This window comes from Rhizobium sp. 268, from assembly GCF_036571585.1.
Lineage (GTDB): Bacteria > Pseudomonadota > Alphaproteobacteria > Rhizobiales > Rhizobiaceae > Rhizobium > Rhizobium redzepovicii.
The window spans coordinates 166,484-276,490 of the sequence record NZ_JAPPSO010000003.1 but is presented as its reverse complement, the minus strand read 5'-3'; the positions used below and the strand labels follow the sequence as shown (position 1 = coordinate 276,490).

Genomic DNA, 110,007 nt, shown 5'->3' with positions numbered 1-110,007 from the left:
GTGAAAAGTGATTTTGGTGAATCGATGTTTTGGCTGGCGGGGATAGGCGGCGGCGGTGACGGATCGCCGCAGCGTTGCACCGCAAGTTGCGAGGGGGGTGACACCAACGGCTCAAATTTTCGCGAGTCCGGCAAAAACCAAACTCTCACCTGTTTTTCGCCTGTATTTTTCGTATTGTCGAACCCACCAATAATGAGGGGAAAGCGTGAATGGCGGCTTTGTGGTCGAAGATCGGTTTGTTTGTATCGCTGACGGGCGTCTTGGCGCCCATGACGGCAACGGGTCAGGACCAGCCGTTTCGGATCGGCAGTTCCGTCATCAGTGAGATGAAGTACAAGCCGGGCTTTGCGCATTTCGACTACGTCAATCCCAATGCCCCAAAAGGCGGAGACCTGCGCCTTTCTGCCAGCGGCGCCTTCGACACCTTCAATCCTATCCTTGCTAAAGGCCAGATAGCGGCAGGGCTCTCGCTCGTCTACGACACGTTGATGAAGCCGACCGATGACGAGCTCCTTGTTTCCTATGGTCTGCTTGCTGAGGGCCTGTCCTATCCGGATGACGTCTCAAGCGCGACCTTTCGCCTCCGCAAGGAAGCGAAATGGGCGGATGGCCAGCCGATAACGCCCGACGACGTGATCTTCAGTCTGGATAAGACGAAGGAGTTAAACGCTGCCACCGCGAACTATTATCGCCACGTGGTGAAGGCCGAAAAGACGGGCGACCGCGACGTCACTTTCACCTTCGACGAAAAGAACAATCGCGAGCTCCCGAATATTCTCGGCCAGTTGGTGATCGTGCCGAAACATTGGTGGGAGGGGCAGGGGCCGGACGGCAAGCCGCGCGACATCTCAAAGACGACGCTCGAGCCTGTGATGGGATCGGGGCCTTATAAGATCGCATCCTTTTCGTCCGGCGCGACGATCCGTTATGAACTGCGCGACGATTATTGGGGCAAGGATCTCAATGTGAATGTCGGCCAGAACAATTTCCGCAACGTCATTTACACCTATTTCGGCGACCGGGATGTCGAGTTCGAAGCCTTTCGCGCCGGCAATAGTGACTATTGGCAGGAGACAACGGCGTCCCGCTGGGCGACGGGTTATGATTTTCCGGCGGTGAAGGACGGACGCGTCAAGAAAGAAGAGGTTGCAAATCCGCTGCGCTCCACCGGCATCCTGCAAGCGCTCGTGCCCAATATGCGGCGTGACCTCTTCAAGGATGAACGGGTCCGTGAGGCGCTGAATTACGGCCTCGATTTCGAGGAGCTGAACCGGACCGTTGCCTTCAACAGCTACAAGCGCATCGACAGCTACTTCTGGAACACCGAACTCGCCTCCTCCGGCCTGCCGCAGGGGCGTGAACTGGAAATACTGCAGGCCATGAAGGACAAAGTTCCGCCTGAGGTCTTCACGACGCCCTACACCAATCCGGTTGGGGGCGATCCGCAGAAAAGCCGCGACAACCTCCGCAAGGCGATTGCATTGCTGAAAGAAGCCGGATGGGAGATCAAGAACAATCGCATGGTCAATAGCAAGACCGGCCAGCCGATGAGTTTCGAGATCCTGTTGTCGAGCCCCGTATTGGAGCGCTGGGCGGTGCCCTATGCCAACAATCTCAAGAAAATCGGCATCGATGCGCGGGTGCGCACGGTCGACGCCTCGCAAGCCGTCAACCGCGAGCGCAGCTTCGATTACGACATGATCTGGAATGTCTGGGCGGAGACGATGAACCCGGGCAACGAGCAAGCAGATTATTGGGGGTCGGGTTCGGTCGACCAGCAGGGCTCCCACAATTATGCAGGCATCGCCAATCCGGCGGTCGACGAGCTCATCCGCATGATCATCTTCGCACCCAATCGTGCGGAACAGGTCGCAGCGATCAAGGCAATGGATCGCGTATTGCTGGCAAACCACTACGTCATCCCGCTGTTCTATCGCGATACCTATAACCTCGCCTATTGGAACACGATTACGCACCCCACCGACTTCCCGACCTATGGACTGGGTTTCCCGGAAGCCTGGTGGTCCGCCTCGGCAAAATGAGCGGGCTTGCAATGCAGGGGCCGTGGGCTCCAAATGGCACGAACGAATCACGACACGCCGGCAGCGCCGGCAAGGGAAGGCTGGCGGATTGAGCGGCATTGGACTGGACGGCGGGCAGACAAGAATGAAATTTCCGGAGGCTGAAAGCTGATGGGCGCTTATGTCATTCGCCGCCTGCTTTTGATGATCCCGACCATTGTCGGCATCATGGCGATTTCCTTCATTGTCATTCAGTTCGCCCCCGGCGGGCCGGTCGAGCAGGTGATCGCCCAATTGACCGGTCAGGCCGATAGTGCCGATCAACGCCTGTCCGGCGGCGGCGATCTTCTCGGGGGCGGCGGCAGCGACGAAGGCTCCAAATATCGCGGCGCCCAGGGGCTCGATCCGGAGCTGATCGCCAAGCTCGAAAAGCAGTTTGGCTTCGACAAGCCGCCGCTGACGCGTTTCGGCGAGATGATGTGGAATTACATCCGCTTCGACTTCGGCGAGAGCTTCTTCCGCAATACCTCCGTGCTCAATCTCATCAAGGAGAAGCTGCCGGTGTCGATCTCGCTCGGCATCTGGATCCTGATCTTCTCCTATGCCATCTCCATCCCGCTTGGCATCCGCAAGGCGATCAAGGATGGATCGACCTTCGATGTCTGGACGTCGGGCGTCATCGTCGTCGGTTACGCCGTGCCGAGCTTCCTCTTCGGTATTCTCCTGATCGTGCTTTTCGCCGGCGGCTCGTTCTACGACTGGTTCCCGCTGCGTGGCCTGGTCTCCGACAATTTCGACCAGCTCGCCTGGTGGCAGAAGCCGCTCGATTATTTCTGGCACCTCACTTTGCCGCTGATCTCGCTGTCGCTCGCCGCCTTCGCCACGACGACGCTCTTGACGAAGAACTCGTTCATCGAGGAGATCAAGAAACAATATGTGGTCACCGCCCGCGCCAAGGGTCTGAATGAGCGGCAGGTGCTTTATGGCCATGTGTTCCGCAATGCCATGCTGATCATCATCGCCGGTTTCCCCGGCGCCTTCATTTCCGCATTCTTCACCGGCTCGCTGCTCATCGAAAATATCTTCTCGCTGGATGGCCTCGGCCGCCTCGGCTATCTCTCGGTGGTCAACCGGGACTATCCGATCGTCTTCGCCACGCTCTACATCTTCTCGCTGCTCGGCCTTGTCGTCAGCCTGATTTCCGACCTGATCTACACCTGGATCGATCCGCGCATCGATTTCGAGCGGAGGGATGTCTGATGGACGCCGCCGCAAATCCTGCTGTCGCAACACCCGTCAAGCCGCCGCGCAAGGGCCTGCTGTCACCGACCAACATTCGCCGCTGGCAGAATTTCCGGGCGAACGGCCGCGGTTATTGGGCACTGTGGCTGTTCCTGCTGCTGTTCATCCTAAGCCTGTTTGCCGAATTCCTCGCCAACGACCGGCCGATCGTCGCCTCCTACAAGGGCGAGATCCTGTTCCCGGTTCTGATCGACTATCCAGAGGAGAAGTTCGGTGGCTTTCTTGCCGAGACCGACTACCGATCTTCGGTGATCGCAGACGAGATCAATGCCAATGGCTGGATGGTCTGGCCGCCGATCCGCTATTCCTACCGCTCGGTCAACTCGAACATTCCGCATTCGGCGCCGACCGCCCCCTTCTGGCTGATGAGCAAGGAGGAGCGGTGCTCCGGTTATCCTGAAGGGGCGAACGATCCTGCCTGCACGCTCGGCAATCTCAACTGGCTCGGCACCGACGACCAGGCGCGCGACGTGCTCGCGCGCGTCATCTACGGTTTCCGCATATCCGTGCTCTTCGGCCTGGCGCTGACCATCTGCTCAGCGATCATCGGCGTGACGGCAGGCGCCGTGCAGGGCTATTTCGGCGGCTGGACGGATCTCCTGCTGCAGCGCTTCATCGAGATCTGGTCGTCGATGCCGGTGCTTTACATCCTGCTAATCATCGCCGCCATTCTGCCGCCCGGCTTCTTCGTGCTGCTCGGCATCATGCTGCTCTTTTCCTGGGTCGGCTTCGTCGGCATCGTGCGCGCCGAATTCCTGCGCGCCCGCAATTTCGAATATGTCCGCGCCGCCCGCGCGCTCGGTGTCAACAACCGCACCATCATGTGGCGCCACATGCTGCCGAACGCCATGGTGGCGACGCTGACCTTCCTGCCCTTTATCCTCTCCGGATCGATCACGACGCTGACCTCGCTGGATTTCCTCGGCTTCGGCATGCCGCCTGGCTCCCCTTCGCTCGGCGAGATGATCGCCCAGGGCAAGAGCAACCTGCAGGCGCCGTGGCTCGGGCTGACGGCCTTCTTCGCCATGTCGATCATGCTGTCCCTGCTGATCTTCATCGGCGAAGCCGTGCGCGATGCCTTCGATCCGAGGAAGACGTTTCAATGAGTGACATGACAGAACCGCTCCTTTCCGTCCGCGATCTCTCGGTTGCCTTTCATCAGGGCGGCCAGACCTCGCTTGCCGTCGATCACATCTCCTTCGATATCGCCAAGGGTGAAGTCGTGGCGCTAGTCGGCGAATCCGGCTCCGGCAAGTCGGTCTCGGCCAACTCGATCCTGCGGCTTTTGCCTTATCCTTCGGCCAGCCATCCCTCCGGCGAGATCCTGTTCAAGGGCAAGGATCTCTTGAAGGCGTCGGAGAGGGCCTTGCGCGAGGTGCGCGGCAACGACATCACCATGATCTTCCAGGAGCCGATGACCTCGCTCAATCCGCTTCATACGATCGAGAAGCAGATTGCCGAAATCCTGGCACTGCACCAGGGTCTGTCCGGCCAGCCGGCGCGTCAGCGCATCCTGGAATTGTTGAACCAGGTCGGCATTCGCGAGCCGGAAAAGCGGTTGAAGGCCTATCCGCACGAATTGTCAGGCGGCCAGCGCCAGCGCGTCATGATCGCCATGGCGCTCGCCAACCGGCCGGAATTGCTGATCGCCGACGAGCCGACCACGGCGCTTGACGTCACCGTGCAGGCGCAGATCCTCGAATTGCTCCGGCAGTTGAAGGCCACGCACGGCATGTCGATGCTGTTCATCACCCATGATCTCGGCATCGTGCGCAAATTCGCCGATCGCGTCTGCGTCATGACCAAGGGAAGGATCGTCGAAACCGGAACGGTCGAGGAGGTCTTCGCCAATCCGAAGCACGACTATACCCGCCATCTGCTTGCCTCCGAACCGCGCGGCGAGCCGCCGCTTGCCGACCCCGCAAAGCCGATGGTGATGGAAGGGTCCGACATTCGCGTCTGGTTCCCGATCAAGGCAGGGCTGATGCGCCGCGTCGTCGATCACGTGAAGGCGGTCGACGGCATCGATCTTTCGCTGCGTGCCGGGCAGACGCTCGGTGTCGTCGGCGAGTCCGGTTCCGGCAAGACCACGCTCGGCCTGGCGCTCACCCGGCTGATTTCCTCGCAAGGGCGGATCGCCTTTGTCGGCAAGGATATAGCCGGCTATTCGTTCAGCGAGATGCGGCCGCTGCGCAACCAGCTGCAGGTAGTCTTCCAGGATCCCTACGGGTCGCTCAGCCCACGCATGTCGGTCGGCGATATCGTCGCCGAAGGGCTGAAGGTGCATGAGCGCTCGTTGACAGCGGAAGAGCGCGACCAGCGCGTTTGCTGGGCGCTGGAGGAAGTCGGTCTCGATCCCCTGACCCGCTGGCGTTATCCGCACGAATTCTCCGGCGGCCAGCGCCAGCGCGTCGCCATTGCCCGCGCCATGGTGCTGAAACCGCGCTTCGTCATGCTCGACGAACCGACCTCCGCGCTCGACATGAGCGTTCAGGCCCAGGTGGTCGATCTCCTGCGCGATCTGCAGAAGAAGCATGACCTCGCCTATCTGTTCATCAGCCACGACCTGAAGGTGGTGAAGGCGCTGGCCAACGACGTCATCGTCATGCGTTTCGGCAAGGTGGTGGAGCAGGGCCCCTCATCGCAAATCTTCCGCGCTCCGAAGGACGAATACACCAAGGCGCTGATGGCGGCCGCCTTCAACATCGAGGCGGTGCCGACACCAGCCGTTCAGCAGTAAAGATCATCATGCCGACACCTCCTCCCGTTCTCGTCGATATCAAGTTCAATCCCGAAGGCGTTGCCCGCGCGCTGGAGACGGCCTTTTCCGATCGCGGCAGCATCAATCTCGCCGATCCGGCCGATCGGGGGCGTGATCTCAGCGAAGCAGAATATGCGCTGCTCTGGAAACCGGATGCTAACCTTTTCGCACGGGCGCCGAACCTCAAGGTGATCTTCTCGGGCGGCGCAGGCGTCGACCATATCATCGGCATGGACGGCCTGCCCGAAATCCCGATCGTGCGTTTTGTCGATCGCAGCCTGACGACCCGCATGAGCGAATGGGTGGTCATGCAGTGCCTGATGCATCTGCGCGGGCAATATGCGCATGACAGCCATCAGCGGCGCCGTGAATGGGCCAAGCTGATCGCGCCGGAGGCGGCCGAGGTGACGGTCGGCGTCATGGGCCTCGGCGTGCTCGGCCAGGATGCGGTCGCTAAGCTGAAGGTGATGGGTTTTGACGTCATCGGCTGGTCGCGCACCCGCAAGGAGATCGACGGCGTCGAAACCTTCGATGCCGGCGCGCTGGACGCGTTCCTCGGGCGGACCGATATCCTTGTCGGCCTGCTGCCGCTGACGCCTGAGACGACAGGTTTTTATGATAGCGGGCTATTTAAAAAGCTCCGCCGCAACGGCGCGCTCGGGAGGCCGGTCTTCATCAATGCCGGCCGCGGCAAGAGCCAGGTCGAAGCCGATATCGTTTCCGCCATCCGCGACGGCACCCTTGGCGGCGCTTCCCTCGATGTCTTCGAGGCGGAGCCACTTGGCCCAGACAACCCGTTATGGGAACTGGAAAATGTCTTCATCACGCCGCACGACGCGGCGGTTTCGGAAGAAAACGCGCTGTTCCGTCACGTCGAGACTCAGATCGCCCGTTTCGAGCACGGCGAGCCGCTGCAATTCCTGGTCGACCGCGGCGTCGGCTATTAGAGCATGTCGCGCAAACGTGTGCAGCGGTTTTCCCAGGCAAAGCGTGAAGCGCTTTTGCCGCAACGGTATGCGTACAAAACAATGGTCTAAAGCGCTAGAGCGAACCTGAACGATCGCGACGAGCTTTGGGCATCGGGAACCTTCGACACAGCCGACCGTTTTCTCTGCGGAAGTTCTGTGGGCCGGATCGGCCTGTCAAGACAGCGGAAGGAGACGATGATGGCGCATCAGACGGAAACACGCTGGGAAAAGTCCGACGGCAAGCTTCATAGGGAAGAGCAGATCCCGCCGGTGAAGGCAAGGCAGGGGCGCGCCGGCTATCGCATCCTGCTGGTGCTGCTCGCCGCACTGGTGCTCGCTTTCGTCGTCTGGATCCCCGTCGAGATTTGGGGCAAGCGCGAAGCAAACGAGGTGGCGCCGCAGCAGCCCGGCCAGCAGTTGCAGTCGCAGCAGCCTGCCACGGCACCTGCACCAACCCTGCAAAACGGCACTGCGGTTCCGACCGAGACGCAGAACACGGCACCGGCCGCCCCCGGTGTTGCGCCTGCAGCACCGGCCCAACCTGCGGCGCCGGCACAATAAATATTCGGTGGACGACGCTTTGCGTCCCGCCGCCATGCGCGGCGGGATGCTTGTTGTTTTGTCTGGACTTTGTCTGTCGATTTTTCGATAACAAGGCGCACGAGCCGGTTCGTGCGCCGGCCCGGAACTTGGCAACACCCGGGAGTTTGGCAGCACCTGACCGGAGTGGACAGGGGCAGGAATTTTATGGCCAGGACCGATATTGCAAGACGCGTCTACAATCACGCCTGGAAACTCGATCCGATCATCCGCAGCCTGATCGACACCGACTTCTATAAGCTCCTGATGCTGCAGATGATCTGGAAGCTTTACCCGGACGTGAACGCATCCTTCACGCTCATCAACCGCACCAAGCGTGTGCGGCTCGCCGATGAGATCGACGAAGGCGAATTGCGCGAACAGCTCGATCACGCCCGGACGCTGAAACTCTCCAAGAAGGAGATGATCTGGCTGGCGGGTAACAGTTTCTACGGCCGCGCGCAGATCTTCGAGCCGGAATTCCTTGCCTGGCTTTCCAACTTCCAGCTCCCCGAATATGAGCTGTCGAAGAAAGACGGGCAATATGTCCTGGATTTCCACGGGTCCTGGAAAGAAACCACCATGTGGGAGATCCCCGCACTCGCCATCGTCAACGAGCTGCGGTCGCGCTCGGCGATGAGGGCGCTCGGTCCCTTCACCCTCGATGTGCTCTATGCCCGCGCCAAGGCGAAGATGTGGTCGAAGGTCGAGCGGCTGAAGGAATTGCCGGGCCTGCGCATCTCCGATTTCGGCACCCGCCGCCGTCACAGTTTCCTCTGGCAGCGCTGGTGTGTCGAGGCGCTGAAGGAAGGCATCGGCCCGGCCTTTACCGGCACCAGCAATGTCTTGCTGGCGATGGATTCCGATCTCGAGGCCGTCGGCACCAATGCGCACGAACTGCCGATGGTGGCTGCTGCCCTCGCGCAAACCGACGAGCAGTTGCGCAATGCGCCCTACAAGATCCTGCGCGACTGGAACAAGCTCTATGGCGGCAACCTTCTGATCGTCCTGCCGGATGCTTTCGGCACTGCCGCTTTCCTGCGCGACGCGCCGGAATGGGTCGCCGACTGGACGGGCTTCCGCCCCGACAGCGCCCCGCCGATCGAGGGCGGTGAAAAGATCATCGACTGGTGGAAGAAGATGGGCCGCGATCCGCGTCAGAAGCTGCTGATTTTCTCCGACGGTCTCGATGTCGACGCCATCATCGACACCTACCGGCATTTCGAAGGCCGCGTGCGCATGAGCTTCGGCTGGGGCACCAACCTGACGAACGATTTTTCCGGCTGCGCGCCGACCGAGATCTCAGGCCTCAATCCGATCTCGGTCGTCTGCAAGGTCAGCGACGCCGACGGCCATCCGGCGGTAAAACTCTCCGACAATCCGCAGAAGGCGACAGGCGACCCGGCAGAGGTCGAGCGCTACCTGAAATTCTTCGGCGCCGAGGACCGGATCGATCAGACCGTTCTGGTGTAGGCAAGCGACACGGCGCCGCCATCCCGCGGCGCATTGCTATGCCCGGCCATCGCATCCTCGATCGACCAGCCGAAGCGCCAGGCGTCGAACATCGAGTACCATTCCTGGAAATCGGTGATCGGCAGGATATCCGGCTTCGACATCGGATTGTCGGCCAGGCTGCGGCCACGCGCACGGTCCCGTACGCCACGCTCCTGCATCTCAAGCAGAGTCTCGAACATCGTCACCCCCTTGGTCCTATCCGATAGATTTATGCAATCATTCTAATAAAGCATTGTCGAGTCCGGATACGATAATTGGAGTTTTTCACAGGATTAGCCCCAAATCGCTAGTTCAGGGGTAACGGCGACCGCAACGGCCCGGGCATACGATCACGATCAGCAAAAATTGCCTGACGGGGAGGCCCGGCTTCCTGGCTGGGGTCCGCCACCGAGCCTCCCGGCTAGCCGAGCTTGAAGAAGCCGGCAGCGCCGACACGTTGCCGCCTTCCGGCCGAAGCGATCCAACCAAGATGGTTAGCACGGTTAAAGGGCTGTTAATATCCACCGGACGTGTCCCGATCCTGCGTAATCCCGGACGTGGGCCGGCGGCATTCCTCTGCTTGTCAGGCAGCCAATCGCCGAAACCGGGTTCTGATCCGGTCGAGGTAATAATGGCCGGGAGACGGCGCCACCGCCATGGCGTGGGCTTCGGAGGACGGAACGCCTTCGAACAGCCGCTCCTCGCCATTCTTGAAGCAAATCCTCAGCCGCCCGTCTTTCTGGCTGAAATAGACGGATTTGATGATCTTCGATTTGACCGAAAGTTCTTCCACCTGTTTTATCTCCGTTTTTTAATTTGGCCGAAGATAAACCCAAACGTGCAAAGACGCGGTGAAGCCGCATGGTAAAAAATCAGGAATCTTGGCTACGTTGTCAGGACGTTAATCGGATACCGTCGCCACACCTCGATACTACCGATTGCTGGCTTCCGCGGCGTCGCGATACAGGCACTTGCTGAACAGAAAGATCGACGTTTGACAGCGCCATGTTTAATGACGATATCTTCCATCCGAAGGCGAAGAATGGCAGGGATGCAATGCTAGGTGAAGCGATTTCCTTTATAAGACGTAATCTATCTTTTGTGTGTGTTGTTGTTGCAGTCAATTGCGCACTGGTCGCTTTTGATGATTACAGCGGCGGAAACAAAAGTAATTCAGCGCAATATTTCGTTTCCTTGTCTTTTGCATTCTTCATTCAGAAAGCAATATTGAATGGAGACGGGAAAGTTTCAAACCTGACCGGCGGCATGCGTGGCTTTGGTGGCTACATCTGGAAGAACTTGCTTATCGTGCTCGTCGTGTTTGGAATCAGGATTGGTGGCCCTGTCGCATGCGGGGCCGCGTCTCTATCAAGGAATGTATTTCTACTCTTATGTCTTGCGGTGATCGCAATTATCCTGCCGCTGCTGCTTGCCCTTGTCGGAACCTGGCCTATCGCCGGAATTGCGGGCTCCAAAAGCGGTCTTTCAGCTGCTTTCAACCGGGGGAAACGCGGTTTGCTTCCCACGTTTTTACGGCTGTTTGCCGGACTTTTTCTGCCCTTCATCTGTGCTATGATATTGATGACGGCAGCAACATCGATGTCATACGAAGCCGATAGCATCTTTTCGGACGGAAAACTGAACCTCATCGCTTTGGCAATACTGGTGATTTGCCAATGGGCGTCGATATTCGGCCTATGCTACGTTTCGATCGTCCTGGCTCGCAAACTGCTGAGTTCCGCGGCTCCGCGGCATCCTATGGGAGGACGTCAGGGGAATGCGGTCGCAGCCACGAGCGTCTCGGAAATTTTCGAATAGGACCTACAGCGCCGCGGGCGATAACCAACGTCTTCTGGTATATCCATGAACATAACCGCCGTTCTTTCGACAGTATCCGCGCACATGGATGCTTCCGCCATAGCTCGGCCTCGCTCATGCTGCCAAGCCGAGAGGCCGCGCTCCGGACGCCGTAGCGGCGTCCGGCAGCACGAGGCTTCCGGCATCGGGCACCACCATCGGAACGACGTCTTCGAAAGCCGAACCCCGCGTTTGCGAGCCAGTTCATGCCCGGTGCGACCTTGCCAATCCGGCGGAGAAGGCCGTCAGCAAGGCCTTCCCCTGACCCCAGTTCTCAAGGCCGCTCTGCCCGTTGATATGGCCGAAAGGGCCGATCTCAACAAGACCGCTACCCCAGAGGTTGGCTCGCGTCCGGACATAGTCGAGCGAGCCGAAAGGATCGTCGGCGCTTGCGATAATCAGAGTGGGGAAGCGCATCTTTTTCGATGGTGGATTGCCGAATCCGGCCGCTTCGGCCGGGAATGAAGCGGACTTCGGATCCGGGACCGCCACAAGAAAAGCCCCGGCAACGTCAAGCGATGAGAGTTGCTGCCAATGAGCAACCAGCAGACAGGCAAGGCTGTGGGCAACGAGCAGCGGCGGGGTTGCCGATGCGCCCACAGCGCGATCGAGGGCCGAAATCCAGTCCGCCAAGTCGGGCTTGTCCCAGTCGGCTGGTTGAAAACGTCGCATTGCCGGGTTCGAGATTTCCCAGCGGGTTTGCCAATGAGCATCGCCTGAATCACCGATCCCCGGCAATATGATGATATCCTTCATATGTTTTCCTCTGATCATTCCTGCGGATGAAAATGATCCATTTTCATTTGCGCCGGAATGAATGATCATCGGAAAACGGCGTCCTTCTCCGATGATTTCAAGGTGTTCCCATGGCTTTTCAGGAAAACAATCGGGTGCTGCTTGATCCAACCGATGTCTCGATCATCGAGGCGTTGCAGGAAAATGGCCGCATTGCGATTTCCGAACTCGGTCGACGGGTCGGGCTTTCTCAGCCGGCGGCATCCGAGCGGGTCAAGCGGCTGGAAGACCGTGGTATCATTGTCGGTTACTCCGCCCGGATCGACCCCACCGCTTTGGGAATTGGAATGACGGCCGTGCTTCGCCTGCGCACGACGCACGAACATATCAAAGCCTGTCTGAAGCAGTTTGCCGAAATGCCGCAAGTCATGGAAGTCCTGCGCCTGACCGGAGAGGATTGCTTTCTCCTGAAGGTGCTGGTCCCGTCGCCGGGAGAACTCGAAACGATCGTCGATACGATCGCCCGTTTTGGATCGGTGACGACATCTCTGGTGTTGCGCAGCGAGACTCCGAAGCCGATCGGACGTGCCCTGCTGCAGCGCCTTTGAGATGCGGGGGGCGATCGGGACGTTGCTGATCGCGGTAGACCGACGAAAGACGCTTCCGCGTCCCGCTCTCGGCACGGTTTGAAATCGATATCGAAAACGAGGAGTATGGCGGACAGGGTGGGATTCGAACCCACGGTACGCTTTCACGTACACACGCGTTCCAGGCGTGCGCCTTAAACCACTCGGCCACCTGTCCTTCTTGGGCGTTCGCGCCTGGATAGGAGCAAATCGTCGGAACGGCGCGATATATACCGATGAATTTTTGTCGATCAACCGAAATCTAACAGTTTTTTGACTTCTTCCGATAAAACTCGCCTCCGCCCGTCCATTGTGCTTCACCCCATCGACGACTATGTAATTCTCAAGGTGGAGAATGGCGCGGCCGGCCGGGATTGTCCGGCATAACGAGCGTCGGAGGAATTGATGCGTTTCCTGTTGCGTCTGGCCAGCCTTGTCGCGCTTGCGGCGGCCGTTATTGCCGGGACCATCGATTCGATCCAGTCGGTTGCGGCGTCCTCGGTGGTGGTGACGCCGATCTCCGATGCCTGGCAGGATGTCAGCCCGGCAACCCTCACATCGCTGCAATCCTCCCTTTCCTATTATATCCATCCGCGTTTCTATACTTTCATCTTCCAGTGGCTGATGCTGCAGCCTGCCTTTGCCGTTTTCCTGGTGATTGCGCTGCTTCTCTGGATGATCGGCTATAAGAAGCCGCCGGTGGCTGGTCGCTTCACTGCATAGGCAAGCCGTTTTCCTCCGCGGATCGGCGGGCACTCCGATCCGGCGCCGATGTTTCCGTAGCCCCGGCGTGGCCGTTGGATTGGCTGGAAATTTGGCATCCAGGCGGCGGAGATGTCTAAAAATCAGCCCCCGGGAACGGATTTTCGGCAATCCCTGCAAATCTTTACCAGCCGAAAAATTTCTGGTGAATTTTTCCGTGAGCCATGCAAGGATGCGCGCAGCCAGGCCTCCGGGGGGAGGTCGGTGGTTCCGCAGACATGTCCGGAAAGGACTTGCGGGAGGACCCCTAACGAATAGCAACAACAGGGCTGCACAATGAAAAAATCCCTTCTCACTCTCCTTGCCGTGGCTGCCATGTCGACGACGGCGCTTGCCGCCGATGTCAAGCCGGCGCTGGTTTACGGCACCGGCGGGAAGTTCGATAAGTCCTTCAATGAGGCGGCCTACAACGGTGCCGAGAAGTTCAAGGCCGAGACCGGCATTGCCTATCGCGACTTCGAGCCGACCGGCGACACCCAGGGCGAGCAGGCCATCCGCAACTTCGCAAGCCGCGGATTCAATCCGGTGGTTGCCGTTTCCTTCGCCTGGACTTCGGCCATCGAGAAGGTCGCAGCCGAATTCCCCGACACCAAGTTCATCATCGTCGACTCCGTCGTCGACAAGCCGAACGTCCGCTCGGTGGTCTACAAGGAAGAAGAAGGCTCCTATCTCGTCGGCGTTCTCGCCGGCATGGCGTCGAAGACCGGCAAGGTCGGCTTCGTCGGCGGCATGGACATTCCGCTGATCCGCAAGTTCGAATGCGGCTATGAGCAGGGCGCACGTGCCGCCAAGGCCGATGTCGAAGTTTTCCAGAACATGACCGGCACCACGGGCGCAGCCTGGAATGACCCGGTTCGCGGCGGCGAACTCACCAAGAACCAGATCGATCAGGGCGCCGATGTTATCTACGCGGCAGCCGGTGCCACCGGTCTCGGCGTTCTGCAGACGGCTGCCGACAACAAGAAGCTGTCGATCGGCGTCGATTCCAACCAGAACCATCTGCATCCGGGCTCCGTCCTGACCTCGATGGTCAAGCGCGTCGACCTCGCCGTCTACAATGCCTATACCGACACCAAGAACGACAAGTTCACCGGCGGTGTCCAGGCGCTCGGCGTCAAGGAAGATGGTGTTGGCGCCGCGATCGACGACAACAACAAGTCGCTGATCACGCCGGAAATGCAGGCGGCTGTCGACAAGGCCAAGGCCGATATCATCGCAGGCACGATCAAGGTTCACGACTATACCTCGGACAACGCTTGCCCGAAATGATCCGCGCCCGGATGTAATCGACGATTGAGATCGGGCGTATGGCGGAGGGGATTTTCGCCATACGCCCTTTTCTTATTTGGAGCCTGCAGTGACAGATAAGCCCGCTATCGAGCTTGTCGGCATCGACAAGAAATTCGGTGCCGTCCATGCCAACAAGGACATCAACCTCACCGTTGCCAAGGGGACGATCCACGGCATCATCGGTGAAAACGGCGCCGGCAAATCGACGCTGATGTCGATCATCTACGGTTTTTACCATGCCGACAGCGGCGAGATCCGCGTCAACGGCAATCCCGTCAGCATCCGCGACAGCCAGGCGGCGATCGCCACCGGCATCGGCATGGTGCACCAGCATTTCATGCTGGTCGATAATTTCACGGTGCTGGAGAATATCATGCTCGGCGCCGAAGGCGGCATGCTGCTGGCGAGAGGCGTCGCATCGGCCCGCGCCGAACTCAAGCGGCTGGAAACGGAATACGGCCTCGAGGTCGATCCGGACGCGCTGATCGAAGAGCTGCCGGTCGGCCTGCAGCAGCGCGTCGAAATCCTGAAGGCGATGTATCGCGGCGCCGAGATCCTGATCCTCGACGAGCCGACGGGCGTGTTGACGCCGGCCGAAGCCGATCACCTCTTCCGCATCCTGAAGGTGCTGCGCGATCAGGGCAAGACGATCATCCTCATCACCCACAAGCTGCGCGAGATCATGGCGATCACCGATACCGTCTCCGTCATGCGCCGCGGCGAAATGGTCGCGACCCGCAAGACGGCGGAAACGACGGTGGAGGAGCTTGCCGAGCTGATGGTTGGCCGCCGCGTGCTGCTGCGCGTGCAGAAGGGCGAGGCGAACCCTGGAGCGGCTGTGCTCTCCGTCCGCAACCTCACGGTCAAGGACAATCGCGGCGTTACCATGGTGGACAATGTCTCCTTCGATGTGCGTGCCGGCGAGATCGTCGGCATTGCCGGGGTTGCCGGCAACGGTCAGTCCGAATTGCTGGAGGCGATTGCCGGCATCCGCAAGCCGGCCTCCGGCGAAATCCTTCTCGACGGCCGGACGATCGACAAGGCCGATCCCGCTCGCCTGCGCGAACTCGGCCTCGCCCATATTCCCGAGGACCGCCACCACATGGGCCTGGTTTTGAAATTCGAGGAATACGAAAATTCCGTGCTCGGCTATCACCGGCGACCGGGCTACAGCAAAGGTCCGCTGCTCGATCTCGAGGCGATCCGCAGGGATGCGATGGAGAAGATCGAAAAATACGACATCCGCCCGCCGAACCCGCGGCTGAAGACGGCGAATTTCTCCGGCGGCAACCAGCAGAAGATCGTCGTTGCCCGCGAAATCGAGCGCGACCCGAAGATGCTGATCATCGGCCAGCCGACCCGCGGCGTCGATATCGGCGCCATCGAATTCATTCACCGCCGGATCATCGAAATGCGCGATGCGGGCAAGGCGATCTTGCTCGTCTCCGTCGAACTCGATGAAATCCGCTCCCTTTCAGACCGTATCCTTGTCATGTTTGCCGGCCATGTGGTCGGCGAGAAGACGCCCGATGCCGGTGAACAGACCCTCGGCCTGATGATGGCCGGCATTGCCGCGTGAGGCCTTTATGAGCACTGCTTCCGTTCCGCTGCCAAACTGGATCAATTACGGCCTGATCCCGCTTCTGAACCTCATCGTCGCCTTCCTGATCTCCGGCTTCGTCGTCTGGCTGATCGGCGAGAGCCCGCTCGGTGCATTGTCGCTGCTGATCGAAGGCGCGTTCGGTAGCGGCGAAGGCATCGGCTTCACGCTCTACTATGCGACGAGCTTCATCTTCACCGGTCTGTCCGTGGCTGTCGCCATCCATGCCGGTCTCTTCAACATCGGCTCGGAAGGCCAGGCCTATGTCGGTGGACTGGGCTGCGCGCTGGTGGCGCTGGCGCTCGATCGTTACGTGCCGTGGTATGTGACGATGCCGATCGCCGTCATCGGCGCCGGGCTCTTTGGTGCTGCCTGGGCCTTCATCCCAGCGTTCCTGCAGGCCAAGCGCGGCAGCCATATCGTCATCACGACGATCATGTTCAATTATATCGCCGCCGCCCTGATGGTGTACCTGCTGGTGCATGTGCTGATCGTGCCCGGCAAGATGGCGCCCGAAACCCGCACGTTCCTCGAAGGCGGGCAGCTTCCCAAGCTTGGCTGGGTCATGAGCATCTTCGGCAGCAAATTAGGTGCTGCGCCGTTCAACGTCTCCTTCGTCATCGCCCTTCTTGCCGCCTGGTTTGTCTGGATTCTGATCTGGCGTACCAAGCTCGGCTTCGAGATGCGCACGCTGGGTGTGAGCTCGACGGCTGCCGAGTATGCCGGCATTCCCTACGCACGTATCGTCATTATCGCCATGCTCATCTCCGGCGCACTCGCCGGCATGATGGCGCTCAATCCGGTCATGGGCTCTTCCGCCCGCCTGCAGGTGGAGTTCGTCGGCGGCGCCGGCTTTGTCGGTATCGCGGTATCGCTAATGGGCCGCAATCATCCGCTCGGCATCATCTTCGCCGCGATCCTCTTCGGCATCCTTTATCAGGGCGGCGACTGGATCTCTTTCGAAATGCCGAACATCACCCGCGAGATGATCTTGGTCATCCAGGGTCTGGTGATCCTGTTCGCCGGCGCGCTGGAATATATGTTCCGGCCGGCGATGGTGCACCTCTATCGACAGTTCAAGCGAGCCTGAGGAGCGGACGATGGACTATTATGACATCTTCATCAGCGTTCTGAGCTCGACCATTCGCCTGTCGATCCCGCTTATTTTCACCGCTCTCGCCGGCCTGTTTTCGGAACGCGCCGGCATCTTCGATATCGGCCTTGAGGGTAAAATGCTGGGCTCGGCCTTTGCTGCCGCCTGTATTGCCTATCTCACCGGTTCGGCCTGGCTCGGGCTTGGTGCGGGCATCCTCTGCTCGGTGGCGCTCAGCCTGGTGCATGGTTTTGCTTCGATCACCAACCGTGGCAACCAGATCGTCTCGGGTGTGGCGATCAACTTCTTCATCGCCGGCATCACCATCGTGCTCGGCCAGGCCTGGTTCGGCCAGGGCGGGCGCACGCCGCAGCTGTCGCCGGAAGCGCGCTTCGCGCCGATCATCCTGCCGGGCGCAGATGCCATCCATAGTGTGCCGATCCTCGGCCCGCTCTATGCCAATGTCATCTCGGGCAACAATATCCTGACTTACCTTGCCTTTCTTGCCGTGCCGTTTTCCTGGTGGGTGCTTTACCGCACGCGCTTCGGCCTGCGCATGCGCGCCGTCGGCGAAAACCCGGGTGCGGTCGATACGGCGGGCATCTCGGTCGCCTGGCTGCGCTACCGCGCCGTCATGTGCGCCGGCATCCTCTGCGGCTTTGCCGGCACTTATCTGGCGATCGCCCAGTCCGCCGCCTTCATCAAGGACATGTCGGCCGGCAAGGGCTATATCGCGCTCGCCGCTCTCGTCTTCGCCAAGTGGAAGCCGGTGCCTGTGATGTTTGCCTGCCTGCTCTTCGGCTTCCTCGATGCGCTGGCCAATTTTATGCAGGGCAAGCAGGTGCCGTTGATCGGCGAGGTGCCGGTGCAGGTCTTCCAGGCGCTGCCCTACATCCTCACCTGCATCCTGCTTGCCGGCTTCATCGGCGTTGCGACCCCGCCGAAGGCCGGCGGTGTGCCCTATACGAAGGAGCGTTGATATGTCTCACGACCTGTTCGAAGCCGCTCGCGGCGCCATGGCTTTTGCCCATGCGCCCTATTCGAAATTTCCGGTCGGTGCAGCGATTCGCGCCGAGGACGGCAAGGTCTATACCGGCGCCAACATTGAAAACCTGTCCTTTCCGCAAGGGTGGTGCGCCGAGCCGACGGCGATCAGTGCCATGATCATGGGCGGCGCCAAAAAGATCGTCGAAATGGCGGTCATTGCCGAAAAGCTGCCGCTCTGCCCGCCCTGCGGCGGTTGCCGCCAGAAGATCTCCGAATTCGCCTCCAAGGACACGAAGATCTATCTCTGCGATGAGATGGGCGTGCAGAAAACCATGACGATGGACGAGCTTCTTCCCTTCAGCTTCGAGACCGAACTCGGATGAGGGCGACGGTCGATCTGCTCGCCGCATTGCTCGGCACCATTAACCCGCGCCACGGCATCGTGCTCGGCTCCGGCCTCGGCTCTCTCGTTGGTCAGCTGGACGGCGCCGTGCGCATTCCCTATCGCGATCTGCCGGGCTTTCCCGTCAGCGCCGTCTCCGGCCATGCCGGCGAAGTCGTCGCCGGCCGGCTCGGCGGCGAGCCTGTCGTCATGCTCTCCGGCCGCGTCCACTATTACGAGAAGGGCGATGCCAACGCCATGCGCCTGCCGATCGAGGTGCTGAAGGCGCTCGGCGTCGAGGCGCTGATCCTGACCAATTCGGCCGGATCGCTGCGCGAGGACATGCCGCCCGGTTCGGTGATGCAGATCACCGATCATATCAACTATTCCGGCATGAACCCGCTGATCGGCGAGGAAAGCGATCACCGTTTCGTCGGCATGACCAATGCCTATGATGCCGGTCTTGCCGCCGCGATGCAGAGGGCTGCGGCAAAGCTCAAGATCGAGCTGGCGCAGGGCGTCTATATGTGGTTCTCCGGTCCAAGCTTCGAAACGCCGGCCGAAATCCGCATGGCGCGCATTCTTGGCGCCGACGCGGTCGGCATGTCGACGGTACCCGAGGTGATCATCGCAAGAATGCTGGGCCTTAGGGTTGCGGCCGCCTCCGTTATCACCAACTATGGAGCAGGAATGACCGGCAATGAACTCAGCCACGAAGAAACCAAGGACATGGCGCCCATCGGCGGCGCCCGTCTCGCCGCCATATTGAAAGAGATGATTGCGGCCAGAACAGGATGATTTTAGGCCGGGTCGGCCTAAAATCTGAATCCTGTTCCACATTAAATAGTGAGAGCACGATGTCGTCCGAAAACCGCTCACACTTTTCGGCCTCATGCTCCAGAGGAAGTGAAAATGAATAGCCATTCCATCCGGGAAACGGCGGCTGTCGCCCTTTCCCTTCTCGATCTCACCAATCTGAAGGACGATTGCACCGAGGCGCAGATCGACGCGCTCTGCGCCCGCGCGCAGACGCCCTATGGCAACAGCGCCGCGATCTGCATCTGGCCGCGCTTCGTCGCCCAGGCCCGCAATATTCTCGGCACCGGCCATGCCGTGCGCATCGCGACCGTGGTCAATTTCCCGGCGGGCGAGATGGAAGTGGCCGATGTCGCCGCCGAAACGCGCGAGGCGATTGCCGACGGCGCCGATGAGATCGATCTGGTCATCCCCTATCGCAAGTTCATAGCTGGCGATGAGAAGGCGGTGACCGACATGGTCAAGGCCATCCGCGCAGAATGCACTGGGCCGGTTCTGCTGAAGGTCATCATCGAGACCGGCGAATTGAAGGAGGCGGCAATGATCCGCCGCGCCTCCGAACTCGCCATCGAAGCCGGCGCCGATTTCATCAAGACCTCGACAGGCAAGGTCGCTGTCAACGCGACGCTCGAAGCCGCCGACATCATGATCCGGGCCATTCGTGAAAGCGGACGCAAGGTCGGTTTCAAACCGGCCGGCGGCATCGGCTCGGTGGCCGATGCGGCGCTCTATCTCAGCCTTGCCGAAACCATCATGGCGCCGGATTGGGCGATGCCCTCGACCTTCCGTTTCGGCGCTTCCGGCCTGCTCGACGATATACTGGCGGTTCTCAGCGGAGCGCAGCCGGCATCGGCGGCGGCGTCGGGCTATTGAGATGATCCCGCAGGAGATCATCCGGCGCAAGCGCGACGGCGGCGAACTCGACGCTGCCGATATCCGGTCTTTCATCGATGCGCTTGCCGCCGGTCGATTGTCCGAGGGCCAGATCGGCGCCTTTGCCATGGCCGTCTGGTTCAAGGGCATGTCACGTGAGGAAATCGTGGCCTTGACGCTGGCGATGGCCGATTCCGGCGATCGGCTGCAATGGGCGGATATCGACCGCCCGATCGCCGACAAACATTCGACCGGAGGCGTCGGCGACAATGTCTCGCTGATGCTGGCGCCGCTCGCCGCCGCCTGCGGCCTCGCAGTCCCGATGATATCAGGCCGCGGCCTCGGCCATACCGGCGGTACGCTCGATAAGCTCGAATCCATTCCCGGCTATAGGATCACCCCGGATGCGGACCAGTTTCACAAGGTCGTGAAGCAGGTGGGATGCGCCATTATCGGTCAGACCGGCGCCCTGGCGCCGGCCGACGGCAGGCTCTATGCCGTTCGCGACGTGACCGCCACCGTCGATTCCATTCCGCTTATCACCGCTTCCATCCTGTCGAAGAAACTTGCGGCCGGGCTTCAAACGCTGGTGCTCGACGTCAAGGTCGGCAACGGCGCCTTCATGGCCGACCCTGCCCAGGCGGAGACCCTGGCGCGGTCGCTGGTCGAGGTTGCCAATGGCGCAGGCGTCAGGACCTCGGCGCTGATCACCGACATGAGCCAGCCGCTCGCCGATGCCGCCGGCAATGCCGTTGAAATGCGCAATTGTCTGGCTTTCCTGGCGGGTGGGAAGGCGGACACGCGGCTTGAGGCCGTCGTTCTCGCCTTCGCCGCCGAGATGCTGGTGAAATCAGGGATTGCCGCGTCCTCCGACGAAGGCGAGGGGATGGCGCGTCGGGTGCTGTCATCGGGAAAGGCTGCGGAGGTTTTCGCGCGCATGGTATCCATGCTTGGTGGTCCGGCCGATCTCATGGAAAACCCCGACAAGTACCTCGTCAGGGCGCCTGTGGAAAAGCCTGTCCTAGCCGCCCGATCCGGCTGGCTTGCCGCATGCGACGCGCGCGGCATCGGCGTCAGCGTCATCGATCTCGGCGGCGGCAGACGCCATCCGGCCGACCGGATCGATCATCGCGTCGGCTTCTCAGAATTGCTGCCGCTTGGCACCCGCGTCAGCGCGGGCGAGCCGATCGCGCTGGTTCATGCCGCCGACGACGCAGCGGCGGCAAGGGCCGCGGCCGCCCTTGCCGCGCACTACCGCATCACCGAAGACAGTCCGGAGCTGACGCCGGTGATTTCGACCCGGATCTGACGCGGTTATTGCTTGAGGCTGAGCGAACCGTCGGCGACGGAATAGGAGGCGAGCTTCTGCAGGAAGCTCATGCCGACCAGCGTCGTTGTCAGTGCATCGTCCTTGAGGACGAAGGCTTCGACGTCCCGCACGCGAATACCGCCGATTTCGACCCGGTCGAGCATCACATGCGCCGCCTTCGTCTGGCCGTTGGCCGTGTTGACGCCGTAGCGGAAATCGAGCTGGTTGGCCGTGTAGCCGAGCCGGCGGGCAAGCGTCTCGTTGAGCGCGACATAGGTCGCGCCGGTATCGATCAGGCCCTGCACCGGCTTGCCGTTGATCTTGAAGCTGCCGGTATAATGGCCCTGGGCATCCGCTTGCAGGCGGATCGCATTGCCGGCGGAAACCGGCGCGGGTGCTGCGGGTTTGTCGCCTTCGGTTGAGATGTAATTGGCGGAAAGAGCGTCGGCAGGCTGCTGGCTGGTGCTTCCGAAGAAGGAAGGCGCCTGTGTGGCCAGCACCGCGGCGATACTGGCGAATATGACGGTACGCACGAGCATGAAACAGAAATCCTTCCTGTATAAACCCCGCTTCATGCGGGGCCTCATTCTTCAAGCTTGCTACGCTCCAAGTGCTGACAAGTTGCTAATACCGACAATAAAAACGGCCCGGATTAAGCCGCCGGGCCGCAAACTCTTTCGATTTGGTAAAAGAAGGCTGAAGTTTACTTGGTGCCGTACATGCGGTCGCCGGCATCGCCGAGGCCGGGCATGATATAGCCCTTCTCGTTGAGATGGCTGTCGATCGACGCGGTGAAAACGGGAACGTCGGGATGGGCGGCGCGGAAGTTCTGGATGCCTTCCGGGGCGGCGAGCAGGCAGAGGAAGCGGATATTGTGGGCGCCGCGTTCCTTGAGCTTGTCGATTGCGGCGATCGAGGAATTGCCGGTTGCCAGCATCGGGTCGACGACGATGATCAGGCGCTCGGCCACATCTTCCGGCGCCTTGAAGTAATATTCGACCGGCTGCAGTGTCTCGTGGTCGCGGTAGACGCCGATATGCGAGACGCGGGCGGAGGGCACGAGATCCAGCATACCCTCGAGCAGCCCGTTGCCGGCGCGCAGGATCGAGGCGAAGACCAGCTTCTTGCCCTCGAGGATCGGCGATTCCATCGTCTGCAGCGGCGTCTCGATCGTTTCCATCGTCAGTTCGAGATCGCGGGTCACCTCGTAACAGAGCAGTGTGGAGATTTCGCGCAGCAATCGCCGGAAACTTCCCGTCGATGTCTCCTTGCGCCGCATGATGGTGAGCTTGTGCTGCACAAGCGGATGATCGATGACCGTGACGCCGTCCATGGGGAAGCCTTTCATTCTTTCTATCGAATGTTTCTTTCACGGAAATCGGCCCGACCGCAAGAGTGGCGGCCAATTTGCACCGATCTTCCCCAGCCTCGCTCCACATTTGGCCTCAAAGCCGGGCGAGCAGCGCCTCGCGTGTCACTTCGTCGACGAAGGCCGCTTCGATCGCCGTTCGCGTCATGGCATCGATCTCGGCGTCGCTGAAGCCGAAAGCCTCGGCGGCAAGTTCGTATTCCCGCGCAAGCGATGTATGAAAGAAAGGCGGATCGTCCGAGCTGATCGTCACCCGCACGCCGGCTTCCTTCAGCCGGCGCAGCGGATGGGAGCCGAAATCGGGAAAGACCCCGAGCGCGATATTGGAGCCCGGGCAGATCTCGAGCACGGTGCCGAGATCGGCTAGCCGCTTCACCAGATCGACATCTTCGATGGCGCGCACGCCATGGCCGATGCGCGAGGGGCGCACGGCATCGAGCGCGTCGGCGACGCTGAAGGCGCCGCAGACCTCGCCGGCATGGATGGTCAGCCCCAGTCCGGCATCGCGGGCGATATCGAAGGCCCTGATATAGTCGGCGACGCGGCCCATGCGCTCCTCACCGGCAAGGTTGAAGCCGGTTATCAAAGGATTGCCGGCCTTTGCTGCGTATTCGGCCGCACCGATCACGCTCTCCGGACCGAAATGCCGCTCGCCGGTGACAATCAGCCGGGCCTCGATGCCGCTCTTTTCCCTGGCCCGCCGGATGCCCTCGCAGATCCCTGATATATAGGCATCGGCGCCGAGGCCGATGCGTTTGCCATGATCGGGCGAAACGATGAGTTCGCTATAGATCGTATTGATGCCCGCCAGTTCGTCGAGATAGGTCTCGGTCAGAAGCGCATAGTCCTCTTCGGTCCTGTAGACCTCGGAAACCTTGTCGTAACATTCGAGGAAACTTGCGAAGTCATGCCAGACATAGGCTCCGCCGCGAAGCTCGCCGCTGATGTCGACGCCGTATTTGCGCGCCTGCGCCGCAGTCAGTTCTGGAGGAGCCGCACCCTCCAGATGGCAGTGCAATTCGACCTTCTTCAAATGCGACGTCACAGAAAACTCCTTCCATGCGGTCCGGCCGGAATGCCGAGATGGCGCGCAATGCTCTCGCCAATATCGGCATAGCTGCGGCGCACGCCGATTGAACGCGACCGAATGCCGGGACCATAGGCGATGACAGGCACGCGCTCGCGCGTATGGTCCGTTCCGCGCCAGGTCGGGTCGCAGCCGTGATCGGCAGTGAGCACGACGAGATCGCCCGGCTTCAATCTCTTGTGGACTTCGGCCAGGCGTGCATCGAAGGCTTCGAGTGCGGCGGCATAACCCGGCACATCGCGCCGATGGCCGTAAACCATGTCGAAGTCGACGAAATTGGTGAAAACCAGATCGCCGTCCCCGGCCTCGTCGATGGTGGAGAGCGTCGCATCCATCAGCGCCTCGTTGCCGTTCGCCTTGATGAGGCGCGAAATCCCTTGATGCGCGAAGATGTCGCCGATCTTTCCCACAGCGTGCACGTGCCGGCCGTGTTCGATCAGCCGGTCAAGCAGCGTCGGCTCCGGCGGCAGCACCGAGAAGTCGCGCCGGTTTCCGGTGCGCTGGAAGGTAGAGCCGGAATGGCCGACGAAGGGCCGGGCGATGACACGGCCGATATTGTAGCGATCGAGCAGTCCCCGGGCGACCTGGCAGAAGGCGAGCAGACGATCGAGGCCGAAATGCACTTCATGCGCCGCCACCTGGAAGACCGAATCCGAGGAGGTGTAGCAGATCGGCTTGCCGGTGCGGATATGCTCCTCGCCAAGCCGGGCAATGATCTCCGTTCCCGAAGCATGGCAATTGCCGAGAATGCCGGACACGCCGGCCTCCTTGCAGAGCGCCTCGATGAGTTCCTCGGGAAAGGCATCGCCCTCCGTCGGGAAATAACCCCAATCGAAACTGACGGGTGTTCCTGCGATCTCCCAATGGCCTGACGGCGTATCCTTGCCGCGGGAGATTTCGGTGGCGGCGCCGTAAATGCCGTAGACCTTCTCCGGAATCGGCATGCCGGCCGGGAACCGGCCGGAGGCGGAGCGGGCGATCTGCATCAGCCCGAGTTCCGACAGGTTGGGCAGGCAAAGCGGCCCGCTACGCAATCCGGCGCGATCTCCGGCTCCCGCCGCGCAAAACTCGGCGATATGGCCGAGCGTATCGGCCCCCTCATCGCCATAGGCCGCCGCATCCGGCGCTCCGCCGACGCCGAAGGAATCCAGAACGAAAAGAAAGGCACGCGCCATTTTACACCCGAAGAGCCGATCACCGCCCCGGAAACGTCGGAGGCAGCATAGCCTCAGCCATATAATGCTGCGGCCGGCTTGGCAAATTCGAGAAGGGGCGTCAGCAGTCGCCGCAAGGGATCGAGTCGCCTTGCCGCTGGCGGTAGAAATAGCTGCGGCTGATGGTGATCGTCCGCATGCCGTCCGGCATGAAGTTCGGTGCAAACAGGAACATCGTATAGGGGATGCTGAGTTCGGTGCGAACAAGGAAGCTGTTCGCCGTCTTCATATCGGACGGCACATTGCTCACGGCCGTGTTTTTGGCATAGGGCACCGTCCCATCCTGCGCCCAAGACCAAAGCACCTTCGCGTTGGCGCTGGCGTCGATGGTGATCCCGGTGATTTTCAGCGTCAGCGACGTCGTATTGTAGGGCACGAAGATCGAGTTTGCGACCGACGGCATCTGCGCAAGCGCGCTCTTGGTGACGGATTGCTGCTGGGTGACGACGTCGGCCACCGTGCTTGCGGCGCGTGTCGCCCGCTTGCTGACGCTGAGGCCGACCGTGATCTCGAAAGCGCCGATATAGAGCATAATGAGCACGGGAAAGAGGATCGCGAATTCGATCGCTCCGGCGCCCTTGCGGTCTTGTGCCAGCCGCCGCACCGTCAATACCAGCCTGATGAACGGGTTGAGAGGCACCATTATGGATACTGCTCGCTCTGGAAGGCCGCGGTGGCGACGATCAGATAATAATTCGGCATCGAACCGTCGGAGGGCCGTATCGTCGTGATATAAGGCCGGACCAGATCCGTGATGATTTCCCAGCGGTAGTAGGCGCGGACCATGTTGATGGTGCCGGCGCCGCCCGGTGTATATTTGAAGGCAGCCGTGTTGATGTCGGCATATTTGTCGGTGGAAAGCTTGGGAACCGTTGTCGGAATGGCCGAGAAAGTACTGAACGTCTGCACATCCACGTAGAGCTTGCTCGGCGTCGCCACTTCGGTCGTTGAGCAGCGGATCAGGATCGAGATCTCATTGCAAAAGGCCTGGCGGAACTGCGCCTGGTTCATATCGGTCGTGCGGCCGAGATTATAGGTGATCTGCCCGGTTCGCATCTTCCGGCTCATCGTATCGACGGCGTTGGAGACGAGCTCCTCGGCGGCAAAGGCGACGAAGGTTTCGAGGATGGCGAAAATCACCAGGAAATAGGGAATGGCGAGCAAGGCAAATTCGATCGCCGCAGCCCCCTCGCGCGAGCGGGCGAGAGCGCGAAACCGCAGGAATCGGAATGGCGCTGGGGAGTGCGCCTTATCCGTCTTCTGATCAATTACCGTCATTGCCTGGACCCGAGCGACATTCTCTGTCCGCCACACTAGGGTCCGTTCGTTGATTTTCCGTTTCAGTCTGACGCGACGATTTTAACGAATGGCTAAAGTAAGGGCGGGAAGCCGATCAGGGCGAGGTGGTGCCGGTCGCCGCCTGTTGCGCGTGCTGTTCGCAGTTCGGCGTGCAGGACAGCACGGAGCGTTCGGTCTGCCGGTAGACGCGCACCGTATTGCCCTCATCGATCGACACCAGAATGCGCTCGTCGAGGATGGCATTGCCGTCGGCATCAAGCAGCACCAGATTGGTGGTGCCAAAGCTGCGTCCTGTCAGCACGATGGTCTTGGCGTCGGCGACGGTCGCATCGGCGACCTTGGCATTGCCGACGATGACCTTGCTGACGGGGCGATCGAGCTTCAATACGCGCGCGTGATCCATATAGACACGCAGCATGTCATCGTCTGCGGCCGCGGAAACTCCCGAAACACCGAAAACGGCGATCATGCCGGCAAAGAAAATAGATTTGCCGCTCGATGACATTTGGTCCTCTTTCACGATCACAGCGCAATATCGACATAGAATGGAAAAAAATGGTGAACGAAGCCTTAAGCCAGCAGCCTTGTTCCGGAATGAGGCGCGATGATCCGATATGGCACGGCCTCTGAGGCGCACGCGGCGGTTGGACATCGTGCTATGTGCTATTTCCGGATGAATGGAGGTGGTATAACGGGAATATTGTTAAATATTGAGGTAAGCCCGTAAGAAAATACTTACTCTACAAAGGCATGTTGTCTCGTTCAAATCTCGTTAACTCTTTTCCTTAAGTCGATAGAAACGCCCATTCGCTAGGTTGCAGTCATCCGATCAACGGCAACAGTTGGCGGACGTGCTGAACATCAACTGGAGTTAGGAGTTACCATGACCAAGCTTTTTAGCCGTTTTCTGAAGGACGAATCCGGCGCGACCGCAATCGAATACGGCCTGATCGCCGCCCTCATTTCCGTAGCGCTCATCACCGGCGCAACCGCGCTCGGCACAAAGATCGGCAACACGTTCAACGGCTTGAGCACCAAGATGGACAGCGCCACTTCGGCGGCCAACTAAGACGAGCGTTGCCGACGCGGCCTCTGCCTAATACCGGCCGGATTTGCTTCGGCCGAACTATCGAGCGGGCTCACAGGCTGAACAGCCGTGAGCCTTTTCGCATCAAGTCAGGATCGGGTATACGCATGATCGCAGCTGCAGTCTTCGTGATACTGCCACTCTGCCTGGCCATGGCGGCCTTCTCGGATCTGTTCACCATGACGATCCCGAATCGCGTTTCCTTGATCCTCATCGCCTCCTTCTTCGTTCTCGCGCCCCTTTCCGGCCTTGGCTTGCAAGCGATCGGCATGCATCTCGCCGCAGCCGCCATCGTCTTTTCCGCCTGTTTCGCTCTTTTTGCCTTCAATGTGATGGGCGGCGGCGACGCCAAGCTGTTGAGCGCCACCGCGCTCTGGTTCGGTCTGAACGAATCCCTTCTTTTCCTGATGACCGATGTTGCCATAATCGGCGGCTTCATCACCTTGTTGATCCTGATGGTGAGAGCGCAGTCGAACACGATCCTCGCTATCGGCCTGCCGGTGCCGAATTCGGTCCTATTCGCCAAGAAGATCCCCTACGGCATTGCAATCGCGATCGGCGGCTTCATGGCCTTCCCGTCCTCGCCGCTCTTCCTCACCACGCTGGAAAGCCTGAAATAACGGCATTTTAAATGCCCGTTAACTTAAAATGTAAGCGTTCCATTAACCATAATTATACCAATTGCTGAGCATTCTGCAGGGCGAACATATCGTGCCCTGAGGAATGATCGATGAAACCGGCCCGCCTTATAATCCTAGCTGTCGCCGTGGTGGCAGCCGGCCTTGCCGGCTTCCTGGCGATGCAAATGGCAGGCAGTGGCGGTGTCGTCACCCAGGTTCAGTCGGTCATCGAGAGGGAGCCGACCGTCAACATCCTCGTCTCGAGCGCCAATCTGGCGGTCGGCGAAAGGCTTGACGATAAGTCGGTTCATTGGATGCCCTGGCCGCAGGGCGGTGTCGTCCCCGGCCTGATCACCGAAGCCGACAAGCCGGACGCGATCAAGGGTCTGCAGGGTGCCGTCGTGCGTCTGCCGATTTTCGAAGGCGAACCGATCCGGCCGGAAAAGGTCGCCGATTCCAACAGCCGCATCCTTTCCTCGCTCTTGCCGGCCGGCAAGCGCGCCGTCGCGACCGAGATATCGGTGGCAACCGGTGCCGGCGGTTTCATCCTGCCGAACGACCGCGTCGACGTCATCATGGTCCGCAAGGGTACCGAGGCCAATAAGCTCATCACCGAAACCGTGCTGAGCAATGTCCGCGTCCTCGCCATCGACCAGCAGATCCAGGAAAAGGACGACGGCTCGAAGGCCGTGGTCGGCACGACCGCCACACTCGAGCTTACGCCGGATCAGACCAAGGTTCTCGCTGTCGCCCAGCAGATGGCGGACCGGCTGTCGCTGGCGCTGCGCTCGGTCGCCGATGCGCAGGAGCAAGATACCAGCGCTGCGGACTATCTGCTGAGCGGCGACAACGGCAGTGCGAGCATTCAGGTCATCAAATCGGGCGCCATCGTCACCGATGCCAGCGCCGCGCCGAAGGCGGAGTAAAAGAACGTGCAAATGGGCAATTCAACGCGGCGCGCCGGGCTTCTCCTGACAGGTTTCTTCTCGCTGGCGGTCGGCGTCTCCGGTATTGCGCCGGCCTCTTTCGCGCCGTTTCTGGGCTCAAGCGAGGCGCGTGCCGATTCCGAAAACCTGGTCCGCATCTCGCAGACCGGCCGCGATGCCCATCGTCGGCTGAAGCTTGGGCTGAACAAGGCTGTTGTCGTCGATCTGCCGGAGGATGCGCATGATATTCTCGTCTCCGATCCGACCATGGCCGATGCCGTCACCCGCACCTCGCGGCGCATCTACCTGTTCGGCAAGAAGGTCGGCCAGACGAATATTTTTGTTTTCGGCGCCGGCGGGCAGGAGATCGTCAATCTCGACATCGAGATCGAGCGCGATGTTTCCGGCCTCGAAGTCAATCTCCACCGCTTCATTCCAGACTCCAACATCAATGTCGAAATCGTCTCCGACAACATCGTGCTGACCGGCACCGTGCGCACGCCGCAGGATGCCACGCAGGCGGCCGATCTGGCGCAGGTCTTCCTGAAGGGCGGCGAAGCGACGACCAGAACCGAGACGGCATCGGGTACCGGCGGCGACAGCTCGGTGGCGCTCTTTGCCGAAGGCCGCCAGACCTCGCAGGTCGTCAACCTGCTGCAGATCGAAGGCGAAGACCAGGTCACCCTGAAGGTGACGATCGCCGAGGTCCGCCGCGAGGTGCTGAAGCAACTCGGCTTCGACAATTTGGTTTCCAATTCCTCCGGCATGACGGTCGCCCAGCTTGGCAGCCCCAGCGCCGACAGCGCCACATCCGTCGTTGGCGGCGGCCTGGCGGCGCTGTTCAAGAGTTCGATCGGAAAATATGACATTTCCACCTACCTCAACGCGCTGGAGCAGGCCAAAGTCGTCAAGACGCTCGCCGAGCCGACGCTGACGGCAATATCGGGCCAGGCCGCGACCTTCAATTCCGGCGGCCAACAGCTTTATTCGACAACCGACAGCAACGGCAACGTCACCGTCGTGCCGTTCAACTACGGTATCAACCTCGCCTTCAAGCCGGTCGTGCTCTCATCGGGACGCATCAGCCTGCAGATCAAGACCAATGTCTCCGAACCGGTCGCCGGCAGCAGCGGCGCGACCTATCAGCGGCGCTCGGCGGAAACCTCGGTGGAACTGCCCTCGGGCGGATCCATCGCGCTGGCCGGCCTGATCCGTGACAACGTCTCGCAGACGATGGGCGGCACGCCCGGTGTTTCGAAAATCCCGCTGCTCGGTACGCTCTTCCGCCAGAAGGGTTTCGAGCGTCAGGAAACCGAGCTTGTCATCATCGCGACGCCCTATCTGGTGCGTCCGGTGGCGCGCAATCAACTCAATCGGCCGGACGATAATTTCAGCCCCGAGAACGACGGTGCGACCTTCTTCCTCAACCGCGTCAACAAGGTCTATGGCCGCCGCGAGGCGCCCGTCGCCGATGCACAGTTCCACGGATCGATCGGGTTCATCTACAAATGAGCGGGGCAGGATCGGCAGCAATGGAAGAGAACAGAGATCAGGCGATGGCCCATATCAATTCGACGACACCCCGCCTCGGAATCGAGAAGGGGCTTTTTGCCGCGGTCGCCATGGCGCTGGCCGTGCTTTCCGGATGCGCCGGCCCGCACGACCAGCTGACGACCGGCGGCATTCCCGACGACTATCGCGCCCGCCATCCGATCATCGTGACCGAAGCGGAACAGACGGTCGATATACCCGTCGCCTCCACCGATCGCCGGCTGACAAACGCCCAGCGCGACCTCATTCGCGGTTTTGCCGCAAACTATATCGCCCGCGCCTCGGGTCCGGTTTATGTGCTGTCGCCGCAAGGCTCGCCGAATTCGGCGGCAGCCTATCAGCTGCGCAATCAGGTCCGTGCCGAGCTGGCCTCAAGGGGAATCGCAAGCTCGAAAATCGTCAATACCTCCTATGCCGCGGTCGGGCCCGGCGATGCGGCGCCGATCCGGCTGAGCTTTACCGGCACCACTGCCATCACCACTCAATGCGGCCAGTGGCCGAAAGACATCTCGAACGATTTCACCAACCAGAATTACTATAATTTCGGCTGTGCCTCGCAGAACAACCTCGCCGCCCAGATCGCCAATCCGGAGGATCTGGTGGCGCCCCGCGGCATGACGCCGATCGACGCACAGCGGCGCAACAATGCTATCCAGGAATACCGGACGACCACGTCGACGATCGAAGAGGTCACCGGCAGCGACAGCAGCTTCTGAGACGGAACGGGATGATGAGCGCGATCGAATACGAAATCAAAAATCCGAGCGAGCTTCGCCACGCCGAGGAGGCCGTGCGCATGGCGGATTTGGAAAACATGCGGCCGCTGCCACGCATCTCCGTGCATGCCTTCTGCGAGAGTGAGGCTTTGCAGCAGGTCATGGAACGCTGCGCCAATGATCGACGTGTGGCCAAGGTCAGCCTGCGCATCACCAGCGGCGGCATCGCCGCTGCCGCCAATATGTTTTCCGGCGCCCCGACGCCGAACCTCATCATCCTCGAGACCAAGGCGAACGCGGGCAGCCTCCTCGCCGAGCTTGCGCCGCTCGCCGCTGTCTGCGACCCGACGACCAAGGTCGTCATCGTCGGCTACTACAACGATATCGCGCTTTATCGCGAACTCATCCGTAACGGCATCTCCGAATATATGGTCCAACCGGTCGCCATGCCTGATATTCTGACGGCGATGGCCTCGATCTTCGTCGATCCAGAAGCCGAGCCGCTCGGCCGCAGCATCGCCTTCATCGGCTCGAAAGGCGGCACCGGCGCTTCGACCATCGCGCATAATTGCGCCTTCGGCATTTCCAATCTCTTCTCCACTGAAACGATCCTGGCCGATCTCGACCTGCCATATGGCACGGCGAACATCGACTTCGATCAGGATCCGGCGCTCGGCATCGCCGAAGCGGTCTTTGCGCCCGATCGTCTCGACGAGGTCTTCCTCGACCGCCTGCTGACGAAATGCTCCGAGCATCTTTCCCTGCTTGCAGCACCCTCGCTGCTCGACCGCGCCTATGATTTCGACGGCCATGCTTTCCAGCCGGTGCTCGATGTTCTGCAGCGCAGCGCGCCCGTCACCGTGCTCGACGTTCCGCATGCATGGTCGGAATGGACACGCTCGGTGCTGTCGAGCGCTGACGAGGTGGTCATCACCGCCGTTCCCGATCTCGCCAACCTGCGCAATGCCAAGAACATGCTGGATGCGCTGCGCAAGATGCGGCCGAACGACAAGCCGCCGCATCTCGTCCTCAATCAGGTCGGCATGCCGAAGCGCCCGGAGATTTCACCGTCGGATTTCTGTGAGCCGCTGGAGATCGATCCGATCGCGATCATCCCCTTCGACATCAATCTTTTCGGCAACGCCGCCAATAGCGGCCGGATGATCTCGGAAGTCGACCCAAAATCGCCGACGGCGGAGACCTTTTCGCAGATCGCGCACATCGTCACCGGCCGTGTTGCAATCAGGAAGGCGAAGAAGGGCGGCTTGCTGGGCCTCCTGAAGCGTAAGTAGACGATGAGCAATTCCAGCAAAACTGTGCAGCGGTTTCGCCAGGCAAATCGCGAAGCGCTTTTGCCGGGAATTGCGTCAAAACAAAAAGATAGAGCATTTCCGTGACTCGGAGAAAACGGAAACGCACTAGAACAAGCAGATTGGATTAAGCGGCATGTTTGGAAAACGCGGAAATGAAGGGTCCGGAAAGGTCGGAGGGGCGATTGCTCCCCCGCCGTCGGCTCCGGCTGCCGCCCCTGCGGCCTCTTCCCCCTCCATTCTGGTCGAACCCTCTCGCGAACCCGCACGCCAGCAGGTGACGCCGCCGCCGATGCAGACGCCGCAGCGCAAGCGCCCTGTCCGCACTGATGAATATTACGACACCAAGGCGCAGGTCTTTTCTGCGCTGATCGATACGATCGATCTCTCGCAGCTTTCCAAGCTCGACGGCGAAAGCGCGCGCGAGGAAATCCGCGACATCGTCAACGACATCATCACCATCAAGAACTTTGCGATGTCGATCTCCGAGCAGGAAGAACTGCTCGAGGATATCTGCAACGACGTCCTCGGCTACGGTCCGCTAGAGCCGTTGCTGGCGCGTGACGACATCGCCGACATCATGGTCAACGGCGCCGGCCAGACTTTCATCGAAGTCGGCGGCAAGACGATCGAATCGGAGATCCGCTTCCGCGACAATGCGCAACTTCTCTCGATCTGCCAGCGCATCGTCAGCCAGGTCGGACGCCGCGTCGACGAATCGAGCCCGATCTGCGACGCCCGCCTGCCTGATGGCTCGCGTGTCAACGTTATCGCGCCGCCGCTGTCGATTGACGGGCCTGCGCTCACCATCCGCAAATTCAAGAAAGACAAGCTGACGCTCGATCAGCTCGTCCGTTTCGGTGCGATCACGGCTGAGGGTGCGACTGTGCTGCAGATCATTGGCCGGGTGCGCTGCAACGTCGTCATTTCGGGTGGTACCGGCTCCGGCAAGACGACGCTGCTGAACTGCCTTACCAACTATATCGACAGGGACGAACGCGTCATCACCTGCGAGGATACCGCAGAACTGCAGCTGCAGCAGCCGCATGTCGTGCGTTTGGAAACGCGCCCGCCGAATATCGAAGGCGAGGGCGAGATCACCATGCGCGATCTCGTCAAGAACTGCCTGCGTATGCGTCCCGAGCGCATCATCGTCGGCGAAGTGCGCGGACCTGAAGTTTTCGACCTGCTGCAGGCGATGAACACCGGTCACGACGGCTCGATGGGCACCATCCACGCCAACACGCCGCGCGAATGCCTGAGCCGTATCGAATCGATGATCGCTATGGGTGGCTTCACTCTGCCGGCAAAGACGGTGCGTGAGATCATTTCCAGCTCGGTGGATGTGATCGTCCAGGCGGCGCGCCTTCGCGACGGTTCGCGCCGCATCACCCAGATCACCGAGGTGATCGGAATGGAAGGCGACGTCATCATCACCCAGGACCTGATGCGTTACGAGATCGAAGGCGAAGATGCCGGCGGCCGCCTGATCGGCCGGCACATGTCGACCGGCGTCGGCAAACCGCATTTCTGGGATCGCGCCCGCTATTTCAACGAGGAAAAGCGTCTTGCCGCCGCCCTCGACGCGATGGAAGCGAAATCGAAGGACTAGGCGAAATGTTCGGGTTCGATCCGATAGTGCTGGCAATCGTCGTCCTCGCCGCCGTATCCGCGGCGGCAGTCGCCTATGCCCTGATGTATTCCCGGATCGAGGCCGACAAGAAATCGGCAAGCCGCATCGACCGCGTCAAATCGGCCGAAAGCGACCGGGTCAAGGTCAAGGCTGCCCGCGACCGGGTGCAGGAAATGTCGAAGCGCCGAAAATCGGTGCAGGACAATCTCAAAGATCTGGAAAAGCGCCAGCACGAAAAGACCAAGAAGACCCTGACGATGAAATCCCGGCTGGTCCAGGCCGGCCTGACGATCACGGTCGGGAAATTCTATCTCATCAGCGCCATCTTCGCCTGCGTGCTGCTGCTCATGGCGTTCATCATCGGTGTATCGTTGATGGTGATAATCGGGATCGCCGTCGTCGCCGGTCTCGGCCTGCCGCGCTGGATCGTCGGCTTCCTGATCAAGCGCCGCCAGAACAAGTTCCTCAATGAACTCCCCAATGCGCTTGACGTGATCACCCGCTCGATCAAATCAGGCCTGCCGCTGAACGATGCGATCCGTCTTATCGCCACCGAAGGCACCGAGCCTGTGAAGAGCGAATTCCGGCGCGTAATCGAGGCGCAGCAGGTGGGTCTCAGCATCCCCGACGCCTGCGCCCGCATGACGGCCCACATGCCGCTCCAGGAAGTCAGCTTCTTCGCCATCGTCATCGCCATCCAGTCGCAGGCCGGCGGCAATCTGTCGGAAGCGATCGGCAACCTTTCCAAGGTGATACGCGAGCGCAGGAAGATGAAGGCCAAGGTCTCGGCGCTGTCGATGGAAGCCAAGGCGTCGGCCGTCATTATCGGTGCGTTGCCCTTCATCGTCGCGACCCTCGTCTATCTCACCTCGCCGAGCTACATGATGATCCTTTTTACCGATCCACGCGGCCATTTCATCATGGGCGTCTCGGCGATCTGGATGTCGATCGGCATCTTCGTCATGCGCAACATGGTCAATTTTGACATTTAGCCGGAAGGACGCCCCATGTCGCAGGACCTTGCCGCAACCCTGACCAATCCGAGCATGCTGATCGCGCTCCTCGTCGCGATTGCGGTCTTCGCCACGTTTTATACGATCGCTGTCCCCTTCTTCGAGCGCGGCGATCTCAACAAGCGTATGAAGGCCGTTTCGACCGAGCGCGAGCAGATCCGCGCACGCGAGCGCGCCCGTATGAACACCGAAACCGGCGCCGGCAAAGCCTCGCTCAGGAGCCAGAACAATCGCTCGGTCCGCCAGATCGTCGAGCGTTTCAACCTGCGCAAGGCGCTCGTCGACGAGAATACCGTCAACAAGCTGCGTGCTGCCGGTTTTCGCTCGGAGAATGCGCTGAATACTTTCCTCGTGGCGCGTTTTCTGCTGCCGTTCCTTTTCCTGGCGCTTGCCGCCTTCTGGGTCTTCGGCCTCGGCAATCTGCCCGAAAGGGGCATGCCCATCCGCCTCTTTGCCGTCATCGGCATCGGCTATGTCGGCTTTTACGCGCCGAACATCTATATCTCGAACCGCATGGGCAAGCGTCAGCACTCGATCAAGCGGGCCTGGCCGGATGCGCTCGACCTGATGCTGATCTGCGTCGAATCCGGCATCTCGATCGAGGCGGCGATGCGTCGCGTGTCGGAAGAACTCGGCGAGCAGTCGCCACCGCTCGCCGAGGAGATGGTGCTGACCACGGCCGAGCTCTCCTTCTTGCCGGATCGCCGCGTGGCGCTCGAAAATCTTGCCACGCGCACCCAGATCGAGCTTGTACGCTCGGTCACGCAAGCGCTGATCCAGGCCGACCGCTACGGCACGCCGGTGGCGCAGGCGCTGCGCGTTCTCGCCCAGGAAGGGCGCGACGAGCGCATGAACGAAGCGGAAAAGAAGGCGGCCGCCCTACCGCCGAAACTGACGGTGCCGATGATCCTGTTCTTCCTGCCGGTGCTGATCGCCGTCATCCTCGGCCCGGCCGGCATCCAGGTGTCAGACAAGTTCTGATCTTGCCGCCGGTTAAATCGATTCCGATTTAAGGAATAATGCGATACCTTCGATCTCGAACGAGGGTTCTTGAATGTCTTCCGCAGGCGTTTTCATCAGCATCATGGCAGCCTTGGTGGTCGGAGCGATGAGTCCCGGCCCGAGCTTCGTGGTCGTCTCCAGGATTGCCATTTCGCGGTCGCGGCTGGATGGTCTCGCGGCCGCAATCGGCATGGGCGCCGGCGGCGTGGTTTTTGCCGTATTGGCGCTCGCCGGTCTGACGGCGCTGCTGTCGCAATTCGAATGGCTCTATATCTTGCTCAAAGTCGCAGGCGGCGCCTATCTCATCTATATCGCCGTCAATATCTGGAGAGGTGCTGGAGAGCCGCTGGAGGTGTGCGAAGCCGGCGATAGCCACCGCGCACCGAGGCGGAGCTTCATGACCGCGCTACTGACCCAGCTCAGCAACCCGAAGACCATTATTGTCTATGCCAGCCTCTTTGCCGCGCTCCTTCCGAGGACGGTGCCGCTCGATCTCATGATTGCGCTGCCGCTCGGCGTCTTTGCGGTGGAAGCGGGGTGGTATTCGATCGTGGCGCTGGCCTTTTCGGCCCGCCATCCGCGGCGGCTCTATCTCGCCGCGAAGAGCTGGATCGACCGGACCGCCGGCGCCGTCATGGGCGGCCTCGGATTGCGTCTTATTCTGTCGGGCCTGAGCGCCCGCTAGAGCATGATGCCGAAAAGTGTGAGCGGTTTTCGGACGACATCATGCTCTAATTTTTGTCTAAGACCATTGTCAGTTGGTGTTGCTGCCGTCCGCGGCACCCGGCGACTTGTCCTTGGCGGCAAGCTTCTGCCAGGAATTCTGCTGCGAGAGCATGCCGCGGAGATAGGCGACATTGGCATCGGCCTGTTGCGGCGAAAGTTCGCGCCGCGCGATCTGCTCGGCTTCCGGGAAACGTCCCTGTAGGCCGACGACGAGCGCAAGGTTCTGCCTGACGCGGCTGTCGGCTGTCGGTTGGCCGGCGGCGGAGCGCAGGTAGGTTTCGGCGGTGCGCAGATCGCCGGTCAGCACATAGGACATGCCGAGGTTGGAAAGGATGGAGGGCTCGTTCGGCTGAATGTCGAGCGCGTCGCGGTAGCGCTGCCGGGCATCGCTTGCCCGGCCCATCTGGTCGAGGATCGCGCCTTCGGCCGAGATCAGTTTCCAGTCCGGACGATCCGGTGTCTGGGCGCGACCGATCGTGTCGAGCGCCTGCTGGAACTGGCCGGCCGCCGCCTGCGCCTTGCCATAGGCGGCCAGCACGTTGCGGTCGGCGGGATTGCTGATCGCCACCTGCTGCATGACGGCGAGCGCCTGCGCATCACGGCCGTTCATGCGCAGCAGATTGGCGTAGTTGACGCCGGTGACCGGATCGCGCGGGTTCTTTTCATAGGCCTGGCCGAGGCGGTCGGTTGCCGAGCGCAGCTCGGTCGCGTCCATCTCTTCAACCGGCTTGGTGAGCTTCGGCACCGAGCCTGTCGTCATCCGATCCTTGGTCGTCGAGCAGCCGGCGAGTGCCAGGACGAGCAGCGATGCGGCAACGCCCTGCAGGAGACGATGGGTGAATGTGGTGGTGAGCGAGGCCGGCATGACGCGTTCCCTGGATTCCGAAATCGGCGCCTGACCTCGAACGCGGAACAGGGAAAGGTTTGACGCAATCTTCGCTCCAGCAATAGTCTGTTAACCCTAACAGACCGTTAAGGAGTGATTCCTTACGACCGCCGAAGGACAATCATGGCCCCCTATCAGTTCATCGAGAGACCGACCCCTTTCAACACGAAGGGCGGTTCGACGCTGCCGATCTTTGCCGTCACCCCTGCCCATATTGAGACTGGCACGATTGATCCGATCGCGCTCGATTGGGCGCAGAGGGCGGGTTACAAGGCCGAAAGCGGGTCGCTGCTGCTGATTCCGACGGCCGAAGGCCATCTCGGCGGCGCGCTTTTTGGTCTCGGCACCAATCCGTCCGAGCAGCCTTACATCACCGGCAGGCTCGCCCGGGCGCTGCCCGCCGGCGACTGGCACATCGAAACCGCACCGCTGACGGCAAATCGCCTGGCGCTCGGCTTTGGTCTCGGCAGCTACCGCTTCGACCGTTACAAGTCTGAAAAATCGCCGGCGGCGACGCTGATGATCCCCCGCGATGCCGACAGTGCCGACATCAAGCGCCAGCTTGCCGGCGTCTTTCTCGCCCGCGACCTCATCAATACGCCGACCAATGACATGGGGCCGAACCAACTCGAAACCGTGTTCCGTGGTTTGGCTGCACATTACAAGGCAGAGGTTTCGGTTATCACGGGCGACGAGCTGCTCGAGCAGAATTTCCCGCTGGTTCATACCGTCGGCCGCGCCAGTGCCGATGCGCCGCGTCTTCTAGAGCTGCGCTGGGGCAAAAAGGGCCATCGCAAGGTGACGCTTGTCGGCAAGGGCGTCTGCTTCGATACCGGCGGCCTCGACATCAAGCCCGCCGCCTCCATGCTGCTGATGAAGAAGGACATGGGCGGCGCGGCGAATGTCATGGGGCTCGCGCTGATGATCATGGACGCTAAGCTGAAGGTCGATCTGCGTGTCATCGTCCCGGTCGTCGAAAACGCCATCTCGTCCAATGCCTTCCGCCCCGGCGACATTTATAAGAGCCGCAAGGGACTGACCGTCCAGATCGACAATACCGACGCCGAAGGCCGTCTTATCCTTGCCGATGCGCTCGCCTATGCCGACGAGGAAGAGCCCGATCTCCTGATCGACATGGCGACGCTGACCGGTGCGGCCCGTGTCGCGCTGGGTCCGGATCTCCCGCCCTTCTTCACCGACGACGCCAATCTGGCGCATGACCTGACCGAAGCGAGCCTGGAAACCGACGATCCGATCTGGCGGCTGCCGCTCTATTCCGGTTATGACAAGGATATCCGCGCCAAATTCGCCGATCTCACCAACGCGCCGGCCGGCGGCATGGCGGGAGCGATCACCGCGGCGCTCTTTCTCAAGCGTTTCGTCGGCAAGGCGAAGAGCTGGGCGCATTTCGACATTTACGGCTGGGCCCAGTCCGAGCGGCCGCATTCGCCGGGCGGCGGTGAAGCACAGGCCATCCGCGCGCTCTTCCATCATATCCGCGAGAGCCTGCGCTGACGGCTGCAAACGAGGGCTGAGGGGCGGTGGCATGACTTTTCATGCGCTGCCCCCGCTGTCGATCGTTAAAATTTTATTCACCCTGCCGGGCGGCAATTGCTGCCGCCTCTTGCATGTCCATGGCAACTGCCGGAAAATGAAACGTTAGCGTAACGATTTTCCGGAGGGGCCGTGCCGATCGAACTGACCGCCTCGCAGGCGCTGGGGCTCTGGCATGGCGTGGCGCTCGATCAGGTCCGCCACGATGACCGCGATTTGACGTTGCGCCAGATGGCGATCCTGCTGCATATTTATCTGGTGCCGCCGCCGCATACGGTGCGCGGGCTTGCCGCGACACTTGAGGTCACCAAGCCGGTCATTACCCGCGCCTTGGACACGATGGGCGAGATGGGCCTGGTCGATCGTGTGCGCGACGATGCCGACCGGCGCAGCGTGATCATCAAGCGTACCGTCGGCGGCGCGCTATACCTGGAAAAGCTCGGCGACCTCGTCCGTGATCAGGCCCGCCGGCTGCCGCTCTGAGAGGCCAATTGAAAAGGAAACTCAATGACGATGCTCGACCGCCGCCTGCATGCCTATCGGCCGGATCTCGCTGAAGCGGGACTTGAAGGCAAGGTGGAGGCGTTGCGCTTCGTCGAAGGCGCCCCGGCCCGCATTGCCGTTCCGGTCGCGGCCTTGCGCCCCGAACCAGACCTTGCGCGCGGCATCGATACCGAGGTGCTGCTTGGCGAGGATGTGACGGTGTTCGATCGCGCCGACGGCTGGTGCTGGGTGAAAGCCGCTTCGGACGGCTATGTCGGTTATCTCTCCGCAGAAGCGCTTTCGGAAGGCAGGCCGGCGCCGACCCATTTCGTCACCGTCCAGCGCACCTTCCTTTATCCGGAACCGGAGCTGCGCAAACCCCACCAGGCGATCCTGTCCATGGGAAGTCGCGTCCATGTGGCCGGCGAGGCGGAAGCGCGCGGTAACCGCTATGTCGTGCTGGAGGATGGAACCGCGATCTTCGCCAAACACGTCCAGCCGATCGGCACGCTCGACGGTGCCGATTACGTCGAGATCGCAGCCCGTTTCCTGGAAACGCCCTATCTCTGGGGCGGACGTTCCGGCCTCGGCATCGATTGTTCCGGCCTCGTCCAGCTGGCGATGCTGATGACGGGCAGAGCTGCGCCACGCGATACCGATATGCAGGCGGCAGGCCTCGGCCAGCCGATCGACCGATCCGAAATCCGCCGTGGCGACCTGGTATTCTGGAAGGGTCATGTCGCCGTCTTCGAAGATCCGGAAACCATTCTGCACGCCAACGGCCATAGCATGACGGTGGCGCGCGAGAATTTCGAGGCCGCGGTCGAGCGCATCGGCTGGCTCTACGAGCAACCGACCGGGTATCGCCGCCCGGTCAGCTGATCGGAGGCCGCGGCCAGGATCTTACCCCACCCGTCCAGTCCTCGAAGGCTTTCGACAGTCTGAGCACCCGCATGTCGTCGAAGCGCGGCCCGACGATCTGCAACCCGATCGGCATGCCTGAGCGGGAGAAACCGCAATTGATCGAGGCGGCCGGCTGCTCCGACATGTTCCACGGCACCGTGAAAGCGATATGTTCGAACGGCAGGGCCGGATCATTGGTCGGAGATGCCCATTCGGCCGGATAGGAGATGATCGGATTGGTCGGCGAAAGCAGGGCGTCGACCTCGGTGAAGAACCGTCCGCAGCTCTTGCGCATCTCGATCGTCTGGTTGAAGCCTCTGACCGCATCGACGCCGCGGATGTCGGCGCCACCCTTCGCCCAATCCCTGATATAGGGCAAGATGCTGTCGCGCCGCTCCTCGTCGAGATCAGCAATATCGCCCCAGAGCCGGGATCGCCAGAAATTGTCGAGCCCATCCAGCATTGCACGTGTCAGCACTGGCTGGACCGATAGAATGGTCGCGCCGGCCGCCTCGAATTGTTTCGCCGCCGTTTCGACCGCGGCCCTGATCTCGTCGTCCACCGCAAGCCCGCAGCCGGCATCGAGCATCAACCCGATCGTCATGCCCGACAGGTCGATGTCGAGATCCATCCAGTTGAAATCGTTCGGCGGGAGGCTGGTGCCGTCGCGCCAGTCCGGCCGTGACAGCGTCGCCATCGAAAAGGCCGCATCCTCGACTGTGCGTGCCATCGGCCCGACGCAGCGCCCGACATAATAGGGATCGGCCGGAATGCGGCCATGGCTTGGCTTGAAGCCGAAGATGCCGGTCCAGCCGGCGGGAAGGCGCACCGAGCCGCCGATATCGGTCCCGATATGCAGCGGTCCGTAACCGGCCGCTGCCGCTGCGGAAGCCCCGGCGCTCGATCCGCCGGGATTCTGCGTGGTGTTCCAGGGATTGCGGCTGAGAGGATGAAAGCTCGAAAGCCCGGAGGAAAGCATGCCGTAATCGGGGCAGGTGGTCTTGGCGAAGATCACCGCGCCGTCTTCCCGCAGCCGGGCCGCGGCCGGCGCGTCGGCCTCTGCCGGTTTGAGTTCCACTGCCCTTGTGCCTGATGGCACCGGTTGGCCCTTCGTGGCGATCAGTTCCTTCAGCGTCACCGGGATGCCGTCGAGGGGACCTAGCGTTTCTGCCTTCGCCCAGCGCTCCGTCGAAGCTTTCGCTTGGGCGCGCGCCGATTCCGGATCGTAGAGGTAGAGCGCCGAAATCGACGGCTCCCAGGCGGCGATATGGTCTTCGAGGGCGAGCCAGTATTCGAGAGGGGAAAGGCTTTTATCGGTGAAACGCTGCCTGAGTTGGCGGATGGTGAGGTCGGTTTCGGTCATGGCATGGTCTTTCGGGCTTTTCGTCTTGGGAGGACATCAGCGGCTCGCCTCGCGCGGGTCGAGCAGATCGCGCAAACCGTCGCCGAGCATGTTGAAGCCGAAGACGGTCACAGCGATGGCAAGGCCGGGCAGGATCGCCAGCCAGGGGGCGAGCGCCAGATAGGTTTGCGCATCGGCAAGCATCCGGCCCCAGGTCGGCGCCGGCGGCGCCATGCCGAGCCCGAGGAAGCTGAGACCCGCTTCGGTCAGGATCGCCAGCCCCAGCTGGATCGCACCATGCACGATGATCTGGCTGATGATATTCGGCAGTACATGGCGCAGCGAAATGGTCAGGCGTGTATTGCCGATCGCGCGCGCCGCCGTCACATAGTCGCGGCTCCAGGCCTGCAGCGAGGTCGCGAGTGTGACACGGGCAAAAACCGGGATCATGAAGACGGCGATCGCGGTGATCGCGGTGAACCGCCCTGGCCCGAGAAAGGCGCCGAGCACCATGGCCGACAGGATCGGCGGAAGCGCGAAGATGACGTCGCAGATCCGCATCAGCAACGCCTCGAAGGGACCGCGGATTGCCGCCGCCGAGATGCCTGATATCGAGCCGAGCGTCCCGCCGATCGCAACCGCAGTGATGGCGATCGACAGTGAATTCCAGCATCCCGCCATCAGCATCGAAAGCACATCGCGGCCGAATTGGTCCGTGCCGAGCAGGCCGAAGGCAAGCGGCGGCTGCAGCTTGTGGATGATCTGCATTTTCGCCGGCGGCAGCGGTGTCCAGACGAGCGACAGCAGCGCAACGGCGACCAGCAGGCCGATGATGACAGACCCTGCAATCAGGTTCATTCGCCGGCTAAATCTAAAGACCCGGCGGCGGCTGATGATTGCGATGGATACGATCGGTGCCATGCGTCAGGCCGCCTTTCTCATCCTGGGATCAATCGCCAGATAGGAGAGATCGACGATGAAATTCATCACGATGACCAGGCCTGCGAAGAACAGCACGACATCCTGCATGACGATGATGTCACGCTGGGAGAGCGCCTGCAGCGCGAGCCGCCCGAGGCCGGGCAGGTTGAAGACGTTTTCCACCAGCACCGCGCCGGCGACGAGAAAGGTGAATTGCAGCCCGATCATAGTCAGGATCGGGATCAGCGCGTTCGGCACGATATGCCGCCAAAGCACTGCACTGCGTGACAGTCCCTTCGCCACGGCGGTGCGGGCAAAATCCTCATGCATCGTATCGAGCACCGCCGAGCGCGCCACCCGCGTCAACACGCCCGCTTGCGGCATCGCCAGCGCGACGGCGGGCATAACCAGCGCCTGCAATGCCGGCAGCAGACCGGAGCTCCAGCCCGGGAAGCCGCCGGCCGGCATCAGCCCGAGCATCGTCGAAAATAGAATGATCAACAGCAGTGCCACCCAGAAGGCGGGCACGGCGATGCTGATCTGCGAAAACAGCGTTGCGATGATGTCGAAGACACCGCCGCGGCGCGAGGCGGCCAGCACCCCGAGCGGCAGGGCAATCGCCACAGAAAGCATAATCGCCATCAGCGCCAGCGGCAGCGTCACCGCCAGCCGCTCGACGATCAATCCCGCGACTGGCACGCCATAGGTTAAGGAATTGCCGAGATTGCCGGAGAGCACGCCGGTCAACCATTGCCCGTAGCGCAGCAGCAGCGGCTGATCGAGCCCGAGATCGTGGCGCAGTGCGGTAAGCGTTTCCGGTGTTGCCGAGGTGCCGAGCATGATCGAGGCGGGATCGCCGGGCAGAAGGTCCATGACGGCGAAGATCAGCAGCGAAACGACGGCCAGCGTGACGAGAAGACCGGCGAAGCGGCGGGCGAGGAGGGTGATCATGCGTGCCACGCTTTCGATGCGGCACGGCGGCTTCCCCGCCCTCCCTCATTCCTGTGCTCGTCACAGGAATCCAGCCACGGCGCATCTGCGCCGTGAATAACTCTCGTCCAGGCACGGAAGTCTCCCGCGCCCAAGGACTTGGGCGCGCTGGATTCCTGTGTCGAGCCCAGCAATGAGGGACGGAGAGGGTTGCGACCAGCATTGAGCGTTTCGCTATGCAGCTTCCCTGCGCTCATCCCATGCCTCTCAATCCGCACGAACTCGCCGCCTACTCGTCCCAGGAAACGCCGGAGAGTACGTTGGAAGGGATCGGCTCGTTCTCCCACAGCCCCTTCAGCTTCTTGTCCCAGACGCCGAGTTTCGGCATGACGAAGAGGTAGAGCGCCGGCACGTCCTCGGCGAGGATCTTCTGCGCTTCGCCATAGATCGCATTCTGCGCGGCGGGATCGGTCGTCTCCTGGACCTTCTTCATCAGCGCGTTGAAAGCGGCGTTCTTGTAATTGAAATAATAGGGATCGCGGGCATAGATGTCGATGTCGAGCGGTTCGGCATGGGCAACGATCGTCATGTCGAAGTTGCGGTCCTTCATGATGTCCTGGACCCATTTCGCCGGAAATTCGGTCGGCTCGATATTCATCGTTACGCCGATCTCGGCAAACATCGCCTGCATCACCTGGGCACTGCGCGGCGCATAGGCCATCTGCGGCGATTTGATCGTGAAGGTGAAGCCGTTGGGATAGCCGGCTTCGGTCAGCAGCGCCTTCGCCTTTTCGACGTTGTAGGGCAGCACGCCGGTCATGTCCTGATAGCCTGGATCGTTCGGCGTGTAGTGGCTGCCGATCGGCGTGCCGAGGCCGGACCATGCGCCGTCGATTACCGTCTTGCGGTCGATAGCCATCATCAGCGCCTGGCGGACGCGTTTGTCGTCGAACGGCTTCTTGGCATTGTTCATGCCGGCAACGACCTTGAGCTCTGTATTGCCGATCCTGGTGACCAGCCTCGCATCGCCATCGAAGGAACTCATCAGTTCGGGTGCTGCAAATTCCGGAAAGGCATCGAGATCGCCGGACTTCAGCGCTGCCGCCTGCGCCTGCGGATCCGCGATGAAGCGGAAGGTCACCGTGTCGAGCTTGGCGGCCGTATCCTTGTTCCAATAATCGGCATTCCTGGCGAGTTCGACCTTGTCGCCCTTCGCCCAGCTGGCGAATTTGAAGGGGCCGGTGCCCACTGGCGTCGTCTTGTCGTCGGCAGCCGTCTTCGGCGCGACCATCACCGAGGCTGGCCAGCCGAGCCAGTAGATCAGGCTGCCGGTCGGCGCCGAAAGATGCAACACCAGCGTTTCGGCATCGGGCGTATCGATCGAGGCGATCGAGGCGAAAAAGCGCTTCTGCGGATTGATCGAATCCGCGCCGCGGGCGCGGTCGAGCGAAAACCTGGCGGCAGCGGCATCAAAAACCTCGCCGTCATGAAATTTGACGCCGGTCTGCAGCTTGAACGTATAGGTCAGGCCATCGGGAGAGATCTCCCAGCTTTTCGCCAACTGCGGCTGAATCTTACCAGCCTGGTCGATCGTCACCAAGCCCTCGAACACGTTCTGCCAGGTCACCTGGCCGATCGCGACCGGTGCTGCGATCGTCGGATCGAGACCGGTCGGCTCGACGCTCATGCCGAGATTAAGCGTGGTCTTCGCCGCCTCGGCCGGCGTCATTGCCGTCATCACCAGGCCGGCCGAAAGCGCAGCACCGAGCGAAAGCCGCCGGGCGAAACGCGCTGAAGGCGCAAACGAAAGCTTGATCATCATGTTCCCTTATCTGGCCGCGCGTCGATGACGAAGACCTTTTGCGAGGAGAGTGACACTATGCCGGTGCACACACAATGACGATTTTGTGTGCTCAGTGTAGCCGAAAAAGCTACACCGTAAATCTGGGGGCAATGCAAGCTCGAAGCGTCAGTCCTTCGTCTCGGCCCGGCGGTTCGTGCGCTCGCGCATGAACCTTTCGATGAAGTCGAGCAGTTTCGTCGCGGCGAAGGACAGCTGCCGGTCCGGTGCAACGCAGAGATCGACATGGGTGCGGATGCCGGTCTTACCGGCGAGCGGAATAGCAAGGAGCTGACCCGCCTCGATCTCGCGGCGGACAGTCAGCGCTGGCAGCAGCGTGGCCGCAGCCCCGCTGAGCACAAGTTCCTTCAGCATTTCGAGCGAGCTGGTGACGAAGACGGGATCGAGGCTCAACCCCTCCTTCTCGAACAGCGCATCGAAAGCCTGGCGGAAGCCGAAGGATTGATCCGGCAGCGCCAATGCGTAGTCGGCAAGTTGCCCGATAGGGATCTCGGTATGCGCGGCGGCCGGATGCTGCGGCGTGACGATGAGATCATAGGCAATCTCGGAGCGCAGCCGGACCTTGGTGCCGGACATCGGTGGCGCAAACAGCGTCACCGCAATATCCGCCTCGGCGCTGTTGACCGCATCGACCGCCTGCCGCGCGCTGGTGATTGTCACGGTGAAGCGCAGCTTCGGATATTTCAGGCTGAATTCGGCAAGCGCCGGCGCCAGCAGATTGGCGACGGTCGCCCCATTGGCATAGATGCTGACACGGCCGCGCTGCAGGCCCTTCAGGTCTTCGATCAGCTGCTGCACGTGATCGAGTTCGCGCAACGTCCGGCCGGCGCGGGCGGCAAGCAGTTCGCCGGCGGCCGTCAGCTTGACGCCGCGGGCACTGCGTTCGACGAGCGGCGCGCCGAAATGATATTCGAGGTTCTCGATCTGCCGGCTGATCGCCGTCGGCGCGACATTGAGGTTTTCGGCCGCCTGGCGCATCGAATTGGTCCTGACCAGCTCGTCGAAATACATCAGCGCCCGGATCTGCATTCACGTCTCTCCGCCATTCGGCATATTGGATCTGTAGAGAGTCTGACCCTATTCAATCAGCCGCCGCTCGGATAGCGGTCGCGCCAGGCCTTTTGTGCGCCCTCGACCGGAAGGGCGGTCGCGGCGTAGACGCCACGGGCGATCGCCCGGGCCATGACGATGGTCGCGAGGTGGCACAGCTCCATCAGGCTCGCCATGTCGTCTCTTCGATGCTTCGCCGTCGAAGCGGCAAAGACGGTGTCGCCGTCGAGCGGCAGGTGCGCCGGCAGCAGGGCTCGGGCAAGGCCGTCATGGCCGGCGAGCGAAAGCCGGTGCGCCTCGGCCTTCGTCAGCTGCGCATCGGTCACCACTGCGCCGATCGTGGTTGCCGGCGTGTTCATGCCCTTGAGCCGCATCCGGTGGTCGGCCACCGCAGGCATGCCGAGCCCGCCGAATTCCGCATCTTTTTCAAAAGGCGCCGCCCAGAAATGCGGCCCGTCGCCGATCGTTGCCGAACCGAGCGCATTCACGGCGACGATCGCCGCGACGCGATACCCGGCGCTGCTGACGGCGCTGGCCGAGCCGAGCCCGCCCTTGACGGTGGCCGTCGTCGCTCCCGTCCCGGCACCTGTCGTGCCGAGCGCGAATGTGCCCTTGGCCGCAGCCTGGAGTGCCGTGTAACCCATGTCGCGATAGGGCGAGTGAAGGCCCCAATCCTTGTCGCCGCCGTTCAGCAGGTCCATCAGGATCGCCTGCGGCACGATCGGAATGCGCACCGACCCGACGGCAAAACCGCGGCCGAGCTCGCGCAGGCCCGCCTGCACGCCGCCGGCGGCATCCAGCCCGAAAGCCGAGCCGCCGGAAAGCACGAAGGCATCGACGGCATTGACGGTCATCGACGGATCGAGCAGGCCGGTGTCGCGCCCGCCGGGCGCACCGCCGAGCACCGTGCCGGAGGCGACGGCCGGTTCGTCGAAGACGATGACCGTGACGCCGGAACCGAGCGCAAGGTCGGTCGCATGGCCGACGGAAACGCCTTCGATGTCGGTGATGAGGTTCAGAAGATCGGGCAAGGGCGGATCCTTATGCGGATAGGCCGCCGATAGGACTGCAATTGCTCTTAAAAAACAAGACCGGCCCCAAATGGCGGGACCGGTCGGACATCGAAAAAAGCCGTGAATGCTATTGCCGGCCTCATGCCCTCAGGCATGAAGCGGCTTCGGATGACGGCGGGTCATCAGATCGTGGATGGCCAGCCGCACCTCATCGGGCGAGCCGAAACGCTGCTCGTCGAGGTCGTGGACATGAAACTTCACGGCGATGAACTTCAGCCGGTCTTCATCGGGAATGACGATCCCGACGGGAACGCCTGCATATTCGATAACTTGCTTCTTCATAGATAGAACTCCTGCCGCGCGACATGCGCAGCCATGGCGAATTGACTTGTCTGGTACCGTTGAAAGGAGGACGAACGTCACATTCGACAGTTCGGGCGGGAGAGGGCGCCCGGACGGTCATTGCCAAGCACAGATCGCCCAAGGTCGGCGAGAATATCGATGTCTATCATGCTCGTTCCTTGCGTTGGCGTTGCACTTGAGAGGTCCCGGAAGAGCCCGGGACCGGCGATGGCTGCCACTGATAAATCTACTAACTTGGTAGAGATTACCCTGCAGCCTGTCAGAAACATATTCCGAAACGTGTCAAAATATCGACGATCTGAAAAAATCCATTCCATCCCAGCCGAACTTTACGGAAAGAAACATATCAGCTCTTCGTAAAATTCGCATGACAGAATCGAAACTCTTTCGACCGCCGCAGCAGAGATAGGAAGCCCGGCTGATTCAGGCAATGGGCCGTTTCATTAAAAATCGAAGTGCCCTGAAATGAACGATTTGGTTAAGGCCGCAAGCCCTTGTCACCAGCCTTCATCGAGCACCTTTTCCAGCATGTCCGCGAAGAAATCCGCGCTGTCGATGCCGAGGCAGAGCGGCGGTTTGATCTTCAGCACATTCTGGTGATCGCCGGTCGGCTGCATGATGACGCCGAGGCTCAGCAGCCGGTCGCAGACTGCTGCCGTCTCTTCGGTCGCCGGCTCCAGCGTCGTCCTGTCGCGGACGAATTCGAGCCCGAGATAGAGGCCCATGCCGTGCACGGCGCCGGCGATCGGATGGCGGTCGATCAGTGCGGCAAGCCGCGCCTTCAGATGATCGCCGACCTCTCGCGCATTTTCCTGCAGCTTTTCCTCGGCCATGATGTCGAGCACCGTCATGCCGGCGACGCAACTGACCGGGCCGCCGCCGGTGGAGGAAAAGAACGTGCCCTCCTTCTCCAGCGACCTGGCGATCTCCCGCGTGGTGATGACGGCGCCGAGCGGATGGCCGTTACCCATGCCCTTGGCGATGGTGATGATGTCGGGCACGACCCCTTGCTGTTCGAAGCCCCAGAAATAATGGCCGAGCCTGCCATAACCGACCTGCACTTCGTCGGCGATGCAGAGGCCGCCGCGGGCGCGCACCTGTGCATAGACCTGGGCGAGATACCCGTCCGGCAGCGGAATGCCGCCTGCATTGCCGTAGACCGATTCGCAGATGAAGCCGGCAAGGCCTTCGCCGCCAGCGTCGATCCCCTCCAGCACCGGCGTTATCGCGCCGAGATAGCCGGCCGCCGTATCGGGACCTCGGAATGCGCCGCGATAGGTATTCGGCGACGCGACGGCATGCACCCAGTCCGGCCGGGTGGTCAAAGCCTCAGGATTGTCGGCGATCGAGGTGGAGACGGCGTCACTTGCCGACGACCAGCCATGATAGGCTTCGAGCAGGCAGAGCATGTTGCGCGCGCCGCTATGAGCCTGCGCCAGCCGGATCGCCAGATCGTTCGCCTCCGAGCCGCTATTGACCAGGAAGACCGTATCGAGCCCGTCGGGCGAAAGTGCTGCGAGCCGCTCGGAAAATTCCGTGATCGCGGCATAGTGGAAGCGTGAGTTGGTGTTGAGCCGCAGCCATTGGGCGCTGATCGCCGCCGCAAGCTTGGGATGGCCATGGCCGAGAATGGAGACGTTGTTGACCATGTCGAGATAGGCGCGGCCCTCGACATCGAACAGATGCTCCTTCCAGCCGCGCTCGATCTGCGGCGGCGCTGCGTAATAATTCTTCTGTGCCCCGGCCAGATGTGCCTGCCGCCTAGCGAGCAGCTCGGCGGTTTCCGGTTTCGGCGCATCGGCCCCAGGGCCGAGAAGCAGCGAGGGAGAAGGGCAGAGCACCGACCAGGCCGCCGCCTCGCGCGGTGTAGCAAAGAGCGGCGGCTCGAGCCCCGCGATGCTGCAAAGCTGGACGCGCAGCCCACCGAGCGATGAAGCCTCGCCGACGACCGCGCCGAGCGGCTCGCCGCCGGCAACCTCGGCGCCGTCCTCGACCGAGAGGTCGAGCCCGTCGAGATGCAGGGTCATGCCGTCGCCGGTCAGCGTCAGATGCTGGTCCTTCCAGCCGATGCGGCCGGTAAAGGGCGCGGCAACCGCGCTGCCGGCGGCAAGGCATATATCGATATGCAGGGCGCAGGTCGCCTGTCTCCCGGCGGTTCCCGCCCGGGACAGCCGATATTCGCCGTAGCGCGTTGCTGCCGTGCCGTTTTCGGTTGCAGCCCGGGCAAGCAGCCGCCAGTCCATGTCGGCATTCAGCCAGTTGCCGGCGGAAAAATGCGGGCTGCACACCCCAAGGTCGACATAGGCGATCCCGGTGGGATCGATGTCAGGCAGCAGCGGCAACCATCCTGATGTTTCCGGGGCAGCGACATTCCCGCCGGCTGCCTGGAGGATTGCTGCTTCCATCAATTCGAAGGGAACCGACATCGCCGTATCGAAGATCGCCCGCTCGCGATCGAGATTGCCGCGGACATAATCATTGTCGGGATCGACCGAAATCTGCTGCTCGCTGCTGGCGACGAGGATGACCGCGCGGGCGACGATCAATGGCCAGAGCGCCTTCAATTCCTCCTCGGTCAGCGGATAGATCGCCTGATAGGCAGTGACGGCAGGCAGGATATGAAAAGGGTCGCCCTCGGCGTGATGCAGCAGCGAGGCGCAGGTGACGGCGAGGTCGCCGACCAGCCAGCCGCGGATGATGTCGCCGAAATCGATCACTCCGTCGGGAATGATTTGGCCATGGGCACTGCGATGACCGACGACATTATCGCCGGTGACGTCGTGATGCACCGCCTGCAGCCGAAGCGACGGCGCCAAGGGCTGGATGCGGCGAACGGCCATCACCATGGTCTTGGCGATCCGGTCGCGCGCGGCACTGTCGGTGATGGCGGAAAGCAGTTGCACCGCGACCGGGCCGGCCCGCCTCAGATCCCATTGCAAGCTGCGGTCGAGGCCGGGATGGTTGAAATCGGCAAGCGCCTGCGCCAGCTTGGCGCAGAGCGCGCCGAGCGCAGCAACGGAAGCCGGCGCCAGGTAGGTCAGTTCCGTCAGCCCTTGGCCTTCCAGATATTCCAGCAGCCGGACTTGGTAGCCCTGCCCGCGCACCGTCAGCACGACGATCTCCCGCCCCTCATTGCTGGCAATCACATTGGGAACGCGTGGCGCATCCTGCTTGCACTTGAGGTGATGGATCGCTGCATTCTGCGCTTCGAGTTCGCGGGTCTCGTAAGCGGCATGGCAGATCTTCAGGACGTAGCGGCCGCGATCGCTATCGACGCGGTAGTTCCGATCCTGCTGACTGCCGAGTTCGGCGATGGTGCCTGACAGGCTGTAATGGGCAAGAAGGATCTCTTCCGCGTCGGCAACGGTCACGTTGGGACGCGGCAGTGACATGCGATCAACAAGCGCCTCGTCGGTCATGACACCCCTCCCGCAGCATGATTCGATTACCTATTGAAGGCGATAATCAAATACTTGCTGCTGGCAGGCAACGGGAGATTGTCGTCTGTCAGCAAAAGAGATGTGGGTCTCGACCGCGTTCAACCCATGCGTTCGGAAGCGTAGCTGCCGGGGCTTGCCGGGAAGACCACGGTTCTATTGCCGTTGATAAAGGTGCGATGGTGGATATGGGCGTGGATGGCGCGGGCCAGCACCTGGCTTTCGACGTCGCGGCCGATCGAGACGTAGTCGTCGGGCGACTGCGCATGGGTAATGCGCGCCGTATCCTGCTCGATGATCGGGCCTTCGTCGAGGTCGGCGGTGACGTAATGGGCGGTGGCGCCGATCAGTTTGACGCCGCGGCCATAGGCCTGCTTGTAAGGGTTGGCGCCCTTGAAGCTCGGCAGGAAGGAATGGTGGATGTTGATGATCTTGCCCGACATCTTCTGGCACATCTCGTCCGACAGGATCTGCATGTAGCGGGCAAGCACGATCAGTTCGGTCCCGGTCTGCTCGGCCACCTCCATGATATGGGCTTCGGCCTGCACCTTGTTGGCCTTGGTGACCGGAATATGGTGGAAGGGGATGTCGTGGTTGACCACGACCTTCTGGTAGTCGAAATGGTTGGAGACGACGCCGACGATGTCGATCGGCAGCGCGCCGATCTTCCAGCGGTAGAGCAGGTCATTGAGACAATGGCCGAAGCGCGACACCATCAACAGCACCTTCATGCGGCTTTCGCTGTCGTGGAATTCGTATTCCATCGAAAAGGGCGCGGCGACGGCGGCAAAATCGGCGCCGATCTCTGAGCCGGAAAGACCTTCTTCGGAGATGAAGGAGACGCGCATGAAGAACTTGCCGGTATCGAGATCGTCGAACTGCGAGCTGTCGATGATGTTGCAGCCCTTCTCCGCCAGATAGCTCGAAATCGCCGCAACGATGCCGCGCGTCGACTTGCAGGATACCGTCAATACATAGCTTTTCATGTCTCTCCCTCTTCCCTCTTCAAGGCCGCGGCCGTGCTTAGATCAAAGCCTGGGCCGCGAACAGGCCGGTGCACTTTCATTCATGCGACAAATTGCAAGATGACCCATCATGTTTGTGCAAGTACTCTCGCTTCCGGGTCTTTATGTCTCGCATGTCGTTATCGCAAAACCGCTGCACAGTTTTGCGCGACAGGCCTTAGCTTAGGAGAAGTTACGCAAAAAACTGTGCCGCCAGCGCCGTGGGCATGCGTATTCTCGCCTTCGATGGGCGAAGTTAGGCCGGCGGGCGGCTCGCCAGCGCCACTTTCCGCCGCGGTGTGGTGATTTCGTGGATGATGGCGCCACCGATCGACGAGAGCACCAGCGACAGGATCACGAAGAGCACCGGCTGCTGCAGGATGCCGATCGGCAGCCGGTCGGCAGCGACCCTCAGAAACGCCAGCGTGAAGGCGTGGGTGATATAGATGCTGTAGGAGCAGTCGCCGAGATAGTTCAGCCAGCCGATAAAAGGCAGCCTGGAAAAGTCGATCGAGACCGCCCCGTAGACGATGAAGATCGCCGGGATTCCCCAGGCGTAGAACCGGCTTTCTGGCCGCATCAGCGCCTCGTTAATAAAGAGGAACGCAAAGCCGATGGCCAGCGCCGCCCATGCCCAGCGGTTCGGCAGAAGCACCTTCTGCCGGTAGAGCCAGCCGAGCACGGTGCCGGCGAGAAACTCCAGGATGATCGGCTCGCCGTAGAAGCGGGTGGCCGTCGTTTCCGGCAGCAGCCGGCAGGCGATCAGGATGACGGCGAAGACGGCAAACATTGCCGGGATGCGGCGGATTTCCGAGAGCGGCAGCAGCAGCGCGAAGATGAGATAGAAGAACATCTCGTAATTCAGCGTCCAGCCCGGCACGACGACGGGGGTGATCGTGCTCGGATCGGCGGCATTGGCCCATGGCAGAAAAAACAGCGAGGCGATCAGATGCGGCAGGTCGAACACTGTCGATTTCAGCAATGATGGGGCCACCAGCGCCACGACAGCCGAAAACAGCGTTGCCAGCCAATAGAGCGGGACGATGCGTTTGATTCGCCGACGGGCGAAATCGATGGGGCTCATCGCCCGTCCGCTTGTCGTCAGACACATCACAAAACCGCTGAGCACGAAGAAGATGTCGACGCCGGTCTCACCATAGAGGAAGGCAGTGGCGTCGAGCGCAGGATTGACCTTGGCAAGCTGCAAGATCGCGTGGAAATAGACGACCATCAGCGCCGCTACGGCGCGAAGATATTGAAGCTGGACAAGCATCGAGCATCTTGCTCCCCAGAGCATGATGCCGAAAAGTGTGGGCGGTTTTCGGACGACATCATGCTCTATTTCTTTGATTTAGAACAGGATTCAGATATTAGGCCGATCCGGCCTTAAATCATCCTGTTCTAGGGCTCGCGCGGGCGCCGTGCCGCTGCGGTCAACTCTCTACATCCGCCGCACCATCCTGACGGATGCGCGGGCTGTCGTGGAAACGCATATATCCGACGACGAACCACAGGAGCCCGGCGATCTTCATCGAGAAAACGGCGGTTCCCCCGATCATCATATTCAGAAAAATGAAAAGAGAAAGTGAATGGGCGCAACGCCGCTGCGCCGCCGTGCGCCCGGCGGGAAAGAGGCAGACGAACAGCCATAGGGCGATAACGCCGAAGATCGTCGCCGCGTAGATCAGGTAGACATAGCCGCTGTCGGCGAATTCGGCGACCCGGTCGACCGAAAGCCCGAGGATGGCGAGCGGATCGAGCTCCATGATCTTCTTCATCGTCAGGTTGATACGGCCGGTGAAATTGTCGCCGGTCGCATTGGGTTTTAAGGTGTAGACGAGGAAACCGGCGGCGACGATCAGCGGCATCAGCGCCAGATTGAAATTCCTCGGGATCTTCGGAAAGACGAAATAGCCGACGATGCAGGCAAAACAGAAGATCAGCATCGTGCGGGTGTCGTTCGTCACCAGGATCAGCACCGCGGTGCTGACGAACAGCAGCCGGTCCCAGCGGCCTATCCTTTCCCACATGGAAATCAGATAGATCGCGATCACGCCGCAGAAATTGGCGAGCGACACCTGTTCGAGGAAGATCGACGACGAGCGGTGGTCGATGATGCCGAAGGAGAAACGCTCGGGAAAACCGAGCGCGTTCTGGAACAGGCCCGTCGTGTTGTAGCTCAGCGGCAGCAGCCCGCGGGTATTGGCGAAATAATCGGACGGATGCACGATGCTGACATAGAACGGCACGCTGACGATCTCGAAGATCAGGAAGATCATGACGGCAAGGCTTGCCCAGCGAAAGGCAAGCTTCATCGTCTTCTCGTTGCTCCAGCCACCAAGGCCGGAAAAGCAGAAGATGATCAGAACGTTGCGGAAATGATCGACGAACAGCATGCGGTTGAGCACGCTGACATAGATCGTCACGACAAGCGTGAACAGCAGGAACAGGAAAGCCGGCAGATCGGTCTCGTAGATCCCCTTGTGCAGGATGTAGAGGATGGCGCTCGCCATGATCAGGCCTTCGCTGGCGGCGACATGCGTCAACGAGAGCGGCATGATGTTGTGGTTGATGAAGGCGAGAATGCCGTTGTAGAGCACCGACAGCAGTCCGAGCCAGAGCACGAGATAATCGGTCCGCGCCGCTTCGCTGGCTGCACTGCCGGCCATAGAGAAAGCTGCCTTCTGGTCGAGGACCGCCACCATCAATTCCCCGCTGGCTTGACGCTGGCGCAGGCGCCGGCTTTCGCTTTTGCCGAATTGGAGAGAAGCCGCATCTGCGGCCGCTCGGTGCCCTTTCGCGGCTGGACGTTGAACGGCTCGTCGGCCGGCCACCATTCGCCCGCGGCCCAATAAGACCAGCCAAGCCAGGCGTCGCCATTATCGGACATGGTGGAATAGATCTCGGTCAGCCCGCTCATGCAGTCCTTGTCGGCGGCGGCGCCGAACTCGCCGAGAAAGCCGCGCTTGTGGTTCGTCTTCAGCCAGGCGGTGACGCCGGCGATCGCTTCGACAGCGGCGGTGGCACCCTCGCAGGTCGGATGGGTTCCGGAGGAATCGACGTCGAGATACTGGTGAACCTCATAGGCGTAGAAGTCGAGCGGATCGCGCACGCCAAGCATCACCGTGCCATTGGCGCCGCCGATCACATCCTTCTCCCAGCTGTGAGCGCCGCTCCAGGCCGTACCCGGCACCAGGATGAGGTTGCGGGCGCCGACGGCGCGGATGCTACGAATCGCCGCATTGGCGGCATCGAGCCAGTCCGTCGCCTTGATATCGTGCGGCTCGTTCATCAGGCCGAAGAGCACGCCATCCCGATTGGCGAATTCGACCGCGAGCCTTGCCCAGAAGTCGGCGAAGGCCGCGTCGGTCGCCGGCGCCGTGCCGACCTGCGTCTTGTCGTAATAGCCGAAATTATGCGGGTCGAGCAGCACGGCCATGCCGTGCTTGCGGATCAGGCCGACCGTATCTTTGATCCGCTTGAGTTCGTCCTCGTCTAGCCGTCCGCCGAGCGCCGGCTGCAGCCGCTCCCAGCGAAAGGGCAGCCGGATGATCGAGATGCCCTTTTCGGCGAAATAGCCGATCGTGTCTTCGCTGGGATAGGTATAGTTCGTGCCGTAGACGCCGTCGCGGTCGCCATATTCGCCGCCGGAAAGATTGACGCCGCGATAGCAGGGTAGGTCGGCCGCGAGGGTCGGCGAGGGGACGAGAGCAACCGCAAGCAGCAGCGCCGTCAGATGTCGTCTCGTCCTCATGGCTGTCCTCGTAATCCAGGCAAATCGCAACATCGGCGTCGCTGAGATTATTTTAACGGTCCGTTAGCTAAGAATTTCTAAAGTCTGAGCACCTCGGCTTCAGTCTTTCACGCTGGGCAGGACACGAGTGCGCGTATGAACCAGTATGACAGGAACAGGGTAAGCCGGCTCCCTGGCTGGCGCAGTTATGAGTCGTCTCAGACTGCGCCGGAAGGCGTGCGCATGCGCAGTCCCGTGGTCCGTCCGGACGATTTTGTTCCGCCGGCGCCAGAACCCGCCCCTCCTGCCTTTGTGCCGCCGCCGGCAAGTGTTGCGCAAACGCGCCAATCCGAGCGCCCGGCGCCTCCGTCCCCGGCCACACCCCCGGCGCTGCCCCCGACGGCGCCTATGAAACAGCCGGTCGTGGACGCGGCGTCGAACGCGGCGCCCGCGCCTGCCGCACCGCTTCTCGACCTCCACTCCAGCGTCGCCGCGATCTGGAGCCGTCGGTTGGTCGTGCTTGGTCTTGCCCTTCTCGGCGCCGTTGCCGGCGGGGTGGTGGCGCCCACCATTGGGCAGAAATTCACCGCCGTCAGCAGCCTTTATTTCGATCCGCGCCAGATCGGCCTTGCCGATGCGGGCGGGCAATCTTCGGGGCCTTCGCCGGAAATGATCTCGACGTTGATCGACAGCCAGGTGCAGATCCTGACATCCGGCAATGTGCTGCGCCGCGTCGTCGAGACCATGAAGCTCGACCAGGATCCGGAATTCACCGGCGGCCGCACCGATGGCGCCGCCGTGATCGGCACCCTGCAGAAGGCATTGGTCATTACCCGCCAGGCCAGCACCTATGTCGTCTCGCTCGCCGCGACAACCAATGATCCAGAGAAATCGGCAAGGCTTGCCAACCAGGTCGTCACCTCCTTCACCGAGGAAGAAAACAGCGCTTCGAACGGCATCTACGAAAACACCTCCTCGACGCTGGACGGACGTCTCGACGATTTGCGCCAGAAGGTGCTGGAGGCCGAGCAGGCTGTCGAAACCTTCCGCGCCGACAACGACATGGCCGCGACCGAGGGCAATCTGATTTCCGATCAACGGCTCGTCTCGCTGAACACGATGCTGGTGACGGCGCAGGAAAAAACCATCCAGGCCAAGGCCCGCGCCGATGCCGTCGCCAATCTCCGCGTCGAGGATATCGTCGCCGGCAACCAGGCGGAGGGTGGTGTCACCTCGCCGCTCGTCAGCCTGCGGCAGCAATATGCCACCCAGGCCGCCGCCGTCGGCAGCCTCGAAAGCCAGATGGGCACGCGTCATCCGCGCTTGCAGGCGGCCCGCTCCTCGCTGCAGAGCATATCAGGCGAAATCAAGGGCGAATTGCAGCGGCTCGCCACGTCGGCAAGAGGCGAATACGAGCAGGCGAAGGCCGCCGAGGACAGCATCGCCAAGGAGCTTGCCGTCCAGAAGGCGCTGCAGGCGAGTACCTCGGACAAGCAGGTGGAGTTGAACGAATTGCAGCGCAAGGCGACGGCGGCGCGCGATATCTACGAGACGGTGCTGAAGCGCTCCAGCCAGACGAGCGAGGAGCAGAACCTCAACCAGAGTAACATTCGCGTCATCTCGCCGGCCGAGCCGCCTGTGAAGGCCGACGGCCCGGGAAAGAAGATCCTGCTCGTCGCCGGCATCATCGGCGGTCTTCTTGCCGGTTTCGTCGTCGGCGCCGGTTTTGCGATCCTCGCCGGCCTTTTCAGCCACCCTGTCATCAGAAGTTATTTCAGCAAGTCACCCGCGACCGCCGCTTGATGACGGTCGGCGGTTTCCCTACATCCTGTGAGTGCCCTATTGCCGGCAGGAGAATTCCCATGCGGCCTATGATGATGCTTCTGATGTCGCTCGTTGCCGTGTCCAGCCTTGCCCCTGCGTCCGCCTTTGCCGTCGCCTGGACGAAATCCCTCGATTCCGGCGTTCAGCCCCTCTACCCCTACAAGGGCCTGCCCGGCGTCAAGGCGCAGCCGGACAAGAAGGAGGAGGAATCGTATAATTGCCGCACCGAAACCGTCCAGATCCGCCGCCGCTACGACGAGATCTTCCGCTCCGGCGGTATGCCGACGCTGATGTATGTCTGCGAACGCGACGGCTTCATCTCGATGGACGACAAGGTGCCGCTGCGCGGCCGCTATCAGCCGGTGCGGTAGGCACTTCAGCCGGTCGGCAAAGCCGCCGGATGTACCTGTCGGAAATATTCTCTCGGAAGCTCCATCCTCAGATAGTCGAAGCCGGCATTGGCGTCCGGTCGATCGACGAGCGAATATTTGACTGTGCCCTCTTTCTCGGTGCGCCGCAGCGGCAGGCTTTCGGCCACTGCAAAGCCCAGCCGCCTGTAGAGGCCGATCGCTTTTTCATTGTGGGAGAAGACGTGCAGTTCGGCCGTTTCGGCCCCAAGTCCTGAGAACATCCACTCCAGCATTGTCATGCCGCAATGGAACATCAGGTTGCGGACGTCGCTCGCCCTGCCGCGGATGACGTTGTCGAAATCGGCGGCGCCTAGCCGGATGTTGCAGAGGCCGAAGTTGCCGAGCCGGTTTCCGCCGTGATCGCAAATGACAAACAGGATTCGGTCGGCGGCCGGCAGTGAGATGGTTTCGAGCCAACGCCGCGTGCGTTCCTCGGTGGCGCGGAACTGAGTGAGGAAAAACGGCATCGACTGGTTGCGCCACGTCGTCAGGTCGTCGACCAGGCCGCGCTCGTCGAGCATCGACCTGTCGATGCATTGCAGGTCGCCCACATGCATGCCGCTATCGTCCCTGATCGGGAGTCGGAGCCGTCCGGCCGGATCCGCATTGTCCTTGAGGCTGACGATATCGACCTGCGTCATGAACGACGATCCCTGATTGTCCGCTTACGCCTTGCGGCAGACGCAGTAGCCGCCCGGCGAAGAAGACAGCACAAGCTTGCCGTTCAGAACCGGATCGACTTCGAAACGGTCGGTTTCCGTCAGATAGTCGGTAACGGCCTTCAGTGGCTCATTGCCGCGCAGCCAGACCTTGGAGCGTTTTGTGAAAGCCTGTTCTTCGGTCAGATGGCCGATGAGCGTATCTGCGACGACGAGATAGCAGCCTTCCGTTACCAGCGCACCGTAGGCGCGGCACTCGGCCAGAACGTGCTCGTAGGAATGGTCGCTGTCGAGCACCACCATCACCCGGGCACCCGGTGGAATCTCGGCTTTCACGGCGGCAAGCACGTCGTCGTCGACGGAACCGCCCTGGATCATCTTGATTCGGCTCGACATGGGATGGGATTCGATCGACTCGCGATTATGGGCGCGGATGTCGATGTCGACGCCGACAACTTTGGCCTCGTCGTTGCCCATGGCGGCGAGGATCGACGCCATGAAGATCAGCGAGCCGCCGCGCGCGATGCCTGTCTCGATGATGACATCGGGCTTGGTCGCCCAGATGACTTCCTGGGTTGCCAGGATATCGACTGGAAGCTGTATGATCGGCACGCCCATCCATGACCACAGATAGAAGTAGTCGAATTTGTCGAGCCCGATCAGCGTATTCAGCGATTGCTGGAAACTTGCCTCGTCCTTGCCGAGCGCAAGTGACATTTCCCGCTTGTGGGCTTCGAATTCGAGACGATCGTCCTTCGTGGTCATGACTGTTCTTTGTCCTTCGCTGTAGGGCTGTCTTAGATCGACTGCCGCAATGCTGTATTGTTGTGGTAGATCCGCCCGGCCGCCACATCGAGCAACGTTGCCGCCACCCGGTCGATATCGGCTTCGCTCATGTCGTGATAGCTGGGCAGGTTGATCGCGCGGCCCGGAATGCTCCAGGCGTTCACGTTCTGTGGCCGATCCTCGAACATGTCGAGGCTGGACAGGGGATGGAAGAAGACGCGCGCGTCGATATTGGCGATCTCGAAGGCCTGCTGCATCATCTCGCGGGTGGTACCCGTCGACGGATGAAAGACCGCGGTCGGCATCCAAGCGCCATTGATCGTGCCGCTGTATTCCGGGTTCATCGAGATGCCGGGCAGGGCGGAAAGCCGCACCATGTAGGCTGCAAGGATCTCCCGCTTGCGGGCCACGAGTTCTTCGATGCGTTCCAGCTGTGCGCAGCCGATGGCCGCCTGAATGTTGGACATTTTGTACTTGAAGCCGATCGCGTCGGGCCAGAATTGCTTGGTCTGGCCGCGAGCCCGGCCGTGGTTGCTGAGCGTCAGCACCCGCTCGTAAAGCGCGGTGTCGCTGGTGACGAACATGCCGCCTTCGCCCGTCGTCAACGTCTTCGTACCGTGGAAAGAGAAGGTACCGAAGGCGCCCATCGAGCCGGCACGACGGCCATTCCAGACGGAGCCGATGGCTTCCGCCGCATCCTCGATCACCGGGATGCCGGTGCGCTTGCCGATGTCGAGCAGCGCATCCATGTCGCAAAGATTGCCATAGATATGGGTCGCGATGATCGCCTTGGTCTTCGGAGTGATGTGTCGCTCGACCTCGCGAGGATCGATGCACCAGGAATCCGGCAGTACATCGACGAAGACTGGCTTGGCGCCGAGATGGACAACAGGTGAAACTGTGGCGACCCAATTGGTGTCGGCAAGGATGACTTCGTCGCCTTCGCCGACGCCGAGCGCGGCCAGGCCCATGTGCATGGCGCCGGTGCAGCTCGATGTCGCGATGGCAAAGTCGCTGCCGAGATAGGTCTTGAAGTCGCGTTCGAAGCGATTGATGTAGTCGTAGCAGCGTGCGCCCCAGCCGGTCGCTGCCGCATCCGTGGCATAATCGGTTTCAAGCTGGGTGATGGAAGGCTTGGTGTAGAAGATCCTGTTTGTCATGCCGCTAATTTCTGTTGAATTGAAATCAAGACGCAGGCGCCCGTCACGACGCTAGTTTTTGAAACTGGTGCGAGGCTCACATGATGATGTGCCGGGCAAGATCGTGCTCGTGGAACACCAGATTGGGCAGATAGCCGAGTGCTACGAAATATTCCCGGTCTCTGTCGACGTTCACGAAGACGGCGGTGCTATCGAGCGCACTGTCGCTGAGTTCTGTCGTCACCCTTACCTTTTCGCGTAGGCCGAGTTCGCGCATCAGCTCTTCGAGCGCCGCGATTTCCGTAAAGCCGGCGAGAAGCAGCGTATCGATGCCGATCGCCGAATTCACTTCGCTCACAAGCGTCTGGATGACGACCATCAGGGGCAGCGTTTCACGGAAGGGGCGGATTTCCGGGTGATCGAGCATCCCGCCCCACATGATGCGGGTATAGAGCTCATACGCCTTGATGTAATTCTTACTCACTGCCCAGAAGCGGAAGGCGACCGCCATGCGATTGAGCGTGAAGATCTTGCACATCTCCTCATATTGGAGACGCTTCTCTGGCGTAAGGGGCAGCGCCCCGCGCCTGACGCCCGTATAGAGAAAATATTCGAGCCCGCCACGATAGCGATCCCAGCTCGTCATGACGTCGTTGGTGCCCTCCTGCTGGCGATCGCGGGTGATCACCGAATTGGTGATCGAGCGGTAGAACGGCCGCTGCAGGAAGGTAACCGCGCCCTGATCGAGAAAATGCGCAAGGAATGGGAACGGGTAGAAACAGAATTCCCGCGGGATCCAGGCCGACCGCAGGGTTGACGAGCGGTAGATGGCGATTTCCGGAAAGATGTGGCGTTCGCAGAGATATTGGAAGACTTCGCCGAAGCTGCCGTGCGGAAACTTTCGATCTTCCTCGACATCGTAGAACTTCATGATGTCGGTTTTGGCGACCTCGTCGTAGAGGAACCACGGTGCATGGGCGCAGGTCACTTCCCGATTGTTGTCGAGATATCTGATGGTGTCGGCCACCGCCCCGGCAATTAGGATATCATCGTCGGCCAGGTAGATGAGATATTCGCCCTTGCTGAGGCGCATAGCGCTTGTGACGTTCGCCGCGGCGCCGGCGTTGGCTTCACGCTTATAGTAGCGGATCGGCAGCCCGCGGCCGATGAATTCCTCGACCACGTGCTGCGTGCCGTCCGTGGAGGCATTGTCGCAGATGACGACTTCGAAGGGAAAGTCGAACTTGTAGTCGTTCTCGCAATAGGTCAGCGAGTTTCTGAGATAGGCTTCACGATTGTAGGTCGGGATGCAGATGCTGAGTTTGATGCCGCTCAAACGCTTGCTTCCTGGCTATAGCTTTCAAGCGCGGCATCGCGCTCGCTGATGACGCTCGGCGTGAACGGCCAGGCGATGGAAAAGGCAGGATCGTCCCAGCGGACCCCACGGGCAAGTTCCGGCACGTAAGCTTCCGACATCTGGTAGAAGAGTTCGCACTCATCCTCGAGCGTCAGGAAACCGTGTGCGCATCCGGCCGGTATGTAGAAAGCGTTGCAACTGGCAGCATCGAGCTCGACGGAAGCCCATCGGAGATAACTCGGCGAATCCGGCCTCAGATCGAGCGCCACGTCGAAGACCCTGCCGCGCGTGGCGCGCACGAGCTTCACCTCCGGCCGCGGTTGGGCCTGGTAGTGCATGCCGCGCAGCGTCCCGCGCCTATGGTTCCGCGAGACGTTGCATTGCGGATAGACCGGCACGAGACCGCGGTCGGCAAAGGTCCGCGCGTCGAAAGTTCGCGCGAACATTCCCCTGTCGTCGGAGCGCGCGTCGACTTCCACGACAAAGGCGCCCGAAACCGGGGTCGGAAGAAATTTCATCCGAGCACCGTCAGTTCCGGCACCGCAACGGCGAACCGTCCGCCCCAGGCGCCGACCCTGCTGTTGGCCGCAACGACTTCGTTCTTGATATTCCAGGGCAGGATGAGCACATAATCCGGCTGCGTCTCGTCCATTTTCTCAGGCGCGTAGATCGGCAGCTTGCTGCCCGGCAGGTAATGGCCCTGCTTGTGCGGGTTGCGATCGACGACATAATCGATGAGTTCGGTGCCGACACCGCAGAAGTTCAGCAGCGTGTTGCCCTTGGCGGCGGCGCCATAGGCAGCGACACTCTTGCCGTTCTGCTTGGCTTCGTTGAGGAAGGCAAGCAGCCCGTCCTTGATCGGCGCTACACGGCTCTGGAAGGCCTCGTAGGTTTTCGTCCTGTCGAAACCGGCGGCGGCCTCATCGGCGCGCACTTTGGCAAGGTCGGGGCCGGTTGGGTGAGCCGTGGATGTTGCGCGGCAGGCAAGCACGCGCAGGCTGCCGCCATGGGTCGACAGTTCCTCCACGTCGAATACTTTGAGGCCGTGCGCTGCGAACACCTTTTCGACGGCCAGCAGCGACAGATAGTAGAAATGTTCGTGGTAGACGGTATCGAACTGGATGTTTTCGATCAGCCGCAGCAGGTGCGGGAATTCGACGCTGACGACGCCATCCGGCTTAAGAACGGCAGCGAGCCCGCCGACGAAGTCATTGATATCGGGCACATGCGCCAGCACGTTGTTGCCGATGACAATGTCGGCGGCAAGGCCAAGCGAGACGAGGTCGGCAGCCGTTTCCTTGCCGAAGAAGCGCGCTTCGGTGGGAACGCCGATTTGCCGCGCCACCTCAGCGACATTCTCAGCCGGTTCGATGCCGAGCACGGGCACGCCGGCCTCGACGAAATGCTTCAGCAGATAGCCGTCATTGCTTGCCACCTCGATGACCTGCGATGCCGGGCCGAGGCCGAAACGCTCGCGGGCCGTGACGGTGAACTGGCGCGCATGCTCCACCCAGCTGTCGCTATAGGAAGAGAAATAGGCGTAGTGGCTGAAGATATCCTCCGGCGGAACGAAGGCGTCGGCCTGCACCAGCCAGCATTGCGAGCAGACGAAAGCGCGCAGCGGATAGGAAGGTTCCGGCTGCTTGAGCTGCTCTTCGGTCAGATAGGCATTGGCGAGCGGCGTCGAGCCGAGATCGACAAAGCGGTGCGTCAGCGGAGCGCTGCAGAATCGGCAATTATGCGCTGTCATGATACTGTTTCCTCATAGGCCGCGATCTGGCCGAGCGAGAAGGCGCGCATGTCGGCTCCCTCGCGGTTGGCCTTGTACCAGGCGGCTGTCCAGTCGATAGTCTGCTGCAGGCTGAGGCGCGGACGCCAGCCGATTGTGTCGAGCGCCAAGGCCGAGCTCAGCGTCAGCGCCGGCGCTTCCGGCAGATGTTCGCCTGGCGCCGGCCGCCACACGTCTCCGACGCTGTGCGCGCGTCCGAGCGCCTCGGCAAGTTCGCAAACGGTCGCGAAGCTCTCAGGGTGCGGACCGAAATTCAAGGCATCAGGCAGATCCCTGCCACGCTCCTCGGTCAGCACCTCGGCGAAACGGAGATAACCGCCGAGCGGTTCCAGCACATGCTGCCAGGGGCGGATAGCCTCGGGATAGCGCAGCATGATCGGTTCGCCGCCTTCGAAGGCGCGGATGAAATCCGGGATCAGCCGATCCCTGGACCAGTCGCCGCCACCGATGACATTGCCGGCCCGCACTGTGGCGAGCCTGAGATCGCGTCCCTTGAAGAAACTGTCGCGATAGCTCTGGCAGACGAGTTCGGTGCAGGCTTTGGAATTGCTGTAGGGGTCCTTGCCGCCGAGCGTATCGGTCTCGACGAAAGGTATGCCGCTGCCGCTGTTCGCGTAGACCTTGTCCGAGGTGATGACGAGCACTGTCTTGACGGAGGGCGTGTGCCTGACCGCGTCGAGAACATTTGCCGTTCCCAGGACATTGGTCGAAAAGGTCTCGGCCGGGTTCTCATAGGAGCGCCGCACCAGCGCCTGTGCCGCCATATGGATGACGATCTCCGGCTCGAACCGCCGGGAGAGCGCAAGCAGCGCCTCGGCGTCGCGGATATCGACGATATGGTGGCCGCGATCATCCCACGGAGCAAGCTTCTGGTAGAGCGACGGTTCGGTCTCGGGTGCCAGCGACACAGCGGCGACATCGGCGCCGAGCCGCTCCAGCCACAGGGAAAGCCAGGAACCCTTGAAGCCGGTATGCCCGGTTAGGAAAACCCGCCGCCCTTTCCAGAAGTCCGTCAGGCCCATAGCTTCCACGGCGCCTTTCCGGAATTCCAGAGTTCTTCCAGATGGGTGCGCTCGCGCAGCGTATCCATCGGCTGCCAGAAGCCGTCATGCTTGAAGGCGGCAAGCTGGTTGTTGGCGGCAAGCCACTCCAGCGGCCCGGCTTCCCAGATCGTGTCGTCGCTTGTGATGAGATCGACCACTGAAGGGTCGAGCACGAAGAAGCCGCCGTTGATACGCTGGCCGTCGCCTCTCGGCTTCTCCACGAAGGAGGTGATGTACTGGCCCTCGATATTCGTGGCGCCGTACCGTCCGGGCGGGGTCACCGCGCACATCGTCGCCTTCAGGCCGTGATCGCGATGGAAAGCGACTTCGGCGGCAATGTCGATGTCGCCGACGCCGTCGCCATACGTCATGCAGAAAGGTTCGCCTGGTGTCAGATGGTCGCGAATGCGCCCGAGACGGCCGCCGGTCATCGAATGCATGCCGGTATCGACGACGGTGACGCGCCAGTTCGGCCGTTTGCCGCCGTGATAATTGATGCTGTTGGCGCCGAGGTCGACCGTGATATCGCTGTGGTGGAGAACAAGGTTTACGAAATATTCCTTGATCATATAGCCCTTGTAGCCGGCGCAGATAATGAAATCATCGAGGCCGTGATGGGCGTAGATGTTCATGATATGCCAGAGGATCGGCATGCCGCCGATTTCGACCAGAGGCTTAGGCCGTACGCTGGTCTCCTCGGCAAGGCGCGATCCGAGACCACCGGCGAGAATTACAACTTTCATCCCAAGCGAACTCCAGAGTCTTTGGAAGCGATTATTGTCTACGGCCGGCGCCCGGCGAGGCCGCCCGGCATGCGGGGGCACTCACAGGTGGAACGGCCGTATGGTCATCCTGGTCCCGGTATCCGATTTCGTTCTTGTGCGAGGCTTGCGGGGGTGTCGACCAGGTACCGCGCGCGCTCGGCAGGCCGTTGAAACGCTTCCTGCCGTCCCGGCACGCTTCTTGCATTGTTACTAATATTCTAACTCTTGGGGAGAAAGTGCCATGCAATGGAACACATCGGCGGATTTTGCGCCTCTCGTTCTCTTTCTCGGCGACCGGCACAAACGCAAGATCGTCCGGACGCTCCGAGACGCCGCTGAAGTTCTGATGACCGACTGGCCGTTTGAGGATGGAGAGGAATATGTTGCGGCGGTGAAGGTTTGCGCCGATGCCGTCATGGGGCAGGCTGGGATGGACGAACTCAGGGAACTGCTTCTGAGCGCCGCCAGAGAAGCCGGCATGGGAGTGCTGACCGTCATTCCCGACAGCAGGAAGACCCATATGGCCGCGTGAAGGTCGTTAACCCTGCCCGATCGACGGCCAGGCATCTGGATCAAGCTGGAGTGGACTGCCTTCCGTTTCGGGCGATCTCAGGCTGGCAGTTCCGAAATCAGGGCAATTAAGGAGGCTGCGCACTATTTCAGTTTAATGCCAGCAGCGACGTACCGGTTCGAATTCGTCAAGTATGGAGAAAATCTCTTGCACATAGTCCGTCGCGGTCCATTTGCGCGCACGAATATGACCCTTTTCGATCATCTGTTGCCGCAGTTCGGGGCTTGCCTGCAATTGTCGAACCGCAGCGGCGATTGAGTCCGGCGCCAATGCGTCGACGTATAAGGCCGCATTCTCCAATTGTTCGCGGGCACCGTCATAGTCTGATGCAATCACCGGGCAGCCAAGGGCAAAGGCTTCCAGAGGCGGCAAATTATCCGGTCCGAACAGGCTTGGATAAGTAAGCGCGAACGCTCCCTGATAAAGCGCAGTCAGGTCTTCACGAGCGACAAAACCGAGGAACAGCACCTGCTGCTCTACACCAAGGGTGCGCGCCAGCGAGCGCAAGTGGTCCAGATTACCGTGATCGGAGCCGACCAGCGCGAGCTGGAACGGCTCGGTCTCTCCGTCATTGATCAACCGTAATGCGTGCAACAAATTGGCGTGGTTCTTGTGGGCCCAAAACTGTGCTGGATAGTATAGATACCGGCTGGTAATTCCCAGCGCCCGGAGCCGGGATGCGGTGTCGGCCGCAGGTGGATTGAAGCAGAAGCTCGGCGTCGGCAAGGGAAGGACACGGATGCGCTTTGCGGGAACGCGGTAGAAGTTTTCGATTTCGCGCCGGCCCTCTTCGGTGCCTGTGATCACATAGGCAGCACGTCTGACATAACGGCTGAAGAATTCTTCGCGGATATCCCACAGGCTGCTCAGGCTGACTTCGGGAAACCAGGGCTGCAGCCTGTGCTGGAGGTCGAACACGGTGGTAATGTAGGGCACGTCGAAAGCCTCATGCTCATAGTGCCCGATCGACCAGGTGAACTCGATTTCATTGCGAACCAATACCGCGGCGGCCCGACTGATTTTTGGCCCCTTTTCGATCGCTCTCTCGCCTTTTCCCAATAAGCGCCGGACGAAAAGCTTGACGCGGCGGCGTGGCGTCAGCGGCGGCTCGGGAGCATCCATAGGGGAAATATGGACATTGTCGGGCCGGCCTGGAAGAGCAGAAAAATCCTCTTGCTTGTGGTGCTCACAAATCACGTGGAATTCGTGATGCGACTTTGCAGCCAGTTCCAGAAAGGACCTGAATATATCCTGCTGATAGGTAAACACGCCGCCAGAGTGCGGGGAAGGGTCATTGAAGAAAAAACCGATCTTCAAACTGCGCTCCGTTGTTGGCCCTGGTCAGTAGCCGTAGGCCCGCCCGACATTTTCCGCACGACGTAGGTCATGTTCCAGTCGCCGCTGGAGACGGCCTTTTCCGGCTGCAAAAATGGGCACCGCAGAAGAACCTCAAAGCCGAGCGCCTTCAGCAAATCGACCATTTCCTGCGGAAAATAAAACCGCACGCGATGGTTCTCACTGAAATGCTTCACCACCCCGTCGGCATACTCGACCTTGAATTCAAAATTGACGACGGCTTGTTGTGCGACCGTATCCAAGGTGGTACGAGAAACGCGCTCAACCTTGCGTTTGTCGTCCGCTTCCTGCCTTACCTTGTGGGGAGAATATTGCGGCAGCACTGCCGTGCCGTTCCACACATCGAAAATGAAAATGCCGCCGGGCGCCATTTTCTTTGCGATATTCTTCAAGGTCAGCTCAAAATCGGCAAAGTCGGTGAGGTAGCCAAGTGCCGCGAACATGGCCAGGACGACGTCGAAAGTACCCTGGATTGCGTCGGCCGTCTGAAACGAGCACTCATGAAATCGCACATCCAGCCCACGTTCGGCCGCGCTGTTGCGCGCCACCGCCACCATTCCCGATGAGATGTCGCTGCCTTCGACAACATAACCCTTGGCCGCCAGTTCCATGGCGTGGCGCCCGGTCCCACAGGCGAGATCCAGAACCCGAATCGGTACATGGTTTTGACGCGGCGCATGCTGCTCTATCAGAGCCGCGACAAAACCAGCCTCGCCGGCATAGTCCTTATCGCGGTATATGAGGTCATAGATCGCGGAATATTCACCGAACGGAATCGGTTCCTGCTCTTTGCCTGTCACGGGCGCATCAGCACTCATTGGTCCAAGACTTCGATCAGGCTCTGACAGACATAATCAATGTCATCATCAGAGATTGCCGGGCCACTCGGCAAGTAAAAGCCGCGCAGGCCAAGGTCGTTCGCAACCGGGCATTCATCGGCGCTGGTCCAACCGCGTTTGATAAAAATTTCCTGCATGTTGTAAGGCAGGAAATTCTCGCGGCTCTCGACGCCTTTTTGCGCCAGCGCATGCATCACCTCTGCGCGCCGACCGGCGTTGCGTCCGCTGACGAGCACCATGTACATCCAGTGAACGTTTCGGGCATACGGCTTTTCCATCGGCAACTGCAGGTCGTCGCGCCCACCAAGGCGTTGTCCATACGCGTTCGCGATGGTCCGTTTGGCGTCGATGATCTGTTCGATCTTGCCGAACTGGGCATGCCCGATCGCCGCCTGCAGATTTGTCATCCGGAAGTTATATCCGATGTCCTTGTGCATGAACTTGTTCTTGTCGCCGAACGCCAATCCCTTGAGATTGCGTGCGCGATCGGCCCACTCGCCGTTATTCAGTGTCAGCATTCCGCCTTCACCGGTCGTGATCACCTTATTGGCGTAGAAACTGAAGCAGCCGATGTCGCCGATGCCGCCGACCTTGCGGCCTTTATACAGAGCGCCATGAGCCTCGGCACAGTCCTCGATGACATAGAGATTGTGCTCGCGAGCGACTTCCATCACAGGATCCATGTCGACCGGGTGACCAAACAGGTGCACCACCAGGATCGCCTTGGTTTTGGATGTGATCTTTGCTCGCAACAGCGTTGGATCGAGATTCAAAGTATCGGCTTCGGAGTCGATCGGCACAGGATGTGCGCCCTGGTACAGCACGGCGAAAAACGTTGCCATATTGGTCAGCGAGGCCACCAGCACCTCGTCGCCGGGACCGATGGACAGGGTCGCCAGCGCCAAGTGAAGTGCCGTGGTTCCGCTGGAAACCGCCACGCCATGGGCACAATCGCAATAGGCCGCGAATTCCTGCTCGAACATTGGCAGGTAGTCGCCAAAGAAACCCGAGATAGCGCCTTGGGCCAAGGCATTGTTGACGTGATGGGTCTCTTCCGCCCCCAACAATGGCTGCGAGACGGGCACGCGACGTGTGGACACGGGCGAATCCTGACGTAGAGGGTTTATCGACATGGGTTAAGCACCGGCTGCCAAAGGAACGTCGAGACGGAACGTGTCGCTTTCGTATTCCTTGCCGCCACGCGGTCCACTGGTAAAGACCAGCAACTCCGCCTCATCCAAGCCGACGAGGGCGTGACGCACATGCGGCTTCGTAACGGTGAAATCGCCGGGATTCATCACCGTCTCGACCACTGGCTCGCCGGGTACCTGACTGACCAGCTTGATGCTGCCCGAGATCAGATAATTCCACTGGGTGGTTTCCTTGTGGTAGTGGTTGCCGCGCACGGCGCCTTTGGAAAAGGTGATGCGGGTAATCGCGTTGATGTTCTCGTTTTCGAGAAGATCGGTGATTTCGCCACGAGCATCCTTGAATGCGGGGACCAGCGAGATTTTCGCCATTGCGTGCTCCTTAAGAGTAATCAGTCGACGATTTTGGGGAAGGGGATCGGGATAATGAATTTGCCTCCCCGGCGCCGAAATTCATGCAGGTTCCCGATGATTTCGTCGGCGAAATTCCAAGCCAGGAGCAGAGCATAGTCAGGCTGATGTTTGAGCAGTTCTTCGTCAGAGACCACCGGAATGTGCGCCCCTGGGGTATAGCGACCAATCTTCAGCTTTGATTTCTCGGTGACGAAATCAAGTATGTCGGCGTCAAGCCCGCAGTAATTGAGCAAGGTCATGCCCTTGGCGGGAGCGCTGACGGCTGCGATCCGTTTGCCTTCATGTTTCAGCGAATGAAGCATCCAGGTCAGTTCGTCCTTGTTGCGCCGCACGGCCGCGGCAAACTCGGCAAGTTTGTCATGGCTGTATATGCCCATGTCCACCTCTGCCTGCGCCATCCGTTCTGCGTCCGGCGAGGCAGGCCACATGCCGATCCTGCCGACATGCACACGGAAAGAGCCGCCATGGATATCGCGCTCCTCGATATGAAATATCTCCAGGCCGTGTTTACGGAAAAAGGCCAGCAACGGTTTGACCGACAGGTATGAGAGATGCTCGTGATAGATAGTGTCGTATTCATTGTGCTTGAGCAGATTGACGAAATACGGCGCTTCGAAAATGAACACACCGCGTTCGCTGAGCAATTCCTTGACACTCGATATGAAGCTGTCGAGATCATCCACATGGGCAAATACGTTGGTCGCCGTCACCACTGATGCATGGCCTTTATCAGCAACGATGGTGCGAGCGGTATCTTCATTGAAAAAATCACAGATCGTGTCGATGCCATTGGCCTGCGCGATCATGACGATGTTTGCCGCAGGATCGACTCCCTGCACCCGCAAGCCCTGGCTTTGGAAAGCTCCCAGCAGCACACCCACATTGCTGCCGATATCCACCGCCAAGTCCTTCGGCCCCAATTGCAGGCGCGCAACCACACTGGCGGCGAATTCGGACCAGTGCGCCTGGCCGGTGCGGGTGGTGGAGGATTCGTAGGGATAGTCGTTCCGGTATAAAACTTCTGGAGATACGACATGACTCAACTGAGCCAAACCACAATCGTCACACATCATCACCTGCAAGGGATAATGAACGTCCGGCTCGCGCGATTGATCCTTGCGCCGGAATTGGTCGGCCGGAGGTGTAAAACCCAAGTCGAGAAATTTATGCAACTTGGTGCTGCCACACATACGACAATTCATGGGTGATATCCCTTTATTTCCTGTAGTCCGAAACCCAACCGGCGATGCACTTATTTGACAGCAGACCGCCGAATTCAATTGATCAAGGGTTTGCGAAATCGGTGTACTGAATATTGAACGGACGACGGCAATGCAACGAAGTTTTTCCGATCCGAACGGCGTTCCCGCACTGATCTCGCCCAAAAGTCGATCATCTCAGCGACATTCTTCCTCGACGCATCGTCGGCATGAGGCTTGCCTGATGGTTTCGGAGAATCGGACTCAAGGCCGCTTACGCAACAGGACGGTTGCAACGAGGTTGCCGACGTCAGCTTTCAGCTGAGGGCTGCACCTGAGCTGTTGGAAAACAAGGCGCGAAATCTATCCTGCGAAATTCGCCCAGTTCGCCGCCGATCCGAACAAAGCGGCCGATCGTTCCGGACAGGGCAAAAACCGCACTTCGGAATCCCGAAATTCTGCCGCTTCGGGATCCCGAAATGCGCCGGGTTTTGCGAGGTGTCGCCGTCGGGAAACGTCGAATGATTTCAAGCCCGCAACCAATTTCGGGATTACGAAGCGCTATATTGATTATGATAGGGAGTTCCGGCGATCGCCGCCAGTACTTGTCCCGAGAGGACGGTTAGGTCTCGAGATCAAGCTGGAGCGGAGTGCGGGTTGCTTCGGCGACTTTACGCTTCCGATTTTTTGCCGCACGGCGTGGCGGCTTTATGATCCCCGGCAGTCGATGGCGGCCCGCTATCGGCGACCGAGAATACGCGTCAATGTGGATTTTGAAAGTCCTTGAAATTGAGCAGACAAGCCTTGAGCGCTTTGCCGCGGGTCTTTTCCACAGGCACAAAATGCGTAAATTTTGGAAAGGCTTAACTTCTTGATCCGGTAGTGATCAAGAATGGAATGGTGCCCAGAAGAGGACTCGAACCTCCACACCCTTTCGGGTACCAGCACCTGAAGCTGGCGCGTCTACCAATTCCGCCATCTGGGCGACGGAGAGCGATGTAAGGGGGCGGCTCCTGACTGTCAACCGGGTTTTTGAAGTTTTTCTGACAGTTGGCGAAAAACAATTGATCACATGCGAGGGAGTGGCCGGAGGGCAGGCATAGCGCTTCTCTTGGTACGCCCTATATAGAGAAAATATCGAAAGGAATGCCTCATGCCCGTTGCCCGCACGCTTCTGTTCGCCGGTCTTCTTGCTGTTTTCGCGCCAGCCGTGGCCGGCGCTGATTCGCTGAAGCTGGGCAAGCCGGGGGTCGGGCCGCTCAACACCGGATCGACGCTGTGCGATTTTCGCGGCTGTTTCGGTTTCGGGCCGCAGCAATGGCATCGCCCCGCTTATATCCAGCCGAATTACCGGCCGCGTGGCGCGACGGGGCCGACCTATTATCAGCCGGGTGCTGCCGGGCGGCCGCAGCTGACCTATGACCCGCCGCCGGTGCGCCGGGTGCAGCCGAACGCTCCGAACAAGCATATCGCCTGGTGCACCAATGAATACCGCTCCTACAATCCGAGGACGGATCATTTTCTCACCTATGAAGGCGTCTACAGGGTCTGCCGCTCGCCCTATCGCTGAGGCTGCTGCGGTCAGCTTTCCAGCGAGGCGCGGTCGACATGGCCGAGATCGCGGCCGGGCTCGATAATGTCGCGGACCCGCTGCTTCAGCTCCTTCGGCCCGGGAAAGCCGTTGTCGCGCTTGCGCTCCCAGATCAAATCGCCATTGACGCGGATCTCGAAATTGCCGCCGGTGCCGGGGATCAGCGCCACCTCGCCAAGGCTGTCGGAAAAGGTGTGCAGCAGCTCCTGCGCCATCCAGGCGGCGCGCAGCAGCCAGTTGCACTGGGTGCAGTAGAGGATCGAGACGCGGGCTTTTTCGGTCATGGTGTTTCCTTTCATTCGCGTGGATTTAAGCCCTTGCGGCGTGCTCACGCAATGGCGCGCAAGCATCTTGCGCGTCGTTCGCCGGCATGGTCTCTTCCGTCGTCGGTCACACCGGGGAGAGCCCATGCGAGTCGCAGTCGTCGAAAATATGCGCAATACCGGTCTTGGCGCGCTTGCCACGGCACTCGACGAGGCGGGAGCTCATATCGAGTGGTTCCGCGTGTGGCAGGACGGCATCCTGCCGCGGGATATAGTCGGCCATGACGCGCTGGTCGTTCTCGGCGGCGAGCAGAGCGCGCTGGATGATGAGACGCATCCTTACCTGCCGGAGCTCGTGCGGCTTTCGCGTGCCTTCGGTGATGCCGGCAAGGCCGTGCTCGGCATCTGCCTCGGCAGCCAGATCCTCGCCCGCGCCTATGGCGCCGACAATCATCTCGGCACCGCCCGCGAATTCGGCTGGCACAAGATCGGCGTCACCGCCGAGGGCCGGGTCGATCCGCTACTGTCGGCGCTTGGCAGCGAATTCACCATCTTCGAATGGCATGCCGACACGTTTTCCCTTCCCGAAAGTGCGGTGCGTCTGGCGACGAGCCTGGTCGCCGATAACCAGGCCTTCCGCATCGGTCGCGCCGTCTACGGCACCCAGTTCCATTTCGAGGCCGGCCGAGCAGTCGTTGAGCAATGGAAGGCGGAATTCCCCGATACGATCGAGCGCATCGCTCCCGGCTGGCTAGAGAACCATGCCGAACTGGCGGCAAGACATGGCGGTGCCGCCGATGCCGCGGGCCTTGCCATCGCGCGTGCCTGGGTCAGCCTGATCGAACCGGCAGAGATCGGAATATTGTCCGAGGCCTCGGTTTGAGAGGCGACTCGATGCCGGCGAGCGAATATGAAAAGATGGCGGCGGGTGAGTGGTATTGCTGCCTCGACGACGAACTCGATGGCCTACGCCAGCAGGCGCGCCGTGCCGTTCACGCCCATAACACGCTGCCGCCGGATAAGCGCGGGGCTGTCGCCCCGGCGCTCAGAGCGCTATTCGCTGGGGCGGCGCCCGATATCTTCATCGAAGCGCCGTTTCACTGCTCCTACGGCATCAATATTACCCTTGGCAAGCGCGTCTATTTCAATGCCGGCTGTACTATCCTCGATTCCGGCCGCGTGGCGGTCGGCGACCGCACGATGTTCGGCCCCGGCGTGCAGATCTATTGCGCCGAACATCACAAGGATGCCGCCTTTCGCAGCGCCGGTATCGAGATCGCCCGGCCGGTTGCGATCGGCAGCGATGTCTGGATCGGCGGTGGCGCCATCATCCTCGGGGGAGTGATGATCGGCGATCGTGCGATCGTCGGCGCTGGCGCCGTTGTGACCAAAGACGTGCCGACGGGCGCAACCGTGGTCGGCAATCCGGCGCGTCGGATAAACGCCGTCTGAAACTCGGGCTGCCGCGTCTCCCTCGACAATGGCGCCGGCTCCGCTAGATCAGGTGGCGAAAGGGGAGAACTATCATGACAGCACAGAACCTACCCATGGAAGGCGGCTGCCGCTGCGGCCGGGTGCGGTTGAAGATCAGCGCGCCGCCGCTGCTGACCATGGCTTGCCATTGCACGGGCTGCCAGAGGATGACAGCAAGCGCCTATTCGCTGAGTGCCGCCATCCCCAGCGAAGGTTTCGAAGTGGCGAAGGGCGAGCCTGTCATAGGTGGCTTGCACGGCACGACGAAACATTATTTCTGCCCGCATTGCATGAGCTGGATGTTCACCCGCCCGGAAGGCATGGACTGGTTCGTCAACCTGCGCGTGACCATGCTCGATGACCCCAGCTGGTTCACCCCCTTCATCGAGACATGGACGAGCGAGAAACTGGCCTTTGCCGAGACCGGCGCGGTGCACAGCTACACGGCACTGCCGGAGATGGCGGCCTATGAGGGGTTGGTCAAGGAGTATATGGCGCGAGGTTGATCTCAGAAGCCTTGGAAGAGGAAGTCCAGGGCGCTGATGATACGATCGCTGTCGGCCGTGAGATCGGCGGCTGCGACGCCTATCTCTTTAACGGAAATCGCACCGATAAATTGGGTCGCCATAACGTATGGCACGCCGTTGATCACGAATTGCGGGTTGAGCTGACGCATGATTTTGGGAAGAGCTTCCAGCGGAAGCATTGGCGCCATGATCCGCGTCGTGAGGTCGCCATGCAGGTCTGACTGCAGATCAAGCGCAAGCGCATTCGTATGGATCAAATTGTAGACATGAAACCGAGCCATCAGAACTGTCGATATTTATGAAACGGCAGGCCGTGCTTTTCGACATAGGCATTGGAGGCGGCAATTGCCTCCGCGTTCTCGATACGCCATAGCCGTTCGCGTTCCGCCTTTATGGCCTTCGCGATCCCATCTTCCGCCGCCCGGGATATGTTGATCTTCAGCTCACGCGCCTGCGATACGAGTCCCTCATCGAGAGAGAGGTTTGCCGCTTTCCTTGCCTGCTGTGCCATAACGATCTCCTTATGCGCAGATCATATGCGCATAAGGTGCCATTGAGAAGCGTTATTCGTCGCCCATCTTCAGCGCTGCGATGAAGGCTTCCTGCGGAATCTCCACCTTGCCGAACTGGCGCATGCGCTTTTTGCCGGCCTTCTGCTTGTCGAGCAGCTTGCGCTTGCGGGTGGCGTCGCCGCCGTAACATTTCGCCGTCACGTCCTTGCGCAGCGCCGAGATCGTCTCGCGGGCAATGACGTTGCCGCCGATCGCCGCCTGGATCGGGATCTTGAACATGTGCTTCGGGATCAGCTCCTTGAGCTTCTCGCACATGTCGCGGCCGCGCTTTTCGGCGGCGGTGCGGTGCACCATCATCGACAGCGCGTCGACCGGCTCGCCATTGACGAGGATCGACATCTTCACGAGGTTGCCCTCGCGGTGATCGGTCAGCGTATAGTCGAAGGAGGCATAGCCCTTGGAGATCGACTTCAGCCGGTCGTAGAAATCGAAGACGACTTCGTTGAGCGGCAGGTCGTAGGTCAGCATCGCGCGCGTGCCGACATAGGTGAGCTCGATCTGGATGCCGCGCCGGTCCTGGCAGAGTTTCAAAATGCCGCCGAGATAATCGTCCGGTGTGAGGATCGTCGCGCGGATCCACGGCTCGTGGATTTCCGAGATTTTCACGACGTCGGGCATGTCGGCCGGGTTGTGCAGCTCGCGCTCGGAGCCGTCGGTCATGAACATCTTGTAGACCACCGACGGGGCGGTGGCGATCAGGTCGAGATCGAATTCGCGCTCCAGCCGTTCCTGGATGATTTCAAGATGCAGCAAGCCGAGGAAGCCGCAGCGGAAGCCGAAACCGAGCGCCGCAGACGATTCCATCTCGAAGGAGAAGGAGGCGTCGTTGAGGCGAAGCTTGCCCATGGCGGCGCGCAGATCCTCGAAATCGGCGGCATCGACCGGGAACAGGCCGCAGAACACCACCGGCTGCGCCGGCTTGAAGCCTGGCAGCGCTTGTGCCGTCGGCCGCTTGTCCTCGGTGATCGTATCGCCGACGCGGGTATCGGCCACTTCCTTGATCGAGGCGGTGATGAAGCCGATCTCGCCGGGGCCGAGGCTGTCGACGGTGACCATCTTCGGCGTCAGCACGCCGACGCGCTCCACCTGATATTTCGCATCCGTGCCCATCATGCGAATGGTCTGACCCTTGGTCAGCACGCCGTCGATGATGCGCACGAGAACCATGACGCCGAGATAGGTGTCGTACCAGCTGTCGACGAGCAGCGCCTTCAGCGGCGCCTTGTCGCCGCCCGGGCTCTTCGGCGCCGGCAGCTTGTGGACGATCGCCTCAAGAACATCGGGAATGCCGAGGCCGGTTTTCGCCGAAATCAGCACGGCCTCCGAAGCGTCGATGCCGATCACTTCCTCGATCTGTTCCTTGATACGGTCGGGTTCGGCGGCCGGCAGGTCGATCTTGTTGAGGACGGTGACGATCTCGTGGTTGTTGTCGATCGCCTGATAGACATTGGCGAGCGTCTGCGCTTCCACGCCCTGGCTGGCGTCGACGACGAGCAGCGAGCCCTCGCAGGCCGACAGCGAACGCGAGACTTCATAGGCGAAGTCGACGTGACCGGGCGTGTCGATCAGGTTGAGAATATATTTCTCGCCATTGTCTGCCTGGTAATGCAGGCGCACGGTCTGGGCCTTGATGGTGATGCCGCGCTCGCGCTCGATATCCATATTGTCGAGCACCTGCTCGGACATTTCGCGCTCGGCAAGGCCGCCCGTCGTCTGGATCAGGCGGTCGGCCAGCGTCGATTTGCCGTGGTCGATGTGGGCCACGATCGAAAAGTTGCGGATATGGGATAGCGGAGTGGTCGAATTGGTGCTCATGCGCGCCATATAGCAGCGCCGCCCCCTGCCGCAAAGCGGTAATTATCCCGCCGTTTACGCTATTTTGCGGGCCGGTCGGCGGCGTGTCAGACCGGCCAGGTCTCCAGCCGCCAGGCCGAATCCCAGAACATCCATTCATATTGCGAGGCGCGAACGAAGACATCCATCATTTCGGCGCGCTCCACCGGCGATGCAGCGCGGGCGGCGATATCGGTCAGCGCGATCACTTCGCGGGCGCCGGCGGCAAATTGCGGATCGCCATAGGTGTTGATCCAGGCCTGGAATGCATTGCCCTCGATCGCCGGCCGGCTCTTGATCGCCTCGCCGACATGCCAGTAGATCCAAAAGCAGGGAAGGATGGCGGAAAGTGCGACTGCATAAGAGCTGTGATAGGCGGTGGCGAGCAGGAAATTCGTGTAGGCGAAACAGGCAGGCGACGGTTCGGCCGCTGTCACGTCTTCGGAAGTGATGCCGAACTGGGTGAGGAAGCCGGCATGCAGGCCCTGCTCGACGGTGATCGCCTTCTGCGCCGAACCGAGAAAACGCAGCACCTGCGCATTGTCGGGCGCCTTGGCCGCGACGATCGCCAGGCAGCGTGCATAGTGCTTGAGGTAAAGCGCATCCTGGAGAATGTAGTGCCGGAAAACCTCAGGCGGCAGCGTGCCGTCCGAAAGACGCGTGAGAAGCGGCAGCACCTCGATCTCGGCCATGACGGGCGCGATCCTGTCCCAGGCGGCGGCCGTGAAGCTTCCCGTCAGTTCCATGCTCTGCGTGCTGGCGTCCATCACTATCTCCAATCTCAATTGCGCTGCCATATATCTGCGAGGCTGTGGCGAAAGCAAGGTTGGTTTGCCCCCTGCGAGGCTTGATTCCATCATCAGATCATGTATTTCTCTTATAGTAGAATCAGGGATCGGATATGGAAGAGCAACTGGAACAGGCAATCGGCATCCGTATCCGCAAGCTGCGGCTGGACAAAGGATTGACCCTTGACGATCTCGCCACGGCTTCCGGCGTCAGCCGGGCGATGATTTCGCGCATCGAGCGGGCGGAGGCGAGCCCCACCGCCTCGCTGCTGGCGAGGATTTGCGCCGCGCTCGGCCTGTCATTGTCTGCCTTCTTCGCGGAGGAGGGGGAGCAGGCCTCGCCGCTTGCCCGCCGGCAAGAGCAGCAGATCTGGCGCGATCCGGAGACCGGTTATCTCAGGCGGTCGGTCTCGGCACCCGGCACCGCCTCCGACGTCGATATCGTCGAAGTCGAATTCCCCGCTGGTGCCCGCGTCAGCTTCCCCCCGCATGCCGCCTCCCATGGCATGACCCAGCATATCTGGCTGTTCGACGGCGAGTTGGAGATGACGGCGGGCGAGGTGGCCTACCGGCTGCGCCCAGGCGATTGCCTCTTCATGCCGGTCGGCGAAGGCCATGTCTTCCACAATCCCGGCAACACGCCGGCACGCTATTGCGTCGTGCTCGATCGCGGCGGCCGCTAACAGCTTCAGTTCAGGAGAAGACCATGCCCGATATCTGTATCCTTTCCGCCGAGGAGGCGCGCGCCGCCATTCCGGGGCTTGCGCAAGTGCTTGCAGATTGCGTCGCCGGCGGCGCCTCCGTCGGCTTCATGCAGCCCTATGGGCCAGACGATGCCGAACCCTATTGGCGCGATGTCGCCGATACCGTCGCCACCGGCGGCAATCTGTTGCTGGTCGCCAAACTGGAAGGCCGGATCGTCGGCACGGTGCAGGTGGGGGCCGCGCAGATGCCGAATCAGCCGCACCGCGGCGATCTGAAGAAGCTCCTGGTGCATCGCTCCGCCCGCGGGCGCGGCTTCGCCCGGTTGCTGATGGAGGCCGCCGAACGCGAGGCGGCACGGCGGGGCAAGACCCTGCTGGTGCTCGACACGGCGACTGGCAGCGATGCCGAGGCGATCTATCCGCGCCTGGGCTGGCAGCGGGTCGGCGTCATCCCGGATTATGCGCTGTGGCCGGAAGGCGGCTTCTGCGACACCACGCTGTTCTACAAGCGGCTCGCCTGAATGCGCCGGCCGGCTCATCTCAGATGGCTCATTCCGGATGGCTGAAGGCGGAAAGCGTCTCGTGGAGCCTGGCCCCAGCCGTCCATTGCGCCGCGTTCCAGCCGAACTGCCGTGCCGCTTCGATATTTTCCTCAATATCGTCGATGAAGCCGATCTCGCCGGGCTGGACGCCGGCACGCCCGGTCGCCAGCCTGAAAAAATCCGGTGACGGTTTGCGGTGTCCGAGTGCTGCGGAATAGAGGATGTCATCGAAATGAGCGTTAAGACCCAACTGCTGCATCAGGTGGCGCGCCCGTCTGTGCTCCTGATTTGTCGCCAGAAAAAGCGTGACGCCGCTTTGCCGGAGAGCAGCGAGGTCCTCTAGGAGAGTGAGATCAAGTCGGGAATCGTTCTCGAACCAGTAATCGATCATCGTCGCGGCGCTGAGATGCGGCGCGATCTTTTCCAGTACTTTGGCGAGGCTGGGCTCCAACGGCTCACGGCCAACGATGATGTCGGCCCAGCACGTCTGGAAGAATTCCCGAGCGGCAGGCCGTCAGCCGGCCGGCCATGAATGAGCACACCGTCGACATCGACCATCAGCACTTTCATGCGGAGAATTTCCTCGTTCTCAAAACAGCGAAGGTGGCGCTATTGCTCTGGATGATCAAGAGCTCGCTTCGCCGCTTTTTTGTCGCGGCAACCCCGTGTAAATCTCGATCGTCAATCAACGGCAGGATCTGAAATGCGCGTCATTTATTCCGAAGACCACAAGCTGCGCGATGCCAAAACCGAACTCTATGCCGGCCAGCTGGTGACGCCGTTCGAGGCGCCGTTCCGGGCCGAATGGATCCTGGCGGCGGTCAAGGAGGCGGGTTTTGCCGATGTCGTGGCGCCCGAGGCGCAAGGGTTGGAAACGGCCAAAAAGGTGCATGATCCCGCCTATCTCGATTTTCTCGCCACGGTCTGGGACCGCTGGGTGGCAGCTGGTTTCACCGGCGAGGCGATTGCCAATTCCTTTCCGGTGCGCCGCACCAGCCAGCGAGTGCCTGACAATATCGTCGGCGCGATCGGCCATTACGCCAATGCCGCCGACACCTCGATCACCAAGGGTTCCTACGAGGCGGCGATCGCCTCGATGCGCTGCGCGGTGACGGGCGCCGACTGGCTGGGTGAGGGCAATCGTTTCGCCTTCGCGCTTTGCCGCCCGCCCGGCCATCATGCCGGCATCGATCTTTTCGGCGGTTATTGCTTCATCAACAATGCGGCTGTGGCGGCGCAGCGGCTGCTCGATCGCGGCGCGAAAAAGGTCGCCGTGCTCGATGTCGATTTCCACCATGGCAACGGCACGCAGGATATCTTCTATCATAGAGGCGATGTCTTCACCGCCTCGCTGCACGGCGATCCGATGCAGGCCTTTCCCTATTTCCTCGGCCATGCCGACGAGGAGGGCGAGGGGGCGGGCACCGGCGCCAACCGCAACTATCCGATGCCGCCGGGCACGCCCTGGAATGTCTGGTCTTCGGCGCTTGCCGACGCGCTCGCCCGCATCAGGGCCTTTGGCGCCGAGGCGATCGTCGTCGCGCTCGGGGTCGATACTTTCGAGCGCGACCCGATCTCCTTCTTCAGCCTGACCTCCGACGATTTCACCCGCATGGGTGCGCTGATCGCTTCAGCCGGCCTGCCGGTGCTCGTCTGCATGGAGGGCGGCTACGGCGTGCCGGAAATCGGCCTCAACGTCGCCAATGTTCTCAAGGGTCTTGAAGCCTGATCGCTTGATATGAACGACGAGACTGGTCCATCCGATATCCCGACACCGCGCATGCTGAGCTGGGCGCGCAACTCCGCCATCTATCGCCTTGAGCGGCGGATGATGACGGAAAAGCAGCTCTTCGACGCCATCACCCGCAAGGCCAAGGAGAAGTTCGAGGATATCAGTGCCGCACAGCTCAAGGCGGTTGCCGATTTCGCCGTCAAATTTGCCTATGACAACAAGGTGCTCGACGATAGCGCCTATGCCGAGATCAGCACGCGCTCGGCCGTTCGCGGCGGCAAATCGAAACGCGCGATTGCCCAGAAGCTGACAGCCAAGGGCGTCTCCGGCGACAGGGTCGAGGCGGCACTTGCGGACGCGGACGATCTTTATGCCGCAGCGATATTCGCTCGCAAGCGCGCCTTCGGCCCCTTCCGCCGGGTCGAGCTCGACGACAAGCGAAAGGCGAAGGAGCTCTCCGCTTTTGCCCGCAATGGCTTCAGCTTCGAGATAGGCAAGAAGGTCTTCGATATGAGCTTCGAAGATGCCGAAGAGGTCATCCTCTCCGGCCGCCTTTGATGCATCAGGTCTTTTGCTGCCTGCATCAGAAGTTTGAATTTGCCGGTTTCAAGTCGCCTCCGTATGAACAGCGCTGAAGCGGAGATGCACATGGAAGACAGAACGAGTGACGGTTCCGGCGTGCTGGCAATGAAAGCGCCCGCAGCATCCGGCGGCCTGGCGGCTGGCGCGCTGATGTGCCTGATGTCCATGTCCTCGATCCAGTTCGGCGCGGCACTTTCCTCCTCCGCCATCGCCGCCTATGGACCTGCCGGCGCCAGCTGGCTGCGCCTTGCCTTTGCCGCTCTCATTCTAGCCGTCGCCGTGCGTCCGCGCATATTCAGCTATACGAGAGAGCAATGGGCAAGTGCTCTGGTTCTCGGCACGACGACGGCGCTGATGACGATGAGTTTTTTCGCGGCGATCGAGCGCATACCGCTCGGTCTTGCCGTAGCGATCGATTTTCTCGGCCCGCTTTCGGTCGCGACCATCGGCTATGGCCTCAGCCGGCGCCTCGTCTGGCCGTTCATTGCCGCGCTCGGCGTTCTGGCTCTTGCCCATGATGGTGAAGGCTGGGTTGGGAATATCCAGGGCATTCTCTTTGCCTGCGGCGCGGGAACGGGTTGGGCGATCTACATCGTGCTCACCAAGAAGATCGGCGCAAGCTTCAAGGGGCTGGAAGGGCTTTCCATGTCGCTGATGGTCGCCGCTGTCGTCGCCACGCCCTTCGGCTTCGCAGGCGCCGTGCCGGCGCTCGATAGCTATGGCCTGATCGAAATGGCGGGCCTTGCCGTTCTCGTGCCGCTGCTGCCCTACACGCTGGAGCTGATTGCCCTGCGGCGCATGCCGACAACTTCGTTCGGCATCCTCATGAGCCTCGAGCCGGCCATTGCGGCTCTTGCGGGCTTCGCCATTCTGACACAGCCCATGACCCTTCTGCAGCTGGCGGGAACGGCGCTGGTCGTCGCAGCAAGCGCCGGCGCCACCTTCTCCGCAAAGCAGTAAGGGATCAGCCCATCTTTCTGGCGGGATCGTCGAGGGCGGGATTGTAGAACAGCGAGAGCGTCAGGCTTTTGGCGATCCGCTCGGCCGTCGCCATGAACCAGGCCTTTGCCTCCGGTGTTGGCGCGATATCGTCGAGGGTTGCGGCAAACAGCGACAGCCATTTCGGAAAGAGATCTGGCGTCAGGTTCTGGACGCCGGTATGCGCCTGTACCGGCTTGCCGCCATAGGCGCCGCTGCGGAAAGCGACCGCCGACCAGAAGCTTTTCATCTTCTCCATATGCGCCGGCCAGCGGCCGGAGAGCCGGGCGTCGAACACCGGGCCGAGATCGGGATGAGCAAGCACGCGGGCGTAAAAAGTCTCGACCAGCCTGCCGATGAAGGCCTCGTTGACACCCATTTCCAGCATCTCGGCCTCCGCCCTTTCGCGGATCGCCGCGACATGGGCAGGGCGCCCTTGAATCTCATTGTCCATCATAAACCCCGGCGCCGCGTGATGCGGCAGCACTCATATAGGTGTTTACGACAGCGAGCCAAAGGCGTTCGTGCCCGCTTGCGGCAATCTGTCAGCCGGCCTTCGCACGCTCTTGACCCTCATCCCCTCCTTCTTTAGATTTAGAATAATTCTAAATTTGGAGAAAGTCATGTTGGCGCGGTTTTTCAGATCCTCGAAACGATCGTTCGAATCGCTGTCCGAGCAGGAGATTCTCGCTCTCGCGATCGCCTCCGAGGAAGACGATGCCCGCATCTATCTCGCCTATGCCGACAGGCTACGCGGCGAATTTCCGGCCTCGGCCAAAGTCTTCGAAGATATGGCCGAGGTCGAGGACACGCATCGCAAGTCGCTGTTCGAAATCCATCGCCAGCGTTTCGGCGAGCGCATTCCGCTGATCCGGCGCGAGCATGTAGAGGGCTTCTACGAGCGCAAGCCAGACTGGCTCAGGGCAAATCTTACCCTGGAGGCGATGCGCCGCGAAACCGAGGCGATGGAAGAGCAGGCTTATCGTTTCTACGTCGAGGCGGCAAAACGCACCTCGGATGCCTCGACGCGCGAGCTTCTCGGCGATCTCGCTCTTGCCGAGCAGGGGCACGAGGACATCGCCCGCATGCTGGGCGACAAACACACGCCTGAAGATGTCAAGCATGACGAGGACGCGACGGTGCATCGGCAATTCGTGCTGACCTATGTGCAGCCGGGCCTTGCCGGGCTGATGGACGGCTCGGTCTCGACGCTGGCGCCGATTTTCGCCGCCGCCTTCGCCACGCAGGATACCTGGCAGACCTTCCTCGTCGGCCTTTCAGCTTCCGTTGGCGCCGGCATTTCGATGGGCTTCACCGAAGCCGCACATGACGACGGCAAGATCTCCGGCAGAGGCTCGCCGGTCAAGCGCGGCCTTGCCTGCGGCATCATGACGGCGCTCGGCGGTCTCGGCCACGCACTGCCCTATCTGATCCCGCATTTCTGGACGGCGACGATCACCGCTGCCGTCGTTGTCTTCTTCGAACTCTGGGCCATCGCCTTCATCCAGAACCGCTACATGGAAACGCCATTCCTGCGCGCCGCCTTCCAGGTGGTCCTCGGTGGCGGCCTGGTGCTCGGCGCGGGGATCCTGATTGGGAATGGGTGAGCTGCGGTCGGGCGCAGCCCGAGCAATCGATCCGTGAATCGATTGCAGCAGCGAACGCCCGGAGCCATTCGGAGGGCCGGGAGACGGTGCGGCAAACGCAACCCATTTACAGTGCCGCAAACCCCACGACGATTTTATATCACCGCCGCAGGCACAACAATCGGCCCTTATCGTGAGGCGCCCCGCGCCGGGCTGGAGAGAGGGCCCGCCGGCATCCTTGCCCTTCGCTTGCGCTCCGTGCATTCGCGGCTTTGCCGCTCCCCCCCTCATCTGCCTGCCGGCATCTTCTCCCCGCTGGGGAGAAGGGACTCGCGGCACCGTCTCGATCCTCTTGAGACCTTTGATGCAGGAATGATGCCCGTCAGGGCAGATGAGGGGGTGAGGAGCGCAAGCGACGAACGCCTTGAGCGTAGCGAAAGGCAGGTAGCGGCAAACACCACAGTTCTCCGGCATAGAAAAAGACACCGTCCACCCAAAAAGCAAAAGGCCGGCTTTCGCCGGCCTTTTCCCACGCCCCCCAAAACTCTTAACGCAGTGCGCCGACCAGAACGTCGCGGCCGTTCTCGATGGTGACCCAGCGGCCGGAATTGTAGCTCGACTGGCGCTTGACGAAGGAATAGGGCGTCCCAAACCACGGCTTAACGTCGGAAGCGAGGTTGTCGAGCACGAAGTCGCCCTCGGCGGTGCGCAGCGTCAGCACGGCATGGCCTTCACCGTCGGGCTTGCGCACGACGGTCATCAGCAGATCGGCGGCCGAAAAGCCGCGCTGGATCAGCATGCGGCGCTTCAGCAGCGCGAAATCCTCGCAGTCGCCGGCAGTGGTCGGATAGGCCCAGACTTCATCCTTGCCGTATATTTCCTTGTCGGTCATCGGTGTGATCGTGCGGTTGACCGTGGCGTTGACCGAACGCACCAGCGACCACTTTGCCGGGGTCATCTCGACCGGGCCGGAATTGCGGTTTGCCCCGCATTCGCTGCGGTGAATCTGACAGAAATCATAGTGTCCGATCGGCTGGGATGTGGCATTGCCCGTGACCATTGAAGCATTTCTGCTGGGGGCCGGTATGGCGGCCGTCGCCATCGCAAACATGGCCATCATGGCCACAAAAATACCCTTCATCCGCACGCCCGCTCTTCCTCGCATCGCCCCTTATTTATTAACAAAGTGTTAATGGAGAGGGCCAAGAAGAGTCAATCGTTACTTCTTGGGAGCACCTTGCGACTCGCCGACATGGTTAAAATGCAACGGGTTGGGCACTTGCGTCGGGGGAGTTTCTTGGCCGGTGCCGTCTAAACGGGCATCTGCCTGCTCGTCGATGAACGGATGATGCCTTTCACGGCGCTGAGCAGAAGCGCGATATCGCTGGGGCGGGAAAGGCGGTGGTCGCCGTCGCGGATGAAGGTCAGCACCACGTCGTCGGCGGGAAGATGTTCGACGAGCTTCATCGCATGCGCATGCGGCACGTCGGCGTCTTTCATACCCTGGAGGATATGCACCGGGCAGCCCGTTTCGATGATGCCGTCGAGCACCCGGTTTTGGCGGCCGTCCTCGATCAGCGCCCTGGTATAGATGTTCGGCTCGGGACTATATTGCGACCGTTCTTCGAAATAGCCGCGCTCGGCAAGCGATTTGCGCTCCTTGGCCTTGAGGTTCGGCTCGATCAGCTCAGAGGTGAAATCGGGTGCGGGCGCAATCAGCACCATCCCCTCGAGTTTTGGGCCTTCGAGTTTTGGACCTTCGAACTTCGGGCCGCCCTGCCGCGCAAGCTCCTGCGCCAGGCGGAGCGCGATCCAGCCGCCCATCGAGGAGCCGACGAGGATTACCCGTTCCGGGGCGACATGACGGATGACGGCCAGCGCCTCCTCAAGCCAGCGTGAGATCGTGCCGTCGCTGAAGCTGCCGCCGGAAAGTCCGTGGCCGGAATAGTCGAGGCGGATGCACGCAAGCCCGAGTTCGGCCGCCAGCCCGTCGAGTTCCACCGCCTTGGTGCCGCTCATGTCGGAACGGTAGCCGGACAGCCAGACGAGCGCCGGGGCGCTGTTGCCGGCCCGCGCCCGGCGCACCAGCATGGCGATCTCACGCGCCGCCTCGCCCTCGCCGACCGTCAGGAACTGCGGCTGGGCATTGGGCATCTGATCGAACATCGGCGAAACTCCTGTTATTTTGGTCTATAAAACAGATTCTTGGCAGGCTGACAGCGGGTGATTTTTCCGCTAAAGGATGATATTGACTCCGTTGCAGCGATGACGCGACACGTTTGTGCACCCCGATATGGGAGCGCGAGGCTGCAACGTTCCGAAACAACGCGAGGAGAATACGACCATTCGCAGACCTTTTAAAACCGACGCGCCCGTGAAGGACGGACCGCGCTCGAACCGTGAAATCCGCATTCCCAAAGTTCAGCTGATCGGGGCTGACGGCGAGAATATGGGCGTCGTGCCTACCGACCAGGCCTTGAGAATGGCTGAGGAAGCCGGCCTCGATCTCGTCGAAATTTCCCCCAATGTCGAACCGCCTGTGTGCAAGATCCTCGATCTGGGCAAGCTGAAATATGCCAACCAGAAGAAGGCTGCCGAGGCGCGCAAGAAACAGAAGATCGTCGAAGTCAAAGAAATCAAGATGCGCCCCAATATCGACACCCATGATTATGAGGTGAAGATGAAGGCGATGGGTCGCTTCTTCGACGAAGGCGACAAGGTCAAGGTAACGCTGAAGTTCCGCGGCCGCGAAATGGCCCACCAGGAGCTTGGCATGAAGCTGCTGCAGCAGGTCAAGGCCGATACGACCGAGTTCGCCAAGGTCGAAGCCGAGCCCAAGCTCGAAGGCCGCCAGATGATGATGGTGCTGGCGCCGAAGTAAGCGCCAGGCACTTTTTCGCCCCAAGGCCGTCCGCAAGGGCGGCTTTTGTGCTTTCTAACACTGGTGCTTACGAGCGTGCGAAGATTCCTCCGCAGCCCCGTTGCACTTTCAGGACGCTGCGGTTATAAGCGCGCGTCCGAACTGACCGGCAGGGCATGCCGTGGCAGTTTCGAATGCTTGCGGAACGGTTCGTCGCCGAAGCCGCAGATCAACAACAAACGCTCCCGCACCTTGTTGCGACGGCCGGAGAACCGGACTTCGCGAGAAGGGCTTTTTTGATGAAGCGCGCAGGGAGGACAGAAGGAGTAGCAAAATGCCCAAGATGAAGACGAAGTCCTCTGCCAAGAAGCGGTTCAAGATCACCGCAACCGGCAAGGTCAAGGCTGCCGCTGCCGGCAAACGCCATGGCATGATCAAGCGTACCAACAAGTTCATTCGCGATGCACGTGGCACCATGGTTCTCGCGGAACCGGATGGCCGCAAGGTTATCAAGAATTACCTGCCGAACGGTCTCTGAGACTCGTCCGCGAACGCTAGATTTAAGGAGATCATGATATGGCACGTGTAAAAAGAGGCGTCACCGCCCACGCCAAGCATAAGAAGGTTCTGAAGGCCGCCAAGGGCTTTTACGGCCGCCGCAAGAACACCATCCGCACCGCCAAGGCTGCTGTCGATCGTTCGAAGCAGTACGCTTACCGCGACCGCAAGGTCAACAAGCGCAACTTCCGTGCGCTCTGGATCCAGCGCATCAACGCCGCTGTCCGCGAATTCGGCCTGACCTATGGCCGCTTCATCGACGGCCTGAACAAGGCCGGCATCGAAGTCGACCGCAAGGTTCTCTCCGACATGGCGATCCACGAGCCGGAAGCATTCGGCGCGCTCGTCAATGCTGCCAAGAAGGCTCTTGAGTACCTCAAGGAAGCCGGTACGGCCAACGAGTTTGAAGGCGCGGTCAAGTAACCAGCGCTTCCCAAGCTTTGAATTTATGATTTTGGGAAACCCGCGCTGGTTTGGGCTAGCGCGGGTTTTTCTTTCTTTATATCCCTGCGCCGGCCTCTCCAGCCTGCCGTTCGAACGCCGCCTGATCTGGACGGAAAGAAGACAATGTCAGATATCGACCAGCTTAAATCCTCTTTGCTTGCCGAAATTGCTGCTGCGGGTGACGAGGCGGCCCTGGAAGCCGTGCGCGTATCCGCGCTCGGCAAGAAGGGCTCCGTTTCCGAACTGTTGAAGACGCTCGGCGCCATGACGCCGGAAGAGCGCCAGACCCGGGGTGCTGCGATCAACGCCCTGAAGAACGAAGTGACGGACGCCATTGCCGAACGTAAGTCCGTGCTGAAAATGGCGGCGGTCAATGCGCGGCTGAAGGCCGAAACGGTCGATGTCAGCCTGCCGGTGCGCTCTTCGCCGGCCGAGCGCGGCCGCATCCATCCGATCAGCCAGATCGTCGATGAGATCACCGCGATCTTCGCCGACATGGGCTTCTCGATCGCCGAAGGTCCCGATATCGAGACGGATTATTACAATTTCACCGCGCTGAATTTCCCCGAAGGCCATCCGGCCCGCGAGATGCACGACACGTTCTTCTTCCATCCGGACGAGAATGGCGAGCGCAAGGTGCTGCGCACCCATACCTCGCCTGTGCAGGTGCGCACCATGGAAGCGCAGAAGCCGCCGATCCGCATCATCATTCCCGGCAAGACCTATCGCCAGGACAGCGACGCTACGCATTCGCCGATGTTCCACCAGGTCGAAGGCCTGGTCATCGACAAGAAAGCCAATGTTGCCAACATCCGCTGGGTGCTCGAGGAATTCTGCAAGACCTTCTTCGAGGTCGACAGCGTGACGATGCGTTTCCGCCCGTCGTTTTTCCCTTTCACCGAGCCCTCTTTCGAGGTCGATATCCAGTGCGATCGCTCCGGCCCGATCGTCAAGTTCGGCGAAGGCACCGACTGGATGGAGATCCTCGGCTGCGGCATGGTCCATCCGAACGTGCTGCGTTATGGCGGGCTCGATCCGGACGAATATCAGGGTTTTGCCTGGGGCATGGGCCTCGACCGCATCGCCATGCTGAAATACGGCATGCCCGACCTGCGCGATTTCTTCAACGCCGACGTCCGCTGGATGACGCATTACGGCTTCCGCCCGCTCGACATGCCGACGCTGTTCGGCGGCCTCAGCGCTTGAACGGAGAATTGGGACGATGAAATTCACGCTCTCCTGGCTGAAAGAGCATCTGGAAACGGATGCCGGCCTCGACGAAATCTGCACGCGGCTCACCCAGATCGGACTGGAGGTCGAGGATGTCGACGACAAGGCGGCGTTCAAGCCCTTCGTCATCGCCAGAGTTGTCTCGGCGGAAAAACATCCGCAGGCCGATCGCCTGAAGGTGCTGATGGTTGATACGGGCGCCGGCGCGCCGGTCCAGGTCGTCTGCGGCGCCCCGAATGCACGCGCCGGCCTCGTCGGCGCCTTTGCTGCTCCCGGGACCTATGTTCCCGGCATCGACGTGACGCTTGCCGTCGGCAATATCCGCGGCGTCGAAAGCCACGGCATGATGTGCTCCGAAAAGGAGTTGCAGATCTCCGACAGCCATGACGGCATCATCGATCTGCCGGAAGATGCGCCGGTCGGAAAGAGTTATGCCGCCTATGCGCATCTCGACGACCCGGTCATTGAGATCAACCTGACGCCGAACCGTCCGGACTGCACCTCGGTCCACGGCATCGCCCGCGATCTCGCCGCCTCCGGACTCGGTACGTTGAAGCACCGGCCTGCGCCGTCCTTCGCCGTCGAAGGCGAAACGCCGGTCAAGCTGACGCTCGATCTCGACGATCCGAAACTCTGCCCCGGCTTTTCGCTCCGTCTGGTGCGTGGCGTCAGCAATGGCCCGAGCCCGCGCTGGATGCAGCAGCGGCTGACCGCCATTGGCCTGCGCCCGATCAATGCGCTGGTCGATATCACAAATTACATGACCTTCGATCAAGGCCGGCCGATGCACGTCTTCGACGCTGCTAAGGTCAAGGGCAACCTCACCGTCCGCCGCGCCACGGAGGGCGAGACCGTGCTGGCGCTCGACCAGCGCGAATACAAGCTCGGCCCGAACAATGTCGTCATCGCCGATGAAGACGGCATCGAATCGATCGGCGGCATCATGGGCGGCGAACATTCCGGCTGCGACGAAAACACCGTCGACGTGCTGATCGAATCGGCCCTCTGGGACCCGATGAACATCGCCAAATCCGGCCGCAGCCTCGGCATCATCACCGATGCCCGGTACCGCTTCGAGCGCGGCGTCGATCCGGACTATATGGTGCCTGGTCTCGAACGCACGACGGAACTGGTGCTGGAGCTTTGCGGCGGCACGGCCGCCAGAGCCGAGGTCGTCGGCTATCAGGGTTACGAAGCAAAGATCGTCGATTTCCCTTATTCCGAGGTCAAGCGTCTGACGGGGCTCGACGTCTCGGATGAGGAAAGCAACAGCATTCTGACCCGCCTCGGCTTCACGGTCTCCGGTTCCGGCGAGCGTGTCTCCGTTGCCGTTCCTTCCTGGCGTCCCGATGTCGACGGGAAGGCCGATCTCGTCGAGGAGGTCATGCGCATCCACGGCGTCGACAATATCAAACCGGCGCCGCTCGAAAGCCATGCGGTCGTCAACGGCAAGATCCTGACGACGCTGCAGATCCGCACGCGTCTCGCCAAGCGGGCGCTTGCGTCGCGCGGCATGCTCGAAGCCGTCACCTGGTCCTTCATTCCGGAAGATCAGGCCAAGCTCTTCGGCGGCGGTTCGCCCGCCCTCAAGCTTGCCAACCCGATTGCCGCCGAAATGTCGGACATGCGCCCCTCGCTGCTGCCGGGCCTGCTGACCGCAGCCCAGCGCAATGCCGACAAGGGTTATGCCGACGTCGCCATCTTCGAGGTCTCCGGCACCTATGAGAACGACCGGCCGGAAGGTCAGCGCCGCGTTGCGGGCGGCATCCGCCGCGGCACGGCTTCGCTTGTCGGCGCCGGCCGCGCCTGGTCGAACGCCGCCAAGGGCGGCGGCAAACCGGTCGACGTCTTCGACGCCAAGGCCGATGCGCTCGCCGTCATCGAAGCCTGCGGCCTGCCGATGGGCAACATCCAGATCGAGCAGGGCGGGCCGGAATGGTATCATCCCGGCCGCTCCGGCACGATCAAGATGGGGCCGAAAGTCGTGCTCGGCTATTTCGGTGAATTCCATCCGCTGACGCTGGAAGCGCTTGATGTCTCCGGCGCCCTCTGCGGCTTCGAGGTCTATCTCGATGCCATGGCCGAGCCGAAGAAGAAGGCGACCCGCACCAAGCCGGCGCTCGATCTTTCGCCTTTCCAGGCGGTCAAGCGCGACTTCGCCTTCGTCGTCGACAAGACGGTGGAAGCAGGCGCCGTCATCAAGGCCGCGACCGGCGCCGACCGCAAGCTGGTCACCGGCGTCAATGTCTTCGACGTTTTCGAAGGCGCGTCGGTCGGCGAAGGCAAGAAGTCGGTGGCGATCGAGGTTCAGATCCAGCCGGCCGAGCGCACGTTGACGGATGAGGATTTCGAGGCGCTGACGCAGAAGATCGTCGCCAGCGTGACAAAATTCACCGGCGGTGTTCTCAGATCCTGATCTTGCCGGCTAACAATAGGAATAGTCGACCGGTCGCTGTGGCCGGTCTTTTCACCTATGAAGATGGTAAAGCTTGCCGACGATCGTCCATCGGCCTTCGATCTTCAGCAATGAGAGATAATCGGTGAAACGCATTCCGGCGAAATCGTCGGTGACCTTGACGCTGGCCGCATCGCCCTCGACATCGACGCTCTGTATATCCATGAAGGGCTGCGTGCCGGGCGGGGCTGGCTCCTCCGCCAGGATCGCGGCGATGAACTCGTCCCGCGTCAGCCATTCGACGGCATTCTGGTAATAGCCGATGATCGAGCTTTTCGGGTGAAAGGCCTTTTTCAAGGCTGCCTCATTGGCGAAGGCCATGCCTTCGACATAGAGATGAACCGTCTGTTCGACTGCCTGCCTATCCGACATAGTTTCATCCCGTTCTCCGAGATGGCGTTAGATAGTTTCGCCGGCCGCGAAGGCAAGCCCGGCCTGTTGAATCAGGCCGGGCTTTTGTCGCTTAAAGGTTCGTCATGGCAAGCGACGCGTCCGAATAACGTTTTCCCGCCACCTGCCCGGCCGGGATGGCCTTGCCGAGCTGCTCGAGCTCGGCCGGGCTTAGCACGATATCGGCGGCGGCAGCGTTCTGTTCGAGATGGTGAAGCTTGCGGGCGCCGGGGATCGGCACGATGTCGTCTCCCTGGCTCAGCACCCAGGCGAGCGCCAGCTGTGCGGCGGTCACGCCCTTTTCGGCGGCAAGCTGTTCGAGCGTTGCGACCAGAGCGGCGTTGGCGTCGAAATTCTCCGCCTGGAAGCGCGGCACCTGCCGGCGGAAATCATCGGCGGCAAGATCTTCGGTCTTTATCGCCCCTGTCAGAAAACCGCGGCCGAGCGGGCTGTAGGGCACGAAGCCGATGCCGAGTTCGCGGCAGGTGGCAAGCACGTCTTCCTCCGGATCGCGCGTCCAAAGCGAGTATTCGCTCTGCAGCGCGGCGATCGGATGGACCGCATGGGCGCGGCGGATGGTGGCGCTGCCGGCTTCGGAGAGGCCGAGGGCGCGGACCTTGCCTTCCCTCACCAACTCGGCCATGACGCCGACCGTCTCCTCAATCGGCACGTTGGGATCGACGCGGTGCTGGTAGAAGAGGTCGATGGTCTCGATGCCCAGCCTTTTCAATGAGGCCTCGGCGACTGCCCGCACATGCTCGGGGCGGCTGTCGACGCCGGCGATGGCGGCAGCACCTTGCTGGCTGGTATCGATCTTGAAGCCGAACTTGGTGGCGATCACCAGGTGGTCGCGGAATGGTTTCAGCACCTTTCCGACAAGGGCCTCGTTGGTAAAGGGGCCATAGACTTCGGCGGTGTCGAAAAACGTGACGCCGAGTTCGACGGCGCGATTGAGCGTCCTCACCGATTCCGCTTCGTCGCTGGCGCCATAGGCAAAGCTCATGCCCATGCAGCCGAGGCCGACGGCTGAGACGGTCAGATCGTTTCCGAGTTTCCGGGTTTTCATGTTGCGCTCCTTTTCTGAGCTGGGACCGCTCTATGCGGTACGGGCAGACCATATCCTTGCCGCACCAGTCAGAAAATACATGCAGCTTCTAACGGGTTGTTCTATTCTTTCGATCAATGAACAGAACACAGCTCTCGCAACTCGCCGTTCTCGCCGCCGTCTCTGAGCATCGCAGCTTCCGCGCCGCGGCCAAGGAACTCCTCGTCGCGCCGTCAGCGATCAGCCATGCGATCTCGAGCCTCGAGGAAAGCCTGGGGGTCAGGCTCCTGGCGCGCACCACCCGCAGTGTCGCGCCGACGGAGGAGGGCCGCCTGCTTCTCGAAAGGCTGCGTCCGGCGCTCGAGGAGATCGATATTGCCCTGGAGGCTGTCCGCGATACGCGCGCCAAGCCGGCCGGCAACCTGCGCATCACTGCGCCGCGTTTCGCCTCCGATCTCCTGCTCGCCCCGCGCCTCGGCGATTTTCTCAACCTCTATCCCGATATCACCCTGGAGATTGCCAATGAGGACGGCTTCACCGATATCGTCAAGGAGGGGTTCGACGCCGGTATAAGGCTGGAGGAGAGCTTGGAGGCCGATATGATCGCGGTGAAGTTCTCACCCCCTTTGACCACTGTCATCGCCGCATCGCCCGAATATTTCGAGCGCCATCCAAAACCGGAACACCCGCGCGACCTCGTCCATCATCGATGCATCAAGCGGCGCTTTACCAATGGCTCCATCTATCGCTGGGAATTCGAAAAGGATGGGCAGGAATTAGTTGTTGCGGTCGACGGGCCGCTGATTGTCAGCGAGGACCGGCTGGCCCTGCTTGCGGCGCTTAACGGCGCCGGCCTTGCCTATCTCTTCGATATGCGGGTGGATGCCGAGCTGACGAGCGGCAGGCTCGTGCGGGTACTGGCGGATTGGTGCGCGCCCTATTCCGGGCCGTTTCTTTACTATCCCACCCGGCGGCAGATGCGCCCGGCGCTGCGGGCCTTCATCGATTTCTTCAGATATGTTTAGAAGAATGCGGGCGGCGGTAAGAGACTTGCCGCCCGCTCTCATCCGTCAGGCAGCCTTGGCCTTCTGGTTTGCTGCTGTGGTGGCGAGCTGCGAGAGGGTCTTGTCGGTCGCCGTTTCCTCCTGCAGCGTCTGGTCGAGCAGGCTGACGACATCCTTGAAGCCGAGCGTCGCGGCCCAGGTCTTCAGTGTGCCGTAACGGGCGATTTCATAATGCTCGACGGCCTGGGCCGCGGAAATCAGGCCGGCATCCAGCGCTGGCGTGCCCTTGAATTCCTCCATGATTTCCTCGCCCTCGGCGATAATGCCCTGGATCGCCTCGCAGGTCTTGCCCTGGGCGCGTTTGCCGATCTTCTCGAAAACCTGCTGCAGGCGCTCGACCTGGCCTTCGGTTTGCTCCAAGTGCTTCTGGAAACCCGCTTTCAATTCGGGGGACTGGGCGGCGCGCGCCATCTTCGGCAGGGCGCGCAGGATCTGCCGTTCGGCAAAATAGATATCCTTCAGCGTGTCGTAGAAGAGATCTTCCAACGTCTTTTCCTTGGCCATTTTCTCGATCCTTGTTCTGGGGAAGGCCGCGAATGCGGCGACACATTAAGAAGCAAGGATTGCGCAAATTGTTCCCGATCGATTTCGGGTGGACTGGAAATCTGCTCCGGGCGATGTTTCCTGCCATCGATGTGGGAGGAAGAGAACGTCATGCGAAAGCCGGGTTCGATGAAGGGTCTGGAGGATCTTGGCCGGATAAGGCTGTCGCAGAACTTCTTCTTCCGCGATTTCCTGCACTCCGAAATTGCCGATTTCCACCGAATTCCCAACATTCCCGAGGACCCCGATCTGGCGATCGAGGCAGGCAGGAGGCTTTGCCAGGAATTGCTGGAGCCGCTGGAAGCGACCTTCGGTCGTCTGCATATCCGCTCCGGCTATCGATCGCCCGATGTCAACAGGTTCGGCAACGACAACAATCTGAACTGCTCGACCAATGCCGCCACTGCCGCCCATCACATTTGGGACATGCGGGATTTCGACGGCTGCATGGGTGCTGCGGTCTGCATCGTCGTGCCGTGGATGCTCGACCGCTACAGCGACGAAAGCGACTGGCAACGGCTCGCCTGGTGGATCCACGACCATTTGCCTTATGCCTCGCTCTGCTTTTTCCCGAAGCTCTGGGCTTTCAATATCCAGTGGCACGAACGGCCAAAACGGGTGATCCAGAGTTATATCAGCCCACGCGGCATCCTAACCAAACCGGGCATGGCGAACTGGGAGGGGCGGCATTCCGAATGGTACGAGGGTTTTCCCGCACTCAAAAACTGATTCGGTAGCGAATGTGCCCGTCGCTCTCGACATAGCTGTCATAGAGCGCCCGGGCCGTCTTGTTCTGCTCGTTCGTATGCCAATAGAGCCGCGACCAGCCCTTCGCCTTGCCGAGTTCGACGAGATCGTCCATCAGCGCCCGCCCAACGCCTTTGCCGCGTGCCTCGGGATCGACGAACAGGTCTTCGAGATAGCAGTCCCTGCCGCGGATCCACGTGCCCTCATGGGTGAGATAGAGCGCAAAGCCCATGATCCTGCCGTCGACCTCGGCGACGCGCATGAGGATCGCCGACGCCGGATCGAAAACCCGGCGCCATGTCTGGTCGGTGATATCGGCATCGACCGTGACTTCGTAGAAGGCGAGATAATCAGCCCAGAGTTCGCGCCAACGCGCTTCGTCTTCGGGGCGGGCATCTCGGATCGTCACGGTCATCGTTTCTTCTCTTTCAGCGGCCGGCTTCGTCGAGCAGCGCCATCGCGTCATCGGAAAGCTGAAGTGTCGCTGATTTCGCCAGGCTTTCAAGCTGCGAAAGGCTGGTGGCGCTGGCGATCGGCGCCGTCACGCCCTTCTTGCGCAAAAGCCAGGCGAGCGAAATTTCCGCGGGCTTGGCGCCGGTTTCAGTGGACACCCTGTCGAGTGCGGCAAGAATGCGCAGGCCCTTGTCATCCAGATAGGTCGAAACCCGGCCCTCGCGGGCGCGGCCTTGCGTATCCGTCTTGCTGCGGTACTTGCCGGTGAGGAAGCCGGCGGCGAGGCTGAAATAGGTGATGACGCCGATATCCTCTTTGACGCAGAGCTCGGCCAGCGGCCCCTCGAAGCTCGAGCGCTCATAGAGGTTATATTCCGGCTGCACCACATCGTAACGCGGCAGACCGGCCTTTTCGGCGGCGTCGAAGGACGCCTGCAGCAGTGTCGCATCATAATTTGAGCAGCCGATGGCGCGGATCTTGCCCTGCTGCTTCAGCTTGGCAAAGGCAACGAGCGTTTCCTCGTGGGGCGTATCGGCGTCCGGCCAATGCGAGAGATAGAGATCGATATATTCGGTCTGCAGCCGGCTGAGCGAATCCTCGACTGCTTTCAGGATATAGCTCTCCTTGAGTGTTTTTCCCTGGCCCATATCCGAGCCGACCTTGGTAACGATCACGGCCTTGTCGCGGGAGAGGCTTGCCTGCTTCAGCCAGCGCCCGATGATCTCCTCGGAATCGCCGCCCTTGTTGCCGGGAACCCAGGCGGAATAGACATCCGCTGTATCGATCGTGTTGAGGCCCGCATCGAAGAAGGCGTCGAGAATGGCGAAGGATGTTTCCTCGTCGGCCGTCCAGCCGAAGACATTGCCGCCGATGACGATCGGCGCGACCGAAAGACCTGTTTTTCCAAGCCGGCGCATTTCCATGACGCTCTCCAAAATGGTGATGTAATTGAAATCGCGGGTACGGCAGAACGCGGTCCCGGAGCATGACGCCGAAACATCATTCTCTAACGATCTGAGAGAACCTAGCGCGATCCGGGCATGAGGGAAGGCAAACTTCCGTGATTTCAGCCCGCGCCATTGCGCCGCAGCGAAGGCCTGAATATGGTTCGCGGAAACCTGTTTGGGAGGCTTGGACCATGTTGCGCTTCGGTATCATTTCAACGGCAAAGATCGGCCGCGACAATGTCGTTCCTGCAATCCAGGACGCGGAGAATTGCGTCGTCACGGCGATCGCCAGCCGTGATCTCGCGCGCGCCAGGGAGATGGCCGACCGTTTTTCGGTGCCCCATGCCTTCGGCTCCTATGAGGAGATGCTGGCCTCCGATCTCATCGACGCGGTCTATATCCCGCTGCCGACCTCGCAGCATATCGAATGGTCGATCAAAGCAGCCGATGCCGGCAAGCACGTGCTCTGTGAAAAACCGCTCGCCTTGAAGGCCGGCGATATCGACGATGTGATCGCCGCCCGCGACCGCAACCGCGTGGTGGTCACCGAAGCCTATATGATCACCTATTCCCCGGTCTGGCAGAAGGTGCGCGCGCTGATCGATGAGGGCGCGATCGGCAAGCTGCGGCATGTGCAGGGCGCCTTCACCTATTTCAACCGCGATGCCGCCAACATGCGCAACATTCCAGAGCTTGGCGGCGGCGGCCTTCCGGATATCGGCGTCTATCCCGTCATGGGCACGCGTTTTTCCACCGGCAAGGAGCCGCTCCGCATCCAGGCCGTTACCGAGCGCGATCCCGAATTCGGGACGGATATCTATTCAAGCGTCAAAGCCGATTTCGGTGATTTCGAGTTGAGCTTCTACATCTCGACGCAGATGGCCAACCGCCAGGTCATGGTCTTTCACGGCACCGACGGCTATATCGAGGTCAAGTCGCCGTTCAACGCCAACCGCTTTGGGCCTGAAGAGATCGAGCTTACCGACCGCAGCCACAATGAATCGCGCATCTTCCGCTTCCAGGACAGTCGCCAGTACAAGCGGGAAGTCGAAGCCTTTGCCCGGGCGGTGAAGGACGGCAAGGAAGAGCTCGTCACGCTCGAAAATTCGAAATTGAACCAGAAGGTCATCGACGCGATCTACCGCGCCAGCGAGAAGGACGGCTGGGAATCAGTCTGATTATTCGGCGCGGAAGACGAAGCGCGAATAACCGAAAAAGCTGAAGATCATCGAGGCGAGGCTGGCGATCACCATGGCCGCCAGCGGCTGAAGGGCAGGCAGCGACAGCAGAAGTGCGGAATAAAGCCCGTAATTGACCAAGGCTGCCGTCACGCCGACCGAACCGTAGCGAAAGCCTTCGGCGGCAAGCGATCGGCCGGAGCGATCGAAGGTGAAGCTCCGGTTGAAAGCCCAGGTTGCCGCCATTGCCAGCGCGATCGCGACGAGCCGTGCCAAGAAAGGCCCGAGCGGCGTCAGATGAAGCAGCGCCGACAGGACGCCGGCATCGACGAGAAAGCCGATGCCGCCGGCAATGACGAAGCGGACGAGCTTTCTCATGCCGCATCCGCCTTGCCAGGACGCCCACGCGATGCGGGCGCTGCCTCGCCGAGCGGCGCCTTGGCCGCGCTCGGCGTCTCCAGGCTCATATAATGGATACGAAGCTGTTCGGCGCGGGCGCGGGCCACCGAATCCAAGATGACGCCGGCGGTAAACAGCATGAACGAAATCATCATCAGCGCCATCGACAGCACCCAGGTCGGCATGCGGCTGACGAGACCCGTCTGGAAATATTCCGCCAGCACCGGCGCCATGAAGCCGACGCTCGCCAGCATGAAGGTGGCGCTGATCGTGCTGAAGAAGGCGAAGGGCCGGGTTTCCTTCATCAGCATCGCGAACATCCAGAGAATCCTGCCGCCGTCGCGAAAGGTCGAAAGCTTGGAATGCGAGCCTTCCGGCCGGCGGCCGTAATCGAGTTCCAGCTCGCTGACCGGCAGCTTCAGCCGCGAGGCGTGCACGGACATTTCGGTTTCGATCTCGAAGCCGCCTGATACCGCCGGGAAGCTCTTGACGAAGCGGCGTGAGAAAGCGCGGTAGCCGGAAAAGATATCGGTGAAGTCGGGGCCGAAGATCGTCCGGTAGAGCAGGTTGAAAAGCCGGTTGCCGAGCGCATGGCCCTGACGGCCGGCATCGGCATGAACGCCGCGGCGGGTTCCCACCACCATGTCGGCCCGCTCGGTCAGCAGTGTGCGCACCAGTTCCTCGGCATCGGCTGGCGTATAGGTGCCGTCGCCGTCGGCGATGATGTAGATGTCGGCGTCAATGTCGGCGAACATCCGGCGCACGACGTGGCCCTTGCCCTGCCGCCGCTCGCGCACGACATGCGCCCCGGCAAGCATCGCCTGCAGGGCGGTGCCATCGGTGGAATTGTTGTCGTAGACGTGGATCGCCGCATCCGGCAGCGTCGCGCGGAAACCTCGCACCACAGGGCCGATCGTCGCGGCTTCATTATAGCAGGGAAGCAGGACGGCAATGTCCAGTTTATCGGTACTCGATCGGGCCATGACTTTACTCGTTACACAAAAGCCGAGCCGAGCCTAAACCACCCGGCGTTAATAAGACCCTATGACGAAAGCAAAATCGGCAGCTGCCGCAATCGGCTTTACACTTTCTTGATCGGCTGCGGTTAAGCTTCGGCATCCGGAAACGAAGCGCTAACCACGATGAACGCCGTGCAGCCGATCACCAATGCCGCATCCGTGACCGCCGCCCAAAGGGGCGGGTTGGGGCGGTTGATGATGCGCCTGTGGCCAACCGTCATCTGCTATAGCGTCATTCTCGCCACCATCCTCCTCGTCGCCAAGCTTTTCACTGCGACCGATTATGTCGGTCCCGACAATGACGACGGAATGCGTCTCATCGAGGTTCGCGATTTTCTCGCCGGGCAGGGCTGGTTCGATCTGATGCAATATCGCCTCGGCCTCGGTGGCGGCACGCTGATGCACTGGTCGCGGCTGATCGATCTGCCGATCGCTTCGCTGATCTGGTTCTTCGGTCTGTTTGCGCCCCACGAGACGGCTGAGGCCCTGGCGCTTGCCGTTTGGCCGGTTTCGCTCGTCCTCCCCGCCATGCTTGCCATGGCCGTTGCCGGGCGGCGCATCGGCGGTGTCGCCGGCATGCATATCAGTCTCGGCATGACCGGTCTTGCGATCTACACCGGCAACCGTTTTGCGCCTGGAGCCATCGATCATCACAATGCGCAGCTGGCGCTGGTCGCGACGATGGTGGCGATGCTGCTGGATCCGCAGCGGCGCGGCAGGAGTTATGCGGTTGCCGGCATCGCGGCAGCGGTCGCCATCGCCATCGGCGCCGAGACGACGCCTTTTGTCGCGGCCGTCTGTCTGACCATCGCTTTGCTCTGGGCGTGGGAAGGCGAAAAATTCGCCGTCGCCGCGAAGGCATTCGGGCTGGCGCTGGCAATGGCGATCAGCATTCTCTTTGTCGCAACGGTACCGCCGCGGCTCTATTCGATGGTCACCTGCGACAATCTCTCGCTCGGTTATTACAGCCTGGCGGCGATCGGCGGCGGGCTGCTGCTGTCTTCGGCGGTCTTTGCAAGCCGCCTGAGTCGCCCCTTGCGCTTTGCGGCGCTTGGCCTCGTCGGTGCCGGTGTTCTCGGTTCGGCGATGGTGATTGCGCCGCAATGCCTGAGCGATCCGCTCGCCGGTCTTGATCCGATGCTGGTCGAACTCTGGCTGAGGAATGTGTCGGAAGCGCAGTCGGCCTTTGTTCTTCTACGCACCGATCCCTTCTCCATCGGTGGTTTCTATGCGGCCGGCCTTTTCGCCATCGCGGTCTGCATCTTCCGCATCGTTCGGCGCGATCGTATGCAGATCCATCTGGTCCTGCTCTTCCTGCTGATCACCAGCTGGGCAATTGCGCTGGTCCAGGTGCGCGGCTCCGTTTTCTCGAACCTGATCTCCATTCTGCCACTTGCCTTGCTGATCATCGATATCAGGCGGATTTCCAATAGCGACAGCGAGAATGTTGCCGCCGCCTTCGTTTATATCGTCACTGTCCTCGCAAGCGTTCCGGCCGCCTGGGCACTCGGCGGCGGACTTATCGCGCTGCAGATGGGCAACGGCGCACAGAAGCAGGCGACGGAAAAGGTGCTTTCCTGCACATCGAGGCAGGCGCTGGCGCCGCTTGCCGGGCTTCCGGCCGGCCTGGTCTCCGCACCTTCGGAAATGGGCGTGCCGATCCTTCGTTTCACGCAAAACCGGGTTCTCTCCGCGCCCTATCACCGCAATCAGGGCGGCATGCTGACGGAACTGCACATCGGGCTGGCGGAGCCGCAGGAGGCGGAAGCCTTCCTGAAGGGGGCTCATGTGACGGTGCTTGGCTTCTGTTCCGGTGACCTGCAGACGCGAGAGATTGCCAAGCTGAAACCGGATGGGCTCTATGCCGAGCTCCGCAAGGGCAATATACCGCCCTATCTGGAGCCGCTTCCGAAGGCGGCCGATGTGGGCGTTCAGTTCTTTCGCTATCGGCCGGCGAATTGACGCCGGCAGTTCTTTTAGTGGGAAACGCGCGTCGCGCGGCGAAGGCGCGCATTCGCGTAGAGCCCGGCCACGAAGAGCATGAGGCCGCCATTAAAGCCGAGAACGGCATAGACGAAGGCCAGGATTGAGACCGGGCCGGGCGACGTAATCGCCGCCGCCGCGAAGGTTATTCCAATGAGCGCGGCGATCAACGCGATCGCGGCAGCCGAGCGCGTTTGCCCGGCGCTGACGCCCAATGCGGCTGCTGTGAGAATAATCATTTTCAGCACCTTCCCAGAGATAACGAGGGGAAGCATAGGAAGCGCCAACTAACAAAGATTTACCGGCCGTCCCGGCCGAAAAGCCTTTGTATTGCGGTGGTTAGCAATCCCTTTCGTCTATAACGCGCATTCTAACTATGCGTTCCGCAACCAAACGGATTTACCCGATTTCGCTGCGATCTCAGCAGCCGAGGAAACAGGCTTGTGCCGCGGCTGCGACCTTCCAGTTTCCCGCCGATCGACATAGAAAGAAGAGATGAGCAACCTCTTCGACAGCGATTCGCCAACCAATCTTGCCGAATATTCGGTTTCGGAGCTTTCCGGCTCGATCAAGCGCACCGTCGAAACAGCCTTCGACCAGGTTCGCGTGCGCGGCGAAATCTCAGGCTATCGCGGGCCGCATTCTTCGGGCCATGCCTATTTCGCGCTGAAGGACGATCGCGCCCGCATCGACGCCGTCATCTGGAAGGGCACCTTCTCGCGGCTGAAGTTCCGTCCGGAAGAGGGCATGGAAGTCATTGCCACCGGCAAGGTAACCACCTTTCCTGGCTCCTCGAAATATCAGATCGTCATCGAGACGCTGGAGCCGGCCGGCGCCGGCGCGCTGATGGCGCTGATCGAGGAGCGCAAGCGCAAGCTTTCCGCCGAGGGCCTGTTCGATGCCGCCCGCAAGAAGCGGCTGCCCTTCATGCCCCGCGTGATCGGCGTCGTCACCTCGCCGACCGGCGCCGTGATCCGCGATATTCTTCACCGCATCTCCGATCGTTTTCCCGTGCATGTCCTCGTCTGGCCGGTGAGGGTGCAAGGGGAGGGATCAGGCGAGGAGGTGGCGAACGCCATCCGCGGCTTCAACGCCCTGGAGCCGGCCGGCGTCATCCCGCGCCCGGATGTGCTGATTGTCGCGCGCGGCGGCGGCAGCCTGGAAGATCTTTGGAGTTTTAACGACGAAATCGTCGTGCGCGCTGCGGCCGAAAGCCGGATACCGCTGATCTCGGCGGTTGGCCATGAAACCGACTGGACGCTGATCGACTATGCCGCAGATGTCCGAGCGCCCACACCGACCGGGGCGGCCGAAATGGCCGTGCCGGTCAAGGCGGAACTTGACGCGCAGGCCGCCGCCCTTGCTGCGCGGCTGCAAGGCTGCATGAACCGGCAGATGGATCAGCGCCGCCAGTCCGTTCGTGCCCTGATGCGGGCATTGCCATCGCTCGATCAGCTTCTCGCTTTGCCGCGCCGCCGTTTCGACGAGGCGGCGACCGGCCTTGGCCGCGGTCTGGCACTCAACACCATCAACAAGCGCCGCGGCTTCGAGCGCGTCGCCGCGCATCTGCGCCCTGATGTGCTGTCCAACCGCATCGCCGAGCGGCGCCAGCTTCTGAGCGATCGCATGGCCCGGGCCGAACGCACCGTCGAGCGCCTGCTCGACCGCTCGAAGTCCCGCATTGATCGCGCTGAGGCAGTCTTCGCCACACTGCCGGCCCGGTTTAAGACGCAAACCGATCGGAGCCGTGAGGCTCTCGCCAATCTTTCGCGCCACGGCGATACGGCGATACGCCACCAGTTGGCTCGCGCCCGCGCCGAGCTTTCAGCGCAGGATCGTGTGCTGCAGTCGCTATCCTATAAGAATGTGCTGAAACGCGGCTACGCCGTCATTCGCGATGAGGATGACAGGCCGGTCTCGCAGGCAGCGTCGCTCTCCGCCGGCACGGGTATCTCCATCGAGTTCGCCGATGGTCGCGTTGGCGCGATGACGACGGACGGTGGCGCCCCACCTGTCGGCACCAAGAAGCGTGGCGTGAAATCGGCCGAGCCGCCGAAGCAGGGAAGCCTGTTCTGATGATGCGGATCCTGCTGGTGCTTGCCCATCCGCTGCCGGATAGCTTCGCAGCCTCGGTGGCGTACACGGCTCGGCAAGCATTGGAAGCCTCAGGTCATGTCGTCGATCTGCTCGATCTCTACGCCGAGGATTTCGATCCACGCCTGTCCCAGGCGGAGCGGAGCGGTTACTTCGATATACCCTACGACACCTCAGCCGTTGCCGACATCGTTGCCCGGCTGCAGTCGGCCGACGGGCTCGTTCTCGTGTTTCCGCAGTGGTGGTTCAATTTCCCAGCCATTCTGAAGGGATTCTTCGATCGCATCTTCGCGCCAGGTGTGGCCTTCACGCACGACGCCGCCGGCGGTCGTATTGTGCCTGAACTTACCAATATCAGATTGCTCTATGCGCTAACGACGACGGGCTCGCCTTGGTGGCTGGTGCATTTTTATATGGGCAATCCCGTTCGGCGTCTGCTGAAGCGGGGCATTGCTAGCTTCTGCTCAAAAAAACTCGTCTTTCGCATGCTGAGCCTGCATGACATGGACCGCGCGACGGAGGCGAGGCGCAAGAGGCATTTGGATCGCGTCCGCAAGGCGCTTGCCGCCGTCTGACTATTCGAAATCCGACAGGAATTTCTTGAGCAACCGGTCGAACTCGGCCTTGTCCTCGGCTGTCAGGTTGCGTGTCAGCCGGCGCTGATTGGCGACATGCGCATCGACAGCGGCCTCGACTGTCGCCAGCCCCTTTTCCGTCAGTGCGATCAACACGCTTCTGCGGTCCTGTGGATTGACGACGCGCTCGACGAAGCCCGCTTTCTCCAACTGGTCGATGCGGTTCGTCATCGTGCCGGAGCTGACCATGGTCATCTCCAGAAGCTCGCCCGGCGAAAGCCGGTGGGGGGCGCCGGCGCGGCGGAGGGTGGCGAGCACGTCGAAGGCGGACGTCGAAAGCCCGTGTTTTAAGAGCACCGCCTCCACTTCGCGGCCGAGATGGGTGCCGAGGCGCTTCAACCGTCCGAGCAGGCCCATCGGTTCGACGTCGAGGTCCGGCCGTTCCTGTCGCCATTGCGCCAGGATCTTGTCGACGTGATCCATGCTGCTGTCTTTGCTCATGATCCACCGATAACAGCCATTATCTTGACGTCAAGATAAAAAGGCGTAAGATGCGTTTATCTTGAAATCGAGATTCTTGATATGAAGACAAATCTCCGCTCCGCCGCCGACCTTGCGGCAACCGCGCTCGCACCCGCCATCTGGGGCAGCACCTATATCGTCACGACCTCCTTCCTGCCGGCTGGATATCCGCTGATGGTGGCGATGCTCCGGGCCTTGCCGGCCGGACTGCTGCTTCTGCTCCTGGTGAGGAAGCTGCCTTTCGGCATCTGGTGGGGAAGGGCCTTCATTCTCGGTGCCCTGAACTTCTCGTTCTTCTGGGCGATGCTCTTCGTCTCTGCTTACAGGCTCCCGGGCGGCGTTGCCGCAACGGTCGGCGCGGTGCAGCCGCTGATCGTCATTGCGCTATCGCGCCTTTTCCTCGGCAAACCGATCCGGCCGCTTGCCGTGCTGGCCGGTCTTGCCGGCATGGCCGGTGTCGGGCTGCTGGTGCTGACGCCGAAGGCGGGGCTTGATCCTGTGGGAATTGCCGCCGGTCTTGCCGGCGCCGTCTCGATGGCCTTCGGCACGGTGTTGACACGGCGCTGGGCACCACCGGTGTCGAACCTCACCTTCACCGCTTGGCAATTGACGGCAGGCGGCATCCTGCTGGTGCCTTTTGCGCTGTTCCTCGAACCGGCGCTGCCGACGCCGACTATCGCAAATATTGCCGGCATCGCCTATCTCGGCCTGATCGGCGCGGCCTTCACCTATCTGCTCTGGTTTCGCGGCCTCTCCCGGATCGAGCCCTCGGCGGTCGCCTCGCTCGGCTTTCTAAGCCCTGTCGTCGCGACCCTGCTCGGCTGGCTGGCGCTCGGCCAGAGCCTGACGCCGGCGCAGATCGCCGGCTTCGCCATGGTGCTTGCCAGCGTCTGGCTCAGTCAGCGCGCCACGATGCCGGTCAGGCCCATTCGCCCTGCCGCATCACCGGAACCCGCGAACCATCCGGCTTGACACCGTCGATGTCGACCTTGTTTGACCCGATCATCCAGTCGATATGGATCAGGCTGGAATTGCCGCCTTGCGCCTTGATCTCTTCCTGGCTCAGCGTCGCGCCGTTCAGGAAGCACTTGGAATAGCACTGGCCGAGCGCGATGTGGCACGAGGCATTTTCGTCGAACAGCGTGTTGTAGAACAGGATGCCGCTGGCCGAGATCGGCGAGGAGTGCGGCACGAGCGCCACTTCGCCGAGCCGGCGGGCGCCCTCGTCTGTATCGAGCACCTTGTTCAAGACTTCCTCGCCGCGCGACGCTTTCGCCTCGACGATGCGTCCGGCCTCGAAGCGCACCTGGATATTGTCGATCAGCGTGCCCTGGTGCGACAGCGGTTTGGTGCTCGAAACATGGCCTTCGACACGCAGCGCATGCGGCGTGGTGAAGACTTCCTCGGTCGGTATGTTCGGGTTGCAGGTAATGCCGTTCTTGGCGGTGGAAGCGCCGCCATGCCATTCATGCCCGTCGGCAAGGCCGACCGTCAGATCGGTGCCCGGTCCCCTGAAATGCAGCGAGGCGAAACGCTCGGCGTTCAGCCAGGCGGAGCGTTTGGCCAGATTGGCATTATGCTCGGCCCAGGCGGCGATCGGATCGTCCACATCGACACGCGAGGCGGCAAAGATCGCCTTGGCGAGCTTGGCGATCGCAATTGGCTCTGGATCGTCGGGGAAGACCACCTTGGCCCAGGACGGATTGGGATAGGAGACGATGTTCCAGTTGATGTCGAAATTCGAAATTTTTTCCAGCGCCGGCTTGTAGGCGGTGGATGTGGCGCGATTGGCGCGGCCGACCTTGCCGGCATCCTGCTCGGACAGCAGCAGCGGATTGTCGCCGGCGACCGCAAGGCGCGCCGCTCCGTTGGCATAGGCCTTGGCCATACCCTCATAGAGCCAGTCGGAGGCCCGGTCGAAGCTCTCGTCGCTGCCGTACTGATAGCGCGAAAGCGTCGTTTCCTCGTCGGAATAGAAGGCGGTTACCAGCCCCGCGCCGGCCTGATAGGCGTGCTTGGTGATGAGGCGAACGAGCGGCAGCGCCACCACAGGCGCGGTGACCACCAGATCCTGACCTTTGCGCAGCTGCAGCCCGACCTTGACGGCGACCTCGGCAAGCTTCTCCAGCTTGACGGGATCAATGATGTTCTGGCTCTGGGGCATGAAAGTCATGGCTCACCCTGCTTTCTGTCGATGATGCTTTGAGGCTGGCAGACTTAGACCCGTTTGCGGCGAAAATGAAGCGTTGTCTCGCCGAATTGCCGGCGGCCGGATGGAGGTCCGGCCGCTTGGGCGCGCTTCAGGCGGCGGCAGCTTGCCTGAGCAGGATCGAGGAATGTTTCTCGAGGAATTCCATCAGCCGCTGCGGGTAATCCGCGCCGACAGCCGCCCGGACGCTCGGACGTTCAGACAGTGCCTTGCGCCAGCGTTGTGTTTGCTCGAGCCCGTCGAAGATGCCTCTGTCGCCGAACGTATCGAAGAGATCGAAATAGCGGAAGACCGGCGCGAAGACGGCATCGACCAGGCTGAAGCTGCTGTCGGCAAAATAAGGCCCGTCGCCCAGCACCCCTTCGAGCGTCTCGAATTTGGCAATCAGCGCTTTGCGCTTGGCGTCCAGCTGCAATTCATCCTGCGCCGTTTCATAGCCCCATAAATCGGAAAGCACCGAGGAGCCGAATTCCATCCAGCCGCGATGACGGGCCCGGGTCAGCGGATCGGCGGGATGCAGGGCAGCACCGGCTTGCGTTTCCTCCAGATATTCGCAGATGACGCTGCTTTCGAACAGAATGGCCTCGCTGCCGTCCTCCGCCTCGATCCGCAGCAGCGGCACCTTGCCGAGCGGCGAGATCTTCAAAAACCAATCCGGCTTGTTGGCAAGATCGATGTTGATGCGCTCAAACGGCACGCCCTTTTCGAGAAGTGCGATCGCGGCGCGCTGCACATAGGGGCAGAGATGATGGCTGATAAGGGTAAGCTTGCTCATGGAAATCTCCTGGTCACAATCTATGCAAATGCATATAATATCGCTTGCGGCGGAATTCAAGATAGATGTAATTGCATTTATGTCCGAGAAGATGCCGAAACCCAGCGAAGCCTCGACCCGTGCCTGGACGAGCATCATGCGCGCCCGCGAGCGTCTGCTCGGCGCGATCGAAGCCGACCTGAAGGCGGCCGGCATGCCGCCGCTTGCCTGGTATGACGTCTTGTGGGAACTGGCGCGCGCGGGCGGCAGGCTGCGCCCTTATGAGATCGAAGAGCGCACCTTGCTTGCGCAGTATAACTTGTCCCGCCTGGTCGACCGGCTGGAAAGGGAGGGTCTCGTCCGGCGCGAAGTCTTCGCCGAGGACGGCCGCGGCCGCTGGGTTGTCATCACCGAGGCCGGCCGGCAGCTCCGTGAGTGCATGTGGGCCGTCTATGCAGGATCGATCGAGACCCATATCGGCTGCAAGCTTGCCGAAAACGAAGCCAAGACGCTTGCCGGCCTGCTCGACCGCTTTCTCTGAGATCAGGCGACCAATGGCGTGGCGATCGCCTTCAAGACCTTCAACGCATCCTTCGGATCGAGCCGCACCTGCAGCCCGCGCTGCCCGCCATTGATGTAGACGAGCGGCTCGACAAGAGCGGCTTCTTCGATGGCCGTCGGCACGCGCTTCTTCTGGCCGAAGGGGCTGATCCCGCCGACATGATAGCCCGTCAGCCGCTCGGCATCGGCAGGCTTCATCATATTGGCGGACTTGCCGTGAAAGGCGCTGGCGAGCCGCTTCATGCTGACCTCGCGATCCGACGGCACGACGACGCAGACCGGCTTGCCGTCCACCTCGGCCATCAGGGTCTTCAGCACCCGATGCGGCGCTTCACCCAGAGCCTCGGCCGCCTGCAGCCCGACGCGCTCGGCGCCGGGATCGTAGTCATAGGCATGGACGGTGAAGCCGATGCCAGCCTGGGAAAGAACCTGTGTCGCGCGCGTGGTCTTGGACATCGGCCGTCTGTCAGCCCCGGAACGTGTCGGCATAGATCTCCGGCTTGAAGCCGACGAGCAATTTGTCCTTCGTCTCCAGCACCGGCCGCTTGATTATCGACGGCTGGTCGAGCATCAGCGCAATCGCCTTTTCCCGGGTCAGGTTCCCGCGCTCGGCATCGGGCAGCTTGCGGAAAGTGGTGCCGGCGCGGTTGAGCACGGTGTCGAGGCCGGCCTGGTCGATCCAGGATTCGAGATGGGCGCGGTCGATGCCGAGCGCCCTGTAGTCGTGAAATTCATAGGCGACGCCGCGGTCTTCCAGCCAGCTACGGGCCTTCTTCATCGTGTCGCAATTTTTGATGCCATAGATGGTAACAGTCATGTCGATCCATTTCCCTGTGATGGCAGCGGGATAACATGGGCGAATGCTGGCGCAAACGCCGTGCGGCGTTTTATCCCCGAACTCGCCGGCTCAATTTTCCAGCGTGCCGGCCTTGCGCGAGGCCCTGCTCGGGCTGCCGCAGACGATCTTCATCAGATCGCCGCGCCGCCGCACCAGCCGGTCGGACGTCCGGGTCAGGATCA

At 61.2% G+C, this 110,007-nt stretch carries 115 protein-coding genes, 2 tRNA genes and 1 pseudogene (1 of these 118 running past the window's edge); 57 read left to right on the top strand and 61 right to left on the bottom strand.

Translation table 11 applies throughout. The features are described 5' to 3' along the window. The first annotated feature begins 209 nt into the window (after positions 1-209). The 7 genes from OS035_RS07925 to pncB all read left to right on the top strand — a co-directional run bounded on the left by OS035_RS07925 (position 210) and on the right by pncB (position 9,104). On the top strand, positions 210-2,042 hold the full coding sequence (locus tag OS035_RS07925; RefSeq protein WP_097628352.1) for an extracellular solute-binding protein: 1,833 nt from the start codon (positions 210-212) through the stop codon (positions 2,040-2,042). 150 nt (positions 2,043-2,192) lie between these two features. Further along, positions 2,193-3,281 carry a microcin C ABC transporter permease YejB gene (locus OS035_RS07920; protein ID WP_097628351.1) on the top strand — a complete coding sequence of 363 codons (1,089 nt, stop codon included), beginning with the start codon at positions 2,193-2,195 and terminating at the stop codon, positions 3,279-3,281. Next, positions 3,281-4,429: an ABC transporter permease gene (locus OS035_RS07915; protein WP_097628350.1), complete on the top strand. Its 1,149-nt coding sequence runs from the start codon at positions 3,281-3,283 to the stop codon at positions 4,427-4,429. Before OS035_RS07920 ends, OS035_RS07915 begins: the two co-directional genes overlap by 1 nt. Beyond that, positions 4,426-6,063, top strand: a complete 1,638-nt coding sequence (locus OS035_RS07910; protein WP_183856590.1) for an ABC transporter ATP-binding protein — start codon at positions 4,426-4,428, stop codon at positions 6,061-6,063. The genes OS035_RS07915 and OS035_RS07910 overlap by 4 nt, the downstream gene beginning before the upstream one ends. An 8-nt stretch (positions 6,064-6,071) precedes the next feature. Beyond that, a complete protein-coding gene (locus OS035_RS07905) occupies positions 6,072-7,031 on the top strand; it encodes a 2-hydroxyacid dehydrogenase (protein WP_331813600.1) in 960 nt (319 codons plus the stop codon). 216 nt (positions 7,032-7,247) lie between these two features. Beyond that, entirely contained in the window at positions 7,248-7,613 is a 366-nt protein-coding gene (locus OS035_RS07900; protein ID WP_179867160.1) for a hypothetical protein, read from the top strand. Between the two features lie 186 nt (positions 7,614-7,799). After that, a complete protein-coding gene (gene pncB, locus OS035_RS07895) occupies positions 7,800-9,104 on the top strand; it encodes a nicotinate phosphoribosyltransferase (protein WP_097628347.1) in 1,305 nt (434 codons plus the stop codon). Here pncB and OS035_RS07890 read toward each other — a convergent pair. Next, the gene (locus OS035_RS07890; protein ID WP_097628346.1) at positions 9,086-9,325 is read right to left on the bottom strand and encodes a CrpP-related protein; all 240 of its coding nucleotides are present in this window, start codon (positions 9,323-9,325) and stop codon (positions 9,086-9,088) included. The two genes, pncB and OS035_RS07890, sit on opposite strands and share 19 nt — an antisense overlap. Before the next feature lie 383 nt (positions 9,326-9,708). Continuing rightward, complete coding sequence (locus OS035_RS07885) at positions 9,709-9,918, bottom strand: KTSC domain-containing protein (RefSeq protein ID WP_097628345.1); 210 nt, start codon at positions 9,916-9,918, stop codon at positions 9,709-9,711. A 212-nt stretch (positions 9,919-10,130) separates the two neighbouring features. On the opposite strand from OS035_RS07885, the gene OS035_RS07880 reads away from it, so the two are divergent. Then, complete coding sequence (locus OS035_RS07880) at positions 10,131-10,943, top strand: hypothetical protein (RefSeq protein ID WP_331813599.1); 813 nt, start codon at positions 10,131-10,133, stop codon at positions 10,941-10,943. Between the two features lie 243 nt (positions 10,944-11,186). On the opposite strand, the gene OS035_RS07875 is transcribed toward OS035_RS07880, so the two are convergent. Beyond that, entirely contained in the window at positions 11,187-11,807 is a 621-nt protein-coding gene (locus tag OS035_RS07875) for an RBBP9/YdeN family alpha/beta hydrolase (protein WP_097628344.1), read from the bottom strand. 41 nt (positions 11,808-11,848) lie between these two features. Here OS035_RS07875 and OS035_RS07870 point away from each other — a divergent pair, with 41 nt between their 5' ends. Next, positions 11,849-12,325, top strand: a complete 477-nt coding sequence (locus OS035_RS07870) for an Lrp/AsnC family transcriptional regulator (RefSeq protein WP_097628343.1) — start codon at positions 11,849-11,851, stop codon at positions 12,323-12,325. A gap of 106 nt (positions 12,326-12,431) precedes the next feature. Here the strand turns inward: OS035_RS07870 and OS035_RS07865 are convergent. Then, positions 12,432-12,521 (bottom strand) — tRNA-Ser (locus tag OS035_RS07865). A gap of 227 nt (positions 12,522-12,748) precedes the next feature. On the opposite strand from OS035_RS07865, the gene OS035_RS07860 reads away from it, so the two are divergent. The 9 genes from OS035_RS07860 to deoA all read left to right on the top strand — a co-directional run bounded on the left by OS035_RS07860 (position 12,749) and on the right by deoA (position 21,455). Beyond that, positions 12,749-13,066 (top strand): hypothetical protein, encoded by a 318-nt coding sequence (locus tag OS035_RS07860; protein WP_097628342.1) that lies wholly within the window; start codon positions 12,749-12,751, stop codon positions 13,064-13,066. 315 nt (positions 13,067-13,381) lie between these two features. Then, positions 13,382-14,374 carry a BMP family lipoprotein gene (locus OS035_RS07855; protein ID WP_097628341.1) on the top strand — a complete coding sequence of 331 codons (993 nt, stop codon included), beginning with the start codon at positions 13,382-13,384 and terminating at the stop codon, positions 14,372-14,374. A gap of 88 nt (positions 14,375-14,462) precedes the next feature. Beyond that, on the top strand, positions 14,463-15,974 hold the full coding sequence (locus OS035_RS07850) for an ABC transporter ATP-binding protein (RefSeq protein ID WP_097628340.1): 1,512 nt from the start codon (positions 14,463-14,465) through the stop codon (positions 15,972-15,974). A 7-nt stretch (positions 15,975-15,981) separates the two neighbouring features. After that, entirely contained in the window at positions 15,982-17,085 is a 1,104-nt protein-coding gene (locus OS035_RS07845) for an ABC transporter permease (protein WP_097628339.1), read from the top strand. A 10-nt stretch (positions 17,086-17,095) separates the two neighbouring features. Then, the gene (locus OS035_RS07840; protein ID WP_097628338.1) at positions 17,096-18,067 is read left to right on the top strand and encodes an ABC transporter permease; all 972 of its coding nucleotides are present in this window, start codon (positions 17,096-17,098) and stop codon (positions 18,065-18,067) included. Position 18,068: 1 nt separating this feature from the next. Further along, entirely contained in the window at positions 18,069-18,458 is a 390-nt protein-coding gene (locus tag OS035_RS07835) for a cytidine deaminase (RefSeq protein ID WP_097628337.1), read from the top strand. After that, positions 18,455-19,255: a purine-nucleoside phosphorylase gene (locus OS035_RS07830; RefSeq protein WP_331813598.1), complete on the top strand. Its 801-nt coding sequence runs from the start codon at positions 18,455-18,457 to the stop codon at positions 19,253-19,255. Before OS035_RS07835 ends, OS035_RS07830 begins: the two co-directional genes overlap by 4 nt. 114 nt (positions 19,256-19,369) lie before the next feature. After that, the gene (gene deoC / locus OS035_RS07825; protein ID WP_097628335.1) at positions 19,370-20,146 is read left to right on the top strand and encodes a deoxyribose-phosphate aldolase; all 777 of its coding nucleotides are present in this window, start codon (positions 19,370-19,372) and stop codon (positions 20,144-20,146) included. A 1-nt stretch (position 20,147) separates the two neighbouring features. Continuing rightward, positions 20,148-21,455 (top strand): thymidine phosphorylase, encoded by a 1,308-nt coding sequence (gene deoA, locus OS035_RS07820; protein ID WP_183856581.1) that lies wholly within the window; start codon positions 20,148-20,150, stop codon positions 21,453-21,455. A 5-nt stretch (positions 21,456-21,460) separates the two neighbouring features. Here the strand turns inward: deoA and OS035_RS07815 are convergent, their stop codons facing one another. The 7 genes from OS035_RS07815 to OS035_RS07785 all read right to left on the bottom strand — a co-directional run bounded on the left by OS035_RS07815 (position 21,461) and on the right by OS035_RS07785 (position 26,929). Continuing rightward, on the bottom strand, positions 21,461-22,030 hold the full coding sequence (locus OS035_RS07815) for a TIGR02281 family clan AA aspartic protease (RefSeq protein WP_183856579.1): 570 nt from the start codon (positions 22,028-22,030) through the stop codon (positions 21,461-21,463). A 128-nt stretch (positions 22,031-22,158) separates the two neighbouring features. Continuing rightward, the gene (upp, locus tag OS035_RS07810) at positions 22,159-22,788 is read right to left on the bottom strand and encodes a uracil phosphoribosyltransferase (RefSeq protein ID WP_097628332.1); all 630 of its coding nucleotides are present in this window, start codon (positions 22,786-22,788) and stop codon (positions 22,159-22,161) included. Positions 22,789-22,900: 112 nt separating this feature from the next. Beyond that, positions 22,901-23,869: an adenosine deaminase gene (locus OS035_RS07805; protein ID WP_331813597.1), complete on the bottom strand. Its 969-nt coding sequence runs from the start codon at positions 23,867-23,869 to the stop codon at positions 22,901-22,903. Further along, on the bottom strand, positions 23,866-25,086 hold the full coding sequence (locus OS035_RS07800; protein ID WP_310804262.1) for a phosphopentomutase: 1,221 nt from the start codon (positions 25,084-25,086) through the stop codon (positions 23,866-23,868). The genes OS035_RS07805 and OS035_RS07800 overlap by 4 nt, the downstream gene beginning before the upstream one ends. Before the next feature lie 100 nt (positions 25,087-25,186). After that, positions 25,187-25,768, bottom strand: coding sequence for a TadE/TadG family type IV pilus assembly protein (locus OS035_RS07795; RefSeq protein ID WP_097628329.1), 582 nt, complete (start codon positions 25,766-25,768; stop codon positions 25,187-25,189). Continuing rightward, complete coding sequence (locus tag OS035_RS07790; protein ID WP_097628328.1) at positions 25,768-26,403, bottom strand: TadE/TadG family type IV pilus assembly protein; 636 nt, start codon at positions 26,401-26,403, stop codon at positions 25,768-25,770. Before OS035_RS07790 ends, OS035_RS07795 begins: the two co-directional genes overlap by 1 nt. Before the next feature lie 115 nt (positions 26,404-26,518). Then, entirely contained in the window at positions 26,519-26,929 is a 411-nt protein-coding gene (locus OS035_RS07785) for a pilus assembly protein N-terminal domain-containing protein (RefSeq protein ID WP_131710695.1), read from the bottom strand. Positions 26,930-27,307: 378 nt separating this feature from the next. Between OS035_RS07785 and OS035_RS07780 the strand changes: the two genes are divergently transcribed. From OS035_RS07780 to OS035_RS07735, 10 genes are all read left to right on the top strand, one after another. Further along, positions 27,308-27,493: a Flp family type IVb pilin gene (locus OS035_RS07780; protein ID WP_003589224.1), complete on the top strand. Its 186-nt coding sequence runs from the start codon at positions 27,308-27,310 to the stop codon at positions 27,491-27,493. Positions 27,494-27,618: 125 nt separating this feature from the next. Further along, positions 27,619-28,131, top strand: coding sequence for an A24 family peptidase (locus OS035_RS07775; protein ID WP_097628326.1), 513 nt, complete (start codon positions 27,619-27,621; stop codon positions 28,129-28,131). Between the two features lie 110 nt (positions 28,132-28,241). Continuing rightward, positions 28,242-29,057: a Flp pilus assembly protein CpaB gene (gene cpaB / locus OS035_RS07770; protein ID WP_097628325.1), complete on the top strand. Its 816-nt coding sequence runs from the start codon at positions 28,242-28,244 to the stop codon at positions 29,055-29,057. A 12-nt stretch (positions 29,058-29,069) separates the two neighbouring features. Continuing rightward, positions 29,070-30,569 (top strand): type II and III secretion system protein family protein, encoded by a 1,500-nt coding sequence (locus OS035_RS07765; RefSeq protein ID WP_097628324.1) that lies wholly within the window; start codon positions 29,070-29,072, stop codon positions 30,567-30,569. Continuing rightward, positions 30,566-31,324: a CpaD family pilus assembly protein gene (locus tag OS035_RS07760; protein WP_097628323.1), complete on the top strand. Its 759-nt coding sequence runs from the start codon at positions 30,566-30,568 to the stop codon at positions 31,322-31,324. Before OS035_RS07765 ends, OS035_RS07760 begins: the two co-directional genes overlap by 4 nt. 14 nt (positions 31,325-31,338) lie before the next feature. After that, positions 31,339-32,616 carry an AAA family ATPase gene (locus OS035_RS07755; RefSeq protein ID WP_097628476.1) on the top strand — a complete coding sequence of 426 codons (1,278 nt, stop codon included), beginning with the start codon at positions 31,339-31,341 and terminating at the stop codon, positions 32,614-32,616. A gap of 154 nt (positions 32,617-32,770) precedes the next feature. Continuing rightward, the gene (locus tag OS035_RS07750) at positions 32,771-34,246 is read left to right on the top strand and encodes a CpaF family protein (RefSeq protein WP_183781682.1); all 1,476 of its coding nucleotides are present in this window, start codon (positions 32,771-32,773) and stop codon (positions 34,244-34,246) included. Between the two features lie 5 nt (positions 34,247-34,251). Further along, positions 34,252-35,259, top strand: coding sequence for a type II secretion system F family protein (locus OS035_RS07745; RefSeq protein ID WP_097628321.1), 1,008 nt, complete (start codon positions 34,252-34,254; stop codon positions 35,257-35,259). 15 nt (positions 35,260-35,274) lie between these two features. Continuing rightward, on the top strand, positions 35,275-36,261 hold the full coding sequence (locus OS035_RS07740; protein ID WP_003589212.1) for a type II secretion system F family protein: 987 nt from the start codon (positions 35,275-35,277) through the stop codon (positions 36,259-36,261). A gap of 73 nt (positions 36,262-36,334) precedes the next feature. Then, positions 36,335-36,967 (top strand): LysE family translocator, encoded by a 633-nt coding sequence (locus OS035_RS07735; protein ID WP_097628320.1) that lies wholly within the window; start codon positions 36,335-36,337, stop codon positions 36,965-36,967. 69 nt (positions 36,968-37,036) lie between these two features. Here OS035_RS07735 and OS035_RS07730 read toward each other — a convergent pair whose 3' ends face one another. Beyond that, positions 37,037-37,873 carry a tetratricopeptide repeat protein gene (locus OS035_RS07730; protein ID WP_331813596.1) on the bottom strand — a complete coding sequence of 279 codons (837 nt, stop codon included), beginning with the start codon at positions 37,871-37,873 and terminating at the stop codon, positions 37,037-37,039. 144 nt (positions 37,874-38,017) lie between these two features. Here OS035_RS07730 and OS035_RS07725 point away from each other — a divergent pair, with 144 nt between their 5' ends. From OS035_RS07725 to OS035_RS07715, 3 genes are all read left to right on the top strand, one after another. After that, positions 38,018-39,409: a leucyl aminopeptidase family protein gene (locus OS035_RS07725; RefSeq protein WP_097630089.1), complete on the top strand. Its 1,392-nt coding sequence runs from the start codon at positions 38,018-38,020 to the stop codon at positions 39,407-39,409. 171 nt (positions 39,410-39,580) lie between these two features. Beyond that, positions 39,581-39,931, top strand: a complete 351-nt coding sequence (locus OS035_RS07720; RefSeq protein WP_007634042.1) for a MarR family transcriptional regulator — start codon at positions 39,581-39,583, stop codon at positions 39,929-39,931. Positions 39,932-39,955: 24 nt separating this feature from the next. Continuing rightward, positions 39,956-40,813: a C40 family peptidase gene (locus OS035_RS07715; RefSeq protein ID WP_183781673.1), complete on the top strand. Its 858-nt coding sequence runs from the start codon at positions 39,956-39,958 to the stop codon at positions 40,811-40,813. Here the strand turns inward: OS035_RS07715 and OS035_RS07710 are convergent. The 12 genes from OS035_RS07710 to OS035_RS07655 form a co-directional block, all read right to left on the bottom strand. Further along, on the bottom strand, positions 40,806-42,197 hold the full coding sequence (locus tag OS035_RS07710) for an amidase (protein WP_097630091.1): 1,392 nt from the start codon (positions 42,195-42,197) through the stop codon (positions 40,806-40,808). The genes OS035_RS07715 and OS035_RS07710 overlap by 8 nt on opposite strands. Before the next feature lie 36 nt (positions 42,198-42,233). Next, positions 42,234-43,097, bottom strand: coding sequence for an ABC transporter permease (locus OS035_RS07705; protein WP_331813595.1), 864 nt, complete (start codon positions 43,095-43,097; stop codon positions 42,234-42,236). A 3-nt stretch (positions 43,098-43,100) separates the two neighbouring features. Next, positions 43,101-44,048: an ABC transporter permease gene (locus OS035_RS07700; RefSeq protein ID WP_097630093.1), complete on the bottom strand. Its 948-nt coding sequence runs from the start codon at positions 44,046-44,048 to the stop codon at positions 43,101-43,103. A 268-nt stretch (positions 44,049-44,316) separates the two neighbouring features. Next, positions 44,317-45,846, bottom strand: a complete 1,530-nt coding sequence (locus OS035_RS07695; RefSeq protein ID WP_179867214.1) for an ABC transporter substrate-binding protein — start codon at positions 45,844-45,846, stop codon at positions 44,317-44,319. A gap of 150 nt (positions 45,847-45,996) precedes the next feature. Continuing rightward, on the bottom strand, positions 45,997-46,917 hold the full coding sequence (locus OS035_RS07690; protein WP_097630095.1) for a LysR family transcriptional regulator: 921 nt from the start codon (positions 46,915-46,917) through the stop codon (positions 45,997-45,999). 56 nt (positions 46,918-46,973) lie between these two features. Beyond that, a complete protein-coding gene (locus OS035_RS07685) occupies positions 46,974-47,969 on the bottom strand; it encodes a P1 family peptidase (protein ID WP_097630096.1) in 996 nt (331 codons plus the stop codon). Between the two features lie 129 nt (positions 47,970-48,098). Continuing rightward, positions 48,099-48,293 (bottom strand): hypothetical protein, encoded by a 195-nt coding sequence (locus OS035_RS07680; RefSeq protein ID WP_003544544.1) that lies wholly within the window; start codon positions 48,291-48,293, stop codon positions 48,099-48,101. Positions 48,294-48,811: 518 nt separating this feature from the next. After that, the gene (locus tag OS035_RS07675; protein WP_331813594.1) at positions 48,812-51,733 is read right to left on the bottom strand and encodes an aminotransferase; all 2,922 of its coding nucleotides are present in this window, start codon (positions 51,731-51,733) and stop codon (positions 48,812-48,814) included. A 119-nt stretch (positions 51,734-51,852) separates the two neighbouring features. Beyond that, complete coding sequence (gene purU, locus OS035_RS07670) at positions 51,853-52,737, bottom strand: formyltetrahydrofolate deformylase (protein ID WP_012559590.1); 885 nt, start codon at positions 52,735-52,737, stop codon at positions 51,853-51,855. Positions 52,738-53,011: 274 nt separating this feature from the next. Further along, a complete protein-coding gene (locus OS035_RS07665) occupies positions 53,012-54,028 on the bottom strand; it encodes an acyltransferase family protein (protein WP_331813593.1) in 1,017 nt (338 codons plus the stop codon). 160 nt (positions 54,029-54,188) lie between these two features. After that, entirely contained in the window at positions 54,189-55,457 is a 1,269-nt protein-coding gene (locus OS035_RS07660; RefSeq protein ID WP_097624834.1) for a hypothetical protein, read from the bottom strand. 2 nt (positions 55,458-55,459) lie between these two features. Further along, a complete protein-coding gene (locus OS035_RS07655; protein WP_183852932.1) occupies positions 55,460-56,509 on the bottom strand; it encodes a glycoside hydrolase family 5 protein in 1,050 nt (349 codons plus the stop codon). A gap of 135 nt (positions 56,510-56,644) precedes the next feature. Here OS035_RS07655 and OS035_RS07650 point away from each other — a divergent pair, with 135 nt between their 5' ends. Together OS035_RS07650 and OS035_RS07645 are read left to right on the top strand one after the other, a co-directional pair. After that, positions 56,645-58,291, top strand: a complete 1,647-nt coding sequence (locus tag OS035_RS07650; RefSeq protein WP_331813592.1) for a GumC family protein — start codon at positions 56,645-56,647, stop codon at positions 58,289-58,291. Positions 58,292-58,350: 59 nt separating this feature from the next. Then, positions 58,351-58,683, top strand: a complete 333-nt coding sequence (locus tag OS035_RS07645; RefSeq protein ID WP_331813591.1) for a hypothetical protein — start codon at positions 58,351-58,353, stop codon at positions 58,681-58,683. A 5-nt stretch (positions 58,684-58,688) separates the two neighbouring features. Here the strand turns inward: OS035_RS07645 and OS035_RS07640 are convergent, their stop codons facing one another. The 8 genes from OS035_RS07640 to rfbF form a co-directional block, all read right to left on the bottom strand. After that, positions 58,689-59,363, bottom strand: coding sequence for a GNAT family N-acetyltransferase (locus OS035_RS07640; protein ID WP_331813590.1), 675 nt, complete (start codon positions 59,361-59,363; stop codon positions 58,689-58,691). Positions 59,364-59,387: 24 nt separating this feature from the next. Continuing rightward, the gene (locus tag OS035_RS07635) at positions 59,388-60,146 is read right to left on the bottom strand and encodes a cephalosporin hydroxylase family protein (protein WP_097624521.1); all 759 of its coding nucleotides are present in this window, start codon (positions 60,144-60,146) and stop codon (positions 59,388-59,390) included. A 32-nt stretch (positions 60,147-60,178) separates the two neighbouring features. Then, the gene (locus OS035_RS07630) at positions 60,179-61,327 is read right to left on the bottom strand and encodes a DegT/DnrJ/EryC1/StrS family aminotransferase (protein WP_097624522.1); all 1,149 of its coding nucleotides are present in this window, start codon (positions 61,325-61,327) and stop codon (positions 60,179-60,181) included. Positions 61,328-61,403: 76 nt separating this feature from the next. After that, positions 61,404-62,642 (bottom strand): glycosyltransferase family 2 protein, encoded by a 1,239-nt coding sequence (locus tag OS035_RS07625; protein ID WP_097624523.1) that lies wholly within the window; start codon positions 62,640-62,642, stop codon positions 61,404-61,406. Then, positions 62,639-63,181, bottom strand: a complete 543-nt coding sequence (gene rfbC, locus OS035_RS07620) for a dTDP-4-dehydrorhamnose 3,5-epimerase (protein WP_131710694.1) — start codon at positions 63,179-63,181, stop codon at positions 62,639-62,641. The genes OS035_RS07625 and rfbC overlap by 4 nt, the downstream gene beginning before the upstream one ends. Then, positions 63,178-64,413 carry a class I SAM-dependent methyltransferase gene (locus tag OS035_RS07615; protein ID WP_097624525.1) on the bottom strand — a complete coding sequence of 412 codons (1,236 nt, stop codon included), beginning with the start codon at positions 64,411-64,413 and terminating at the stop codon, positions 63,178-63,180. Before OS035_RS07615 ends, rfbC begins: the two co-directional genes overlap by 4 nt. Beyond that, the gene (rfbG, locus tag OS035_RS07610) at positions 64,410-65,474 is read right to left on the bottom strand and encodes a CDP-glucose 4,6-dehydratase (RefSeq protein WP_097624526.1); all 1,065 of its coding nucleotides are present in this window, start codon (positions 65,472-65,474) and stop codon (positions 64,410-64,412) included. The genes OS035_RS07615 and rfbG overlap by 4 nt, the downstream gene beginning before the upstream one ends. Continuing rightward, the gene (rfbF, locus tag OS035_RS07605) at positions 65,465-66,238 is read right to left on the bottom strand and encodes a glucose-1-phosphate cytidylyltransferase (RefSeq protein ID WP_097624527.1); all 774 of its coding nucleotides are present in this window, start codon (positions 66,236-66,238) and stop codon (positions 65,465-65,467) included. The genes rfbG and rfbF overlap by 10 nt, the downstream gene beginning before the upstream one ends. Before the next feature lie 262 nt (positions 66,239-66,500). Between rfbF and OS035_RS07600 the strand changes: the two genes are divergently transcribed. After that, a complete protein-coding gene (locus OS035_RS07600; protein WP_097624528.1) occupies positions 66,501-66,791 on the top strand; it encodes a DUF982 domain-containing protein in 291 nt (96 codons plus the stop codon). A gap of 132 nt (positions 66,792-66,923) precedes the next feature. Here the strand turns inward: OS035_RS07600 and OS035_RS07595 are convergent, their stop codons facing one another. The 6 genes from OS035_RS07595 to OS035_RS07570 form a co-directional block, all read right to left on the bottom strand. Continuing rightward, positions 66,924-68,147: a glycosyltransferase family 4 protein gene (locus OS035_RS07595; RefSeq protein ID WP_097624529.1), complete on the bottom strand. Its 1,224-nt coding sequence runs from the start codon at positions 68,145-68,147 to the stop codon at positions 66,924-66,926. Further along, positions 68,144-69,004 carry a class I SAM-dependent DNA methyltransferase gene (locus OS035_RS07590; protein ID WP_097624530.1) on the bottom strand — a complete coding sequence of 287 codons (861 nt, stop codon included), beginning with the start codon at positions 69,002-69,004 and terminating at the stop codon, positions 68,144-68,146. Before OS035_RS07590 ends, OS035_RS07595 begins: the two co-directional genes overlap by 4 nt. Continuing rightward, the gene (locus OS035_RS07585) at positions 69,001-70,125 is read right to left on the bottom strand and encodes a DegT/DnrJ/EryC1/StrS family aminotransferase (protein ID WP_183778996.1); all 1,125 of its coding nucleotides are present in this window, start codon (positions 70,123-70,125) and stop codon (positions 69,001-69,003) included. Before OS035_RS07585 ends, OS035_RS07590 begins: the two co-directional genes overlap by 4 nt. 36 nt (positions 70,126-70,161) lie before the next feature. Further along, positions 70,162-70,545 (bottom strand): cupin domain-containing protein, encoded by a 384-nt coding sequence (locus OS035_RS07580; protein WP_012559608.1) that lies wholly within the window; start codon positions 70,543-70,545, stop codon positions 70,162-70,164. 20 nt (positions 70,546-70,565) lie between these two features. Then, entirely contained in the window at positions 70,566-71,777 is a 1,212-nt protein-coding gene (locus OS035_RS07575; RefSeq protein WP_239619924.1) for a class I SAM-dependent methyltransferase, read from the bottom strand. Between the two features lie 907 nt (positions 71,778-72,684). Beyond that, positions 72,685-72,771: transfer RNA gene (locus OS035_RS07570), tRNA-Leu, on the bottom strand. Between the two features lie 168 nt (positions 72,772-72,939). Here OS035_RS07570 and OS035_RS07565 point away from each other — a divergent pair. Further along, on the top strand, positions 72,940-73,356 hold the full coding sequence (locus OS035_RS07565; protein ID WP_097624533.1) for a BA14K family protein: 417 nt from the start codon (positions 72,940-72,942) through the stop codon (positions 73,354-73,356). Positions 73,357-73,367: 11 nt separating this feature from the next. On the opposite strand, the gene OS035_RS07560 is transcribed toward OS035_RS07565, so the two are convergent. Further along, a complete protein-coding gene (locus OS035_RS07560; RefSeq protein ID WP_097624534.1) occupies positions 73,368-73,661 on the bottom strand; it encodes a SelT/SelW/SelH family protein in 294 nt (97 codons plus the stop codon). A 124-nt stretch (positions 73,662-73,785) separates the two neighbouring features. Between OS035_RS07560 and OS035_RS07555 the strand changes: the two genes are divergently transcribed. From OS035_RS07555 to OS035_RS07545, 3 genes are all read left to right on the top strand, one after another. Next, positions 73,786-74,523 (top strand): type 1 glutamine amidotransferase, encoded by a 738-nt coding sequence (locus OS035_RS07555; protein WP_097624535.1) that lies wholly within the window; start codon positions 73,786-73,788, stop codon positions 74,521-74,523. 11 nt (positions 74,524-74,534) lie between these two features. Then, the gene (locus OS035_RS07550; protein ID WP_131710693.1) at positions 74,535-75,092 is read left to right on the top strand and encodes a sugar O-acetyltransferase; all 558 of its coding nucleotides are present in this window, start codon (positions 74,535-74,537) and stop codon (positions 75,090-75,092) included. Positions 75,093-75,166: 74 nt separating this feature from the next. Further along, entirely contained in the window at positions 75,167-75,619 is a 453-nt protein-coding gene (locus OS035_RS07545) for a GFA family protein (protein WP_097624537.1), read from the top strand. Positions 75,620-75,621: 2 nt separating this feature from the next. On the opposite strand, the gene OS035_RS07540 is transcribed toward OS035_RS07545, so the two are convergent. From OS035_RS07540 to tenA, 4 genes are all read right to left on the bottom strand, one after another. After that, positions 75,622-75,921: a CcdB family protein gene (locus tag OS035_RS07540; RefSeq protein WP_097624538.1), complete on the bottom strand. Its 300-nt coding sequence runs from the start codon at positions 75,919-75,921 to the stop codon at positions 75,622-75,624. Next, positions 75,921-76,151 (bottom strand): type II toxin-antitoxin system CcdA family antitoxin, encoded by a 231-nt coding sequence (locus tag OS035_RS07535; protein ID WP_097624539.1) that lies wholly within the window; start codon positions 76,149-76,151, stop codon positions 75,921-75,923. Before OS035_RS07535 ends, OS035_RS07540 begins: the two co-directional genes overlap by 1 nt. 52 nt (positions 76,152-76,203) lie before the next feature. After that, a complete protein-coding gene (lepA, locus tag OS035_RS07530; protein ID WP_097624540.1) occupies positions 76,204-78,036 on the bottom strand; it encodes a translation elongation factor 4 in 1,833 nt (610 codons plus the stop codon). Between the two features lie 77 nt (positions 78,037-78,113). Further along, complete coding sequence (tenA, locus tag OS035_RS07525; RefSeq protein ID WP_183852911.1) at positions 78,114-78,812, bottom strand: thiaminase II; 699 nt, start codon at positions 78,810-78,812, stop codon at positions 78,114-78,116. Between the two features lie 134 nt (positions 78,813-78,946). On the opposite strand from tenA, the gene OS035_RS07520 reads away from it, so the two are divergent. Both OS035_RS07520 and OS035_RS07515 read left to right on the top strand, forming a co-directional pair. Beyond that, positions 78,947-79,516 carry a helix-turn-helix domain-containing protein gene (locus OS035_RS07520; RefSeq protein WP_183852909.1) on the top strand — a complete coding sequence of 190 codons (570 nt, stop codon included), beginning with the start codon at positions 78,947-78,949 and terminating at the stop codon, positions 79,514-79,516. A 23-nt stretch (positions 79,517-79,539) separates the two neighbouring features. Next, positions 79,540-80,058 (top strand): GNAT family N-acetyltransferase, encoded by a 519-nt coding sequence (locus OS035_RS07515; RefSeq protein WP_331813589.1) that lies wholly within the window; start codon positions 79,540-79,542, stop codon positions 80,056-80,058. Between the two features lie 28 nt (positions 80,059-80,086). On the opposite strand, the pseudogene OS035_RS07510 reads toward OS035_RS07515, so the two are convergent. After that, positions 80,087-80,649, bottom strand: a pseudogene (locus OS035_RS07510) (HAD family hydrolase). A gap of 133 nt (positions 80,650-80,782) precedes the next feature. On the opposite strand from OS035_RS07510, the gene OS035_RS07505 reads away from it, so the two are divergent. The 3 genes from OS035_RS07505 to OS035_RS07495 all read left to right on the top strand — a co-directional run bounded on the left by OS035_RS07505 (position 80,783) and on the right by OS035_RS07495 (position 83,353). Continuing rightward, the gene (locus OS035_RS07505) at positions 80,783-81,808 is read left to right on the top strand and encodes a histone deacetylase family protein (protein WP_183779000.1); all 1,026 of its coding nucleotides are present in this window, start codon (positions 80,783-80,785) and stop codon (positions 81,806-81,808) included. A 9-nt stretch (positions 81,809-81,817) separates the two neighbouring features. Then, a complete protein-coding gene (recX, locus tag OS035_RS07500; protein ID WP_097624546.1) occupies positions 81,818-82,369 on the top strand; it encodes a recombination regulator RecX in 552 nt (183 codons plus the stop codon). A 90-nt stretch (positions 82,370-82,459) separates the two neighbouring features. Then, entirely contained in the window at positions 82,460-83,353 is an 894-nt protein-coding gene (locus OS035_RS07495) for an EamA family transporter (protein ID WP_183852905.1), read from the top strand. A gap of 4 nt (positions 83,354-83,357) precedes the next feature. On the opposite strand, the gene OS035_RS07490 is transcribed toward OS035_RS07495, so the two are convergent. Further along, on the bottom strand, positions 83,358-83,825 hold the full coding sequence (locus OS035_RS07490) for a group III truncated hemoglobin (protein WP_097624835.1): 468 nt from the start codon (positions 83,823-83,825) through the stop codon (positions 83,358-83,360). 169 nt (positions 83,826-83,994) lie between these two features. Here OS035_RS07490 and mbfA point away from each other — a divergent pair, with 169 nt between their 5' ends. Further along, positions 83,995-84,978, top strand: coding sequence for an iron exporter MbfA (mbfA, locus tag OS035_RS07485; RefSeq protein ID WP_097624548.1), 984 nt, complete (start codon positions 83,995-83,997; stop codon positions 84,976-84,978). A 526-nt stretch (positions 84,979-85,504) separates the two neighbouring features. On the opposite strand, the gene OS035_RS07480 is transcribed toward mbfA, so the two are convergent. After that, positions 85,505-86,104: a transglutaminase-like cysteine peptidase gene (locus tag OS035_RS07480; protein ID WP_003589165.1), complete on the bottom strand. Its 600-nt coding sequence runs from the start codon at positions 86,102-86,104 to the stop codon at positions 85,505-85,507. 164 nt (positions 86,105-86,268) lie between these two features. Next, on the bottom strand, positions 86,269-87,123 hold the full coding sequence (locus tag OS035_RS07475) for an alpha/beta hydrolase (RefSeq protein WP_097624549.1): 855 nt from the start codon (positions 87,121-87,123) through the stop codon (positions 86,269-86,271). 178 nt (positions 87,124-87,301) lie between these two features. Here OS035_RS07475 and infC point away from each other — a divergent pair, with 178 nt between their 5' ends. From infC to pheT, 5 genes are all read left to right on the top strand, one after another. After that, positions 87,302-87,838 carry a translation initiation factor IF-3 gene (gene infC, locus OS035_RS07470; protein ID WP_012559640.1) on the top strand — a complete coding sequence of 179 codons (537 nt, stop codon included), beginning with the start codon at positions 87,302-87,304 and terminating at the stop codon, positions 87,836-87,838. 313 nt (positions 87,839-88,151) lie between these two features. Then, positions 88,152-88,355, top strand: coding sequence for a 50S ribosomal protein L35 (gene rpmI, locus OS035_RS07465; RefSeq protein WP_003570998.1), 204 nt, complete (start codon positions 88,152-88,154; stop codon positions 88,353-88,355). Positions 88,356-88,393: 38 nt separating this feature from the next. Then, on the top strand, positions 88,394-88,798 hold the full coding sequence (gene rplT / locus OS035_RS07460; RefSeq protein ID WP_003589162.1) for a 50S ribosomal protein L20: 405 nt from the start codon (positions 88,394-88,396) through the stop codon (positions 88,796-88,798). Positions 88,799-88,942: 144 nt separating this feature from the next. Then, positions 88,943-90,025: a phenylalanine--tRNA ligase subunit alpha gene (pheS, locus tag OS035_RS07455; RefSeq protein ID WP_097624550.1), complete on the top strand. Its 1,083-nt coding sequence runs from the start codon at positions 88,943-88,945 to the stop codon at positions 90,023-90,025. A 16-nt stretch (positions 90,026-90,041) separates the two neighbouring features. Beyond that, complete coding sequence (gene pheT / locus OS035_RS07450; RefSeq protein WP_183852901.1) at positions 90,042-92,465, top strand: phenylalanine--tRNA ligase subunit beta; 2,424 nt, start codon at positions 90,042-90,044, stop codon at positions 92,463-92,465. Positions 92,466-92,516: 51 nt separating this feature from the next. Here the strand turns inward: pheT and OS035_RS07445 are convergent, their stop codons facing one another. Continuing rightward, entirely contained in the window at positions 92,517-92,876 is a 360-nt protein-coding gene (locus OS035_RS07445; RefSeq protein WP_097624552.1) for a nuclear transport factor 2 family protein, read from the bottom strand. A gap of 91 nt (positions 92,877-92,967) precedes the next feature. Further along, a complete protein-coding gene (locus tag OS035_RS07440; protein WP_097624553.1) occupies positions 92,968-93,960 on the bottom strand; it encodes an aldo/keto reductase in 993 nt (330 codons plus the stop codon). Between the two features lie 116 nt (positions 93,961-94,076). On the opposite strand from OS035_RS07440, the gene OS035_RS07435 reads away from it, so the two are divergent. Further along, a complete protein-coding gene (locus OS035_RS07435) occupies positions 94,077-94,964 on the top strand; it encodes a LysR family transcriptional regulator (RefSeq protein WP_097624554.1) in 888 nt (295 codons plus the stop codon). A 45-nt stretch (positions 94,965-95,009) separates the two neighbouring features. On the opposite strand, the gene OS035_RS07430 is transcribed toward OS035_RS07435, so the two are convergent. After that, positions 95,010-95,507, bottom strand: a complete 498-nt coding sequence (locus tag OS035_RS07430; RefSeq protein ID WP_097624555.1) for a YciE/YciF ferroxidase family protein — start codon at positions 95,505-95,507, stop codon at positions 95,010-95,012. A 150-nt stretch (positions 95,508-95,657) separates the two neighbouring features. On the opposite strand from OS035_RS07430, the gene OS035_RS07425 reads away from it, so the two are divergent. Continuing rightward, on the top strand, positions 95,658-96,275 hold the full coding sequence (locus tag OS035_RS07425) for a hypothetical protein (protein ID WP_097624837.1): 618 nt from the start codon (positions 95,658-95,660) through the stop codon (positions 96,273-96,275). Here the strand turns inward: OS035_RS07425 and OS035_RS07420 are convergent. Next, a complete protein-coding gene (locus tag OS035_RS07420; RefSeq protein WP_097624836.1) occupies positions 96,265-96,708 on the bottom strand; it encodes a GNAT family N-acetyltransferase in 444 nt (147 codons plus the stop codon). The two genes, OS035_RS07425 and OS035_RS07420, sit on opposite strands and share 11 nt — an antisense overlap. 13 nt (positions 96,709-96,721) lie before the next feature. Continuing rightward, complete coding sequence (locus tag OS035_RS07415; RefSeq protein ID WP_097624556.1) at positions 96,722-97,669, bottom strand: aldo/keto reductase; 948 nt, start codon at positions 97,667-97,669, stop codon at positions 96,722-96,724. 215 nt (positions 97,670-97,884) lie between these two features. Between OS035_RS07415 and OS035_RS07410 the strand changes: the two genes are divergently transcribed. Further along, positions 97,885-98,871 (top strand): Gfo/Idh/MocA family protein, encoded by a 987-nt coding sequence (locus OS035_RS07410; RefSeq protein WP_097624557.1) that lies wholly within the window; start codon positions 97,885-97,887, stop codon positions 98,869-98,871. On the opposite strand, the gene OS035_RS07405 is transcribed toward OS035_RS07410, so the two are convergent. Both OS035_RS07405 and OS035_RS07400 read right to left on the bottom strand, forming a co-directional pair. Then, positions 98,872-99,249, bottom strand: coding sequence for a GtrA family protein (locus tag OS035_RS07405; protein ID WP_097624558.1), 378 nt, complete (start codon positions 99,247-99,249; stop codon positions 98,872-98,874). Beyond that, positions 99,246-100,253 carry a glycosyltransferase gene (locus OS035_RS07400; RefSeq protein ID WP_097624559.1) on the bottom strand — a complete coding sequence of 336 codons (1,008 nt, stop codon included), beginning with the start codon at positions 100,251-100,253 and terminating at the stop codon, positions 99,246-99,248. Before OS035_RS07400 ends, OS035_RS07405 begins: the two co-directional genes overlap by 4 nt. Before the next feature lie 159 nt (positions 100,254-100,412). Between OS035_RS07400 and OS035_RS07395 the strand changes: the two genes are divergently transcribed. Then, entirely contained in the window at positions 100,413-102,251 is a 1,839-nt protein-coding gene (locus tag OS035_RS07395; RefSeq protein ID WP_131710691.1) for a hypothetical protein, read from the top strand. Positions 102,252-102,265: 14 nt separating this feature from the next. On the opposite strand, the gene OS035_RS07390 is transcribed toward OS035_RS07395, so the two are convergent. Beyond that, positions 102,266-102,511 carry a hypothetical protein gene (locus tag OS035_RS07390; protein ID WP_003589145.1) on the bottom strand — a complete coding sequence of 82 codons (246 nt, stop codon included), beginning with the start codon at positions 102,509-102,511 and terminating at the stop codon, positions 102,266-102,268. A gap of 256 nt (positions 102,512-102,767) precedes the next feature. Here OS035_RS07390 and xseA point away from each other — a divergent pair, with 256 nt between their 5' ends. Both xseA and OS035_RS07380 read left to right on the top strand, forming a co-directional pair. Then, entirely contained in the window at positions 102,768-104,348 is a 1,581-nt protein-coding gene (gene xseA / locus OS035_RS07385; RefSeq protein ID WP_183779022.1) for an exodeoxyribonuclease VII large subunit, read from the top strand. Between the two features lie 2 nt (positions 104,349-104,350). Next, positions 104,351-104,941: an NAD(P)H-dependent oxidoreductase gene (locus OS035_RS07380; RefSeq protein WP_310808674.1), complete on the top strand. Its 591-nt coding sequence runs from the start codon at positions 104,351-104,353 to the stop codon at positions 104,939-104,941. Here OS035_RS07380 and OS035_RS07375 read toward each other — a convergent pair whose 3' ends face one another. Further along, positions 104,942-105,442 (bottom strand): MarR family winged helix-turn-helix transcriptional regulator, encoded by a 501-nt coding sequence (locus OS035_RS07375; protein WP_097624562.1) that lies wholly within the window; start codon positions 105,440-105,442, stop codon positions 104,942-104,944. 81 nt (positions 105,443-105,523) lie between these two features. Between OS035_RS07375 and OS035_RS07370 the strand changes: the two genes are divergently transcribed. After that, positions 105,524-106,435 carry an EamA family transporter gene (locus OS035_RS07370; RefSeq protein WP_097624563.1) on the top strand — a complete coding sequence of 304 codons (912 nt, stop codon included), beginning with the start codon at positions 105,524-105,526 and terminating at the stop codon, positions 106,433-106,435. On the opposite strand, the gene OS035_RS07365 is transcribed toward OS035_RS07370, so the two are convergent. Both OS035_RS07365 and OS035_RS07360 read right to left on the bottom strand, forming a co-directional pair. After that, the gene (locus OS035_RS07365) at positions 106,383-107,636 is read right to left on the bottom strand and encodes an aminopeptidase (RefSeq protein ID WP_331813588.1); all 1,254 of its coding nucleotides are present in this window, start codon (positions 107,634-107,636) and stop codon (positions 106,383-106,385) included. The two genes, OS035_RS07370 and OS035_RS07365, sit on opposite strands and share 53 nt — an antisense overlap. A gap of 127 nt (positions 107,637-107,763) precedes the next feature. Further along, positions 107,764-108,447, bottom strand: a complete 684-nt coding sequence (locus OS035_RS07360) for a glutathione S-transferase family protein (protein ID WP_331813587.1) — start codon at positions 108,445-108,447, stop codon at positions 107,764-107,766. 79 nt (positions 108,448-108,526) lie between these two features. Between OS035_RS07360 and OS035_RS07355 the strand changes: the two genes are divergently transcribed. Continuing rightward, positions 108,527-108,967, top strand: coding sequence for a MarR family winged helix-turn-helix transcriptional regulator (locus tag OS035_RS07355; protein WP_097624839.1), 441 nt, complete (start codon positions 108,527-108,529; stop codon positions 108,965-108,967). A gap of 2 nt (positions 108,968-108,969) precedes the next feature. On the opposite strand, the gene ybaK is transcribed toward OS035_RS07355, so the two are convergent. From ybaK to OS035_RS07340, 3 genes are all read right to left on the bottom strand, one after another. After that, the gene (gene ybaK / locus OS035_RS07350) at positions 108,970-109,443 is read right to left on the bottom strand and encodes a Cys-tRNA(Pro) deacylase (protein WP_097624566.1); all 474 of its coding nucleotides are present in this window, start codon (positions 109,441-109,443) and stop codon (positions 108,970-108,972) included. A gap of 10 nt (positions 109,444-109,453) precedes the next feature. Continuing rightward, entirely contained in the window at positions 109,454-109,804 is a 351-nt protein-coding gene (locus OS035_RS07345) for an ArsC family reductase (RefSeq protein WP_097624567.1), read from the bottom strand. Positions 109,805-109,894: 90 nt separating this feature from the next. Then, positions 109,895-110,007 carry the 3' end of a succinylglutamate desuccinylase/aspartoacylase domain-containing protein gene (locus OS035_RS07340; protein ID WP_331813586.1) on the bottom strand. It continues 946 nt past the right edge of the window, so only the last 113 of its 1,059 coding nucleotides appear in the window; the start codon falls outside the window, past its right edge; the stop codon is at positions 109,895-109,897.

Bases quoted from the DNA above. Each gene is read 5' to 3' on its own strand.
- OS035_RS07390 (WP_003589145.1), bottom strand. From the start codon at position 102,511: ATGATTATTCTCACAGCAGCCGCATTGGGCGTCAGCGCCGGGCAAACG.
- OS035_RS07905 (WP_331813600.1), top strand. From the start codon at position 6,072: ATGCCGACACCTCCTCCCGTTCTCGTCGATATCAAGTTCAATCCCGAA.
- OS035_RS07590 (WP_097624530.1), bottom strand. From the start codon at position 69,004: ATGAGTGCTGATGCGCCCGTGACAGGCAAAGAGCAGGAACCGATTCCG.
- OS035_RS07860 (WP_097628342.1), top strand. From the start codon at position 12,749: ATGCGTTTCCTGTTGCGTCTGGCCAGCCTTGTCGCGCTTGCGGCGGCC.
- OS035_RS07550 (WP_131710693.1), top strand. From the start codon at position 74,535: ATGCCGGCGAGCGAATATGAAAAGATGGCGGCGGGTGAGTGGTATTGC.
- OS035_RS07360 (WP_331813587.1), bottom strand. From the start codon at position 108,447: ATGAGCAAGCTTACCCTTATCAGCCATCATCTCTGCCCCTATGTGCAG.
- deoA (WP_183856581.1), top strand. From the start codon at position 20,148: ATGATCCCGCAGGAGATCATCCGGCGCAAGCGCGACGGCGGCGAACTC.
- OS035_RS07695 (WP_179867214.1), bottom strand. From the start codon at position 45,846: ATGATCAAGCTTTCGTTTGCGCCTTCAGCGCGTTTCGCCCGGCGGCTT.
- OS035_RS07875 (WP_097628344.1), bottom strand. From the start codon at position 11,807: ATGATCATTCATTCCGGCGCAAATGAAAATGGATCATTTTCATCCGCA.
- OS035_RS07765 (WP_097628324.1), top strand. From the start codon at position 29,070: ATGGGCAATTCAACGCGGCGCGCCGGGCTTCTCCTGACAGGTTTCTTC.
- OS035_RS07575 (WP_239619924.1), bottom strand. From the start codon at position 71,777: ATGTGTGGCAGCACCAAGTTGCATAAATTTCTCGACTTGGGTTTTACA.
- OS035_RS07400 (WP_097624559.1), bottom strand. From the start codon at position 100,253: ATGGCCCGATCGAGTACCGATAAACTGGACATTGCCGTCCTGCTTCCC.
- OS035_RS07395 (WP_131710691.1), top strand. From the start codon at position 100,413: ATGAACGCCGTGCAGCCGATCACCAATGCCGCATCCGTGACCGCCGCC.
- OS035_RS07580 (WP_012559608.1), bottom strand. From the start codon at position 70,545: ATGGCGAAAATCTCGCTGGTCCCCGCATTCAAGGATGCTCGTGGCGAA.
- OS035_RS07815 (WP_183856579.1), bottom strand. From the start codon at position 22,030: ATGAAGCGGGGTTTATACAGGAAGGATTTCTGTTTCATGCTCGTGCGT.
- OS035_RS07710 (WP_097630091.1), bottom strand. From the start codon at position 42,197: ATGACCGAAACCGACCTCACCATCCGCCAACTCAGGCAGCGTTTCACC.
- rpmI (WP_003570998.1), top strand. From the start codon at position 88,152: ATGCCCAAGATGAAGACGAAGTCCTCTGCCAAGAAGCGGTTCAAGATC.
- ybaK (WP_097624566.1), bottom strand. From the start codon at position 109,443: ATGTCCAAGACCACGCGCGCGACACAGGTTCTTTCCCAGGCTGGCATC.
- OS035_RS07630 (WP_097624522.1), bottom strand. From the start codon at position 61,327: ATGACAAACAGGATCTTCTACACCAAGCCTTCCATCACCCAGCTTGAA.
- lepA (WP_097624540.1), bottom strand. From the start codon at position 78,036: ATGGCGCGCATGAGCACCAATTCGACCACTCCGCTATCCCATATCCGC.
- OS035_RS07505 (WP_183779000.1), top strand. From the start codon at position 80,783: ATGCGCGTCATTTATTCCGAAGACCACAAGCTGCGCGATGCCAAAACC.
- OS035_RS07790 (WP_097628328.1), bottom strand. From the start codon at position 26,403: ATGACGGTAATTGATCAGAAGACGGATAAGGCGCACTCCCCAGCGCCA.
- OS035_RS07650 (WP_331813592.1), top strand. From the start codon at position 56,645: ATGAACCAGTATGACAGGAACAGGGTAAGCCGGCTCCCTGGCTGGCGC.
- rfbC (WP_131710694.1), bottom strand. From the start codon at position 63,181: ATGAAATTTCTTCCGACCCCGGTTTCGGGCGCCTTTGTCGTGGAAGTC.
- OS035_RS07535 (WP_097624539.1), bottom strand. From the start codon at position 76,151: ATGGCACAGCAGGCAAGGAAAGCGGCAAACCTCTCTCTCGATGAGGGA.
- OS035_RS07655 (WP_183852932.1), bottom strand. From the start codon at position 56,509: ATGAGGACGAGACGACATCTGACGGCGCTGCTGCTTGCGGTTGCTCTC.
- OS035_RS07445 (WP_097624552.1), bottom strand. From the start codon at position 92,876: ATGTCGGATAGGCAGGCAGTCGAACAGACGGTTCATCTCTATGTCGAA.
- OS035_RS07730 (WP_331813596.1), bottom strand. From the start codon at position 37,873: ATGCCGGCCTCGCTCACCACCACATTCACCCATCGTCTCCTGCAGGGC.
- OS035_RS07725 (WP_097630089.1), top strand. From the start codon at position 38,018: ATGGCCCCCTATCAGTTCATCGAGAGACCGACCCCTTTCAACACGAAG.
- OS035_RS07370 (WP_097624563.1), top strand. From the start codon at position 105,524: ATGAAGACAAATCTCCGCTCCGCCGCCGACCTTGCGGCAACCGCGCTC.
- OS035_RS07415 (WP_097624556.1), bottom strand. From the start codon at position 97,669: ATGGAAATGCGCCGGCTTGGAAAAACAGGTCTTTCGGTCGCGCCGATC.
- OS035_RS07715 (WP_183781673.1), top strand. From the start codon at position 39,956: ATGACGATGCTCGACCGCCGCCTGCATGCCTATCGGCCGGATCTCGCT.
- OS035_RS07785 (WP_131710695.1), bottom strand. From the start codon at position 26,929: ATGTCATCGAGCGGCAAATCTATTTTCTTTGCCGGCATGATCGCCGTT.
- OS035_RS07845 (WP_097628339.1), top strand. From the start codon at position 15,982: ATGAGCACTGCTTCCGTTCCGCTGCCAAACTGGATCAATTACGGCCTG.
- OS035_RS07880 (WP_331813599.1), top strand. From the start codon at position 10,131: ATGTTTAATGACGATATCTTCCATCCGAAGGCGAAGAATGGCAGGGAT.
- pheT (WP_183852901.1), top strand. From the start codon at position 90,042: ATGAAATTCACGCTCTCCTGGCTGAAAGAGCATCTGGAAACGGATGCC.
- OS035_RS07835 (WP_097628337.1), top strand. From the start codon at position 18,069: ATGTCTCACGACCTGTTCGAAGCCGCTCGCGGCGCCATGGCTTTTGCC.
- OS035_RS07355 (WP_097624839.1), top strand. From the start codon at position 108,527: ATGTCCGAGAAGATGCCGAAACCCAGCGAAGCCTCGACCCGTGCCTGG.
- OS035_RS07560 (WP_097624534.1), bottom strand. From the start codon at position 73,661: ATGACCGAAAAAGCCCGCGTCTCGATCCTCTACTGCACCCAGTGCAAC.
- OS035_RS07555 (WP_097624535.1), top strand. From the start codon at position 73,786: ATGCGAGTCGCAGTCGTCGAAAATATGCGCAATACCGGTCTTGGCGCG.
- mbfA (WP_097624548.1), top strand. From the start codon at position 83,995: ATGTTGGCGCGGTTTTTCAGATCCTCGAAACGATCGTTCGAATCGCTG.
- xseA (WP_183779022.1), top strand. From the start codon at position 102,768: ATGAGCAACCTCTTCGACAGCGATTCGCCAACCAATCTTGCCGAATAT.
- OS035_RS07870 (WP_097628343.1), top strand. From the start codon at position 11,849: ATGGCTTTTCAGGAAAACAATCGGGTGCTGCTTGATCCAACCGATGTC.
- OS035_RS07425 (WP_097624837.1), top strand. From the start codon at position 95,658: ATGCGAAAGCCGGGTTCGATGAAGGGTCTGGAGGATCTTGGCCGGATA.
- OS035_RS07540 (WP_097624538.1), bottom strand. From the start codon at position 75,921: ATGGCTCGGTTTCATGTCTACAATTTGATCCATACGAATGCGCTTGCG.
- OS035_RS07640 (WP_331813590.1), bottom strand. From the start codon at position 59,363: ATGACGCAGGTCGATATCGTCAGCCTCAAGGACAATGCGGATCCGGCC.
- OS035_RS07690 (WP_097630095.1), bottom strand. From the start codon at position 46,917: ATGCAGATCCGGGCGCTGATGTATTTCGACGAGCTGGTCAGGACCAAT.
- rplT (WP_003589162.1), top strand. From the start codon at position 88,394: ATGGCACGTGTAAAAAGAGGCGTCACCGCCCACGCCAAGCATAAGAAG.
- cpaB (WP_097628325.1), top strand. From the start codon at position 28,242: ATGAAACCGGCCCGCCTTATAATCCTAGCTGTCGCCGTGGTGGCAGCC.
- OS035_RS07890 (WP_097628346.1), bottom strand. From the start codon at position 9,325: ATGTTCGAGACTCTGCTTGAGATGCAGGAGCGTGGCGTACGGGACCGT.
- OS035_RS07900 (WP_179867160.1), top strand. From the start codon at position 7,248: ATGATGGCGCATCAGACGGAAACACGCTGGGAAAAGTCCGACGGCAAG.
- deoC (WP_097628335.1), top strand. From the start codon at position 19,370: ATGAATAGCCATTCCATCCGGGAAACGGCGGCTGTCGCCCTTTCCCTT.
- OS035_RS07435 (WP_097624554.1), top strand. From the start codon at position 94,077: ATGAACAGAACACAGCTCTCGCAACTCGCCGTTCTCGCCGCCGTCTCT.
- OS035_RS07745 (WP_097628321.1), top strand. From the start codon at position 34,252: ATGTTCGGGTTCGATCCGATAGTGCTGGCAATCGTCGTCCTCGCCGCC.
- OS035_RS07490 (WP_097624835.1), bottom strand. From the start codon at position 83,825: ATGGACAATGAGATTCAAGGGCGCCCTGCCCATGTCGCGGCGATCCGC.
- OS035_RS07675 (WP_331813594.1), bottom strand. From the start codon at position 51,733: ATGACCGACGAGGCGCTTGTTGATCGCATGTCACTGCCGCGTCCCAAC.
- OS035_RS07755 (WP_097628476.1), top strand. From the start codon at position 31,339: ATGAGCGCGATCGAATACGAAATCAAAAATCCGAGCGAGCTTCGCCAC.
- pheS (WP_097624550.1), top strand. From the start codon at position 88,943: ATGTCAGATATCGACCAGCTTAAATCCTCTTTGCTTGCCGAAATTGCT.
- OS035_RS07545 (WP_097624537.1), top strand. From the start codon at position 75,167: ATGACAGCACAGAACCTACCCATGGAAGGCGGCTGCCGCTGCGGCCGG.
- OS035_RS07840 (WP_097628338.1), top strand. From the start codon at position 17,096: ATGGACTATTATGACATCTTCATCAGCGTTCTGAGCTCGACCATTCGC.
- OS035_RS07430 (WP_097624555.1), bottom strand. From the start codon at position 95,507: ATGGCCAAGGAAAAGACGTTGGAAGATCTCTTCTACGACACGCTGAAG.
- OS035_RS07800 (WP_310804262.1), bottom strand. From the start codon at position 25,086: ATGGCGCGTGCCTTTCTTTTCGTTCTGGATTCCTTCGGCGTCGGCGGA.
- OS035_RS07475 (WP_097624549.1), bottom strand. From the start codon at position 87,123: ATGTTCGATCAGATGCCCAATGCCCAGCCGCAGTTCCTGACGGTCGGC.
- OS035_RS07635 (WP_097624521.1), bottom strand. From the start codon at position 60,146: ATGACCACGAAGGACGATCGTCTCGAATTCGAAGCCCACAAGCGGGAA.
- OS035_RS07735 (WP_097628320.1), top strand. From the start codon at position 36,335: ATGTCTTCCGCAGGCGTTTTCATCAGCATCATGGCAGCCTTGGTGGTC.
- tenA (WP_183852911.1), bottom strand. From the start codon at position 78,812: ATGGACGCCAGCACGCAGAGCATGGAACTGACGGGAAGCTTCACGGCC.
- rfbF (WP_097624527.1), bottom strand. From the start codon at position 66,238: ATGAAAGTTGTAATTCTCGCCGGTGGTCTCGGATCGCGCCTTGCCGAG.
- OS035_RS07665 (WP_331813593.1), bottom strand. From the start codon at position 54,028: ATGCTTGTCCAGCTTCAATATCTTCGCGCCGTAGCGGCGCTGATGGTC.
- rfbG (WP_097624526.1), bottom strand. From the start codon at position 65,474: ATGGGCCTGACGGACTTCTGGAAAGGGCGGCGGGTTTTCCTAACCGGG.
- OS035_RS07780 (WP_003589224.1), top strand. From the start codon at position 27,308: ATGACCAAGCTTTTTAGCCGTTTTCTGAAGGACGAATCCGGCGCGACC.
- OS035_RS07440 (WP_097624553.1), bottom strand. From the start codon at position 93,960: ATGAAAACCCGGAAACTCGGAAACGATCTGACCGTCTCAGCCGTCGGC.
- OS035_RS07405 (WP_097624558.1), bottom strand. From the start codon at position 99,249: ATGAGAAAGCTCGTCCGCTTCGTCATTGCCGGCGGCATCGGCTTTCTC.
- OS035_RS07910 (WP_183856590.1), top strand. From the start codon at position 4,426: ATGAGTGACATGACAGAACCGCTCCTTTCCGTCCGCGATCTCTCGGTT.
- OS035_RS07365 (WP_331813588.1), bottom strand. From the start codon at position 107,636: ATGACTTTCATGCCCCAGAGCCAGAACATCATTGATCCCGTCAAGCTG.
- OS035_RS07645 (WP_331813591.1), top strand. From the start codon at position 58,351: ATGCGGCCTATGATGATGCTTCTGATGTCGCTCGTTGCCGTGTCCAGC.
- recX (WP_097624546.1), top strand. From the start codon at position 81,818: ATGAACGACGAGACTGGTCCATCCGATATCCCGACACCGCGCATGCTG.
- OS035_RS07855 (WP_097628341.1), top strand. From the start codon at position 13,382: ATGAAAAAATCCCTTCTCACTCTCCTTGCCGTGGCTGCCATGTCGACG.
- OS035_RS07700 (WP_097630093.1), bottom strand. From the start codon at position 44,048: ATGATCACCCTCCTCGCCCGCCGCTTCGCCGGTCTTCTCGTCACGCTG.
- OS035_RS07705 (WP_331813595.1), bottom strand. From the start codon at position 43,097: ATGGCACCGATCGTATCCATCGCAATCATCAGCCGCCGCCGGGTCTTT.
- OS035_RS07920 (WP_097628351.1), top strand. From the start codon at position 2,193: ATGGGCGCTTATGTCATTCGCCGCCTGCTTTTGATGATCCCGACCATT.
- OS035_RS07515 (WP_331813589.1), top strand. From the start codon at position 79,540: ATGCCCGATATCTGTATCCTTTCCGCCGAGGAGGCGCGCGCCGCCATT.
- OS035_RS07410 (WP_097624557.1), top strand. From the start codon at position 97,885: ATGTTGCGCTTCGGTATCATTTCAACGGCAAAGATCGGCCGCGACAAT.
- OS035_RS07795 (WP_097628329.1), bottom strand. From the start codon at position 25,768: ATGGTGCCTCTCAACCCGTTCATCAGGCTGGTATTGACGGTGCGGCGG.
- OS035_RS07925 (WP_097628352.1), top strand. From the start codon at position 210: ATGGCGGCTTTGTGGTCGAAGATCGGTTTGTTTGTATCGCTGACGGGC.
- pncB (WP_097628347.1), top strand. From the start codon at position 7,800: ATGGCCAGGACCGATATTGCAAGACGCGTCTACAATCACGCCTGGAAA.
- OS035_RS07830 (WP_331813598.1), top strand. From the start codon at position 18,455: ATGAGGGCGACGGTCGATCTGCTCGCCGCATTGCTCGGCACCATTAAC.
- OS035_RS07375 (WP_097624562.1), bottom strand. From the start codon at position 105,442: ATGAGCAAAGACAGCAGCATGGATCACGTCGACAAGATCCTGGCGCAA.
- OS035_RS07915 (WP_097628350.1), top strand. From the start codon at position 3,281: ATGGACGCCGCCGCAAATCCTGCTGTCGCAACACCCGTCAAGCCGCCG.
- OS035_RS07345 (WP_097624567.1), bottom strand. From the start codon at position 109,804: ATGACTGTTACCATCTATGGCATCAAAAATTGCGACACGATGAAGAAG.
- OS035_RS07565 (WP_097624533.1), top strand. From the start codon at position 72,940: ATGCCCGTTGCCCGCACGCTTCTGTTCGCCGGTCTTCTTGCTGTTTTC.
- OS035_RS07615 (WP_097624525.1), bottom strand. From the start codon at position 64,413: ATGACAGCGCATAATTGCCGATTCTGCAGCGCTCCGCTGACGCACCGC.
- upp (WP_097628332.1), bottom strand. From the start codon at position 22,788: ATGGACGGCGTCACGGTCATCGATCATCCGCTTGTGCAGCACAAGCTC.
- OS035_RS07740 (WP_003589212.1), top strand. From the start codon at position 35,275: ATGTCGCAGGACCTTGCCGCAACCCTGACCAATCCGAGCATGCTGATC.
- OS035_RS07600 (WP_097624528.1), top strand. From the start codon at position 66,501: ATGCAATGGAACACATCGGCGGATTTTGCGCCTCTCGTTCTCTTTCTC.
- OS035_RS07775 (WP_097628326.1), top strand. From the start codon at position 27,619: ATGATCGCAGCTGCAGTCTTCGTGATACTGCCACTCTGCCTGGCCATG.
- OS035_RS07420 (WP_097624836.1), bottom strand. From the start codon at position 96,708: ATGACCGTGACGATCCGAGATGCCCGCCCCGAAGACGAAGCGCGTTGG.
- OS035_RS07750 (WP_183781682.1), top strand. From the start codon at position 32,771: ATGTTTGGAAAACGCGGAAATGAAGGGTCCGGAAAGGTCGGAGGGGCG.
- OS035_RS07495 (WP_183852905.1), top strand. From the start codon at position 82,460: ATGGAAGACAGAACGAGTGACGGTTCCGGCGTGCTGGCAATGAAAGCG.
- OS035_RS07380 (WP_310808674.1), top strand. From the start codon at position 104,351: ATGCGGATCCTGCTGGTGCTTGCCCATCCGCTGCCGGATAGCTTCGCA.
- OS035_RS07680 (WP_003544544.1), bottom strand. From the start codon at position 48,293: ATGAAGAAGCAAGTTATCGAATATGCAGGCGTTCCCGTCGGGATCGTC.
- OS035_RS07520 (WP_183852909.1), top strand. From the start codon at position 78,947: ATGGAAGAGCAACTGGAACAGGCAATCGGCATCCGTATCCGCAAGCTG.
- purU (WP_012559590.1), bottom strand. From the start codon at position 52,737: ATGAAAAGCTATGTATTGACGGTATCCTGCAAGTCGACGCGCGGCATC.
- OS035_RS07760 (WP_097628323.1), top strand. From the start codon at position 30,566: ATGAGCGGGGCAGGATCGGCAGCAATGGAAGAGAACAGAGATCAGGCG.